This window comes from Bacteroides sp. 1_1_14 (genome assembly GCF_000162515.1).
GTDB lineage: Bacteria > Bacteroidota > Bacteroidia > Bacteroidales > Bacteroidaceae > Bacteroides > Bacteroides thetaiotaomicron.
Window position 1 is genome coordinate 57,672 of the sequence record NZ_GG774713.1, and the last position, 90,799, is coordinate 148,470.

At 43.3% G+C, this 90,799-nt stretch carries 61 protein-coding genes and 4 pseudogenes (1 of these 65 running past the window's edge); 32 read left to right on the forward strand and 33 right to left on the reverse strand.

What is annotated here, in order from left to right:
* On the reverse strand, positions 1-445 hold the start of the coding sequence (locus HMPREF9007_RS02090; protein ID WP_008763584.1) for a calcium-translocating P-type ATPase, PMCA-type. The gene continues 2,246 nt to the left of window position 1, outside the view; the window shows 445 of its 2,691 coding nt (coding positions 1-445); the start codon lies at positions 443-445; its stop codon lies off the left edge, out of view.
* Between the two features lie 86 nt (positions 446-531).
* Positions 532-1,707: an ATP-binding protein gene (locus HMPREF9007_RS02085; RefSeq protein WP_008763585.1), complete on the reverse strand. Its 1,176-nt coding sequence runs from the start codon at positions 1,705-1,707 to the stop codon at positions 532-534.
* Between the two features lie 220 nt (positions 1,708-1,927).
* Here HMPREF9007_RS02085 and rd point away from each other — a divergent pair, with 220 nt between their 5' ends.
* Complete coding sequence (gene rd / locus HMPREF9007_RS02080; RefSeq protein WP_008763586.1) at positions 1,928-2,092, forward strand: rubredoxin; 165 nt, start codon at positions 1,928-1,930, stop codon at positions 2,090-2,092.
* 103 nt (positions 2,093-2,195) lie between these two features.
* Here rd and HMPREF9007_RS02075 read toward each other — a convergent pair whose 3' ends face one another.
* From HMPREF9007_RS02075 to HMPREF9007_RS02040, 9 genes and pseudogenes are all read right to left on the reverse strand, one after another.
* A complete protein-coding gene (locus HMPREF9007_RS02075) occupies positions 2,196-2,678 on the reverse strand; it encodes an HU family DNA-binding protein (protein WP_008763587.1) in 483 nt (160 codons plus the stop codon).
* A 501-nt stretch (positions 2,679-3,179) separates the two neighbouring features.
* Positions 3,180-3,788 (reverse strand): DsbA family protein, encoded by a 609-nt coding sequence (locus HMPREF9007_RS02070; RefSeq protein WP_008763589.1) that lies wholly within the window; start codon positions 3,786-3,788, stop codon positions 3,180-3,182.
* 226 nt (positions 3,789-4,014) lie between these two features.
* On the reverse strand, positions 4,015-4,917 hold the full coding sequence (locus HMPREF9007_RS02065; RefSeq protein WP_008763590.1) for a DUF4361 domain-containing protein: 903 nt from the start codon (positions 4,915-4,917) through the stop codon (positions 4,015-4,017).
* A 20-nt stretch (positions 4,918-4,937) separates the two neighbouring features.
* Entirely contained in the window at positions 4,938-5,258 is a 321-nt protein-coding gene (locus tag HMPREF9007_RS27900) for a RagB/SusD family nutrient uptake outer membrane protein (RefSeq protein ID WP_346962716.1), read from the reverse strand.
* Positions 5,246-6,907: a RagB/SusD family nutrient uptake outer membrane protein gene (locus HMPREF9007_RS02060; protein WP_277754718.1), complete on the reverse strand. Its 1,662-nt coding sequence runs from the start codon at positions 6,905-6,907 to the stop codon at positions 5,246-5,248. Before HMPREF9007_RS02060 ends, HMPREF9007_RS27900 begins: the two co-directional genes overlap by 13 nt.
* A gap of 83 nt (positions 6,908-6,990) precedes the next feature.
* Positions 6,991-10,118, reverse strand: a pseudogene (locus HMPREF9007_RS02055) (TonB-dependent receptor).
* Positions 10,119-10,133: 15 nt separating this feature from the next.
* Positions 10,134-11,456, reverse strand: a complete 1,323-nt coding sequence (locus tag HMPREF9007_RS02050; protein WP_008763591.1) for an IPT/TIG domain-containing protein — start codon at positions 11,454-11,456, stop codon at positions 10,134-10,136.
* Positions 11,457-11,539: 83 nt separating this feature from the next.
* Positions 11,540-12,631 carry an Sb-PDE family phosphodiesterase gene (locus tag HMPREF9007_RS02045; RefSeq protein WP_008763592.1) on the reverse strand — a complete coding sequence of 364 codons (1,092 nt, stop codon included), beginning with the start codon at positions 12,629-12,631 and terminating at the stop codon, positions 11,540-11,542.
* A 340-nt stretch (positions 12,632-12,971) separates the two neighbouring features.
* Positions 12,972-14,669 (reverse strand): Na/Pi cotransporter family protein, encoded by a 1,698-nt coding sequence (locus tag HMPREF9007_RS02040; RefSeq protein ID WP_008763593.1) that lies wholly within the window; start codon positions 14,667-14,669, stop codon positions 12,972-12,974.
* A gap of 87 nt (positions 14,670-14,756) precedes the next feature.
* Between HMPREF9007_RS02040 and HMPREF9007_RS02035 the strand changes: the two genes are divergently transcribed.
* Complete coding sequence (locus tag HMPREF9007_RS02035) at positions 14,757-16,430, forward strand: nucleoside kinase (protein WP_008763594.1); 1,674 nt, start codon at positions 14,757-14,759, stop codon at positions 16,428-16,430.
* Positions 16,431-16,631: 201 nt separating this feature from the next.
* The gene (locus tag HMPREF9007_RS02030; protein WP_008763595.1) at positions 16,632-17,030 is read left to right on the forward strand and encodes a hypothetical protein; all 399 of its coding nucleotides are present in this window, start codon (positions 16,632-16,634) and stop codon (positions 17,028-17,030) included.
* A gap of 169 nt (positions 17,031-17,199) precedes the next feature.
* On the opposite strand, the pseudogene HMPREF9007_RS02025 reads toward HMPREF9007_RS02030, so the two are convergent.
* From HMPREF9007_RS02025 to HMPREF9007_RS01995, 7 genes and pseudogenes are all read right to left on the reverse strand, one after another.
* Positions 17,200-18,503: pseudogene (locus tag HMPREF9007_RS02025) on the reverse strand (acetylxylan esterase).
* A gap of 136 nt (positions 18,504-18,639) precedes the next feature.
* Positions 18,640-21,285: a glycoside hydrolase family 78 protein gene (locus tag HMPREF9007_RS02020; protein WP_008763596.1), complete on the reverse strand. Its 2,646-nt coding sequence runs from the start codon at positions 21,283-21,285 to the stop codon at positions 18,640-18,642.
* Positions 21,286-21,290: 5 nt separating this feature from the next.
* Complete coding sequence (locus HMPREF9007_RS02015; protein WP_032850769.1) at positions 21,291-24,749, reverse strand: glycoside hydrolase family 78 protein; 3,459 nt, start codon at positions 24,747-24,749, stop codon at positions 21,291-21,293.
* 201 nt (positions 24,750-24,950) lie between these two features.
* Positions 24,951-26,324, reverse strand: a complete 1,374-nt coding sequence (locus HMPREF9007_RS02010) for an aminopeptidase P family protein (protein WP_008763598.1) — start codon at positions 26,322-26,324, stop codon at positions 24,951-24,953.
* An 86-nt stretch (positions 26,325-26,410) separates the two neighbouring features.
* Positions 26,411-26,758 (reverse strand): type II toxin-antitoxin system HicB family antitoxin, encoded by a 348-nt coding sequence (locus tag HMPREF9007_RS02005; RefSeq protein WP_008763599.1) that lies wholly within the window; start codon positions 26,756-26,758, stop codon positions 26,411-26,413.
* 7 nt (positions 26,759-26,765) lie between these two features.
* Positions 26,766-27,047 (reverse strand): type II toxin-antitoxin system HicA family toxin, encoded by a 282-nt coding sequence (locus tag HMPREF9007_RS02000; RefSeq protein WP_008763600.1) that lies wholly within the window; start codon positions 27,045-27,047, stop codon positions 26,766-26,768.
* A gap of 155 nt (positions 27,048-27,202) precedes the next feature.
* Positions 27,203-32,018 (reverse strand): annotated as a pseudogene (locus tag HMPREF9007_RS01995) (RecQ family ATP-dependent DNA helicase).
* 188 nt (positions 32,019-32,206) lie between these two features.
* Between HMPREF9007_RS01995 and rpoN the strand changes: the two are divergent.
* The 6 genes and pseudogenes from rpoN to HMPREF9007_RS26595 all read left to right on the forward strand — a co-directional run.
* Positions 32,207-33,691, forward strand: coding sequence for an RNA polymerase factor sigma-54 (rpoN, locus tag HMPREF9007_RS01990; protein ID WP_008763601.1), 1,485 nt, complete (start codon positions 32,207-32,209; stop codon positions 33,689-33,691).
* Between the two features lie 40 nt (positions 33,692-33,731).
* The gene (locus HMPREF9007_RS01985; protein WP_008763602.1) at positions 33,732-34,403 is read left to right on the forward strand and encodes a hypothetical protein; all 672 of its coding nucleotides are present in this window, start codon (positions 33,732-33,734) and stop codon (positions 34,401-34,403) included.
* Positions 34,404-34,433: 30 nt separating this feature from the next.
* Positions 34,434-34,814 carry a glycine cleavage system protein GcvH gene (gene gcvH, locus HMPREF9007_RS01980; RefSeq protein ID WP_008763603.1) on the forward strand — a complete coding sequence of 127 codons (381 nt, stop codon included), beginning with the start codon at positions 34,434-34,436 and terminating at the stop codon, positions 34,812-34,814.
* 147 nt (positions 34,815-34,961) lie between these two features.
* A complete protein-coding gene (gene purE, locus HMPREF9007_RS01975) occupies positions 34,962-35,471 on the forward strand; it encodes a 5-(carboxyamino)imidazole ribonucleotide mutase (protein ID WP_008763604.1) in 510 nt (169 codons plus the stop codon).
* A gap of 118 nt (positions 35,472-35,589) precedes the next feature.
* Positions 35,590-37,431, forward strand: coding sequence for a 4-hydroxy-3-methylbut-2-en-1-yl diphosphate synthase (locus HMPREF9007_RS01970; protein WP_008763605.1), 1,842 nt, complete (start codon positions 35,590-35,592; stop codon positions 37,429-37,431).
* A gap of 686 nt (positions 37,432-38,117) precedes the next feature.
* Positions 38,118-38,207: pseudogene (locus HMPREF9007_RS26595) on the forward strand (N-acetyltransferase); the annotation flags it as partial.
* Here the strand turns inward: HMPREF9007_RS26595 and HMPREF9007_RS01965 are convergent.
* A complete protein-coding gene (locus tag HMPREF9007_RS01965; RefSeq protein ID WP_008763606.1) occupies positions 38,204-39,643 on the reverse strand; it encodes a Fic family protein in 1,440 nt (479 codons plus the stop codon). The pseudogene HMPREF9007_RS26595 and the gene HMPREF9007_RS01965 sit on opposite strands and share 4 nt — an antisense overlap.
* Positions 39,644-39,819: 176 nt before the next feature.
* On the opposite strand from HMPREF9007_RS01965, the gene HMPREF9007_RS01960 reads away from it, so the two are divergent.
* Both HMPREF9007_RS01960 and HMPREF9007_RS01955 read left to right on the forward strand, forming a co-directional pair.
* Entirely contained in the window at positions 39,820-41,772 is a 1,953-nt protein-coding gene (locus HMPREF9007_RS01960) for a heavy metal translocating P-type ATPase (RefSeq protein ID WP_032850776.1), read from the forward strand.
* 6 nt (positions 41,773-41,778) lie between these two features.
* On the forward strand, positions 41,779-42,198 hold the full coding sequence (locus tag HMPREF9007_RS01955; RefSeq protein ID WP_008763608.1) for a transcriptional regulator: 420 nt from the start codon (positions 41,779-41,781) through the stop codon (positions 42,196-42,198).
* Between the two features lie 99 nt (positions 42,199-42,297).
* On the opposite strand, the gene HMPREF9007_RS01950 is transcribed toward HMPREF9007_RS01955, so the two are convergent.
* A complete protein-coding gene (locus tag HMPREF9007_RS01950) occupies positions 42,298-43,299 on the reverse strand; it encodes a malate dehydrogenase (RefSeq protein ID WP_008763609.1) in 1,002 nt (333 codons plus the stop codon).
* Between the two features lie 185 nt (positions 43,300-43,484).
* Between HMPREF9007_RS01950 and HMPREF9007_RS01945 the strand changes: the two genes are divergently transcribed.
* The 4 genes from HMPREF9007_RS01945 (at position 43,485) to HMPREF9007_RS01930 (ending at position 47,399) form a co-directional block, all read left to right on the forward strand.
* Positions 43,485-44,324, forward strand: coding sequence for a S1-like domain-containing RNA-binding protein (locus HMPREF9007_RS01945; protein ID WP_008763610.1), 840 nt, complete (start codon positions 43,485-43,487; stop codon positions 44,322-44,324).
* A 113-nt stretch (positions 44,325-44,437) separates the two neighbouring features.
* A complete protein-coding gene (locus HMPREF9007_RS01940) occupies positions 44,438-45,118 on the forward strand; it encodes a DUF4476 domain-containing protein (protein ID WP_008763611.1) in 681 nt (226 codons plus the stop codon).
* 32 nt (positions 45,119-45,150) lie between these two features.
* The gene (locus tag HMPREF9007_RS01935) at positions 45,151-46,167 is read left to right on the forward strand and encodes a DUF4476 domain-containing protein (protein WP_032850770.1); all 1,017 of its coding nucleotides are present in this window, start codon (positions 45,151-45,153) and stop codon (positions 46,165-46,167) included.
* A 14-nt stretch (positions 46,168-46,181) separates the two neighbouring features.
* A complete protein-coding gene (locus HMPREF9007_RS01930) occupies positions 46,182-47,399 on the forward strand; it encodes a hypothetical protein (RefSeq protein WP_032850771.1) in 1,218 nt (405 codons plus the stop codon).
* 22 nt (positions 47,400-47,421) lie between these two features.
* On the opposite strand, the gene HMPREF9007_RS01925 is transcribed toward HMPREF9007_RS01930, so the two are convergent.
* Positions 47,422-49,371 carry a biosynthetic peptidoglycan transglycosylase gene (locus HMPREF9007_RS01925; protein WP_032850772.1) on the reverse strand — a complete coding sequence of 650 codons (1,950 nt, stop codon included), beginning with the start codon at positions 49,369-49,371 and terminating at the stop codon, positions 47,422-47,424.
* Between the two features lie 315 nt (positions 49,372-49,686).
* Here HMPREF9007_RS01925 and HMPREF9007_RS01920 point away from each other — a divergent pair, with 315 nt between their 5' ends.
* Positions 49,687-50,205, forward strand: coding sequence for a DUF3836 domain-containing protein (locus HMPREF9007_RS01920; protein ID WP_008763616.1), 519 nt, complete (start codon positions 49,687-49,689; stop codon positions 50,203-50,205).
* A 131-nt stretch (positions 50,206-50,336) separates the two neighbouring features.
* Here HMPREF9007_RS01920 and msrB read toward each other — a convergent pair whose 3' ends face one another.
* The 6 genes from msrB to HMPREF9007_RS01890 all read right to left on the reverse strand — a co-directional run bounded on the left by msrB (position 50,337) and on the right by HMPREF9007_RS01890 (position 57,401).
* The gene (gene msrB / locus HMPREF9007_RS01915; protein ID WP_008763617.1) at positions 50,337-51,365 is read right to left on the reverse strand and encodes a peptide-methionine (R)-S-oxide reductase MsrB; all 1,029 of its coding nucleotides are present in this window, start codon (positions 51,363-51,365) and stop codon (positions 50,337-50,339) included.
* A gap of 176 nt (positions 51,366-51,541) precedes the next feature.
* Complete coding sequence (locus HMPREF9007_RS01910) at positions 51,542-52,882, reverse strand: TolC family protein (RefSeq protein WP_008763618.1); 1,341 nt, start codon at positions 52,880-52,882, stop codon at positions 51,542-51,544.
* 19 nt (positions 52,883-52,901) lie between these two features.
* Positions 52,902-54,002, reverse strand: a complete 1,101-nt coding sequence (locus tag HMPREF9007_RS01905; protein ID WP_008763619.1) for an efflux RND transporter periplasmic adaptor subunit — start codon at positions 54,000-54,002, stop codon at positions 52,902-52,904.
* A gap of 55 nt (positions 54,003-54,057) precedes the next feature.
* Positions 54,058-55,299 (reverse strand): ABC transporter permease, encoded by a 1,242-nt coding sequence (locus HMPREF9007_RS01900; protein WP_008763620.1) that lies wholly within the window; start codon positions 55,297-55,299, stop codon positions 54,058-54,060.
* A gap of 5 nt (positions 55,300-55,304) precedes the next feature.
* Positions 55,305-56,564: an ABC transporter permease gene (locus HMPREF9007_RS01895; protein WP_008763621.1), complete on the reverse strand. Its 1,260-nt coding sequence runs from the start codon at positions 56,562-56,564 to the stop codon at positions 55,305-55,307.
* A 120-nt stretch (positions 56,565-56,684) separates the two neighbouring features.
* Entirely contained in the window at positions 56,685-57,401 is a 717-nt protein-coding gene (locus HMPREF9007_RS01890; protein ID WP_008763622.1) for an ABC transporter ATP-binding protein, read from the reverse strand.
* Positions 57,402-57,579: 178 nt separating this feature from the next.
* Here HMPREF9007_RS01890 and HMPREF9007_RS01885 point away from each other — a divergent pair, with 178 nt between their 5' ends.
* The 3 genes from HMPREF9007_RS01885 (at position 57,580) to HMPREF9007_RS01875 (ending at position 59,795) form a co-directional block, all read left to right on the forward strand.
* Positions 57,580-58,560, forward strand: a complete 981-nt coding sequence (locus HMPREF9007_RS01885) for an ROK family protein (RefSeq protein WP_008763623.1) — start codon at positions 57,580-57,582, stop codon at positions 58,558-58,560.
* Positions 58,561-58,729: 169 nt separating this feature from the next.
* Positions 58,730-59,206 carry a sigma-70 family RNA polymerase sigma factor gene (locus HMPREF9007_RS01880; protein WP_008763624.1) on the forward strand — a complete coding sequence of 159 codons (477 nt, stop codon included), beginning with the start codon at positions 58,730-58,732 and terminating at the stop codon, positions 59,204-59,206.
* Between the two features lie 7 nt (positions 59,207-59,213).
* Positions 59,214-59,795, forward strand: coding sequence for a hypothetical protein (locus tag HMPREF9007_RS01875; protein WP_008763625.1), 582 nt, complete (start codon positions 59,214-59,216; stop codon positions 59,793-59,795).
* Between the two features lie 772 nt (positions 59,796-60,567).
* On the opposite strand, the gene rplS is transcribed toward HMPREF9007_RS01875, so the two are convergent.
* Positions 60,568-60,921 carry a 50S ribosomal protein L19 gene (gene rplS, locus HMPREF9007_RS01865; protein WP_005675578.1) on the reverse strand — a complete coding sequence of 118 codons (354 nt, stop codon included), beginning with the start codon at positions 60,919-60,921 and terminating at the stop codon, positions 60,568-60,570.
* Between the two features lie 301 nt (positions 60,922-61,222).
* Between rplS and HMPREF9007_RS01860 the strand changes: the two genes are divergently transcribed.
* From HMPREF9007_RS01860 to HMPREF9007_RS01820, 9 genes are all read left to right on the forward strand, one after another.
* Positions 61,223-62,170, forward strand: a complete 948-nt coding sequence (locus tag HMPREF9007_RS01860; RefSeq protein ID WP_008763627.1) for a site-specific integrase — start codon at positions 61,223-61,225, stop codon at positions 62,168-62,170.
* A gap of 368 nt (positions 62,171-62,538) precedes the next feature.
* A complete protein-coding gene (locus tag HMPREF9007_RS01855) occupies positions 62,539-65,700 on the forward strand; it encodes a PL29 family lyase N-terminal domain-containing protein (RefSeq protein WP_032850773.1) in 3,162 nt (1,053 codons plus the stop codon).
* A 90-nt stretch (positions 65,701-65,790) separates the two neighbouring features.
* On the forward strand, positions 65,791-66,885 hold the full coding sequence (locus HMPREF9007_RS01850; protein WP_008765146.1) for an OmpA family protein: 1,095 nt from the start codon (positions 65,791-65,793) through the stop codon (positions 66,883-66,885).
* A gap of 454 nt (positions 66,886-67,339) precedes the next feature.
* Positions 67,340-68,281 (forward strand): site-specific integrase, encoded by a 942-nt coding sequence (locus HMPREF9007_RS01845; protein ID WP_008763630.1) that lies wholly within the window; start codon positions 67,340-67,342, stop codon positions 68,279-68,281.
* A 395-nt stretch (positions 68,282-68,676) separates the two neighbouring features.
* Entirely contained in the window at positions 68,677-71,544 is a 2,868-nt protein-coding gene (locus tag HMPREF9007_RS01840; RefSeq protein WP_128567901.1) for a hypothetical protein, read from the forward strand.
* Positions 71,545-71,662: 118 nt separating this feature from the next.
* Positions 71,663-72,757, forward strand: coding sequence for an OmpA family protein (locus HMPREF9007_RS01835; protein WP_008763632.1), 1,095 nt, complete (start codon positions 71,663-71,665; stop codon positions 72,755-72,757).
* Between the two features lie 474 nt (positions 72,758-73,231).
* Positions 73,232-74,035: a 5'-nucleotidase gene (locus HMPREF9007_RS01830; RefSeq protein WP_008763633.1), complete on the forward strand. Its 804-nt coding sequence runs from the start codon at positions 73,232-73,234 to the stop codon at positions 74,033-74,035.
* Between the two features lie 118 nt (positions 74,036-74,153).
* Positions 74,154-74,957, forward strand: coding sequence for a metallophosphatase (locus tag HMPREF9007_RS01825; protein ID WP_048694979.1), 804 nt, complete (start codon positions 74,154-74,156; stop codon positions 74,955-74,957).
* Entirely contained in the window at positions 74,954-77,959 is a 3,006-nt protein-coding gene (locus HMPREF9007_RS01820; RefSeq protein ID WP_008763635.1) for a glycoside hydrolase family 3 N-terminal domain-containing protein, read from the forward strand. The genes HMPREF9007_RS01825 and HMPREF9007_RS01820 overlap by 4 nt, the downstream gene beginning before the upstream one ends.
* 71 nt (positions 77,960-78,030) lie before the next feature.
* Here HMPREF9007_RS01820 and HMPREF9007_RS01815 read toward each other — a convergent pair whose 3' ends face one another.
* Positions 78,031-78,657, reverse strand: a complete 627-nt coding sequence (locus HMPREF9007_RS01815) for a porin family protein (RefSeq protein ID WP_008763636.1) — start codon at positions 78,655-78,657, stop codon at positions 78,031-78,033.
* Positions 78,658-78,672: 15 nt separating this feature from the next.
* Positions 78,673-79,305 carry a DUF4136 domain-containing protein gene (locus tag HMPREF9007_RS01810; protein ID WP_008763637.1) on the reverse strand — a complete coding sequence of 211 codons (633 nt, stop codon included), beginning with the start codon at positions 79,303-79,305 and terminating at the stop codon, positions 78,673-78,675.
* Between the two features lie 133 nt (positions 79,306-79,438).
* Here HMPREF9007_RS01810 and HMPREF9007_RS01805 point away from each other — a divergent pair, with 133 nt between their 5' ends.
* Positions 79,439-80,743 carry a S28 family serine protease gene (locus HMPREF9007_RS01805; RefSeq protein WP_008763638.1) on the forward strand — a complete coding sequence of 435 codons (1,305 nt, stop codon included), beginning with the start codon at positions 79,439-79,441 and terminating at the stop codon, positions 80,741-80,743.
* Positions 80,744-80,841: 98 nt separating this feature from the next.
* Here HMPREF9007_RS01805 and HMPREF9007_RS01800 read toward each other — a convergent pair whose 3' ends face one another.
* Both HMPREF9007_RS01800 and HMPREF9007_RS01795 read right to left on the reverse strand, forming a co-directional pair.
* Positions 80,842-81,210 (reverse strand): winged helix DNA-binding protein, encoded by a 369-nt coding sequence (locus tag HMPREF9007_RS01800; protein ID WP_032850774.1) that lies wholly within the window; start codon positions 81,208-81,210, stop codon positions 80,842-80,844.
* Between the two features lie 30 nt (positions 81,211-81,240).
* Complete coding sequence (locus HMPREF9007_RS01795) at positions 81,241-83,721, reverse strand: FAD-dependent oxidoreductase (RefSeq protein ID WP_008763640.1); 2,481 nt, start codon at positions 83,719-83,721, stop codon at positions 81,241-81,243.
* Between the two features lie 127 nt (positions 83,722-83,848).
* Here HMPREF9007_RS01795 and HMPREF9007_RS01790 point away from each other — a divergent pair, with 127 nt between their 5' ends.
* Positions 83,849-85,189: a sigma-54 dependent transcriptional regulator gene (locus HMPREF9007_RS01790; RefSeq protein WP_008763641.1), complete on the forward strand. Its 1,341-nt coding sequence runs from the start codon at positions 83,849-83,851 to the stop codon at positions 85,187-85,189.
* Between the two features lie 89 nt (positions 85,190-85,278).
* Positions 85,279-88,212, forward strand: a complete 2,934-nt coding sequence (locus HMPREF9007_RS01785; protein ID WP_008763642.1) for a discoidin domain-containing protein — start codon at positions 85,279-85,281, stop codon at positions 88,210-88,212.
* A gap of 206 nt (positions 88,213-88,418) precedes the next feature.
* Here the strand turns inward: HMPREF9007_RS01785 and HMPREF9007_RS01780 are convergent, their stop codons facing one another.
* A complete protein-coding gene (locus HMPREF9007_RS01780; protein ID WP_008763643.1) occupies positions 88,419-89,627 on the reverse strand; it encodes a hexokinase in 1,209 nt (402 codons plus the stop codon).
* A gap of 161 nt (positions 89,628-89,788) precedes the next feature.
* On the opposite strand from HMPREF9007_RS01780, the gene HMPREF9007_RS01775 reads away from it, so the two are divergent.
* Positions 89,789-90,313 carry a hypothetical protein gene (locus HMPREF9007_RS01775; RefSeq protein WP_008763644.1) on the forward strand — a complete coding sequence of 175 codons (525 nt, stop codon included), beginning with the start codon at positions 89,789-89,791 and terminating at the stop codon, positions 90,311-90,313.
* Positions 90,314-90,799 lie beyond the last annotated feature (486 nt).

Below are 90,799 nucleotides of genomic sequence, written 5' to 3' on the forward strand. Positions count from 1 at the left end.
GCAGCTGGCCGTCGGCAGGAATCTCTTCGCCTGTTTCCAATATGATAATATCGTCTACAACGACGTCTTTACGTGGGATTTCCTGTACGTGTCCGTTGCGAATCACTTTTACGAGTGTTTCTTCATTGACGGCGTTCAGTAAGTCGAATTTTTTATTGGCATCATATTCGAAAAAGAAGCCGATGCCTGTGGCCAACAAGATGGCCGCTATGATTCCGATAGTTTCGGCATATTCATTTTCGATGATGGAAATGATCAGTGAAAATACGGCGGCTACCAACAATACCCGCACAACCGGATCTTCAAACTTTTCGAGATAGAGCTTCCATAAGGAAGGACGCTTGGGGGGTGTTAACAGATTGACACCGTTCTTTTCTCTGCTTTGTAGGACTTCGTCATCCGTAAGGCCTACATGATAATAATCGTCTTTTTTTGTAGTACTCATGCAAATACATGCGTTTGATTAGGACCGCAAAAATACAACATAAAATTGTGATAAAATGTTTAATTAAAACTTTTTATGAAGTTACTTTATTCGGGACGTCCGCAAGTACGATAGGGAATCGTAAACCAGAACGTTGATCCCTTGCCTTCTACGGAGTCTGCGCCGATTTGCCCCTCCAATTTGTTTACGATGGTTTTAGAGATGGAAAGTCCCAGCCCCGTTCCTTTCTTGTCTTTGTTCAGCTTTACGAAGCGGCCGAAAACTTCCGGTAGTTTGTCGGCAGGGATTCCGGCTCCGGTGTCGGTGACATAAAAATAAAGTTCGGTATCTCTTGCCTCATAACCGATGCTGATCGTTCCCTCCTGCGTGAATTTAATGGCGTTGGTGGTAAAATTGGAGAGCACCTGCGCGACACGGTTCCGGTCGGTCTCTATGCTACAGGAGGGAAGGCTTGGTTCTGCAATTATCCGGATGTTTTTTCCTGCGTCGTTGACTCTCATTTGGAAAAGCTGCCGCAAGTCGGATAGTAACAGATTGATATCTACCTTTGTATATACAAATTCCAGTGTACCGGCTTCTATTTTCGACATATCCAGGATATCGTTCACTAGTTGCAGCAGCAGATCGGCATTCATCTTTATGATCTCCTGATATTGTGCCTTTTCTTCTTCTGTATTGGCGCTGGCGAGTACTTCTGCAAATCCTGTGATGGCGTTGAGAGGCGTGCGGATTTCGTGACTCATATTGGCAAGGAAGGCAGACTTCGAAAGGTCGGCATTTTCTGCTTTCTCTTTGGCAAGTGTCAGTTGCTTTTCTGTTTCTTTAAGTTGGGTGATATCGTGCACGGTAAGTACCATATTCTCTTCTTCGTTAAGGAGAAAATAGGAACCGGATATCACGGCGTCACATTCTACGGATTTCTTTTCGGAAGTAAGCACGTTCAGAGTAGCTTCCAGATCAGTGAAGCCTCTTCTTTGTTCGAAAGCCTGGCGGATGGCACAACGTATGGGGCAGGAGCCACAGTAAGCATGAGTACCGCAGCCTCCTTCCGCCGATAATGCGTTGCGGCATTGCAATAAGTCGCCCACTCTCTTTTCTTCCAGACCTTTCTGAGTTCCGGTGAGTTGATAGTAGTTTGTTTTTAATACTTTGAAGTCGTTATCTATTAATAAGATATAGGCATGGACATTTTTCAGAATGGCGCTGGCGATGTGGTTGGTATGTTCCAGCTTTCTGGATTCCCGGAATAGTCGTTTTTGCATCCGAAGACATTTTCTCCGTTCCCATAGATAGCTGAGCAGGAGGATTGCACATATAATTAGCAGGATAGGTAGCAATGCTATTAGCATGATGTAACTTGTTGGTTTTGTTCTACAAATATGTTGCAAAGATAACTTTTTTACTCGGGATAAGAAATAAGTTCGAACAATTTGCATTTTATTTGCGTTATATTATTTAGTAAACCAATAAAAAACGAACGTTATGAAAAAGTACATTTGCACAGTCTGTGAATACATTTACGACCCCGCACAAGGAGATCCCGAGAGCGGAATTGAACCGGGAACAGCATTTGAAGACATTCCGGATGATTGGACTTGTCCACTTTGCGGAGTCGGAAAAGAGGACTTTGAACCGTACGAAGGATAAAAAAATTAAGAGAGAGAAGAGATTATTAAAAAAATGACCGGAAAGCAGTGCTTCCGGTCATTTTTGCGTTTCAGCTCATGCAGAGCTTTTTTTGTTCCTGTTTTTATACTGTCGGGTCAGGTGCTTCCTCATCGCCGCCGTCACCGCCGCCGTCGGGGTTGGGAGGAGTAGGAGTGTTTCCGTTGTCAACGATCTCGCTGCCGGTTACCAGTTTTTGAATACTTGCCTTTTTCAGCATATCCTTAAACTTGTATCCCGGAGTAAATACGATCTTCACCCGACGAATCGTGTCGGAATCCACTGCCGCTTCTGTCTCCTGGCTTTCGCTGCTGATGCCGGGACGGAATTGACCGAAATCACCCAGTTGTACGGAAATACCTTTGTTTAAGTTTATATTCAGCGTATCGATCAGTGCATCGAGTACAAACTTGATCGCTCCGCTGGGAACCATTCCCACTTTAGAAATCTCATCACACAAATCCTTGAAATTAACCGTATTGGTAATAAAATTCTGTGCTACATACTTTTCGGTTTTCTCTTTACCGAAACCAATCATTCTTTTTTTAACGACATACCTAAGTGCCATAATCTTTTTTGTTTTTTAATAGTTAGTAAATCTGTTTCTTTTGTTTTGTGATCACGATGCAAATGTATGTGTTTCCAAATGAACTGCCAAGCAAAAAACTCAAAGTGCGTTAATAAGTTTCTTCAACTAAAGAAATGGTCAGATGTTTTTTTGTTGTTCTCCTTTCATCTTTTTCCGATTGAAGATTGTCCTTTTCATATCATATCCATACCTTTGTAGATTCAAGAATCCAACGTGACTTCGGTGACTCAGGAGCCGGGATGTCCGGACTTGTTAATAAATGGATAGACGAACAGCCGTTGATTATCGCTGTTTACATCGTTTTGGCACTTAGTTCCTTCGGTATCATTGTTGGAAAAATGATCGACTTTTGGGTGTATTGTCTCCGAAAGAAAATGTTTTAAAGTCTCTGTATATAGATCCCTGTTGCCTCTGCCCGAAGAAGGTTGGAAACAGGCTTATTCATCTAATGAGTTCAATTAGGGATATACGCTATATGCTTCAAATCATTTTCTTCGCATAAATCACCTGTTTTCCTGCTCCGTAGCGCATCAGTATCCCTTTTTCGATAAAAGCGTTCAGCTCTTTTAGTGCACGCTTTTTGTCGTGACCGGTCATATAGCAATAATCAGTGCGAGTCATGCAAGGATATTTTTCAAGGTGGGCGGTTATTAATGCCAGACATTCCGCTTCGCTACGTCCGTTACCTTTGGGCCGGGTGAGAGATTCGGTACGTTCCAATCTCATGTCATACCCTACTTCCCGCTTGAATTGTTTGGTCGGTAGATAGTTGATGTTTTTTAATTTGATTGATTGTGCACGCACATCTTTCTTGTGCATTACGGGTGGTCCTTGCAGCGATACGGAGAAATAGCCGATCTCGCCTAATTCTACAATCCAGCCGTTAGCCAGTAAATCTTTTAACTCATTTTGAAAAGACTGCATTGCTCCTGCCAGCAAACTACGGCTGATTCCTGTAAATTTGTGTACGCGGTCTAGAAATTCGTCCTGACCGATAGTCCCTTTGGGAACAATGCGGGGATGAAGGGGTTGTTTTTCTCCTGTCTGCTTGATATCGGGAGTCTCGTAAAGGTCATACTGTGCGCTCATAACTTAAGTTATTTTGTTGTGTTATTAATGTTTCCGTTCCTATAAACTAAGGAATCCGGCTTAAATATTAATTCGTTCTACTACAGTTCCCCGTGCGGACCACTAGAGTGGGACACAAGGGGAACTATAGTTCTTCTTTCGTGCCACTATAGTGGTACGAAAAAAGATTTGCATACAAAGTTATTAATATTAAAGAGAAAAGGGTTAACCTTACGAGGTTTTTGCGTTAATTATTTATTTCCAGCCGCAATTCCTCTTGCATCACCTTGCTTTTCCCATCCTTTGTGTATCGGTACGACAGCAGAAATACATTATAAGTATGACCGAAAGATTCCTCTACCTTGAATGTATTGGGGTATTTGGAGTCACCGTCTATCTGAGTTACCTCAATATCCTTGTACGGCTTTATCGTGACATGATTGTTTTCCTCCACTTGCAGTATGATGGCGGTTTTGTTGATGTGATCCACATTGCTTTCAAAAGACTCCGTTCCGGCTATCACGCGTACGCTGTTGTGGGTGAGTGGAAACATCTTCTTGTTACCTGCGGTTGCCATCCCGTCTGCCAGACCGGTCATTGAATAGTAAACGTTTTCGCCCTGCGTTGCATAATCGTTCTTGATAAGTATTTGATATAGAATGGTGTTTTTGCTTTCATTAATCTCGACACCGGAGATATCCGTAGCTTTTAATCCTACGAAGTAGGTAGAATCCGGCGACAGTCCTTCGGGACGTATCTTGATCATGGTTCTGCCTGTCCGTTCGCCTGCATTGATCTGAATCTTGTAATCTACGATCTCGTATTTGTCACTGGACAGGAATTTGGCATAGCAGGCTTCATCGACGTCATAAAGAGACCGGTTGTAGAATTCCAGTGAAGTCAGGTCTTCTTCCAGCCCGATCACCATGTCTTGTTTCGGGGCATGGGTGCCTCCGGTGCAGGCTGCGATATATCCTGTCGCCTCTTCTCCGGTAGGGGATAAGGTGACCACTTCTTCAAACGTGTTATAGTAGTCACTGCTGATCAGGGCTACTACATTCTTGTACATTTCCTTCTCAAACAGCGCATCGTCATTGCATGACGAAAGCGCTGTCATAAGTGCGAGTATCGTTATAAAATCTCGTTTCATTTTCTTTTTTGTTATTTAGATTAATAACCCGGATTCTGGTCGAGAGAAGGCAGTCTTCTCATTTCGTTGCGTGGTATGGGCACCCAGACAGACCTTTTGTCAACCACCCTCGTCAGGAATGAGGAAGAACTAGGGATGACACGCTGGTAGTAGGTCTCTTTGGTTGCACCGTCGGGATTCATTCCACGGATAGGTTCCTGCTCTGTCTCTTCATAAATACCCCAGCGGCGGACATCATAGAAACGTCTGTTTTCCCATAAAAACTCTACCATACGTTCGCGTTCTATCTGTTTCTGTACTTCCGGCGTACTGTTGAGTTGATTGGCTGTCAGCCCCGGCAGTCCGGCCCTGTAGCGGACTTGATTGAATGCTTTTTAATTTCCGCTTTATCTCTGCTCATGGTATAAGGCTGACCGTCCAGTTCTACGGTGTGGGGGCCGGTCAGGTTGTTGAGTGCCTCCGCATATGATAGCAGGATTTCCGCATAGCGGATGATGGGATAGGCTTTCTGGATATGGCGGGCTCCGGTGCCGGTCCAGGCATCCATCGGGTTATTGTACTTTTTGATTACGTATCCGGTGATGGGATAGTTGGGCGAAGTGGCTGTAACACCGCCACGACCGTCTTCATCCTGATAGTAGTACTTGGCTGTGTGGTTGTTGAGAGTCGAACTGGACAATGCCTGCCATACTGCCTCATTGAATCCTACAGATGCGTAGAACCGCATTTCACGATTGGCGTACATCTTATATACACCGGCGTTGAGGGGATAGCCGGAAAAGTTACGCGGTTCGGAAGTGAAGCCTGTCTCCGAGTAATATCCGTCGGCGGCGGCTTCTTCTTTCGTACGGCCGTCGTCCATCAGATAGGCGTCTACCACTTTCTGAGTGACGCAGAAACGTCCCCATCCACCCATCGAGGGAGGGAAAGAACCTTTGCTGATGGTTTCGTTGAGGTACGTCGTGTTTCTTCCCCAGATCAATTCCGGGTTGATGGACGCTACGGCTTCGCCGGTAAAGATGTCCGAATAAGATTTGAAAGGGTCTATTCCGTTGGCTCCGTTCGGGTAGGCGTCATAGAAATTGGGGTCGGAAGTGACTCCGGCGGGAAGCTCCGGCGTGTTGTCGTCTTTTGCATACGTATAGAGCTTGTACGCTCCCATATCCATCACCCGTTTTGCGGCGGCGGCAGCTACTGCCCACCGACTTTCGTCATATTGCTGGGAGACATAATGCACACCGTCGGTCTTGCGTTTCCAGTTGCCGAAATAGGAGCTGGCAACAGGCCCCCCGTTGAATAGCGGGCTGGCGTGTATCAATCGCAGGCGGGCTACCAGGCCGAGTGCGGCTCCTTTGGTGGGGCGTCCGAAGTCCAGCGTGGAAACATCCTGAGGCGAGGGCAGCAGCCGTGCCGCTTTTTCGAACTCCTCACAAGTATAGTTCATTGTTTCGTCATAGGTGGCTCTGGGGCGGTCGTAGTATTCGATAGGTTCGTTGGTATTCACTACTTCGTCTCCCAGCAAGATTGCCGGACCGTAATCGACCAAAAGATTGTAGTAGGCGAAGGCACGGATAAAACGTGTGTATCCTTCCAGTCTGAGCCGTTCCGAGTTTGTCAGGTCTTTCGGGCGGTCGAGGTTTTGCAGGATGCTGTTGCACTTACGGATGATTTTGTAGTATTTGCCCCATTGGTTCAGGTTGGGGGAGCCGTCTCCGAGGAAATCCTGTGTGATCTTTCCGTTGGCGAAATCCATGCCGTGATAGATATTGGCCGTTCCACTTCCGGTCAGTCCGTTAAATCCTTCGTCGGTCGCCATCGGTCCCGGTGTGTACCCGTTACGGATGGTCTGTGCCTCATCCGGGAACATGGCTGCCGCTCCCCACATATACGCTTCCATATATCGGGCATTGGTGAAAACCGAGTCGATGTTGAATTCATCATCAAAGTAATTGTCTATGTTTAAGAAGTTGCTGCAAGACGTTACTAACATGACTGCCTGAACCAAGAAGAACGTTCTTGCTGTTTTTTTATTAAGGATGTTTTCATTTTATCGTTTATCGGATGATGTATTTATTAGAGATTGACATATAATTGCAGGGAATAGGTGGAAGGGATGGGATATACACGGCCGTTCCAGCGTGCCTGTTCCGGATCGAAGAGTTTCACTTTATCCCATACATAGAGGTTGTTACCTACGAATTGGATATCCAGTGAAGAAACACCTATGCGTCTCAGAAAAGCTGTCGCAAGATGGTAGTTCAGGGTGATTTCCTGCAGGCGTATGTAGCGTGAATCGCCCTGCCAAAAGGTGGATAACTGGCTGTTGTTGCTGTTATTTCCATATTGCAGGCGGGGGAAACGCGCGTTCGGGTTTTCGGCAAGGGATGGGTCGATCCCGTGTGCAATGGCATAATCTCTGGGAATCCATCGGTTGACTGGATTGGCTGCCAGGGTGAGTACGTTTCCGGTGTTACCCTCGAAGAAAGGCATGTACCCCATTCCGTTGAGGCGGGTTTCGTCGTTCACTGTCGTCTTTTGACCTACATAGAAAAAAGAGGTCTTGCCGGTTCCCTTGAACAATACACCCAGAGTCAGATTCTTGTAGCGGATTTCTGCTCCCAGGCCGTACATCATCAGTGGATAAGTGCTGTGCGTCAACGGCACCATGTCCAGCTTGTCCACCATACCGTCTCCATTGATATCCTTATATTTGATGTCACCGGGCATTACCTCCCCGAAAGTCTGCTTGGGACTGTATTTGATGTCATCTTCGTCCTTAAACAGTCCGACTGCCTGATATCCGCGGATGGAATTGTACGGGAAATTATTGTATTCCAGATAGGGATACTCCAGATAAGCCTGCTCCCAGTTCTGTACTTTATTTTTGGAGTACGTGAAATTACCCCGTAAGGTGAAGCCGAAATCGGGAGTGAAATCCTGCGTGAAGCTGATGTTTCCGTCGGCACCGTAACTTTTCATTTTACCCACATTCGCGTATGGATTAGAGACCACTCCTACGAACTCGGGCACCTGTACCCGTTGCTGGAAAATACCGTTACGCTGATCATGGAAAATATCGACAACGAAATCGATCTTGTTATTAAACAACTTTCCTTCAATACCCACATTGGACTTGATGGCCTTTTCCCACGCCAGATTATCAGCTCCGATACGTGTCTCACCGATAATCTCGATGTCGGGAACGCCCCAAGCCGATCCGGTGCCCTCGTTCACTTTAGTAAGGTAGGGGAAGCGGACATCGGTAATCCGGTCGTTACCTACCGAACCATACGAAGCTCTTATTTTAAGATAGTCGAGCCAGGGGAGCGCCTCTTGTATAAACTTGTAGCCGGTAGGTACCCAGCCCAATGCGACGGATGGGAAGAAACCGTATTGTCTGCCGGGCTGGAAGTTTTCGGAACCGGTATATCCGAAGTTGACGTCCAGCAGGTAAGTATCCTTGTAGCCATATGTAAACCGGCTGGATACTCCCTGATAGCGCAAGGGAATGGCCGATAAATTACTTGTAGCGTCGTCCGTGTCTTTAGAATCGCTGATGTAATAATAGACCAGCGCGGATGTCCGGTGATCTGTACCGAAAAGCCGGTCATAATTGAGTGTAGCCTCAAAGTGGTATTTGCGGTACTGGCGGGTGGACTTGCTGTACGAGGCTTTTTTCTCCTGTACGGTCTCCTGCATGATGAGTGATCCGTCGCTTGCTCTGCCCAGCGCATTGTAGAGGGCCGGCTGCACGCTTCTCCGTTCATTGAAGTAGCTGTGGATATCGTATGCTCCCTGTACACGTAATTTAAGCCCGTTGATCAATTCGGAAAAGTCCTGATTGATTGCCAAAGTTGATTTGCCCTTGTACACTTCGTTGGCAGCCTTTCCCGTATGGTTGATCATGACATAAGGCGATGACAGCTCTCCGGCACCGCGTCCGGGCAGCATACCATTGGAATATTGGGTGGGAATGGACAATGGAGTAAGCCGCGACTGTGCTCCCCATATATATTCGGTATTGGCTACGCCGGGCTGATTCAACTGGGAGAGGAATCCGTCAGAACCCAAATAAACTTTCGTTGATTTGGTCAGGTTCACGTCTAGATTGATACGGTAATTATAGGTGTTGTAGCTGACGTTCGAACTGTATATACTGTTCTTGTCTACCTTGTAGGCCGCACTTCGTTTTTACCTCCCAGGCTCAGAAAATAACGTGCCACATCGCTTCCGCCACGTCCGCTTACATAATAAGTGTGCCGCCAGAATGTTTTGTTGAGTATCTCATCCTGCCAGTTTACGTTGGGATAGAGGTCGGGGTCGAGACCGTCGCGTATAATTCCCATTTCCGTATCGTCATACAAAGGTGTTTCGTTCCGTACTGCTCTGGCTTCGTTTGCTAACTGCGCATACTCATAAGCTCCCAGATATTTCGGCAGACGGTTGAGGACGGACAGCGTGGTGTTGAAACGTCCGGTAATCTGAATTTTGCCCGAAAGGCCTTTCTTGGTGTTGACCAATACGACTCCGTTGGCTCCCCTTACTCCGTACACGGCAGTTGCCGACGCGTCTTTCAGGATGGAGAAACTTTCGACATCGGCAGGGTCGATGGTGTTGAGGTCGCCTTCCAGACCGTCAATCAGTACAAGGGCACTGCTGTTGGCTCCGAACGTACCGATACCACGTACCCAGAAATCGGCGATATTCTGACCGGGCTCGCCACTGCTCTGCAAGGAAATGACACCGGCTGCCCTGCCTCCCAACAAGTTACTGATGGAAGGGGAGGGGGACTGGATATCTTTAGTGCTGACCGTCGTAATGGCACCTACCGAACTGATTTTCCGCTGAACGTTTCCCAGTGCGACGACAACCACTTCATCAAGGGAATTGTTGTTTTCAAGCAGTGTGACCGTTAAGTCGGTTTGGGGTTTGATGGCCACGTGCTCCGACGGTTTGAAGCCGATAAAAGAAAATATCATTTTGTCTCCATAAACCACTTTCAGCTTGAAATTACCGTCATTGTCGGTTGTGGTACCTTTGGAGGGCTTGTCTTTGATGTATACCGATACGCCGGGCATGGATAGCTTGTCCTTATCCACGACAGTTCCTGAAACGGTAAATTCCTGAACTTGCTGCGCGAAGGTTGTTGCCGAAAGCAATAAGCAGAACGACATTAAGTATAAAATCTGTTTGATTTTCATTGTGAGTTTACTTTGTTATTCGATAACCAATTTGCGAATGCGTGCATTACCCCAGTCTGCAATGTAAATGTCTCCCTGTTCATTGACAGCCACTCCCCAGGGATTCTTGAATAAGGACTCTACCGGTCCTCCGTCCTTGTATCCGGCGACGCCGGGCTGTCCGGCAACTGTCGTGACGATATTGTCGGCAGATACCATGCGGATGCAATGGTTGCCATAGTCGGCTACGAACATATTGCCGTCGTTGTCAAACTTGATATCCTTGGGATAATTGAACAGGGCATCTTCAATCGGACCGTCACGGAAAGCGCTGCCGCCGGGAGCATTGAGACGCTTAAATCCGCCTGTTCCATCCGGATCGCGGAGGTCGAGCACCGAAATCCCTTGTCTGTATGCGGTAGGGGCGTTGGAGTGAAGCGTTATATACAGAAGCCAAGGCTTCGCAGGATTAATCGCCTGTCCGTATTGTGATCCGCTGGGGCCTTGATGGATAATGTGTCCTTCGAATGTGTCGGGATCTATTTTAGCGATCTTTCCATCACGGTATCGTGTATATAGATAGCCGTCATAAGGGCAGAAGGTGACGAAATTCTTGTATTTGTCGGCATCTACGATTGAGTTCAGATCCGACTGTGAGTATTTTATGTTACGCTGGCGGGGATACCAGGCTTCACGCGGGTCGAAGGTAAATGTCACTTCTTTGACCGATTCGTGCGCGGCGGTCAGCATTCCGGTGGCACGGTCCACCGTTAAGCCGTTGGCATATAAGATGCGGTTGGCGGCATCTGCTTCAATGAGCGGAGTCACAATGTTCTGCTGTTCGTTTATCCGGGCGATTCCAAATGTACCGCCGTCACGCCATGACATGAAAAGATTGCCTTCGGCATCCAGATCAAGATATTTGCCATACACCTGAGCGGTGGAGAGTGTTCCGGCAAGGAAGCTCGTTTCACCGTTTCCGGTGACCGTGCTGACCAATGCCTGTGTATGATAAGCATATGTTTCTTCGTAAGCGACAGAATCGGTGTCGACCACTACGGAGATACGGGGATTATCGCCCGGAAGGCGCGGTACAATGGCATAAATACGGCTTCCGCTTGATGAAACGACGGAGGCCCTGGCATTGTTGAAATATACTTTGATTTTACTCACGTCGGTGCCGAAGTTTTTTCCGTCCAGAAGAATTTTGTCACGTGCTCCGCCTTCTTTGGGATAGAAGGAGGTCAGTACAATCGGTTGATCGGCTTGGTGGGCTCTCGGTGGCTCACTGTAGCTTTCGCAACTTGATAAATAGAAGAAAGCTACCAGCCAGCAGGCTAGGGATAAGTAACAATTCATAAAGTAATAATTTAAAATTAAATGATTATCCGCATGTAGTCCGTCGGATATCTTGATATTACATGGCTTTGATGACTGGAACTTTATAGTTTGATGGTGTAATCCAAACCTTTATCGGGGGCTACGATGAAGTTGGTAACTTCAAAATTGCAGTCACCTCCTTTGATACCGTTTTCAAACTTCACAGAGATTGTATGCTGCGTATGTGGTTTCAATGTCATTTCGCGGAAATAGACCAAAGAAGGATCATGTGCGGTCTTTTTCAGTTTCAGTACCAGATCGGTAGCGTTCATGACAGAAAATGTCACTTCTTTTTCGGTGCGTTTCACTTCTTTTATGTCTACGCATTTTTCAAAGAAGGGACGGAGGATTTCTTCACGCCCGATCACCAGTTCGCGGTAATAAACGGCAGTGCGGCGATTGTCGAGTGCTTCACGGATACCTTCCGGAGAACGTTCTTTGGCAAAGACAAACGTCATCGTGCGGTGTTCGCCTTTTGAAAAATCATAGTCTGTCTGGATAGGCTGGTGGATATCGGAAGTTCCTATCATGGTCAGATTCTTGTCCAGACACCATTGAATGGCTTCGGGCATGAAAAGACCACCGTTGGCTACTTCAATGCCGTGCATGCAGCCGTCATTGTAGAGTTGTGTATGCTCAGGCCACCACAGGGTGGAGTCCGGCTGCTGGCGTGCCCAGCCCGGATGATTCCAGAAGATAAAGGCTCCTTGTTTTTTTGCCTCATTGAAAGCGTCTTTATATGCCTTTTGTTCCAATGGATTGGAGTCGTTCAGGAAGATTGCATTAAAATGTCCCGGAGGCATGGAACGGGTGATTTCACTGCCTCTGATTAGAAGTATTCCTAACTTCTTCGCCTGCTTCTGAGACAGTTCATAAGAGCGGTTATGATCTGCTATAATGTCTTTTTTGTGCGGGCGGTACTCTATATGTTCTGTCAGAGAAATGGCATCCAGTCCTTCTCGATATGCTTCGTCTACGCGTACGGTAGGCCATACCAGACCGTCCGAAAAAACACTGTGCATGTGAAAGTCACATTTTAAAGTAGTGTACCCATTCAGATTGGGAACTTGAATCTCATTGCGGCGTTGCGCTTGTGCGCTCATTAAACACATTGCTGCCAGTGCAACTCCCATCAATACTTTTTTAATTTTCATTTCTTTTGCTTTAAATTAGAGATTTGGTTTTCTTTTGGAATGCCTTTGTCCGGTCATTGGAAAATGGTACTAAACATAGGCCTCTGTGTATTTTGGCGCAAATGTATATGCAAAAAAAAGACCTGCAATAGGCGCAGTAAAAGCTTAACGGGAACTTCACGGAAAAGAAATGTAATCGTTAACGTCTGTGAAAAATGTAATGCCTTTGTAAAGTGTGAGTGTCCTTGTAAACGGACATGAGTTGTTTTGTCTGTGTGGAAATAAAAAAGAAATGGATAGCCAATTTATGCGTTGCAGCATAAAATTGACTATCCATTTCTTTGATTGAGTTCCTCTTTATTTAAGAGGCTTTCTTCTCTTTTACATCACTGCTGGCTTCTACCACATTCACTACATAGTCGCCCAGTTTCTCACATTCGGCGATAATATCCATATAATAGACTCCCATCTGATAATCATATTCCTTGTTGTTGACATCCAGAATATTCTGATTTTTCAGTTGGTTACGGTAGTTATTGATTTCGTTTTCGATGTTGAAAGACTTGTTGATATCAATGCTTTGGTGTTCCGGTTTCTCTACCACCACAATCATTTGTGCGAGGGCATCATCGGTCAGCTTCATCATGAAGTGGATGTGCTCGTATTGCTTTTCGGTAAAGTCCTGATTCGTCTGGCGTTTCCGGTTGATGGTGCGTGCCAGGTTGTAACAGCTGTCACCGATACTTTCGATTTCCGTCACTTCGCGCAGCATGGCACGTATCTGCAACTTACTTTCAGAACTTAAGCGGCCTTCGGATACCTGATTCAGATAATTGGCTATTTCAAGTTCCATGTTGTCGCTGATGTTCTCGTACTTTTCTACACGGCTGAACAGCTTGTTAAAGTCATCGTCCTTTTCGGTATGCATCAAGTCCTGCACCATTCCGAACATACGGTGGGTACGTTCTGCAAACAAGTGGATTTCCTTGCGTGCCTGCAGGATAGAAAGTTCCGCTGTGGAAAGCATACCGCCGGTGATAAACCGCAGGCGGGGTTCTTCGTCTTCCTCCTTCGGCCGGATTAGTGCGCATACGGTGCGTTCGATCAGTTTCACTCCCCATATCAGGATACATACGTTACAGATATTAAAGATAGAGTGGAAAGCGGACAGCTTATAAGAAATGGCTACTTCCGGATTATTGCTCTGGAAGAAGGTGTCCACTACCCAGTTGACCAGCTCCATGAAAGGGTGGAAGATGATCAATACCCAGATCACACCGAACACATTAAAAACAAAATGGGCCAATGCTGCCCGCTTAGCCTGTGTGTTGGCTGTTAATGCGGCAAGATTGGCCGTGATGGTAGTTCCGATGTTTTCGCCCAGTACGAGCGCTGCTCCCAGTTCCAGACTGATCCAGCCGTTGGCGCACATAATTAATGTGATTGCCATCGTGGCGGCTGAGGCCTGTACGATCATAGTCAGTATGGTACCGATGAATAAGAACAGGAGAATGGAGAAGAATCCCATATCCGTGTAGTTCTGTACGAAGGCGAGCATTTCCGGATTGGCGTTCAGGTCGGGAGCATTTGCTTTCAGGTAAGAAAGTCCCATGAAGAGGAAGGAAAAACCGAAAATGAATTCACCGATGGACTTGCGGTTGCTCTTGCCGGAGAAGATGAGCGGAAGGGCGATGGCCAGAAGTGGAAGAGCGAAAGCGGCCATATCAACCTTAAATCCGAAAATTGAAATAATCCATGCCGTAACCGTCGTACCGATATTGGCACCCATGATGACACTGATGGACTCGGCCAGTGTAAGCAAACCGGCGTTGACGAAACTGACGACCATTACTGTTGTCGCCGAGGAGGACTGGATAAGGGCTGTGATCAACACTCCTGTTAATACCCCCGTTACCCGATTGGTGGTCATAGCTGTCAGGATACTTCGTAGCCTGTCACCTGCGACTTTTTGTAAGCCCTCGCTCATTATCTTCATGCCATAAAGGAAGAGCCCTAACGAGCCTATGAGCTTTAAAAAATCATAAAAAGAATATTCCATCTATAATAATTTTAGTGGTTGTTTGTTCTCTATCTGATTACTAAGTATATTTAGTCCCATGTTATTCACCTTATTAAAAAGACTACGATGAAACAGATGTTACAAATATGTTGCAAAAATAATAATATTTATAAAGAATTCCCTATCGGAAGCTCACTTTTGGATATTTATTACGGTTTTAATCTTAATTTTCCTTATCAGGTAGTCAGTGCCAAGGTGAATAACCGTTCCGAAGGTCTCAATTTCAAAGTATATAATAACAAGGATATAGAGTTTCTGGATGTACGCGATTCATCCGGTATGCGTACGTATGTGCGGTCACTCTGCTTTGTCTTGTTCAAGGCTGTCAGTGAGCTTTTTCCCGAAGGGAAGCTGTTTGTGGAACACCCGGTCTCCAAAGGTTATTTCTGTAATCTGCGGATCGGTCGCCCTATTACATTGGAAGATGTGACGCGTATCAAACAGCGTATGCAGGAGATTATCGCAGAAAATATCTCTTATCACCGCATCGAATGCCATACGGCTGAGGCTGTACGGGTGTTCAGTGAACGCGGGATGAATGATAAGGTGAGACTGCTCGAAACTTCCGGTTCACTATATACCTATTATTATACGCTGGGCGATACGGTCGATTATTATTATGGTAATCTGCTCCCCAGTACCGGATATATCAAGTTGTTCGACATCGTGAAATACTATGATGGCCTCTTGCTGCGCATTCCCAATAAAGAGAATCCGGATGTGCTGGAGGAAGTGGTGAAGCAGGAGAAGATGCTGGATGTATTTAAGGAGTATCTCAACTGGAGCTATATCATGGGACTTAATAACGCCGGCGACTTTAACCTCGCCTGCGAAGAAGGGCACGCTACGGATTTAATCAATGTAGCGGAAGCGTTGCAGGAAAAGAAAATAGCCCAGATTGCCGATACGATCTTCCATCGTGGGGAAAACGGTGACCGGGTGAAACTGATTTTGATTTCCGGTCCGTCCTCTTCGGGAAAGACCACGTTCAGCAAACGTCTTTCCATCCAGTTGATGACGAACGGGCTCAAACCCTTCCCGATCTCCTTGGACAATTATTTCGTAGACCGTGAAGAGACACCTTTGGATGAAAACGGTAACTATGATTATGAGTCTCTGTATGCGCTCGATCTGGAATTGTTTAACCAGCAGTTACAGGCTTTGCTGCGCGGTGAGGAAGTGGAGCTTCCGCGCTTTAACTTCTCTCTGGGGAAGAAGGAGTATAAAGGTGATAAACTGAAAATTGAAGATAATACGATTCTCATTCTGGAAGGTATTCATGCGTTGAATCCGGAACTGACACCGCATATCCCGGATGAAAAGAAGTTCAAGATTTATGTCTCGGCATTGACCACTATTTCTTTGGACGATCATAACTGGATTCCTACGACAGACAATCGTTTGCTTCGCCGCATTATCCGCGACTTTAATTATCGGGGATATTCGGCCCGCGAGACTATCTCCCGCTGGCCTAGTGTGCGTGCCGGCGAAGATAAATGGATATTCCCTTATCAGGAGAATGCGGATGTGATGTTCAACTCGGCGCTGTTGTTTGAATTTGCAGTCCTTCGCCTGCACGCGGAACCTATTTTGATGGGCGTTCCGCGCAATTGTCCGGAATATTGTGAGGCATACCGGTTACTGAAATTCATTAAATATTTCGTTCCGGTGCAGGATAAGGAAATTCCCCCGACGTCTTTACTCAGGGAGTTTTTGGGAGGAAGTAGTTTCAAATATTAGATAATAAATTTATTTAAGAGAATTATTTTGGAATTTATAGTTATTGTATAAATATAAGTTCGTAACTTCGCGCCGCAAAAAACAAGCGTGGCAATATGTTGTTGTATTCCAGGGAAAGGAAATAACTGTAAGATTAGACTTAAATAATGAACATTTGTACGTTCTTTCCGTTTATGTTATTACACAGCAAAAAAAGGGTATATGATATTTTATAACAATTTACTAGCGAAATGCTTTTTAGGGAAAAAGAAGCATTATTTTATGATAGGAGGGTTATTCTTTACTCGGTACAAGTATTTGGAAGTTTGGGAAGAAATGGAGTTAAGAATACATGCACGGCAATTCTGGGAGTGTTTTTTATTGACTTTAATCCCAGCATTGGGTTTGTCACTATGGTTTTCATGGTGGTGGATGGTGCTTCCGTTCATGACATATCACTTGCTTTACTGGTTTGAAAAAGCAATTAGTTCTCATTCGGTTTTTAACTGGGAGGCATTGACCTATTGTGGTGATGCCGTTTATATGAGAAAAAGAAAATCCTATGCCTGGATGAAATGGTATGGGAAGAAAACTTTTCCGAAATCGGAATGGGAAGATTAAAGGAATAGAGAGACGTTAAAACTCTCTTGCGGATTTATTCAGGCACGGCTTACACAGATTAATATGGTTTCGATTAAAACAGAACCATAAAAACTCTGTAAGCCGTGCCTGAATAATGATATGATAACAGTTATTTCTGCTTTCGGCGGTTTTTCCTTTTCTACTGCTTTTATTTCAGATGTTTCTTTATCCAAAGCAGATGTCCGTACTCTGTGTCACTGGAGGTCCAATGTTCATTAATAGGAGTGATCAATGCTTCTTTCGGGCAATTCAATACATTATATACAATGTAGCTAGTAGTCGGTGGACAAACGTCATCATTGAATCCCCATGTCATATAAGTATCCGCCCTGATTAATTGGGCAAAGTTCACCACATCATAATAAGCCATTGTTCTGATCTTTTCGGGAGTATCCATATCTACGGTATTTCGGAAGAAATGGGGGTAACCTCCGGCACGACCGGCTTTGTAACCTGCCATATCGCTTAGAGCCGGATGATTGGCTACGCAGGCCGTTACCCGCTGATCCAGTCCGGCGGTGACGAGTGCTAATGCTCCTCCCTGGCTGCCGCCTTGAACGATTACATTCTTTCCGTCCCATTCCGGTAGTGAGGTCAGTAGGTCGATGCTGCGGACACAGGCCAGATATACCCGTTTCATGTAATAGTTGTCGCGGCTGTCCAGACCGTTGGACAGGTAGCCATTTTCTCTGCCGTTGAAAGCGGCACTGATTTCTTTGAATTCTTCTTCGCTCATTTCCGGGTTCAGCCCGTGAATCTCTATTTCAAAACGGATGCAGCCTTGTTCGGCGTAATACTTATGTCGCAAAGGTTCCTTGATTGTTTTGATTCCTGCGCCCGGAGGACATAGTACGACAGGGTATTTGCCTTCTTTCTTCGGATAGAACAGGTAGCCGTAGATACTTTGTCCGCGTTGGTTCACCTGCAACTTGATAAGATAGCAGTCTATTTGGTCGGTCGAGTATTTCTTTACGTGCTCTTTGGTGTATGTCAGCGGAAATTTGGCCAGTTCCGCCTTTTCGTTCTCCCAGAATTGCTGAAAGTCGGCAGGCATGGTGGTATACGGACGGAGCTTTTCCGGCGAGAAACCCACTTTGACGTGATGGGAGTATTTCTTTCCGTCTACGGTGGTGGTCAGGCGGCAGTCTCGGAAGCCCGGTTTCTTCATGGTGCCTACGGGGATTGTTGCCTTTCCTTTCTCATGATGACTGTTCCTTTGGTATCGGCAGGCATCATTTCTCCGCCTATTTCGAAATTAATCGCTATGCTATCTCCCGGAATGCCGTATTTGTAAAACTGTACTTCTACATTTGCCTGTTCTCCAGTTTTGTAAAGCCAGTCGGCATGATCGGGTACGGTTACCCAAAATACGTCACTCCGGTAGGGATTATTTTCGGCAACCGCGAGCAGCGTTGTCAGTAACAACGCTGCTGATACGTAAAATCTTCTCATATTCATTTTACTGTTCAATATAACTGTCATTTGTTTTCTCATTCTATTTTCCATCTGATCGGTTTGTTAATTACGCCGCAATATTAGGAAAGATTAGAAAAACAGAGGTCGATAAAATGTTCTATTAAGTGTAAATTTAGAGCAACTTCCACTCGAATGTATGTTTTCCGGCTTCTAACTCTATGACACGTTCTCCTTTCACAGTATCGGGCACGTATAAAGTGGCACTGCTGTTGGCAGGAATCGTCACGCTGTACACAACACTTTTTTTCTTACGTTCCCATTGGGACTGAATCTCTCCGTACGGAGAACGGTGTCTGGCCTCAAACTGCTTTAAATCACTGGGGAAGTTGGGGCGCAGGAGGATATGTTTAAAACCCGGCTGCTGCGGGTCGGGGAAGATACCGCCCAAGCCTTTATAGAACCATCCTCCGATTTCTCCGAACATCATGTGGTTGTCCGAAATGTCACGTGTAGCATTCAAATCCCAGTTTTCGAGCAGGGTGGTGGCTCCGTTGGCAATCCAGCAGCCCCATGACGGGTAGGTGTCTTGTGCAGCTACTTTATAAGCGGTTTCGGCTTCTCCGTTTTCACTCAAGGCGTTCAGTATGGCTTTGGCTCCCAATACACCCACATCCAGATGGAAACCGGCTTCTTCCACCTTCTTCGCCAGGTTGCGGGCTACTTTTGCTTTCATATCCTTGGGGACAATACCCCACATCAGCGGTACGCTCAGTTCCGTCTGAACGCCGCTGGCGTATATGCCGGTTTCCCTGTTCAGATATTTGTCATTGATCGCTTGCCTGATCTTTTCCGCAAGCGCCTGATAATGTTTGTAATCTTCCTGCTTGTTGAACAGCTTTGCGGCATTGGCCAGTATTTTAGTATCTACATAGAAGTATACCGATGAGGTCAGTTCTTTGGACGAATGCGATTTCACAGGAACCCAGTCTCCTCTTCCCCATGAAGTCAGTCCGCTTGGGCTGGTACGGTCTACGTAGTCTACATATCGTTTGATGTTTTCGTAGCAGTCGGCTAATAATTTGCTGTCTCCGTAGAACAGATAAATATTCCAGGGAATAATGGCGATTGTACTCGTCCAGTCCAGACCGTTGTCCGTGCCGTATCCCCATCCTCCGGTCGGAATGATGTCGGGTAATACTCCGTTGGGTTGCTGTTCGTCACGGTGGTCGGCGAGCCATTTTTCGTAGACTGTGATGCCGTCATAATTATATAGTGCTGTTTCTATCGCAAAATGTCCGTCTCCCGTCCATCCGTTTTTCTCCCGTTGGGGGCAATCGGTGGGATACCCCATCAGATTGGACAGATAGGCGTTGTTGGTAGCCCACCACAATCGGTTTACGAGTGGGTTTGACGTGTTTATCTCTCCTTTTTGCGGAACGTCGCTATGAACGAAATAAGCAGTTAGACTGTTTTGATCGAGTGCGACAGGCTTACTGCTTGTCACTTCTACGTATCTGAAGCCTTTGTAGTTGAACCGTGCCATAAACTCGTCTTCTCCCTTTCCACTCAGGATGAGAATATCCGTCTGGAATGGGTCTTTGTCATCTACCGGACGATGGTATACGTCAATGTTTGACATATTCACCCGTCCGTTGTCATAGATGCGTTCGCCGTGTTTGAGCCTTACTACCGTTCCTTCTTCTCCGGATACCTTGATGCGGGTCACTCCGGACATATTTCTGGCAAAGTCGAATACATACGTCGTGTCGTTCACTTTCTTAAGCGCTTTTGCCGGTATTGTTTCTACGATACGAATCGGTTGTACCTGCTGGGATACGACGTTTTGAGAAGGTACAGCTCTGTAACCAGCTTCCTTCCATTTCGAATCGTCAAAATCTGCCGTATTCCAGCCTTTCTGTTCCAGGCGGGCGTCATAATGTTCCGCTGTATAGATGCTGTTGAAGATCAAGGCCCCCGAAGAAGTCTTCCAGTCTCTTTCGGAGCGGATTACTTCTGTAGTGCCGTCTTCGTAGGTAATTCTCAGGTCCATGCAAAAAGCGGGGCGGTTACGCCACGGTGCGCGGTCAAAGTCCCAGACTGCTTTTGACTGATGGTTGTACCAGCCATTCCCCAGCAGTACGCCAATCGCGTTTTTACCTTTCTGAAGTTGCTTGGTCACATCATAAGTCACATAGAAATTCCGTCTGTCGAAACGGGTATACAGCGGGTCTAGCCGATGGTTTCCAATTTTCTCTCCGTTGATGTATAATTCGTATAAACCGGCGACGGTGATGTACGCTCTGGCGGATTTGACTTTCTTTTGAGTGTCGAATGTTTTTCTGAAATAGGGGGCGGGCTTATAGTTGATGTCTCTGTTGTCGCCAATCCATGCGCCCTGCCAGTTCTCCATTCCCATCATTCCGGTCTCGAAGCTGTTGATGTCCGAAGTAGCCTTTTTGCCGTCCTTATCCCATACATTCACTTTCCAGTAATATTTGGTAAAGGGTTGAAGATTCTTTTCCGGATAGGTGACAAGGATTTGATCCGATTCTTTTTTCCCCGAGTTCCATATTTCCCCGTTTTCGTTGTTTGCTTTCAGTGAGTCTGTGCTGACTATTATCTGATAAGCAGTCTGCCGGGCTCCTTGTCGGGCATCGTCCAGCATCCACGACAATCTGGGATTGGCATTGTCGATGCCCAGCGGATTGATCAGGTGGTCGCAATGAAGGTTCACGGGCTTGCATTCTTCTTGCTTTTGTGCAAGGGTGGGTTGCAGTGCACAACATGCAAGTGCAGTCACTAAATATATTTTTTTCATTCTGTCTATTTGTTTTCCTTTTTAACCACAAACTGATATGTACCGGACTGTAGTTCTAATACTGCCTTTCCATTCATGAAAGTAACCGAAGAAACTCCTTCCGCTTTCACGGCAGCTTTTCCGCTTTCTTCTACTACATAGTCGAGAGTAGGTAATAGTAAGTGAAGAGTGGCGGTGGTGTTGGCAGGTATCGTCACTTGGTAAGAAACCGTTCCGTCATTTTCTTTTTTCCAGCTGCTCTTGATATCTCCATAACAGGAAGGGAACGAAGCATTTACCCAGTCAATCTGTTCCTGACCGGCGGCAACTTCCGGACGGTTGTCCGGAATCGGCTGTAATACGATGTGCTTGAATCCCGGACGTGTTTCGTCGATATCTATACCGCCCATTGTGCGGTACATCCATTCGGAGACTGCTCCGTAGGAGTAATGATTGAACGAGTTCATCGATACGGGACCAAAACCTTTCTCTTTGGTATACGAATCCCAACGTTCCCAGATAGTGGTCGCCCCCTGGTCTATACTATACAGCCAGGAAGGGTTGTTCCGTTGCAGCAGTAGATCGTAAGCCGTATTTGATTCTCCGAACTGGCTTAATGTCTGATTCAGGATGGCTGTACCCACGAATCCTGTACTCAGGCGGTTGCCGTTGCCGGCAATCTTGCGGACCAGTGTTTCCACTCCTTTCTTCCGTGCTTCTTCTGTCGGGAATAAATCCAGTTTCAAGGCAAGCAGATAGGCCGTCTGGCTCTTTTGCTTCAAATCTCCGTCTGCATCGACGTAGCGTGTCTGGAATTCTTTCTTGATTTCCTGTGCCAGCTTTCTGTAAGCCTTTGCTTTGGAAGCGTAGGCATCACAGTCGTCCGTTTTCAATGCTTCCGAAATTTTGGCCATCAATTGTGCCGTATATGCGTAGTAGCATACACTGACATAGCGGCGTTCGGTATCTTCGTACGATAGCCAGTCGCCATAATTTGTTCCGGCACCGTTATAGTTATAACCGTCTCCTTTTTGACGGGACAGGAACTCCATGTATTTCTCCATAGATGCATAATTGTCCTGCAATATCTTTTTGTTGTCGTACATCAGATAGATAGTCCAGGGAACGATGACACCGGCATCAGCCCAGGCTGCCTGTCCGTAGCCTACCCATGAGTGTGGAGCTACATCCGGATAGGCGCCGTCACTTCGCTGACCGTCACGCATATCTCTCATCCATTTTTCGAAGAAGGTGGATACATTCGCATTATAAGAAGCGGCACGGCAGAACACTTGCGTGTCTCCGGTCCAGCCCAGACGTTCGTCTCTTTGCGGGCAGTCGGTAGGGATGCTCAGATAGTTGCCTCTTTGTCCCCACATGACATTGCTGTATAACTGATTGATTGACCGGCTGCTGGTGACAAACGAAGCTCCCTCTTCGGTAGCGGAACCGACCACTTCCCCTATCAGGGAAAGTACCTCGATGTCTTCACTTGCCGTTATCTCACAATACTGAAAACCGAAGAAGGTCATGGACGGATGGAATGATTCGCCTTCCTTGCTTCCTTTCAGGATATACTTCAATGTTGCTTTTGCACTTCTGAGGTTGGCGGTATATATACTTCCGGCAGGGCCGTCGTCTCCGCGTGATTTATCTCCCGTGTCGTTCAGCATCTCGCCGAAACGGAGTTTCATCTCCGTTCCCGATGCACCTTTTACTTTGAACCGAACCCAGCCGACCATGTTCTGACCTAAGTTGTAGACGGCCGTTTCACCTTTCTTTAGCCGGATAGGAGCCGGTTTGTCCGTAATACTCACTACATTGATTTTACCGTCTTTTTCACCTTGGTAAACAGTAGTGGACAAAGGGATACGGCTCAGATGCGGACGTACCTGAACGGTGGGGCCGGCAAAGGCGATTAACTCTCCTTTGAAATGAGGGTTGACAGCCGTCTTGTTCCAGTTGGCAGTATTATATCCGGGCTTCGTCCATCCACTTTCTTTTCGGGCGTCATAAGTTTCTCCGTGGTAGATGTCTCCCATTCGTATGGCACCGTCCATGGATGACAGCCAGGAAAGGTCCGTTACTACCGTTTCCGAAGTGCCGTCCGTATATTTCAGTAATATCTTTGCGATGAATCCTACTTCGTGACTGCCATACTCTCCGTGGCAGACGTCACTGTTCCACCAGCCGGAGGATACTTGGGCGCCGACTGCGTTTTCTCCTTTCCGGAGCAAATCGGTGATGTCATACGTCTGATAGTGGGCTGTTTTGCTGAAATCCGTCCATTCCGGCTTCAATTCGTCATAGCGTATGCTGCCGTCTTCCATCTTGTTTCCTACCCGTTGTCCGTTGATAAACAAATCATAGACGCCCAGAGCCGAACTGTAGATGCGGGCGGATGCAATCTTCTTTTTTGCCTTGAATTCTTTACGGAACATGGGTACTCCGCTCATGTCAACCTGCAATACCCGATAATCGCCGGAACCGGAAACCATATTCAGTTTACGATTACCTCCCACAGATACGATTTCTCCGCCTTCAAAAACGGACTGAGGTTTCTCGAAATCCTCTTTCAGAACGACTTTGGCTTCTTCCTTGTCGCCTTTCTGTTCGTACTCTGTCAGTACGATATTGTCAAACATGGCCGTTTCGTTGGTGTTATTTCCTCTGAATGCCCGGAAGCCGATATATCCATTCGATAGTTTGGAATCGGTGTCGGTATAGGTATCCACCAGTACCTTGTCAATATAAGTCTTGACCACTCCATCTTTTGCTTCGATTGCCAGATGGTGTTCTTTATTCAGCAAGTCGGATTTAGTGAAGAATTTGCCGATCGGAGTATCCGAACTTTGCAGGCGTCCCCTGTCATAAATATGTCTTCTGATCAAAGGTTCTTTTTCATTGTCCAGCGTATTGACAGACCACATGAATACGTTGGAAGCATCGCGTGCGCCGAAAAGAACGGATGCGTTGCCGGAAGTCAGTGTGACATCCATTTCCAGCAGCATTCGTGCCTTTGTCTGTTTCTTGTCTTCCGGATTGATTTTGGAATTCTTGTTTATTTGAGTTGCCTTGATCCATTGCGCTCCCGACCATCCGTCGGACAGCAGTCCTGTTTCGAAGAAAGCCTTTTCCGTCGAAGTCTCTTCTCCGGTTTTGTTGTTCCACACGGTTACTTTCCAATAATAGCGGGTGGAAGGGGTGAGAGCCGGTCCTGCATAACAGATGTGCAATGATTCGTCAGATGCCACCTTTCCGGAAGTCCAGACCGGATTTAGACAGGCTGCATCGGTCGCTACCGTGATTTGATAGGCTGTTTGTCTGACTCCTCTTTCCGCTGACTCTAGTTGCCAGCTGAATCGGGGAGCTGTTATGTCCAGCCCGATAGGATTGGTCAGATATTCAACCTGTAGTTTTTTGATTGCTGCATTCGTGGGCAGCAGAAAAAGAATAGATAAAAGTAACAAAGTAGTTCGTGCCATTAGTTTAAAGTATTAATAGTTTGTTATGATGGGGGATACTTGCAAATATAGTGCTTATTGTCTTGGATAGACATAAGAATTTTGACACTAATACTTAAAAATATGACCGTCCCCTTGAAATAATAAATGCCTATACTTGTTGTAGTACAGGCATTTATCGTTTTATGTGAATTCCGGTGCCATCTGTGAATAAAGCAGGGGTTATCTTAAAGCTTCCACTTCTTCGGGTGTCAGCGGAATTTTCTTGCCGAGTCGGCGGGCACCTGTCTCCGTGATGAGATAATCTTCTTCGTTGCGGATACCGCCGAAGTCTTTGTAAGTTTCCACTTTGTCGTAATTGATAAAATCGGTGAACTTCTTTTCTGCTCTCCACATATCGATCAGTTCGGGGATGAAGTAAATGCCCGGTTCTACGGTATGTACGAATCCCGGTTCCAGTGGAATGGCGAGGCGTTGTGACTTACGTCCGAACTGCGTGCTCTTGGGCTGACCGTTGTAGCCTACCCATATCTCACCCAGATTTTCCATGTCGTGAACATCCAGTCCCATCATGTGTCCCAATCCGTGCGGATAGAACAGGGCATGCGCGCCTTCGCGGACAGCATCTTCCGTATTTCCTTTCATTAGTCCGAGAGTTTTCATGCCGTCTACCATGACGCGGGCGGACAATTCGTATACATCCATATAAGGAATGCCCGGACGAAGCGCCTTGACAGATTCCAGATGCATCGCATTCTGGATTTCGTAAACTTCGCGCTGGCGGGTTGTAAATTTCTTATCCGCAGGAATCGTGGACGACATATCGCCTGCATAACCCGACTCGACTTCCGCACCTGCGTCAATCAGGAACAGATCGCCCGGTTTCACTTTATTTCCGTGATAATGGTTGTGCAGCGTCTGCCCGTTGATGGTGGCGATCGTTGCAAACGACAGTTCGCAGTTGTTGGACTCTGCCACGCGATTCATTTCCGCTACTACTTCATATTCGTACATTCCCGGACGAAGCACCTTCATGGCGGTGATGTGCATATCGGCAGTCACGTCACAGGCTTTTTCTATTTCTACGATTTCTTCCGCCGACTTGTAGTTGCGCTGAGCTATGACGGCACGGATGAAAGGTACGGAACCTTCCTGACGTGCAGGTGGTATTCCGAGCCAGTCCATCAGTTTCAGTTTATGTTCGGGGCGGTAGGGAGGAAGATAATGAATTGCTTTTCCACTCTGGACGCATTTGTGCAGATAGCCGACGATATCGGCGGAAGCCATCATTTCCCTGATGCCGACACGTTCGCATTTTTCGCGTAACGTAGGCTGTGAGCCCATCCATACGATGGCATCGATGGATAATTCGTCACCGAAAATAATTTCTTTGTCTTCGTCAATATCGATGATGGCCGAAAGTCCGGCACACGAAAGACCGAAATAATAAAGAAAAGTGGAGTCCTGACGATAACGGAACGTGTTATCCTCATAATTCAGCCCGCACTCGTCATTTCCCAGAAATAACAAAACTCCGGAGCCTAAATTCTTTTTCAGCAGGGCTCTGCGCTGCATATACGTCTCTTTGGCAAACATACTGTCCTAATTTTTAAGTTCGTGCAACAAAGATATAATAAAGAATGAAATATTACATAATCAACAAGTGACAATTAAGCTACGACTTACATAGAAAATTCTTTTTCTAATTCCTTTGTTACAGCTCTGTTGATAAATTCATTAATAGTAGTACCTGCGTTAGCGGCGGCTGTTGCTACCATTCCGTGCAGGTCGGAAGGCATACGTAGGACTAATTTTCCACTATACGGTTTACTTGGCTCCACTCCACGATCTTTGCAACTTGCCAAATAGTCGTCAATAGCCCCTTCAAAGTCACTCTTTAATTCACTGATGGTTTCACCTTCGTAAGTGATGCAATCTTTTTTAAGACCGAGAACTTTACCGAACAGGCAATTATCTTCTTCGTTGTATTCTACGCTACCAGCGTAACCTTTGTACTTTAACTGTCCCATAATTACTTTATTCTTTACTTTGTTCATATTTCTCAATCAGCTTGTTCTCACGGATATAAGCAAGTAACTGCTTCATCACGTATCCTTTAATAATATTAGACGGATGCGGCTTATGCATGATATACGAGCTTTTGTTATCAGCGCTTATAAATTCAACCCGTGAACCAGAAGTATTTCCTTTTTTTCCTTCACTATAACCAAATAACCCAAATAACCGTTTTACTTCATCGTAAGTGAAGTTCTTAGGCAATGTAAGGAAACGTTCTATTAGCTTTTCTTTTGTACCCATAATGTATAATGGTTTATGCAAAGATACTAAATTTAGTATCATGCTCAAGTGCTGGCTTTTCTTTTTATTAATTGATACTGATATTTAACATTAAAGCAAAGTAGATAACAGTGATTTTGAACTTAATTTGTTGTAAATTAAGATTTAATCTCTTATCAATCTGTGTTCTTTTCTACAATGATTTTAGGTAATACAATCTTAACCTCTTGTTTGTCTTTCCGTCTTTCCCAATATACTACGAAGTTGACAGCTGCCTCTTTAAGTCTATATCCTTTTTTATCTAACTCTTCAAGTGTATTTTGGAATTTTCTGGAGAAACGTAATATCTCGTTACCATGAAAGTCTGTACAGCCATTTGCTTTTAGCTGTAAAGGCATTCCACTTTTTAGATTATATATAGCGGCCTGACAATATGAGGAAATAAATGTGTCTAGATTTAAATCTTTGTGAGTTAATAAATAACATAGTCTTTGAGGTATAGGATATTGATTGTTGTCAGTCCGAATTTCTGTTAGTCCATTGACAATATTATTAAAATAATGTCCATTTAGATGGATAGATATGTTTTGTTTTGCACGAGTGATGGCAACATATATTTCACGTTTCTTTTCATCTGAGAGTGAGTTACCATTGTTAAGGAGTAAAAAGACATTGTCGAACTCCTTTCCTTTTGCTTTGTGGATGGTGGAGACAATAACCGTTTCACCTTGAGCTGAATAAAAGTCTTCTAGATTGGATTCAAATAGATAGGTTTTCCAGTCCGACAAATACTTTCGGGAGTAGATTTGTTCGAAAGTAAGTATGATGGAACGACATATTTCCCACGAAGAAGTATTGCCGAATTCGTATTTCAGCTTTCTCTTAGCTACTTCCCATCGTTCATTGTCGATAATATGGGTATCCTTAGTAAGATTTAGTACTTGGGTGAAATAGCGGATTTCATTTAAATCGCCTAAATAAAAATTACTGCTATTCGTTTGAACTAGTTTGGTGGCTATACCCTGTTCCTGTAAGAGGCATGATATAAAAACTGCTTCTTCGTTTGTTTTGGTGAGTACACCAGTCGTGCCTGCAAGCGGGCTTTCAACTACATCCTTTATTAAAGGAATAATTAAATTGTTTGATGGGTAGTAGGTGATACGAAGCGAACCATTCTCCGGTTGATGAGAGACAATAGGATTGTGCTTCATCCGATGAGGTATTTGATTGACAAATGAATTTGCGAATGTCACAAGATTGCTTTTACTTCTGAAGTTTTCATATAACTCATAAAAGCGTGCTTGGTATTTGCTGATGAGGTATTGCATATATTTGGAGTCTGATTTACGAAAGGAATAGATGTTTTGATCATCATCTCCTACAGCTATGACCTTTAGAGTTTCATTTTTATCTATAAGAGCAGTAATGAGATTGAATTCATCCTCTGTCATATCTTGTGCTTCATCAATTACAAGTACGCTTTTGGTGATACGGCTTATTTCAACTTCATCATTCTTGATTTTGTCTATTGTATCTTTAATGACAGATTCTGATTTCTCAATCGAACCTAGTTTGCCTAATAAGTCGAAACAATAGGAGTGAAAGGTCTTTATTTCAATGTAACCTACTGCATTTCCTATTAAATCATGAAGCCTTTTTCGGAATTCACTAGCTGCTGCTCGTGAGAAGGTAAGCATGAGTAACTGTTCATGTTTTACGTCTTCCATTAATAACAGAGAAGCCAGTTTATGTACGAGTAAACGGGTTTTGCCACTTCCCGGACCAGCTGCGACAACAATGTGTCCCGGCTGATTGTCATTAATAATATTTAGTTGGCTTTCGGATAGCTCTCCGAACAATTGCTTGTATTTGGTTGGAGTGATTCGTCTGCTAATCTCTTCTTTTCGTCCTCCTGGAAAATATTTTTGAATGAAAGACATATTGTTCAACCTGAAATAGTCATCAACGAATCGCTGTGCTTCTTGGTTGTTTTGGCTCATTTTTCGTGCATATTCTCCTACAATGTGAATCTTTTGTGTTTTGTTACTATAGAATTTTTCTAGTTTGCGATAATCGTCCTGCTTATACCGTATATTTGTGTCTCCCAATCGTTTAATCGTCATTCGGTTGTATATGACTAGAAATCCACCTTCTATTTGCAGAGCTCCTATCCGGGAAAGGTAAAAAAGCGTATCTTCTATATCTTCGAGAGTAGTCAGTTCTTGAAACAATACTTGTTGTTTTTCATAGCTTTCTTTTAATTCTACTACGGAAAATTCAACGAGAATTTCATCTCTTTTAGCTGAACCAGTTTCTGATTCAGTTTTTTCATATAGGTAATTTATTATAAACTCGGATAAAAGATGTCTGTCCTTTGTTTTTTTATCAAATGAAGTACTGGAGGATGAACACCGATAAATAGCACGATAGTTTCTATTATCATCTTTGTGTGAACGTATAATCCAGTTCTTTTCACACCAGAAATTTATGAGTGTTTTTAATTTGTCAAGACTAATCTCTTTTTTTATTTCAATTTCTGCTTGTTCACGTAATTCTTTCAAGTTAAATAACTTCTCTTCTTCATTAAACTGTGTGAGGAGGAAATCTTCCAAACAGTTGTATAGTCTGGTGATTTCAAGAGAACGGTTTCGCTGCTCTTTTTTGATTATATAAGCAGTGAGATCCTGATTGTCAGCCAATATCTTTTCGTCACGGAGTAAAGTTATTATCTGGATGACTTCATCATTGGGGATACCTAAATGATCGGAGATATAATCAATACGGGCCTCCGGTGCTTCATCATTTGCATACTTTCGACTTTTGGTTGATATGAGCTTTTTAATGATGCGAATAGCTTGCGTTTTTTGTTTTTCATTGAAGCGAGGAGACAGGTTAATTTTATCAATAGCTTCCTGAACTGTATTTGCCAATATACTGTCGGCAAATACACGTGGAATATTTTGTCCACGGCGTAAATATCCGGATTCTTCAAGTGCTGCTATGGCCGTGGTCACACGAGTTTCTATGTTGGTGACATTCTCATCCCATCCGGCTCTACGAGCTATCTCTAAAGCTGACTGCGAAACAGTCGGGCGCAAGCGAGTGTTATTTTTTATAGCTTTCCAGACCTGTTGTATTTCTCCGATATGTAACTTCGTTTGATTAAGCAGGATGAAATGCTTTGTTAAATCTTCTTCGTCAAAAAGAATATAACAAGAGGCTTCGATATTCTCGTCTCGGCCAGCTCTGCCCGATTCCTGTACATAATTCTCAAGTGAATCGGATATTTCATAATGGACTACGAGTCCTACATCTTTTTTGTCTACTCCCATTCCGAAAGCAGAAGTGGCTACCATAATTTGTACGATGCCGGAGATGAAATCGTTTTGGTTTTCTGTTTTATCCTTAATGTCCATTTTTCCATGGAAAGCTCTAACGGAAAAACCGTCTTGCTTTAAACGCGCTGCGAGGGTGGAAGCTGTTCTTGTGCGTGCTACATAAATAATTGTCGGGCATTTCTTTAACTCAATAATCTCCCTTAGACACGTATATTTCTCTTCTTGCTGACTTTTTTGGAATACTTGATATTTAAGGTTGGTCCGGTAACTGTTGGAGCGAAATAATTCTAACTGTATATTTAGCTTTTCTTTGAAATAAATGGAAATATCCTCAATCACTTCCTGTTTGGCTGTTGCTGTGAAACAAGAGACGGGTATTGGTTGTACCAAACCTTTTTTCAGTTGTAGTTGTCTGATATAATCACCTATGTAGAGATAGTCAACACGGAAATCTTGTCCCCATGAAGAAAAACAATGTGCTTCATCAATTACAAAACGAACAATTTTACGTCCCAATAATAATCTTTCAATTGATTTTGACCGTAATGATTCGGGAGATATATAAAGAATGGAAGCAGTTCCGTTTTCAACTCTTTCAAAAGATTCAGAACGTTCTATAGGATCAAGCAAACCATTGATAGTGACTGCATCTGTAATGGAATATTTTCGTAGGTTGTCCACTTGATCTTTCATTAAAGACTGTAGAGGAGAAATAACTACTGTGAGTCCTTTAACTAATTCTCCACTCATTAATGCCGGGACTTGAAAAGTGATAGATTTTCCTCCTCCTGTAGGGAAGATTGCGAGGAGTGATTTACCTTTTAAAGCAGCTTTTACTGCGTCTTCTTGCAAAGATTGATTGTTGTAAGTTCGATAAGAATCAAAACCAAAGAAAGTTTTTTAATCCTTTATGTGCGTCAAAAACCTGATTACAAAAATCACATCCAGTCAAGCAAGGAGTATTACGTAATGCATACATGATTGACTCTACTTTCGGGTGCGAATGCAGTACCCAAGGTGGGGTAATAGAGTAGCGATCTTTACAATTGATTAGGGCAAGGCAATAAGCTAATTCGACAGGAGATTGGTTGATATAGTTTGTAAGTGGGGCATACTTACATAAATCACCGTCAAATCTGCGGTTTATGATAGCATCTAAATCCTCCTGCTGCTTTTCGTAGTTATAAGTAATATAATCAAAAAAGTAACCGAACTCTTTGGTATGATATAATAGTGCAAAATAGATATCCTTTAAATCTTTGTCCAGACAATTAAATGCTTCTACCTCAGAGAGGAATAGCTCTTGTGCTTTGATTGAATCATTTAGTGGGTTGCTGAGGCTTTCTGTTTGTAATTTGTCGTCTTTCAATAAATGATGGTAAGGTCTTGCCGGAAATAATAAAGGCGAGAGATAGAGAGTGTCTATTACTTTGGGGTGTTTGTATCCGACTTGCGCAAATAAAGGCGAAATATATTGAAGATCATGATTCAAGATGTTATGTCCGCCTATATATTCTGTTTGTGCAATGAATTGCATTAAATCTTTGGGCGAGTTGCAATGAAAAGAAGCTCCGTCATGGCGAATAGCTCCTATATCCAAAATCTGACGATTAGTTGGATTAATTTCAAGGTCAATAAAGGTGATATTTGTCATGCCTGTTTTTTTTAATCAACTGTTCAAAGATAATACTAATTTACAAAAGTATAATGAACTTCATAGAATAAATATTTGTTTAATTTATAAATTACTGTGATAGGATTAAAAATAATCCCACTAATCTGTGTAATCTCTCGTTAAAAAGTTACTTTTGTAGCGAGAAACAGTAGAAAGCAAAAACGAATATGGCACAAGGTTCCCGTCAAATACAATCGCAGGCGCAACAGCAGATACAAACGCTCTCGCCACAGCAGATTCTGGTCGTGAAGTTGTTGGAGCTTCCCGCAGTCGAGCTGGAAGACCGTATCCATGCTGAACTATTGGAAAATCCGGCGCTTGAAGAAGGCAAAGAAGACGCTGCTACAGATGAATATGCCGATGGCGTCAGTCCGGAAGAAGGCATGGATAACGATGCCAATGATTATGATTCTTTAAGTGATTATCTCACCGAAGACGATATCCCCGACTATAAATTGCAGGAAAACAACCGCTCGAGGGACGAGCAGGCGGAAGATATTCCTTTCTCCGACGCCACCTCTTTTTATGAAATCCTGAAAGAACAACTCCGTGAACGTAACCTGACCGAGCACCAGTGCGAACTGGTGGAATATCTGATCGGTTCGCTGGACGATGACGGACTGCTCCGTAAATCGCTGGAAAGTATCTGTGACGAACTGGCTATCTACGCCGGTATCGAATCTACGGAAGAAGAACTGGAAGAGGCTCTGTGCATCCTGCAGGATTTTGACCCGGCAGGTATCGGAGCACGCAACCTTCAGGAATGTCTGATGATACAGATTCTGCGCAAGAAGAGCGAAGAGAAGAAGCCGTCACCGATATTGAACCTGGAAGAGCGCATCATCAGTGACTGTTATGAAGAATTTACCCGGAAGCACTGGGAGAAAATCATTAAGAAACTGGATGTCAGAGAAGAGACTTTCAATGAGGCGATTGCCGAAATAACCAAGTTGAATCCCCGTCCGGGCGCTTCGCTCGGAGAGACGATCGGAAGAAACCTTCAGCAGATTGTTCCCGATTTTCTGGTGGATACCTACGATGACGGAACGATTAACGTAAGCCTGAATAACCGCAATGTTCCCGAACTCCGGATGAGCCGCGACTTTACCGAGATGGTGGAGGAGCATACCAAAAATAAGGCGAACCAGTCCAAAGAGTCGAAAGAAGCCATGATGTTCCTGAAACAGAAGATGGATGCGGCACAAGGATTTATCGATGCGGTGAAGCAGCGGCAGAATACATTGATGACTACCATGCAGGCGATTATCGACTTGCAGCGTCCTTTCTTCCTCGAAGGCGACGAGTCATTGCTGAAACCGATGATTCTCAAAGATGTGGCAGAACGTACCGGACTGGATATCTCTACGATTTCCCGTGTCAGCAACAGCAAATACGTACAGACCAACTTCGGCATCTATCCGCTTAAATTCTTCTTCAGCGATGGCTATACGACGGAAGACGGAGAGGAAATGTCCGTACGCGAGATACGTAAGATTCTGAAAGAATGCATTGACGGAGAAGACAAAAAGAAACCGCTGACAGATGACGAACTGGCGGATATCCTGAAGGAAAAAGGCTATCCTATCGCCCGCCGTACGGTGGCGAAATACCGTCAGCAGTTAAATATACCGGTGGCAAGACTGAGAAAGTGAGTTTAAAGTATTAACTATAAAGTATTAAGTATTAGTGCTGATGGATAAAGAAAAAGAGCATATCATAGCGGATAAAACAATGTTGCGGGTGGCACGGATCACCTCCATCGTGTTTACTCCATTTTCTATACCGTTTCTGGCGTTTCTGGTGTTATTCCTGTTTTCTTATCTCCGTATCATGCCGATACTTTATAAGGGAATTGTGTTGGGAATCGTTTACTGCTTCACCATACTGACACCCACTATCACCATTTTCCTGTTCCGGAAGATCAACGGATTTGCCCGTCAGGAACTGAGTGAGCGTAAGAAACGTTATGTACCTATCCTGCTGACTATCATTTCGTATGTGTTCTGCCTGCTGATGATGCGGAAACTGAATATTCCCTGGTATATGACCGGAATCATTTTTGTTTCCCTGGTGATATCGATCATCTGCATTCTGGTCAATCTGAAATGGAAACTGAGCGAACACATGGCGGGGATGGGCGGTATTATCGGCGGACTGGTTTCGTTCAGTGCGCTGTTCAGCTATAATCCGGTAGTGTGGTTGTGCCTGTTTATTCTGATTGCAGGCATATTGGGCTCGGCGCGGATTGTGCTGGGGCATCACACCTTGGGCGAGGTCCTTTCCGGTTTTGTAGTCGGGCTGGTCTGCTCTTTTTTGATACTCCATCCGGCGTACAACCTTATATTCAGAGTATTTTTATTTTAAAAACAATATAAATCCTAAAAACTAATTATTATGAACTTTCCACAGAACTTGAAGTACACGAATGAACACGAGTGGATTCGCGTAGAAGGAGACATCGCTTACGTAGGTATCACAGATTACGCACAGGAACAATTGGGCGATATTGTATTCGTTGATATTCCTACCGTAGGAGAAACGTTGGAAGCCGGAGAAACTTTCGGAACGATTGAAGTGGTAAAGACCATTTCCGATCTTTTCTTACCGTTGGCAGGCGAGATACTCGAACAGAACGAAGCTTTGGAAGAAAATCCGGAGCTGGTAAACAAAGACCCTTACGGCGAAGGCTGGCTGATCAAGATGAAGCCTGCTGATGCCAGTGCTGCGGAAGACCTGCTCGATGCCGAAACATACAAGGCAGTGGTCAACGGCTGAATTTGAATAAACAGTACTTCTGCCTCAATGGAAGCTGACTAAATAGTCGTTAGTAACTCCAACTCTCCTCCTGCTGGAAGGAGGAGTCCCCGTAGGGGGAGGTGGTAGGTAAATGAATGTATGTAATAACTTTTAGATTAGATGAAAATGACTCCAATTGTAAGTATCATCATGGGTAGCACGTCCGACCTTCCTGTTATGGAGAAGGCTGCGCAACTGCTGAATGATATGCATGTACCGTTCGAAATGAACGCCCTTTCTGCTCACCGCACGCCGGAGGCTGTGGAAGAGTTTGCCAAAAATGCCCGTAGCCGTGGCATTAAAGTAATCATCGCTGCTGCCGGAATGGCTGCCGCCCTTCCGGGTGTCATCGCAGCCAACACAACGCTTCCGGTGATCGGAGTACCTGTAAAAGGCTCTGTGCTCGACGGTGTAGACGCTCTGTACTCCATCATTCAGATGCCTCCGGGCATTCCTGTGGCTACGGTTGCTATCAATGGAGCGATGAATGCGGCTATCCTTGCCATTCAGATGCTTGCATTGAGCGATGCCGCATTGGCTGAGGCTTTTGCTGCTTACAAAGAAGGACTGAAAAAGAAAATCGTAAAGGCAAACGAAGAACTGAAAGAAGTGAAGTTCGAATATAAAACCAATTAATTGACAATTGACAATTGACAATTGACAATGGGCTGGCGCTGTGGGTGCTTTGTTGAGCTTGTTGTTGATTCTCGATTCTCAATTGTCAATTGTCAACTGTCAATTGTCAATTGAAAAGATGGATTTATTCAATTACTTTCGAAGAGAAACATCCGAAGTAAATATTGGGGCTGTACCTTTGGGCGGCCCCAATCCTATTCGTATCCAGTCGATGACGAACACGTCCACTATGGATACAGAAGCTTGTGTGGAACAAGCCAAACGCATCGTCGATGCCGGCGGCGAGTATGTACGACTGACCACGCAGGGTGTCAAGGAAGCGGAAAATCTGATGAATATCAATATCGGGCTACGAAGTCAGGGATATATGGTTCCGTTGGTGGCCGATGTGCATTTTAATCCGAAAGTGGCCGATGTAGCAGCTCAATATGCAGAAAAGGTACGGATCAATCCGGGCAATTATGTAGATGCAGCGCGTACTTTTAAGAAACTGGAATATACCGACGAGGAGTATGCGCAGGAGATACAGAAGATTCACGACCGCTTTGTGCCGTTTCTGAATATCTGTAAGGAGAATCATACGGCTATCCGCATCGGAGTCAATCACGGTTCCCTGTCCGACCGTATCATGTCCCGCTACGGAGACACTCCCGAAGGGATGGTGGAATCCTGCATGGAATTCCTGCGTATCTGTGTGGCGGAACATTTCACGGATGTGGTGATTTCGATCAAGGCTTCCAATACGGTGGTGATGGTGAAGACCGTCCGCTTGCTTGTTGCCGTGATGGAACAGGAGGGAATGTCATTTCCCCTGCATCTTGGAGTGACGGAGGCCGGAGACGGAGAAGACGGACGTATAAAATCTGCCTTGGGCATCGGTGCATTGCTTTGTGACGGATTGGGAGATACGATTCGTGTGTCGCTTAGTGAGGCTCCCGAAGCGGAAATTCCCGTAGCGCGCAAGCTGGTGGATTATGTTCTGTTGAGGCAGGATCATCCGTATATCCCGGGTATGGAGGCACCGGAATTTAATTATCTTTCTCCTTCGCGCCGCAAGACGCGGGCAGTGCGGAATATCGGGGGCGAACATCTCCCTGTCGTTATTGCCGACCGCATGGATGGGAAGACGGAAGTCAATCCGCAGTTTACTCCGGATTATATCTATGCCGGAAGAACGTTGCCCGAACAGCGGGAAGAAGGAGTGGAATATATCCTTGATGCCGATGTATGGAAAGGGGAGGGCGGAACATGGCCTGCTTTCAATCATGCGCAGTTGCCGTTGATGGGTGAGTGCAGTGCAGAACTGAAATTCCTGTTTATGCCTTACATGGCGCAAACGGATGAAGTGATTGCCTGTCTTAAGGTGCATCCCGAAGTTGTGGTTATTTCTCAGAGCAATCATCCGAACCGCTTGGGCGAGCACCGTGCATTGGTGCATCAACTCATGACGGAAGGTCTGGAGAATCCGGTTGTTTTCTTCCAGCATTATGCGGAGGACGAGGCGGAAGATTTGCAGATTAAGTCCGCCGTTGATATGGGAGCATTGATTTTTGACGGTTTATGTGACGGGATTTTTCTGTTCAATCAAGGAAGTCTGAGTCATGCGGTAGTAGATGCTACTGCCTTCGGTATCTTGCAGGCAGGACGCACCCGTACTTCTAAAACGGAATATATTTCTTGTCCGGGCTGCGGTCGTACGCTTTATGATCTGGAAAAGACAATTGCGCGTATCAAGGCGGCTACCTCACATCTGAAAGGCTTGAAAATCGGCATCATGGGATGTATCGTCAACGGTCCCGGTGAGATGGCGGATGCCGACTACGGCTATGTAGGTGCCGGACGCGGAAAAATCAGCCTTTATAAAGGTAAAGTTTGTGTAGAGAAGAACATACCCGAAGAAGAGGCGGTGGAACGGTTGCTGGAATTTATCCGCAATGACCGGAAAGAACTGGAACTTTAATCAGTAATACTTTTAAATAGTTAAGACAGGAGTTGCTTTAAGTTTGCTTAAGGCAACTCCTGTCTTTTATTATAGTATACACAAACATTTATCCGTACAAGGGGAAGATAACCACCTGGGATTAATAGTAGGAGAACCGTTCATTAGGCTATTATGTAGGTTAGATTAATGTATTCCGTCAGTAAGAAGAAGTCATTTCACATACATGGGCCCATCAGTCCACGTACGTGGTCTATTGGGTTCATGTACGTGAACCGAACGGTCCACGCACGTGAAACGAATACATGAAACGTACTAAATATATTAGTCAAACCTTGTTAGCTTGTTAAGGTTACTATGCTATGGCTTAATGCAGGCGGCATAGATGAAGCTATATATGGCATAAACAACGCACATTCACGCTGAAAATGGAGCTTTTAACATATGCTGCCAATGCTTCTGAATAGTCTGTTTTATAGTTGTTAATCAGCGTGTTAATCCTGTTTCTTATTAAAAGCAGGTGATAATAGAAACCAGAAAAAGTTCTATTATCACCTTATTATCACCACCTATTATCACCATTACTGCCTTAATAATAAGGAACTTATCCTTTAAAAGTGACAAGTGACAATAACAAAGTGTTTTATTAACTCTAGTGAGAAACGGTTGGAAGCCTAGGTGTACTGTTTCGCTGGCGGCATAGCTGAATCGGATTCAAGCAAGTATCCTGCTTCGAGAAGGAAAAATTAAAGTTTGGCCGTTGGCTGGATGTGGTGGATTATGAGTTATTGATTTAGTTTTCTGGTGACTTATCATTCATTTTTTCTTCAAGTAGTTTGAGTAGTTCGTTGCAAGCAGTATCCATGTATTCTTTGCCTTCTTCAGCCAAAACATCCGGATTATAAGACAGTTTCACAGAATCGGATGTGATGTCACAGCTTACTTCACATCCATCTGACAAGTATTGAATATAAATACAGAATGGGAAATCAAAAGTATTATCGCCTGCATATCGGCAATGATTAAAATGAAAAGTTACTGCATCATATTTTAGCTTAAAGTAGTCAACCTGAGATTTCTTGGATAAACGTATGATATCCTCTACAAAGCCATACTCTTTTGACTTAGTATATAAAATGTGTGACTGGATAATTGGCTCATCAGGATTGGGTGTATTTATTTTTTTAGCCATGTTCCAAGTGGGAGTGTTGGTTATAAATGTTCTGTCAAATAGCTTTTGGAGTCCACTGATCTTTTGCTCCACATAAACGGCCAATTCAAAAAAAGCACTTCTTGCCTGTTCTACGGAACGGCTGCTTTTTTCGATAGCTTTATCTGAGTATCTACGCTGTAACATCGCTATTTTCTTATCGAAATCACCTTCTTCCTCTATGCTTTCTCCCTTGGCGGCTTTGATTGCGAGTGTCAGACTGCGTATCAGGCAACTGCTCAAATAGTTGACGAATGGTAATATATCATTCAAAGTGGCATTAGCACCATCTGAAGGGGTTAATCCTGCTTCTACATCACATTGATGGAGGATGTTCAGATAGTTGGATTTATCTTCGGAGTGAATAACGATCATCGGATATCCATAACGGTGCAGCACAAAGTTTACTAATAAACGGGCAATGCGTCCGTTGCCATCTTCGAAGGGATGAATGCGGATATAACGGTAATGAAGCAACGCGGCCAATTCAACAGGAGTCAGTATTCCTTTATCTGCTTCCAGGTTGTACCAGTCTACCAAGCTCGTCATAAATGCCGGAGTTTCTTCGGGCGAAGCATAACTGAAAACTTCTCCTGTTGCGGTCAGTACGGAATTGGGGCGTGATTTATATTCGCCTACTTTTATCTGCATACGGATGTCTTGTCCGTCGGGTGTTTTGGCGTTCTTCCAATAGTCCTGCACAAGGATGGTACGGTTCAATTCGCGAATAAAACTTTCAGTCAGCGGACGTTCTTTGTCCTGCGCCTCTTGCTTTATCATTTCCAGTCCTACGTTGTGAGCTTTCATCTCTTCATAATCTTTCAAGCTGGCATTACCCGAAGTTTCACCGAACATTAATAATAGTTTTGTTTGTCCGTATGTCAGTGTATTTCCTTCCAAGTGGTTAGAGTTATAATTAAACTCTAACTTGAATTTATCATTCCAACGTTTCAGGTCCTCAGGCTTAAGAGGCTGAAGCGATTTCCATTCGCTATATAATTGTTTTATATTACTTATTCCCATTTATATATGTGGGGCTGTGCCCATTTTTTTGTTTAGATACAAAAATAGGAAACTTTCTTTATATGCCAATCCCTTGAACGATATTTATTTGGAGATTGGCTATGGCATCTTCTTTTGCAACTTTGTTGCACGAATCATTCGCTACCTTTGCAGCAGATAAAAAAGAAAGAATGATTATGGGACATTGTAGTTGTTGCGCACATACACACGAATGTGCACCCGAAAAACATATTGAAAAGAAAGAATCAATATTCGCTGAATATTGGAAAGTGGGACTTTCATTTATCCTGTTGATAAGTGGAATCATCATGAACGCTCTGGAGTTACCTTTCTTCCGTGAAGGATATTTCTCTCTGATATGGTATGTCGTGGCTTATCTTCCGGTCGGCCTGCCCGTTATGAAAGAGGCTTGGGAGAGTATGAAGGATAAGGACTATTTCAGTGAGTTTACGCTGATGTTTGTAGCTACGCTTGGAGCGTTTTATATCGGTGAATATCCGGAGGGAGTAGCGGTGATGTTGTTTTACTCCGTCGGAGAACTGTTTCAGGAAAAGGCTGTTGATAAGGCGAAGCGTAATATCGGAGCTCTGCTGGATGTCCGTCCGGAAGAAGCGGCAGTAGTCAGAGATGGACGTGTCATTATTGAGAATCCTCAAAACGTAAAAGTAGGAGAAACAATTGAAATAAAGACAGGAGGAAGAGTTCCTTTGGATGGAATGATGCTCAATGAGGTAGCTGCTTTCAATACGGCGGCATTGACAGGTGAGAGTGTGCCCCGAAGTATCCGGATGGGTGAGGAAGTACTTGCCGGAATGATTGTTACCGATAAAGTAATCCGTATCAAGGTGATCAGACCTTTTGATAAAAGTGCTCTTGCCCGTATTCTGGAACTTGTTCAGAATGCCTCCGAACGCAAAGCACCGGCAGAACTGTTTATCCGTAAATTTGCCCGTGTTTATACTCCGATTGTGATAGGGCTGGCGGTTCTGATTGTTTTACTGCCGTTTATTTATTCCTTGATCACTCCCCAGTTCTTATTTACTTTTAATGACTGGCTGTACAGGGCTTTGGTCTTTCTTGTGATTTCATGCCCGTGCGCTTTGGTGGTCAGTATTCCGTTAGGATACTTCGGAGGCATCGGGGCAGCTTCCCGGTTGGGAATTTTATTTAAAGGTGGAAATTATCTGGATGCTGTTACGAAGATTAATACAGTCGTGTTTGATAAAACGGGAACCCTTACCAAAGGTACGTTTGAAGTGCAGTCTTGTAACTGTGAATCCGGTGTATCCGAAGAAGAATTAATCCGGATGATAGCCTCGGTAGAAAGCAGCAGTACACATCCCATTGCTAAGGCTGTGGTGAATTATGCCGGACGGCGGGATATCGAGCTTTCCTCTGTAACCGACAGTAAGGAGTATGCAGGTCTCGGACTGGAAGCTGCCGTAAATGGAATTCAGGTTTTGGCAGGTAATGGGCGTTTGCTTTCAAAATTTCAGATAGAATATCCGCCCGAACTTCTTTCCATTACAGATACGATCGTTGTCTGTGCGATAGGAAACAAGTATGCCGGTTATCTGCTATTATCCGACAGTCTGAAAGAGGATGCAAAGATCGCCATTCAGAACCTGAAAGCATTGGGAATTCAAAACATTCAGATATTATCCGGTGATAAACAAAGTATTGTTAGTAACTTTGCAGAGAAGCTGGGTATTTCGGAAGCCTATGGTGATTTGCTCCCCGACGGGAAAGTGAAGCATTTGGAAGAATTGCGCCAACATACGGAGAACCAGGTTGCCTTTGTGGGCGACGGCATGAATGATGCTCCGGTACTGGCTTTAAGTAATGTAGGTATTGCCATGGGCGGACTAGGCAGTGATGCGGCTATTGAAACGGCTGATGTGGTGATACAGACCGACCAGCCTTCCAAAGTGGCTGAAGCGATAAAGGTAGGAAAACTGACGCGAAGGATTGTATGGCAGAATATTTCACTGGCGTTTGGTGTGAAACTGCTGGTACTGATTTTGGGAGCCGGTGGACTGGCTACACTTTGGGAAGCTGTTTTCGCCGATGTTGGTGTAGCACTGATTGCTATCATGAATGCCGTAAGGATACAGAAAATGATAAAATAAAAGAATATGGAAGAAAAAGTTTATCTGGATAAGTTGGCAAAAAGAGACATCAAGCCGACGGCTATCAGACTTCTCATATTGAAAAGTATGATGGAAGCGGGGCGTGCCGTGTCTCAGCTTGATCTTGAAACGTTGCTGGATACGGTTGATAAATCGACTATATCCCGTACAATCACGCTTTTTTTGTCTCATCATCTGATACATAGCATAGACGACGGAAGCGGTTCGTGGAAGTATGCCGTTTGCGATGATTCCTGCAACTGTGTCCTGAAAGACCTGCATTCACATTTTTATTGCGAGAAATGCCATCGGACATTTTGTTTGGAAAAGATTCATATTCCGGTTATCGACTTACCGAAAGGATTCACTTTGCATAGTGTGAATTATGTAGTAAAGGGAGTGTGTGCGGAGTGCTCAAAAGTGTAGGATTAATTGCAGACAAGCAGTAATGGTAAAAGAAAAACACCGGAACTCGAACGGAAAAATATCGTTGAGTTCCGGTGTTTATTATATTAATGATACTGGTTAGTCAATATTGGGATTCAGAGAATGCCAGTCTTTGATTGCCGGGATGATCCCCATTTCAATCACTTCATCGCGAAGTTTGCACAGATGTTCGTAGCTCTTTTCCAGTTCTTCCTGTTCGGAAGGAGATCCGGCCACTTCTTTGTAAGTAACGCCATCTTTCGTAATGGAAGTTTCCATAGCCATCATGATGTGGTCGAATTTACCATTGGAAACATAAGTACCGGCAGGCCAGCGGAACGGTTGTCCACCCATTGCGGCAGCGATCATTTCGATAGAAAGATAAGCCGGGCTTTGGAAAGAAGAACGGCCACGAAGATCGATGATATGTTTGCCACCCTGTATGACACGTACTTTTAATGCTTCCCATTCTGTCAGCGGAAGACGGGTAGTTCCGATGAAATCAGTCAGCGGTTCGCCTTTTACTTTGGTAGTTGAGGCGAATACGGCCATCTGTTCTCCATGTCCGCCATACGTACGGCAGTTTTGAATGTCGGAAGCGGGAATATGGAAATATTTCACCAGTTCATTCTGCAGACGGGTGCTGTCCAGTGCTGCCAGTGTAGAAACCTGAGACGGTTTCAGACCGGAATAAAGCAGTGTGATTAATCCTGTGATATCAGCAGGGTTAAAGATGACAACGATATGTTTTACATTCGGACAGTATTGGCGGACATCTTTACCGAACTGAGCGGCAATTTCAGCATTTCCTTTCAACAAGTCTTCACGGGTCATGCCTGCTTTGCGGGCTGCACCACCGGAAGATACGATATAAGAGGCTCCTGTCAATGCTTCTTTGATATCGGAAGTATAAGTCAGATTCACGCCTTCGAAACCGCAGTGATATAATTCTTCTGCCACGCCTTCCAGAGCGGGAGCAAAAGGATCATATAGACAAATATTCGGAGTGAGTTTCATCATCATAGCTGTTTGAGCCATATTGGAGCCGATCATTCCGGCTGCTCCTACAATCGTAAGTTTCTCGTTGGTTAAAAATTCCATAATTATATATGTTTAAAGATGAATAATCTGTTCTTGCTTATTACCGCTACAAAGATAACGACTTAATCGGATGATTGTTCATTGAAAATAGTTTTGTTTGATAACGAAAAGTTATACCTGTCTGATGAAAGGGATGTGCCTAAAATAGATTATCTTTGCTCATTATATAATAAATAGATAAAAGTATGAGTATCGAATTAGGAAAATTCAACCAACTCGAAGTGGTAAAGGAAGTCGATTTCGGTTTGTATCTCGACGGAGGAGATGAAGGTGAAATCCTGCTGCCCACCCGTTATGTACCCGAAGACTGTAAGGTAGGGGATATGTTGAATGTATTTCTTTATCTGGATATTGACGAAAGACTGATTGCCACGACGCTGACTCCGTTGGTGCAGGTAGGGCAGTTCGCCTGTCTCGAAGTCTTTTGGGTGAACCAGTTCGGGGCATTCCTCAACTGGGGATTGATGAAAGACTTATTTGTACCCTTCAGTGAGCAGAAGATGAAAATGCAGGTGGGAAGATCCTACGTGGTCCATGCTCATGTGGATGAGGAAAGTTATCGTATTGTAGCTTCGGCGAAGGTAGAACGCTACCTGTCGAAAGATATGCCCGATTATGCTCCGGGTGCGGAAGTGGATATTCTGATCTGGCAGAAGACGGACTTGGGTTTCAAAGCGATTATAGACAATAAGTATAGCGGATTGCTGTATGAAAATGAAATATTCCGTGCATTGGAGACCGGTATGCAGATGAAGGCGTTTGTGAAACAGGTACGCGAAGATGGTAAGGTGGACCTGATACTTCAGAAACCGGGATTTGAGAAAGTCGATGATTTCTCGAAGACACTGTTGGAGTATATTCGGGAACATGGCGGACGGATCAATCTGAACGATAAAAGTCCTGCGGAAGATATTTACGATACCTTTGGTGTCAGCAAGAAAACTTTTAAGAAAGGTGTAGGTGACTTGTATAAGAAACGATTGATTTCTTTGCATGAGAACGGCATCACTTTGGCAGAATCCTAAACAGAATAGGGAAATCCCTATGCAGGAATAGAGAGAATCATTGGGGTGGGGAGTTTTCTCACCCTATTTTTGTGATATCAGTTAAAGATAATAATTTTAAAAACAGATAAGCTATGCGTAAGATAATAATAAGTTTCTGTATTTTGCTCGCTGCCCTTTCTTTAAAAGCGCAGCCTGTCAGCGGAATCCGGATTGATGGCGGAGATACTCCGATTCTTGTTTATTTTGGCGGAAGGCAGATGTGTTATCCTACTACTACTTGTTTCGTTGCCAATCTGAAACCGGGAAATTATACTATTGAAGTGTACGCTTCCCGCCCGACTCGTCCGGGAGAACGTGTATGGAAAGGAGAACGGTTGTATAATGACCGTGTTTACTTTAACGGAAACGAAGTAAAAGATATCATTGTAGAAGAACGTGGAGATATCCGTCCGGGCAGACCCGGAAGACCGGGAGCCGGTCAGGGTGGACACCGTCCGGACTATAACCGCTACGATAGAGTGATGAATGACCAACTTTTCAAGAAGTTCTTTGATAGTGTGAAGAATGAACCTTTTGAAAAAGATCGTATAGGGTTGATTACAACTGCATTGGCGAACTCTGATTTTACATCGGAGCAGTGTCTTCAACTGGTGAAGTTCTATACCTTTGATAATGAACGGCTGAAGATTATGAAAATGATGTATCCCAATATTGTAGATAAAGAGGCTTTCTTTACAGTGATCGGTACTCTTACATTCTCCAGTAACAAGACCAAAATGAACGATTTCATCAAGGAATACGAAGGACGCTGATCATACATTAGTTCACTAAAAACGATACGGTTATGAAAAATATACATATAATCCTGTTTTTCACGTTGTGGGTAATACTCGGTAGCTGTTCTACTTATTACGTATCCAACAAGCAAGTGATGGAGGTTCAGCAGGGAATGTCCCGGCAGAATGTAGAAAAAATCTTGGGTAAACCGGATTACAGACGTTTTGACGGAGGTGGTGAGGAATGGGAGTACCACCGGATTTCTTCAGTGCTTTACGGCAACTCGATCAAGATTATTGTATATTTTGCAGATGGAAGAGTTACGGGTATGGATACCTTTAATGGTGATGAAATACTTCTTCCGCCGCCTCCGGTTGTGATGTCTCCTTCCGTTGTTGTAACTAATACGGATCCGGTTCGTCCGCCACGCTATGAAGAAAATCCCCGTCGCAGAACACTTATGATGCGTGATGAGTTTGATCGTTTTCTTAGTGATTTCCGGATGGTGATCATGTCTGATGAGCAGATTAAATATATAGATGACGTTTTGTTGGATTGCAATTTTACTTCTGCCCAATGCGGAAAGATCATTGATCAGATAAGTGGTTCGGATGCCCAGATGACTGTGATGAAACGTATGTATCCGCAAATTGTGGATAAAGAAAATTTTGCTTCGGTCGTCAATAAGCTCTTTTCGTCTTTTGACCGTGACAAGATGAAGGAATATATCCAGGCTTACCACGGTGACCAACGACCGGGAGACGTAGGATATGTACGGCCCAGAGCTATGAGTTCAGCCGATTTTGACCGTTTCTTCAATGAGTATAGAGGTAAATCTTTTGAGTCTGACCGTACCAGGATGCTGGATGAAGTTGTACCTCCTTCGGGATTCACTTGTGCCCAATGCCGTAAATTGGTGGATATGTGTACTTTTCAGACAGATAAAAAGAATATGATAAAGAAACTTTATCCGAAAATCGCAGATAAGAAGAACTTCTCCATACTGACGGATGTTTTCACTTTTGAGATGGACAAGAGAGAGATGAGGGAGTTTGCGGAATCTTACGATAGCGGACGTAACTAAAAAAGAATGAAACCATGAAAAGAATTCTATTTATATTATTAGTCGTGACTGCCAGTACCACCGTAATGGCGGGAATGAGTACCAGCAAGGTACGTAAGGAGACACGTTTTCTTACTGATAAGATGGCATACGAACTGGATCTGAATAATCCTCAATATAATGACGTGTATGAGATTAACTATGATTTCATTTATTCGCTTCGTAATATTATGGATTATGTAGTACGGGGTGATGAGTGGGCATTGGATGATTACTATGAAGCGCTGGATATTCGTAACGATGATCTTCGTTGGGTGTTGAGCGATGCGCAATACCGCAGATTCCTGGGAGCTGAGTATTTCTATCGTCCGATTTATGTCACCGGAGGAAGATGGAATTTCCGGATTTATATCAATTATCCAAATCGTAGTTTATTTTATTTTGGTGTACCTTATCATTATCGGACTTACTGTGGTGCACATTATCGTCCGCATATTCATCATGTGAGTTATTATCGGGGAAGATATAATAATCTTGTGCACTATCCTACGCCATATCGGGTAAGAGATCAGCGGGTATTCCATTCTTATCGTCGTTCAGACTTCGGTTCTGTACGTTTCCGTCCGAACACTTCCGTTCGTCCGCATAATGCACCTACCCGACCGGGTACTTCGGGACGTCCGGGAACAACGTCACGGCCTAATACATCAGGACGTCCGGGAAATACTTTCCGTCCTCGTCCTGAAACGGACCATAGACCGTCCACTTCAGGCAGACCGTCCACTTCAGGCAGACCATCTACATCGGGCAGGCCGTCCACTTCCGGAAGATCTTCCAACTCTGAAAGACCTTCGGTCAATGAACGACCGTCTATTCCAAGCAGACCGTCCACTCCGGGCAGAAATGATAAACCGAACAAGGAAGTAACTCCGGGCAGAGGCCACAACAGAGGTGAAGGAGATCGTCATTCAGGAAGTCGTCCGGGAACGAGTACAAGTACTCCGAATTCTAATCGTCGTCCGGAAACGAATTCAGGGTCTTCGAATTCCAGTCGCCGTCCGACAAGTAGTGGTACGAGCACAAACCGTGGCAGCAGCTCCGGTAGGAACAGCAATTCCGGCAGTAGTTCCAGCAGAGGGAACGTATCCGGCAGATCAACAGAAAGAAGCTCATCTTCAGAAAGTTCGAGAAGCAACAGCAACCGAGGCTCTTCTTCCCGTTCTTCAGAAAGAGGAAGCAGCTCAAGAAGATAAAACCTATTCCTTTATTAATAAATTATTGCTCCTCAGCGGTAGGAGAACTGGACTCCGGCGTTTCGCCGACTAGACTATTCAGGGCGTCGCCCGTAACTTGGATATCGGGGCGGATACTATCCGCCTCGATTTCACTTATTAACCCTTTCTTGGCGAGGCGTCCGGCAATCAATTTATAATAGCCTTCCATATTCTCTTTCAACCGTCCGTTTTCCGCAAAGGAACTGCGGAAGTGTTTAGGCTTCGGGATAATAGAAGCCAGAAAAATACTTTCTTCGGTCGTAAGTTGCGAAGGGCGTTTGTTGAAATAATAGGCAGAGGCTTCCTGAATACCGTAAACTAGCGGTCCCCATTCGGCTATATTCAGATAAACTTCATACATACGTTCTTTAGAAGTCAGCCTTTCTGTCTCTATCAGCCATACGATGAGTGCTTCTTCCAATTTGCGGGCAAAGTTCTTGTGCCGGTTGAGAAATACGTTTTTTACCAGCTGCATGGTAATTGTGCTGCCTCCTCTGGCGAAACGTTCGACTTGCAGGTCATAAATCAAAGCTTCACGCATTGCATCAGGCAAAAAGCCCTTGTGGTAGAAAAAAGCTCCGTCCTCACTTTGCATGACAGACATTCGCAGCAATGGAGAAATGCTGTCCAAAGGAGTAAAATGTTCCCATGAAGGTCCGACAGGAAATGTTTTGACCGGTATTCCGTTTTCATAGGCGGTATAGACAAACTCTTCACTCATTTTTGAAAGAGATGTTGCACCATATTCTATTATCCGAAAATCTTTTTCTTTCAATTCGGACTCAAACTTAAGGCTGTCTAGTCGGGCAAAATCGATATCTAACAGAAAATGATAAGCCAGCTCACCACTTGTTTTTATACCTTCCAGATTGCTGAATAAGCCTTTGGGCAAAGAACTGAATAGTTCGTCGGCCGGAAACCATGATTTATCTGTGGCAGCAGTGAAGTGCCATTGATTTTCATTCTTTTCTGCCCGCAGATAAGGATGAAATTTTATTTGGTTGAATAATACCGTCGTCGTACTGTCCAGTTCCAGCGTTTGCTTGCCGATATTCATCTGATACGTGAGTTGTCCGCGATCTAGATGGATCACTTCGGGAGAGAGTGCTTTGTGAAATACATCAAGTCCACTTACTTTCGCCTTACCGTCAAGTTGCAGTTGGTTTTCGGTACGATTTTCTTTAGTCATACTATAATATAAGGTATCGAAAGTAACTTCTGCTCCAAAACGGCGGTTGATATACGGTAGTGAAACTTTCTTTTGCTCTGTGGCAAAAAGTTCTGCCTGCAGGGTATGTACCTTTCTGTTCAGTTCTCCTGCTGCTTCCCATTGTTGAGTCAGTGTATCTTCTTTTATTTTGATAGTGGACTGAAAGCGATTGTTTTCGATTGTAAAGGTGGGGATATTGACTGTTACGAAATTGCTGTCTTTCCGTTCGGTTATATTAAGTTGAGTCAGTTGACCGTTTTCGGGGAGGAAACCATATATCAGGTTTAATATCCGGTTGATGCGATGGGCGTAATTGGTTTCTATGACGGGCTCTGTGGTTGCTTCCGGGCGGTGTCCGGAGAATAGAAAATCATAGTTGGCTGCACTGTCCCGTTTGATAAAAGCGATTGCCAGTCCATTCATGTGGACGTTGCGGACTTCAATATTTCCTTTCAGCAGTTCCCAAAAATTCAGTCTGACATTGACAGATTGTAGTGTAAGAAGGGTATCCCGTTGGTCGGGAACGATGGAAAGCCCTTGCAGAGTAATTTCGCTACATCCCTTCATCTGTAGATTCTGATAATGAATTTGCAGTCCGTATGTTTGTTCGATATGAGTCGTACGCTTGTTAGTTATGCTTTGCAGAAGCATATTGCGGCTCAAATAGATACTGATAAGGCAGATAAACAAGCCTCCTCCGATTGATAGAAGAAGAATACTTTTTTTGCTGTTCTTTTTCATCTTTTGCCTTTAATAAGTTATTGGCTGCAAAGGTAGATAATATTCTGTTCAACAAGATATAAGCAGTCTTTTTTTATTAGTGTGTCCGATTATGAGCGTACAACTGTTCATTTTCGTACATCTCAATTTTTCTTCTTTGCGCTGACTATTAAGTATTTATCTTTTTGGCATGCCCATTGCATTTATATATTCGAAGGCGGGCAACAAAAGAAATGAAAAAAAAGTTCAGATAGTTGCAACCATTCCATATAGACGTTCCGTCTAATAAACAGAAGAACAAAAAAAGAAAGTTGAACTAATAAAAAATATACAATTATGAAAACTACAGTATTATTCAGAATGATGGTTTTAGTGGCAATGGTAGTTGCCGGTATCGCCAATACAGAGTTGAAAGCACAGGACAATAACTTCATTACTAATGAAGAGAAAGTAGATGATCTTGTTGTTTCGAAGGTGATTTACAGACTGGATGGTTCTCTCTATAGTCACATGAAATATGATTTTACTTATGATGATCAAAAGAGAGTAACAGCTAAAGAAGCTTTCAAGTGGGATTCATCCACTGAAAAATGGATTCCGTATTTCAAGATCGATTATGCTTATTCTTCTAATGAAATCACATTGGTATATGCACGTTGGAATAATTCTCACAGAGCTTATGATGATTCTGTAGAAAAGAGTGTTTATGAACTGAATGATGCTAATATGCCGATCGCGTATATGAACTACAAGTGGAATGACTATAAATGGATTGAAGAATCAGCCGGCAACTGGGCTATGAATATACAGACTCCGGTGACAGATGAAGCAGACTTGCTACTTGCCGGAAGATAACAATACCGGGGATTGTGAAATTCTCTTTCTCTCTTAAGGTTTTAACAAACGAAAACGGTGGATTACCCAAACGAGGGAATCCGCCGTTTTTATTGTATCTGTCTGAAACCGGTGCTGTTTACTAGGTTGTTCTATTTAATGAGCGGCAGATATTCTCCATATCCTTCTTCTTTCATTTTTTCTTTCGGGATAAAACGCAGCGAAGCACTATTGATACAATACCGCAATCCGCCTTTGTCCTTTGGCCCGTCTGTAAATACATGTCCTAAATGCGCATCTCCTGTCTTGCTGCGTACTTCTGTCCGTATCATTCCGTGAGTAGTATCTTTCTTCTCTGCGATCAGCTCTTTCTGAATCGGTTTGGAAAAACTGGGCCATCCACAACCGGAATCAAATTTGTCTGTGGAAACAAACAACGGTTCTCCGGTAGTGATATCTACATAAATGCCAGGGCGGTGTTCATTCCAGAACTCATTATGGAAAGCCGGTTCTGTGGCATTTTTCTGAGTCACTGCATACTGTTCGGCAGATAATTTCTTACGGAGAGTGGCATCGTCCGGTTTTTGATAAGTTGGGGGCTTGGGAGCATTCGCTTTTCGTACCATTTCAAATAAAGCCGGATTGATATGGCAATATCCGCCCGGATTCTTATCCAGATAATCCTGGTGATAGACTTCTGCCGGATAAAAGTTTGTCAACGGCTCCACTTCAACGGCAATCGGTTTGTTGTATTGAGTGGCTAATGCCTGGATCGCCTGATTGATGGTGGAGAGATCGGCTTTATTGATATAATATATACCGGTTCTGTACTGTGTACCACGATCGTTCCCCTGTCGGTTGAGGCTGGTCGGATCGATTGTCTGAAAATAGAGGTTGAGCAATAAACTCAGATTTACTTCTTCCGGATCATAAACAACCTTCACTGTTTCGGCAGCATTTGTCTTGCCCGAACACACCTGTTCATAACTGGGATTGGCAACGGTGCTGTTGGCATATCCCACCTGAGTACTTTCTACTCCTCTGATTTGTTTCAGGAAGTGTTCGGTTCCCCAAAAACATCCTCCTGCAAAATAAATTTCCGCTTGACTTTTCATTGGTTTTGCAATTCCTAAAAATACATTACTAATTGTTAGAATCACTGCGATGATTATATGTTTCATAACTGTTGGTTCTTTCTATAGTAACGGATGAACCGGTGGATATGTTTTAGAAATCTCTTACATAAATAACAAGTGCTTTTGGGGAAGTTTGAAAACATGAGTAAATCCTTAAAAATAGAATACGTTTCCGATGTATTCTATTTTTAAGGCTTTTGATAAATAGCTGGAAATCTGTTCTATTCTATGATTTCTCCTTTGTAGAAATCCAGTATTTTAGTACGGAATAGATAATCGTATTTAGCTTGCAGTTTATCCGACAGTGCTTTGGTCAGGTTTAGTTTCGCTTCATTGTATTCCACAAAAGTAGCTTTACCGTTATTGAATTTTTCGCTCATCAACCGAAAAGATTCTTCGTTGGCTTTCACTGCAACTTCGCTGGAGTTATATTTACTTTCTGCAGCTACTGCATTATACCAGGCTTGCTGGATTTCTTTATAAAGTACTTTCTTGGCGTTATCCAGCTGCAGACTCATATTAAGATGTCTCAGACGTGCAGTGCGGACACGATTTCGGGTAGTAAATCTGTTAAATATAGGAACACTAAGACTGAGACCTAAGCTCTTGTTACGATTGTCTTTCATTTGCTGTCCGAAAGTGGGGGTTAGAGCCGAAGAATAACTTGTGCCCCAGTTGCCTCCTAAATTGAGTTGTGGGTAAAAACCGCTTTGTGCAATGCGAATACTTTTTTCGCTTCCGGACAATCGGTACTGAGCAGCTTGAATTTCCGGTTTTGAAGTAAGTGCATACTGGTAAATTTCGTCTGGCGGTGTCAATGGATTAAGAATAAATGTCGTATCAGCATTTTGGATGGAGAATAGCCGGGGAGTTTCTAATTCTAGCAACTGGCTTAAATCAAGGAGTGCTATCTGATAATTATTATCAGCTTGGGTTGCATATAACTTGTCTTGGGCAACACGTGCCATACCTTCTGCCACTTCCGCAGGAGATGCTTTCCCTACCTCTTGCAGACGGGCAATCCGATCTGCCTGTTCTTTGCTTAGCTTGGTCTGGTTGATAGCGACTTGTCTCAACTCTTGGTTCAATAGTACTTGCAGATAGGCGGAAGCGACTTGGATAGCGATATCATCTTTGGCTTTATTCAAATCAGCTACGGCTGCCTTGAAATTTAGTTTGGCAAGCGCATATTGATTAGGTAATTCGAAACCTGTAAACAATGGGATGCTGGCGGAGAGTGATACGTTTGTACCGTAATTGTATGTATTTTTATATACCTGAAATTCTTTTCCATCAGCGTCTTTTTCGGTAACTCCACTACGTCCCCATGCCCAATTCTCTCCAGCGGAACCGTTGAGGGACGGTAGCCGTGCCCACTTTGCCGAGCTAACTTCAACAGCGCTTTGTTCTACTTCATTGGCAGATTGTCGTACAGTGATATTATGTTCAATGGCGTAATCGATACATTGGCGTAATGTATAATTTTTTAATAGTACTTCGGATTCCTGTGCAGAAACTATCATAGTTCCGGTCAAAAGTATGAATGCTAATTTTATTCTCATTGTTATAGTCGAAGTTTAGTTATTTATCTTTTTTCTCAGCACCGCGTAATTTGGTCTGAGCGGTTACACCTTTTTTTATCTCAATCTTGATACCGTCACTCATTCCGGTAGTCACCTGTGTACGTTCGAACTTCTGTTGTGGTACGGAGTCCGTCATGATATACACAAATGTAGAGTCACCGCTGAACTCAATCGTACTTTCGGGTACTGCCAGTACTTTGCTGGCACGCTGGAGCACAATCTCTGCATTGGCGGAATAGCCGGAACGAATCTGCACGGTATCCGGAACAGTGATGGCAGCTTTGATTTCAAATTGATTGGCTCCGTTGGTTTCTACTCCTTTCGGAGAAATATATTCGAGAATAGCATCAAAAGTCAGATTCTGTAAAGCTCCGATCGTCAGTTTAATCGGCATTCCCTCATGGATGCGACCCACTTCGGTTTCGTCAATATTTCCCCTGAAAATCAGATCGTTCATGTTTGCTACCGTAGCAATGGTAGTACCGTCGTTGAATGTATTACTCATGATTACGGAGTTACCGGCTTTCACTGGTACGTCCAGAATTAATCCGTCAATAGTAGAGCGGATCATGGTGCTACTGAATGAAGCACTGTTTTTAGTGATTCCTTCTTTTATAATTTCCAGATTATCTTTGGCAGTCTGATTCTCTTCCCGTGCCTGCTTTACCGCTACTTCTCCTTTTTCGTAATCTTCACGACTGATAAGCTGATCTTCATATAACTTCTTGATACGGGTAAAGTCTGTTTCGGCCTGCTTTGCATTGATCTCTGCCAGGCGGACACGACTTTCTGCGGAGTTCAGTTGTCCGAGTTCGGGAATTACTTTGACTTTGGCGATTACTTCCCCCTTTTTTACGCTCTGTCCCGCTTCTTTGAATACCTCGTCTACAATACCGGAAATCTGAGGCTTGATTAAAATTTCATCTCTCGGCTCTACCTTTCCGGTGGCTACTGTAGTCTTTTCAAGGTCCGTGACTTCTGCTGCCAGTGTTTCATATACGATCACTTTAGGCTTGGATTTCTGATAAAGAAATACGAACGTTCCGACAAGGATTATGGCAATAATTACCAATAATGTGATTTTCAGATACTTTTTCATCTTGAATATATATGTTTAATTTTTAATTCTTCATTTAACTCTCAACTTTCCACTTCTACTCATCTCTGATCGCTTCAATCGGTTTGATAGCCATCGCACGGTAAGCAGGTGCCAGTCCTGCCAACATACCTAATGCGATCAGCAGGGCACAGGTTCCGACTGCTAATCCGAAGCTGACCTGGAAATGAGCATCTCCTCCGTTGGAGTTCGCTCCCATCTCAACCAGTTGCAGCACCATGACAGCGAAAGAAATTCCGAACATGCCGGCGATGGTTGTCAAGACCATGCTTTCAGATAAGATTTGCTGCAGGATGTCTTTGGGGCGTGCACCGATGGCACGGCGTATGCCGATTTCTGTAGTGCGTTCTTTCACTGTCACCATCATGATATTCGATACACCGATGGCGCCTGCCAGCAAGGTACCCAAACCTACCATCCAGATCAGAATATGGATACCGGTGAATAAGTTGTCTACCATGGAAAACATAGCCTCAGCGTTCAGATACATAAGCGCCTGCTTGTCATTAGGAGCAATATAGTGTGCTGCCTTGATGATTTCTTCCATTTGGGGTTGTACATCGGAAACCTTTACGCCCCGTTTGACGGTGAAGCAGATTACATCAATTTGTCCGCCTAGATTATAAGTCTGCTGCATGGTGGTGAATGGAAGGGTAACAGCCTCGGAGGCACGGCCCTGTATGTTCATATCTCCTTCGGAAGAAGACATGCCGATGACTTGATAGTAGATGCCGTCTACCCGTACATATTTGCCACACGGGTCTTCTCCCGGTTTGAACAGGCTTTCGTAAACACGCTTGCCAATAACGCAGACCTTACGCGCTTCACGGATATCTACGTCGTTGATAAAACGCCCGTATGCCATTTCTTGTGATTCGATATGGAGATAGTCGGGATATAATCCTTTCACACTACAATCGTATTTCTTGTCTCCATAAATAGCGTTGGATCCCCAACGGGCAACGGAAGGGGTGATGACTTCCACATCCTTTACCTGCGAGCGGAGGCGTTCGATGTCGATGGCTTCCAGATCCCACCAGCGTCCTTTACGAAATCCTTTGTAGGCTTCTCCCGTTTTTTGGGCGGCAAGGAAGCCGGAGTTGGTGGCAAATCCCTCAAAGTTCTTTTGCATCATATCCTGCAATCCCTGTCCGCCGCCGATAAGCGCCACGAGCATGAAGATTCCCCAGAATACGCCGAATGCCGTTAGCAGGCTTCTCGTTTTATTTCTTGTGATGGTGATGAGGATTTCCTCACAAGTATCTATGTCTATTCTCATAATCTTTAATCGGCTCTAAGTGCTTCGATCGGTCGGATGCTGACTGCTTTGCGGGCAGGGAACAATCCGGCTAATGTTCCGGCTATTACTAATGTGAGTGTAGCTTGGATGGCGATTCCTATGTCGACCGTTGGATTCAGGAATACCGTTTCGGACCATATACCGTTGTCCATAGTCTGGTTTCCGAAGGCATTGTTCATCCATTCGGTGGCTCCGATACCTGCAACCATACCTATATATCCGAATATGGTGGTAATCGTGACGCTCTCTACGATAATCAGCCAAAGGATAGAAAGTGGTTTGGCTCCGAGCGCTTTGCGGATGCCAAATTCTCGGGTACGCTCTTTAACGGTAATCAGCATAATGTTCGAAACTCCGACAATTCCGCTTAATAAGGTGAAAATGCCAATCACCCAAATGGCAATACGAAGCATCGCCGATCCTTGCTGTTGCTGCAGATAATTGGTGAAACGGTTCCATATCCAGATGGCGCTATGATCGGTCGGGTCAAAACGCTGGTTGGCGCCGATCACTTTACGGTAGTGGGCTTCGAATTCCTCGTTAGACTCTATTGTTTCCAAATTCTTGGTGGTCATGATGAGGTTATTCAGCTTGTCTCCTTTATTATAAATCGTTTGCAGGGTTGTGAACGGAAGATAAGCATCGCTGTCTCCGCTGTCACCTTTGTCATTGTACAGTCCTACTACCTGATAGACAACATTGCCCGCATTCACGAATTGTCCGATGGGGTCAGTATGTGTTTTGTCGAACAGGATTTCGGCAGTCTTTTTGTGGAGCACAATTACTTTCCGTCGTTCTTTAATGTCGATTTCGTTAATGAAACGTCCCTTAAAGAGTTTTACTACTTCCACTTCCGTATGGTTGGGATATACTCCGGAAAGATTCAGGTTGACATATTCCGGTCCGAAGCTAAGGTTCACACCTCCCTGATATACGGTTGCTCCGGCCTTGATGACATGATCCGGAAAATTCTTATTGGTCGTATTCAAGTCTTTGTTATCCAGTCGTATCCGCCTTCCTTCCTTCAGACCGTCGTATGATTTACTGGTCCATCCCGGAAAAATTTTGATGGAGTTCATGGCCCGTTCCGAAGCCGACTGTTCGAACGCGTGAATCAGCCCGTTGCCGGCACCCAGCAGGACGATGAGCATAAATATTCCCCATGCGACGGCAAATCCGGTGAGAAAAGTCCTCAACTTATTGCGTTTGATGGTACTATATATTTCTTGCCAAATATCAATCATATTTTAAGTAATAAGTTATAAGTAATAGGTAATAAGTATTAGGTATTAAGTATTAAGTATTAAGTATTAGGCTGCGCTGTGACCGCATGGAATTAATACCTAATACTTATTACCTATTACTTATTTCATAATTCCGTTTTGGCCGAATGGAGAGGCGTCGTGGTCGAGGTTCTCTTCAATCCGTTCGATAATACCATCTTTGATATGGATGATCTTGTCCGTTTGGTTGGCAACACCGCTTTCGTGGGTTACGACGACGATGGTCATTCCCATTCGATGCAAGTCTTTCAATATCTGCATTACTTCTACGGAAGTTTTGCTGTCCAGAGCACCTGTCGGTTCGTCGGCAAGGATGATCTGCGGCTGGGTGATTAATGCGCGGGCGATGGCTACACGTTGTTTCTGACCGCCACTCATCTCATTTGGCATATGGTGTGCCCAGTCTTTCAGTCCCAGTCGGTCGAGATATTCCAGAGCGAGTGCATTCCGCTTTTTGCGGCTCACACCTTGATAAAACAGGGGAAGTGCCACGTTTTCTACGGCATCCTTGAATGATATCAGGTTGAATGACTGGAAAATAAATCCGATCATACGGTTTCGATACTCGGCGGCTTTCGTTTCGCTCAAGTCCTTGATAAGTACGTTGTTCAGATAATAATCCCCCGTATCGTAGTTATCGAGTATTCCTAATATGTTTAGTAAAGTAGATTTGCCCGAACCCGAAGCTCCCATGATGGAAACAAACTCACCTCGCTGAATGTCGAGATTGATGCCCTTGAGTACATGGAGAGGTGCTCCGTTGTTGTAGGTCTTGTTAATGTCTGTTAGTTTTATCACAATTTCCCTTATTAAGTTTCTTTTTTCTTTTAATTTTTCACTATTAGACGCACGAAAGATACGAAAAGTTGCAAACAGAGTGAACTTTTTTGAAAAAACATTTTGTAGACTCAATCTTCTTTACGTAATTTGTGTGCAGTAAACTTTATAATTAACTAACCCTTTTAAATAAAGTATCATGAATTCAAACATGGAGAAACCCTACGTAGTAGGTATTGACATAGGCGGAACAAACACCGTCTTTGGGATTGTAGACGCACGCGGAACTATTATTGCCAGTAGCTCGATTAAAACAGCCGGCTATCCGACTGCTGCAGAATATGCTGACGAAGTATGCAAAAACTTGCTTCCGTTGATCATCGCTAATGGTGGTGTAGATAAGATCAGAGGTATCGGTGTCGGTGCTCCTAATGGTAACTATTATACCGGAACTATTGAATTTGCTCCGAACTTGCCTTGGAAAGGAATTCTTCCGTTGGCTGCTATGTTTGAAGAAAGACTGGGTATTCCTACTGCTTTGACCAATGATGCTAATGCTGCTGCTATCGGTGAAATGACTTACGGCGCTGCCCGTGGTATGAAAGATTTTATTATGATCACTCTGGGTACAGGTGTAGGTAGCGGTATCGTTATCAACGGTCAGATGGTTTATGGTCATGACGGTTTTGCAGGTGAATTAGGTCATGTGATTGCACGTCGTGACGGTCGTGTTTGTGGTTGCGGTCGTAAAGGCTGTCTGGAAACTTACTGTTCGGCTACCGGTGTAGCTCGTACAGCTCGTGAATTCCTGGCTGCTCGTACTGATGCAAGCTTGCTTCGTAATATTCCTGCTGAAAACATCACTTCAAAAGATGTATATGATGCAGCTGTACAAGGTGATAAACTGGCACAGGAAATCTTCGAATTTACAGGTAATATTTTAGGTGAGGCTTTGGCAGACGCTATTGCATTCTCCAGCCCTGAAGCAATTGTATTGTTCGGTGGTTTGGCTAAGTCGGGTGATTATATCATGAAACCGATTCAGAAAGCAATCGATGACAATATCCTGAATATCTATAAAGGCAAGACTAAATTGCTTGTTTCCGAACTGAAAGATTCTGATGCTGCTGTACTGGGCGCCAGTGCTTTGGCTTGGGAATTGAAAGATCTGAAAGAATAATATCATTTTTTTATAATAAAGGTAATTGGATCCCCGGGGGCGTTGAGTTTCCGGGGATTTTTTGTATGTGTTGTTTCTCAAAAGTTGTATCTGCAGGAAATAAAACTGGATATTCTGTAGTTTTTGGCGTTATATTGCGTCTAATGTATAGACGATTAATCAAAATAAGATGAAAAAATTGGAAATAGAGTTTGAGCAAGTTGTGAAGCAATATAAAAATACAATTTACACTGTATGTTTTATGTTCTCTAAAGACTCCCGGGAAGTGAACGATCTTTTTCAGGACGTGTTAGTTAATCTTTGGAAAGGTTTCGATACATTCAAAGGAGAAAGTAATATAGGAACATGGATATGGCGTGTAAGTCTCAATACTTGCATTTCATCAGACAGGAAAAAGAAGATTGTTTCTGTACCTCTGATTATGGGGATTGATCTGTTTGAAGATAGGGACGAAGATACAACACAGATAAAGATGTTGTATAACAGAATTAGTCGCCTGAAACATTTCGATAGGGCGATAGTGCTATTATGGCTTGAGAATTTCAGTTATGAGGAAATTGCAGCTATTGTAGGAATTTCTGTGAAGAATGTTTCCGTTCGCTTATTTAGAATTAAAGAAGAATTAAAAAAAATGTCTAACAACTAGAAAATATATGGGTATGGAAGAATATATAGATACGATTGAACTTAAACAAATGAAAGAACAGATAGCTATTCTTAACAGCAAGTTGGATGCGGAGGTCGTTGTTAATGAGAAGTTGTTACGTAAGGTTATTAAAAATAAGGTGTCGGGAATGAATCGGTATGTAGGGATTATGAATTCATTGGCATTATTACTTATTCCGTTTTATATTTGGGCATGTCCTTATTTGGGAATATCATGGTGGTTTTGTAGTGTGTTTTGTTTGTTCCTGTTTATAGCAGTTATGCACGGCTATTTTACGCATAAACGATTACGAACAAATGATTTAATGAGTGAGGATTTACTGGTGGTAGCTCGAAAGTTGATGGAAATAAAATCCCGTTATTCCATTTGGCGTAAATTTAGTATTCCATTTATTATTATACTTTTGTGTTGGCTCTTTATTGAACTGCAATTGGCAGGAAATAGCAATATTATAATTTTTTGTGTTAGTCTTATTTTTTCATTTAGGGAGGGATATAAACAGTATCACATGATGCAGCGCAAATTGGATGAAATTCAGCAGGAGATAGATGAAATTATGAAAGAGTGATCATTTCAGAAAGCAAAGGTTGGAAAATTATTATCAGGACATTTTATGCATTTAGGATTTCAATAAAACTTCTTCAACTCCAATAACTCTATGAATATGCGATAGATTTTGTTTTTAAGATTCTTGATGTGTTTGTGAATGTTCTGTTTAACTATTGTTTTGTTCGTTTTGTTGATGGTGTTTTGTCTTTTTGTTCGGTGGTGTAATTGTTTGTTGGATGATATGATATTTGTAGACTGTTGGGGATATGAGATGAAATAGAAATAAAATCCCTTGGAAATAGATAAAATTGCAATGTATAGCAAGTAAGATGAACTTGGTTTTAAAGGAAGCTTCCGTTCCTTTAAAACCAACGCCTCGTTCCTTTAAAACCAAAACCACTTTTTAATCCTTTGAAAACTTGCATATTGCTTTGGTTTTATGCAGAAAAACAGTTGTATATTGCATATTTATAGGTGATTTTATGCAATAATTTGTCTGAAACACAGATTTTTCTCTGTTTATTAATAATGTAAATCTTAAAAATGGGACATTGAATTCCGCTTTCTCTATTGTTGCCAATCGAACAATATAGACTTTTGCGATGATGACACTATCCTGATCACATACTGTCAGTATCCGGTAGGTATGGTAACACTATACCAGTAGGATGGTGTCACTATGTTCAAACGCTCGTTATGACAAAAGTATGGAAGAGAAAGACTTGAAATAAAAAAGAGGAAATCCCGTTACCGGAACTTCCTCTTTTTTATTTCGAATCTCAGAGTTCAGCTTAGTTGTTAACTCTTTTTTCTTTGATTCTAGCTTTCTTACCAGTAAGAGCGCGCAGGTAATACAATTTAGCGCGACGAACTTTACCTACCTTGTTCACTTCGATGCTATCGATAGCCGGTGATTCGATTGGGAAAATTCTTTCTACACCTACAGTACCTGACATTTTACGTACAGTAAAACGTTTCTTGTCTCCGTGACCGGCGATTTTGATAACAACACCACGGTACAACTGTACACGTTCTTTGTTACCCTCGATGATACGATATGCTACTGTTACAGTGTCTCCTGCTTTGAAGCTCGGGTGCTGTTTACCGGTAGCAAATGCTTCTTCTGCAATTTTAATTAAATCCATTGTTGCTATTATTAAATTGTTTTATCGTTACAACGCAACATACCAAGTATCTCTTCTCTTGACAGCGATTGCGCGAAAGCGGTGCAAAGTAACGAATTATTTATCAGATAGCCAAATGTTTTGGAGAAAATGATCGGCTGTGAGCTGGTATCGAATGTTTTTGGGGTTACATCAAACAAATGTGGCAATAGATTTGTATCTTTATGATTGGGAATAGGAAAAAAGGCACTGCCGGGGAATGTGGAGAAGGGTTCACTTCTCTTTTGCAGCAGCCTTTATTGATCATTTTAAACAGTAAAAAATGGGGAATTTAATTTCATTTATGAAGAAGGTAGCCGACGGGCTACGGGAAAGTGGGAATTATGGGACCGCCCATATTTACAGGAGTAGCATGAGTGCAATCCTTGCATTCAATGAAAGCGGGAATCTGCCTTTCCGAAAAGTGACTCCGGAGTTTTTGAAAAGTTTTGAAGCGTATCTGCGTGGAAGAAATTGTAGCTGGAATACGGTTTCTACTTATATGCGTACGCTGAGAGCTGTGTACAATCGGGCAGTAGACCGACGCATTGCACCTTATGTACCGCATCATTTCCGGTATGTCTATACGGGGACACGTGCTGATAAAAAGCGTGCATTGGAAAAAGAGGATATGGAACGTCTTATGAAAGATATTCCGAAACAGCTGCACTCGGGAAACAGGGAATTGCAGCGTGCTCGTGGTTTTTTCATATTAATGTTTTTGCTGCGTGGTATGCCTTTCGTCGATCTTGCTTATCTGAAAAAACATGATATAGACGGAAATGTCCTTACTTATCGTCGGAGGAAAACAGGCAGAATGCTGACTGTGACTCTTTTGCCGGAAGCGGTGAAATTGATCAAACAGCATATGAATACCGATCCTGCTTCTCCTTATCTCTTTTCGTTGATTTCCAGCAAGGAAGGAACGGAGGAAGCATATAAGGAATACCAGTTGGCATTGCGTAACTTTAATTATCAGCTGATGATTCTGAAACAAGTGCTGGGACTGACTACGGATCTGAGTTCATATACAGCGCGTCACACATGGGCTACGATGGCTTATTATTGTGAGGTGCACCCCGGTGTCATTTCAGAAGCGATGGGACATTCATCTATCACTGTCACAGAGACCTATCTGAAACCTTTCAAGAATAAGAAAATTGATGAAGCGAATGTAATGGTTTTCTCTTCCTTTAGGAAGTCTTTCTCGGTAGGTAATTATTTGAATTAAAGCCTGTTACTTTGTAGGTAACGGGGAGATAATACGCTGCAAAGATGAACATATTTTGGAAAACATGCAAACAAAAAAGATATTTTTTCTGATAAACTACTAAAAAAAGGAAATACACCAAACAAAACTGCGGATTTTTTGTGAAGAACACACCATGCTCTCTTATTATTGCAAAAGATTTCCCTCCCCTCTGCTGCTATTCTAAAGCAGGGGTTAAATATATTTTGATACTTATGTTTCTTGTCTACCCTTTAGACGCTTCTTCAGAAGTAGCTACAGGCTGTTTCCCGTTACCTACAAAGTAACGGGCGAATATTATTTGAACTTAGTGTTTAATAATATATTATTAATGTAATTTTTAAGTAGTTATGAAGAAAAAATTTATTAGAGTGATGTTTTTCGGAGCATTGGCGCTAACCACATTTTCATATGTAGGTTGTAAGGACTACGATGACGATATCGATCGGTTAGAGCAGAAGATAACCGAAAATGCCGACGCTATTGCGAAAATCAACGAGCTGATCGAAGGGGGATCTGTGATCACGAAAGTTGAGAACATTACCGGTGGTGTGGAAGTAACATTGAGCAACGGTAAGAGCTTTACCATTAAAAATGGTGATGCCGGAAAAGATGGTACTCAGTGGACGATTGGTGAAGACGGATACTGGTATCAGGACGGTAAGAAAACAGAGTTCAAGGCTAAAGGTGATAAAGGTGATCAAGGAGAACCGGGCACTCCGGGCGAGCCGGGAACTCCAGGTACTCCGGGTGAACCGGGAGAACCTGGACAGCCGGGTACTCCAGGTAAAGACGGTGATACCTATATTCCGGGTGGAGACGGATTTTGGTACAAGAATGAAGTGAAGCCGGAAAACAAGACTGATATGACTTGGGTTATCCCAGGAGTCGTTTCTGTTGCAGATATGGGAGATTACTATATTTTCAGTAATCTGAAGAATGAAGCTGGTGAAGCGACTTCTGCTACAGTTTATAAATACTCTGCTACTTTTGTTTCTTCTTTAGTACATGTACCTTCTAATATTCATAAAGAATTAGGAGATGTAGTATTTTTGCCGGTTATTGGTTATGATGAGAACTCTAAGGAAGCAGCTCCTGTATATGAATATAACAGTTCTAATAAGGTTGTAGATGCGACTTTGGTTAATGGATGGGCTACATTTGAGTACAAACTGAATCCGGCTAATGTTAATCCTAAGTATTACACAGGAGTAAGTTTTGTCGAAAAAACAGCTACAGTAGCAACTAAAGCTGTTACTGAAATAGGATTACCTATTGCTAAAGTTGTTCCTAACGAAGATCGTGGCAAATTGATCGTAAAAGCTACTGCTGGTGATAATGCAGAGAATCAGAATGCATTTAAGATGTTTACTGAATACAATGAGGATGGAACTATGGTTAGCAGATATAATAATCCTGTTGGCAAACCATTCTCTGAAGCAGATGAATATGGTGAAGTAAAAGAAAACGGTCTAGGTAAGGCTAACATGCTTGCTTATGTAGTTAAGAATACAAATGAACAATTAGGTGCTGCTGAAAATGTTAATGTAGTGTCTGACTATGTTGCTGTAAAACGTATGGTAGTTGAACAACAAGAAACAACTATTGCTATGCCGCTTAAGGGAACTGACAGACCTGCAGTGATTGATCAGGAAGCTCAGGTTCTGACTGAATTGACTGCAATTTATAAGTTGGCAGATGTAACGAAAGACGGTAAAGTAGACCAAGCATTAGTAAATGCTAAGGTGGCAGCTATCCAGCCTTTGTTGAAACTGAAATATACTGAGTCTTTGGATTTGAATACGGTACTGAAAGGGATTGCTACAAAATTCCATACCAATACAGGGTTTAATGCAAAGGACGGTCAATATTTGCTGACTGATCTGGGATTCGAAAACGTTACATTCAAATATGAATTGATGTCAAATCCTCTAGGAGAAGTTGATCAGACTTTCAGATATCTGAAACTTGATGGAAGTACAATCTCTGTGATTAATCAACAAGATGCTGCTATTGACCGTGAACCTGTTCTGAAAGTTCAAATGTACGTAGATGGCGTCTTTGTTATGACTAAGTTGCTGAAAATAAAGATTACACAACACGAACAGTTGACAGAAGACTTTATTAATAAAGATTTGCTTCCTCAGACGCTTGCTTGTTCACCCATCTATGGTGGTGGTTTAATATTGGATCAGGAAGCTCCTTTCAAACACGTGGACACCGCTGGTGAGTTAGATTATCTGTATAAGGTAGATGGTCTTAAGATTGACTTTGACCAATACTTCAATAAGCTGAAAATAAGCAAAGAGAAGTTTGTTGAATACTATGGCGCAAATCCTGCAGTTGAGGTTAAGAAAGATGGTGCAGAATTCACTGGTTGGAGTCTGACAGCTGATGATAGCAAGAATCTGAGAATTGATTATTCTAATGTTTCAGGAACGGCTACTACTTTAAATAACTATATCTACTTCGGATTGAAACCGGCATTGCATGCAGGTACTTATGTAATTAAGTTCAAGTATGCTACAACCAATAAATTGGCTGAATACGGTTCATTCACTATTACTACTACGTTGGTAGTGAAAGATCCTAAGCATGTTTGGGTATATAATCCATCTATGTGGAATGGTACAGAGAATATGCTGGGTTATGGTCAACCTACTTCAGGAGACTACGATACACCGTTCTTGATGAAGGCTGTCCTTGAAGATGGATTCAAAGAACCTGCACCTTGTTGTGGTAACTGGACATTTGCTATAGCAGATGCTACAATTGAAGCTACTGATGCCAAGATCGTTTTAGTTGGTGGTAAACATGAATTGCAAATCCTGAAGAAAGAATGGATGGATAAGAAGATTCGTATCAAGGTAACAGAAGAGCTTGCAATAGGTCGTACAATTGACAACTATGTATCTGCTGGTGCAGAGTCCAAAGAATTTGATATTGTATTCCCTAACCCGGTAGCATATACTCCGATCAATGCGTCTGCTTGGTATTTGGTTGACCAAGCTCCTACAGCAACATGGGATAACGGTGCTTATCTGCCAATCTATCGTTTCATTAAGCTGTATGATACACACAGAGGTGAAACTACCAATGGGCTGATGTATGATGGTAGCCAAAAAGCTCCTTGGGCTAAGTTGAATACTGTAGAAAGTGGAAAATCTCTGTTCAAGATGCATCAGGTTAAGGTTTCTTATGAGCTCTCTGATAAGAATAATGACATTGTGAAGAGACATGCTTCTATTGTGAAGAATGGTGAGAAAGAAGTTGGTTTGCTGAAATGGGAAAATACTGGTGGTGCAGCTGTTGGTTCAGTTGACCAGCCGATTGTAATCAATGTAACAATAGAGAATACATGGATGGGTGATCCGGCTCAAACAACGAAGCAAGTTCACGAAGTCACTGTATATGTGAAGAAAGCTGATACTAAGTATACGAAGCCAAGTACAGGATTCTTGGGTACATTGGCTGCTCCTGAAGGATTAGGCTCATACGCTGATTTGAACTAACATTAACTTGTAAATAGTTTTAGAAGGGTATCTTCATAAGAGAGGGTACCCTTCTTTAATAAATATCTTATTTAAAGAAAAGAGATGAGCATGAATAAAAAGAAATTGTGGATAGCAGCGTTTTCTTTGCTATTTGGCAGTATAGCCGTCTCTGCACAAGAACAGAGAATTAAAGAAGAAGGTAAGACGGAATTCAAATCCCATTGGTTTATGCAGGTACAAGCTGGTGCTGCGCATACCGTTGGTGAGGCCAAATTCACTGATCTTATATCTCCTGCAGTTGCATTGAATGTCGGTTATCAGTTTGCTCCCGCATGGAGTGCTCGTGTAGGCGTTAGCGGATGGCAGGCTAAAGGTAGTTGGGTTGCTCCACGGCAGGATTATAAATATAAATATCTTCAAGGTAATGTGGATATAGTATCTGATTTGAGTACGCTGTTTTGTGGTTTCAATCCCAAGCGTGTATTCAATGGCTATATATTTGCCGGAGCGGGTCTTAACCGTGGCTTCGACAATGACGAAGCTGTTGCAATTAACGCAGCCGGTTACCCGATGGGCTATCTTTGGACAGAAGGAAAGTTTCTTGTTGCCGGGCGCTTAGGTCTGGGATGCAACTTGCGCTTGAATGACCGTTTGGCTATCAATATAGAAGGTAATGCCAATGTTCTTTCCGACAAGTTTAATTCGAAGAAAGCGGGAAATGCCGACTGGCAGTTCAATGCTTTGGTGGGTTTGACTATTAAATTTGGCAAAGGTTATAAAGAAATCCCGCCTGTGTATTACGAACCGGAACCGGTCGTGGTGGAACAACCGAAACCTGCTCCTGTGGTAGAGCAGCCACAACCTAGAAAAGAGGTAGTAGTACAGCCTATGAAACAGGATATCTTTTTTGCCTTGAACTCGGCTAAGATACAAGACGACCAAAAGTCTAAAATCAATATGTTGGTAGAATATTTGCAGAAGAATCCGTCTGCCAAGGTAAAAGTGACTGGCTATGCGGATGCTAATACAGGAAATTCTAAGATCAATAAAACACTGTCCGAAAAACGTGCAGCTAATGTTGCAGAAGTTCTGAAAACAAAAGGAATAACTCCTGATAGAATCATTGCCGATTCCAAAGGTGATACTGTTCAGCCCTACAAAACACCGGAAGAAAACCGGGTGAGTATCTGTATTGCTGAATAAATCATGTTGCTCAACCGATACGTAAGTAACGGATGCGACTACTTTGCGGGTATCTGTCTCTGTGAAGCGATTGATAGTCGTTTTTCCCCACTAAGGATTTCCCCACTATAGTCCTTAGTTTATTTTAGTGAAGAGAGGAAAGGTCTGCACTTGCGAAAGACCGGACTTTTCGCTAACTCTATTCAAGGGACGTTCCTAATTTCCCCTTTTTCCCTGGGAACGTCCCTTTTTATTGCATATCATTGATGATAATTCTTCCCCATATAAAACTTAAGATATATACAAAAATGTCACACGCCCAATAGCACTTTGGGATTTTGAACAAATATATCCCTATCTTTGTCTTTTAAGATTTAGGGAAATAGTAAGAAAAGGTGTTATGGAAGAAGCATGGGAAAGGGAATCTTCTTCCTCTTAAAACAGCCTTTTAAGTATCATTTAAATTCGTATAATAATGGGGAATTTAATTTCATTCATGAAAGACGTAGCCGATGGGCTGCGGGAAAGTGGGAATTATGGGACCGCCCATATTTACAGGAGTAGTATGAGAGCCGTCATTTCATTCCACGGAAGTGGGAATCTTCCTTTTCGGAAAGTGAATCAGGAGTTTCTAAAAAATTTCGAAACGTATTTGCGTGGAAAAGATTGTAGCTGGAATACGGTTTCCACCTATATGCGCACATTACGTGCAGTGTATAACCGGGCGGTTGACCGACATCTTGCTCCTTATGTGCCTCATCATTTTCGTTATGTCTATACAGGGACGAGGGCTGACAGAAAACGTGCACTGGACAAAGAGGATATGGAACGATTGATGGCAAAGCTGCCGAATCAGCTTTATTCCGGAATCAGAGACTTACAACGTACACGTGCCTTCTTTTTATTAATGTTTATGCTTCGCGGCATTCCATTCGTAGACCTTGCTTACTTGAAGAAGCGTGATATAGAAGGGAATGTCCTGACTTATCGCCGAAGAAAGACCGGCAGAATGCTGACCGTAACTCTTCTGCCCGAAGCAATGAAACTGATCAGGCAATACATGAATACTGATCCTGCCTCTCCTTATCTTTTTTCGCTGATCGCCAGCAAGGAAGGAACAGAAGAAGCGTATCGTGAATATCAGCTGGCTCTTCGTTATTTCAATAGCCAACTGGTGATTTTGAAAGGAGTGTTAGGATTGACTGCTGACTTAAGTTCATATACTGCCCGTCATACATGGGCTACGATGGCATATTATAGTGAAGTGCATCCCGGTATCATTTCAGAAGCTATGGGACATTCATCTATCACAGTAACAGAGACTTATCTGAAACCTTTTAAGAATAAGAAAATTGATGAGGCTAATGCAACGGTTTTCTCTCCCTTTAGAAAAACGTTTTTGAAGATAAGTTGCTGATAAATATGGTGTTACTTCTTAGGTAACGGCAAGAAAACACGCTGCAAATATAGACATATTTTGGAAAACATGCAAACAAAAAAGATATTATTTCTAATAAACTACTAAAAAAAGGAAACACATCAAACAAAACTGCGGATTTTTTGTGAAGAACACACCTTGCTCTCTAATTTTTGCAAAAGATTTCCCTCCCCTCTGCCGTCTCTCCAAAGCAGGGGTTAAAAATATCATAACTTATTTATTGAAAATGGCCCGCAGACGCTTCTGTCGGAGTGGGAAAATGCATTATCCCGTTACCTAAGAAGTAACGGGCGAGTATTATTTGAACTTAGTGTTTAATAATATATTATTAATGTAATTTTTAAGTAGTTATGAAGAAAAAATTTGTTAGAGTGATGTTTTTCGGAGCGTTGGCGCTTGCTACCGGTGCATCGTTCGTAGGTTGTAAAGACTACGATGATGACATTGATGCGGTAAATGCCAGAGTCGATGGAATTGAAAAAACTCTCTCGGAATTGCAAGCTCAAGTGGGAGGCTATGTGAAGTCTGTGGTGTATGATGCATCTACAGGCAAATTAACAGTGACTGGTGCGGATAGTAAAGAGTACACTATACCAATGCCTGAAGAATTGCCATCGTATACTCTTGATGTGACAAAGGATGGTAAGATTACTTTGAAGAAGGATGGTAAAGAAGTTAGTTCTGGTACTATCGACATTCCTGAAATCCCTGAAATTCCGACGTATAAGGAATTTGATCCATTGTTACTGACTGTAAAAGATGGCTATGTTTATTATGATGGCACAAAAACTTCTGTTGCGATTCCTGAGACCGCAAAAGGATCTATTACTGCTATCCTTGATGAAAAAGGAGTCGTTACAGGATATAGAATTGTAACGATCGAAAACGGTAAAGAAGTTACTGGTGAATTCTCTGTCATAGACGCTATACCTTTGAAGGGATTAGTATTTGAGCCCACTTGCTATGTGGGTGGAATCTCTGCATTGAAAGCTAACAACTTGACTTATAATGCATGGTCTCAAAATGCGTACGCTAAACCGTCAGAAACCGGTGAAACATATAAGTCTAATCCTACACTTTCTTATATTACTCCGCAAATCTGGGCATATTACCACATGAATCCGGCTAGCGTTTCAATGGCACAGATTGAAAGCCTGAAATTCCTTTCAGGCGATAAGGATTATTATCCAGTTTCTCGTGCTGCTGCAATGGATCCAACTGCTAATATAAAGAAATCAGATGTCGTAACCGAAGACGGACAACGTTATCTTAAAGTTGCAATGGATGCAGATGCAGAAAAGATACCGGCACTGAATTCTGGTAAGGTAGCTGTATATGCTTTGCAGGCTCAGACCAAAGCTATTGGTGCTGACGAAGCTAAAGTAATTACCTCTGATTACGCTAGTATATATAAGGTACTTATGAGCGACTTCGTTCTAGAAACCAAAATTGATGCAGAAGACGTAATCTTATATGGACAAAGCATTTCTCGTACTGGTTCTACTCCTAATGCTAATGCAGGTAAGGCACAAGAAGCTATTGATGCAAATGCAGATTACACTGTAGCTACAGATGGTACACTTAAATTAGCAGATAAAATCTCTACTTATTATAAAGAAAACAATGGTACTGAATTAGTTAAGATGACTAATATTAAAGATAACGGTCTGAAATATGTCTTCACTGCTTCCAATTACATTGGTGGAGCTAATAATGAGACAGAACAGAACTCATTCTTTAATGGTAGTGATGCTGCTAAAGGTATTATTAACCCTGAATATAAAGGTCAGGATTCTGAAGCAACTGAACATCGCGAGCCATTGTTACGTGTAGAATTGGTAGATACCACTAAGGTTCCTAATCAGGTAGTTGCTGTAGGATGGATTAAGACAAAGATTGTTAAGGGTACAATTGACGGATTCGGTAAAGTATTCACTAAAGATACTTATTACTATGGTTGTGAGAACAATGTTGCCAAATTGACTTACCTCAACATGAATGATGTTTATGCTGAAGCGAAGTTGAACAAGCCTGACTTCCATACAGCATATACATTGAAGAAAGATGATGGAGGTGCTATCGCTTTGGGTGAAGGAAGTACAGGAACAGTAACAGAAGTAACGGATCCTGAAGCTATTGCTACTACAGTAGTAGAGTGGACAGTAACTCCGGCAGAAGCTTTGGCTCTTGTTAAAAAGTCGAAGACAGAGATGTTCGCTACTGTGACTTATGAATCAGTAGACGGAACTCGTGGAGATATCACAATTACGATGAAAGCAAGCATCGCAATGCCTAGTGGAGTAATTAAGAATGACCAGAAGATTACTGAAGCTTGGTCACCTGATAAGTCTTATGTAAAAGCTGATGTGAAAGAACCGGTTACTGTAGCAGTAACAGACTTCAAACTTGATCTGTTTGATGTATTTGAAGGTCGTAAGGTTGTTGTTTCTGACGTTACAGAAGCGAACTTCCCATCATTTACGAAGGATAAGTTGACTGCGAAGTTTATCTTCTCAGGAGCTAAGGATGTAACTATCGGAACTGATAAATACACATTCACTGTAACAGCTAACGGTACTCAATTGAATGCTAGCAAGAATAGTGCTACTGCAACTAAGATTGCTACAATTGATGCTGACGGTATTATTACTTACAATAAGGCTGACGAGAATGCACAAGCATTGTTGAATAAGTCTGCTTACAACGTGGATCCGTTCACTGTAGGTATTGAAATTGTGGTAACTAACGAATGCGATGAAATCTTACCGTTGACTGGTAACAAATTTGATGTGAAGTTCTTGCGTCCTATCAATGTAGTTGACTTGAAGTCTGCCGAATTGCAGGATGCAACTACAGGAACTGCTAAGATCGACATGAGCAAGTTACTTGGTTTGACAGACTGGAGAGGTCAAGCGTTTGCTGTAGCGCCTATCGATTTCTATACTTATTATGGAGTTACTGGTAGTGCAATTTCAATTGATAAGGATCAGATCATGACAACATTGAATGCAAGCGAAGCTGCACCAAAACTGTTGAAGGACGTTGCACCTAACATGTCAATTAATTACACATGTGATCTTCAGAAAATAGGTGGTGACATAACGTATGGTGACCTTGTTTATGCAAACGGTAAGTTTACTATAAATGCACCATTCAAACTGTTTATTCCTGTAACGGTTAAATATACGTTCGGTGAAGTAACCAGCACAGTAACATTAACAATTACTCCGACTCACCAGTAATTGATTGATCTCTCACGATAGCAATATCGACAAAGATAAGAAGGGTATCTTTTTCAAAAGAAGGATACCCTTCTTTAATAAAGTTAATGCAGTATCATATTAAAAAGAAAAGATAAGCATGAACATAAAGAAATTGTGGATGCCTGTATTCGCCTTACTATTAAGTAGTACAGTCATTTCCGCACAAGAACAAAGAATAAAAGAAGAAGGTAAAACTGAATTCAAACCTCATTGGTTTATGCAAGTGCAAGTAGGTGCTGCTCACACACTTGGCGAAGCTAAGTTTAGTGATCTTATATCTCCTGCAGCAGCGATAAACGTAGGTTATCAGTTTGCTCCTGCATGGCGGGCACGTGTTGGTGTCAGCGGATGGCAGGCAAAAGGAGGCTGGGTTTCTCCGCAACAGGATTACCAGTACAAATATTTGCAAGGTAACATTGACATCGTTTCTGATCTTAGCACATTGTTTTGTGGTTTTAATCCCAAACGTGTATTCAATGGTTATGTCTTTCTCGGAGGAGGATTAAATCGTGGCTTTGATAACGATGAGGCGAATGCACTGGATACACGAACCTATGAGATGGAATATCTTTGGCGGGACGGAAAGTTTCTCATTGCCGGGCGCATGGGTTTAGGATGTAATCTGCGTCTGAATGATCGCTTGTCCATCAACATCGAAGGTAATGCAAATGTCTTGTCCGACAAGTTCAACTCAAAGAAGGCAGGAAATGCTGACTGGCAGTTCAATGCTCTCATTGGTTTGAATATTAAATTCGGTAAAGGCTATACGGAAACTAAACCTGTATATTATGAGGCAGAACCTGTAGTAGTGGAACAACCGAAGCCTGTTCCCGTGGTAGAACAGCCACAGCCGAAGAAAGAAGTTGTAGTACAGCCAATGAAACAGGATATCTTCTTTGCTTTGAACTCAGCGAAGATACAAGACGATCAAAAGTCAAAAATAGATATGTTGGTAGAATATCTGCAAAACAATCCGGCTGCAAAGGTTAAAGTGACAGGCTATGCCGATGTAAATACAGGCAATCCTAAAATCAACAAGTCGTTGTCTGAAAAACGCGCAGGCAATGTTGCGGATGCTTTGAAGGCAAAAGGAATAACCACTGACAGAATTATGGTTGATTCCAAAGGAGACACTGTTCAGCCATATAAAGCACCGGAAGAAAATCGTGTGAGTATCTGTATCGCCGAATAAACAAAGTTATTAACAAGATATTATAAGAAGATATTCTAAAAAATATGTTGCTTCATCGGTACAAAAGAATTTCTAATGGTGTAGAAATATCATTGATGGAATAAGTACCGAATGCGACTACTTTGCGATTATGCGCTCCTGTGAAGAAGCTGATAGTCGTTTTTCCCCACTAAGGATTTCCCCACTATAGTCCTTAGTTTATTTTAGTGAAGAGAGGAAAGGTCTGCACTTGCGAAAGACCGGACTTTTCGCTAACTCTATTCAAAGGACGTTCCTAATTTCCCCTTTTTCCCTGGGAACGTCCTTTTTTTAATTAAATCAACCCTGCCTCAGAATACTTTTAATTAACATTTTTAAGTGCATTTTGCAGCTAATTCCCCTTGAAATAGGACTAAACTTGCTATAAGTTTCTTCTTCTTCCGCATGACTTTAAAATATAAAATGTACATTTGTAGCATAAACAAAAGAAAGAAGATGAAACGAAATTACGTAAAGTATACTTCGGGAGCTATTCTGACAGGACTAATCCTATTCACTTCCTGCCAATCTACCCGTGAAGTTCAGGCAAATTATGAAGTTGCCCAGATAGAAGGAACCCGGATTTGTATGGATTCAACCTGGGATGCTCATCCCGACGAAAAGGCTGCCGCCCTGCTTAAACCCTACAAAGAAAAAATAGATAAGATGATGTATGAGGTGATTGGCGTCAGCGAGATGACGATGGACAAAGGACGTCCTGAGAGCTTGCTTTCCAACCTGGTCGCCGAAGTGCTACGACTCTCTGCAGAGCGTGTACTGAAGCATCCTGCCGATATTGGAATCATGAATATGGGCGGTTTGCGCAACATACTTCCACAGGGTAATATCACAGTCGATGCTGTTTTCGAAATACTTCCTTTTGAAAATTCTCTCTGCGTACTGACGATGAAAGGTACGGAAATAAAAAGACTGATGGAAGTCATAGCTTCTTTGCACGGTGAAGGACTGAGCGGAGCACATCTGGAAATAACAAAAGACGGAAAACTTCTGAAAGCAACCGTACAGGAAAAAGAGATCGAAGATGACAAAGACTATACCGTAGCTACCATTGACTATCTGGCGGACGGAAACGACGGACTCACTCCCTTTATCAACGCGGATAAGCGTGAATGTCCGGATGGATTGACATTGCGCGGACTGTTCCTCGACTACGTAAGGCAACAGACAGCTGCAGGCAAGAAGATTACCTCTAAACTGGATGGACGTATCACCGTTGTTCCGGCATCCGACCGGAAATAAAAAATGAAAAGAGAATAAATAACCAAGGTTTACAATGAAATCTCAGTATCCTATGACAACTCATAATCATATAACTTCCGTCTTGAATATATTCAAAGGAAGAACCGGAAAGTGGCTGATGCTTTTCCTCCTTTTACTACCTGCATTGGCAACTGCCCAAGAAACAAAAAAACTAATCATACTGCAAACCAGTGATGTACACAGCCGGATTGAACCTATGACTCAGGAAGGCGACCGGAACTACGGTCAGGGTGGATTTGTCCGTCGGGCAAGTTTCCTGCAGCAGTTCCGCAAAGAAAATCCGGATGTACTGCTGTTCGATTGCGGCGATATCTCGCAAGGCACTCCTTATTATAATATGTTTAAAGGTGAGGTAGAAGTCACCCTGATGAATGAAATGGGATACGATGCAATGACAATCGGTAACCACGAGTTCGATTTCGGTTTGGACAACATGGCTCGTCTATTTAAATTAGCCAAGTTTCCGGTAGTATGTGCCAACTATGATCTTGATGCCACAGTACTCAAAGATATCGTAAAACCTTATGTCATTCTGGATCGTTTCGGCTTGAAGATCGGAGTTTTCGGGTTGGGAGCGAAGCCGGAAGGACTGATACAGGCCAATAAATGCGAAGGGGTAATCTATAAAGACCCGATCGCCGTATCCAATGACATTGCCGCACAACTGAAAGAAGAAGGATGCGATGTCATTGTATGCCTGTCACATCTGGGTATTCAGATGGATGAGAAGCTGGTAGCCAACACCCGTAATATCGATGTTATTCTGGGTGGGCATTCTCATACCTTTATGGAAAGCCCCAAGAATTATCTGAACATAGACGGGAAAAATGTCCCCGTTATGCACACCGGAAAGAATGGAATTTATGTTGGACGACTAGATTTGACCTTGAATAAAAAATGAGATTACTAACATATATACTGGCTATCCTGCTATTTCTTCCTGTCAAGGCCAGAGGAGAAGCAATAGATACTCCCGTAGAACCTTTACTACTTTATAAAGCTAAACAAGATGTCCGTTGTCAACAATGGGTAGACTCCATTATGAATAAGCTGACGCTTAAAGAGAAAGTCGGTCAGTTGTTTATATATACGATTGCTCCGGTAGATACCAAGCGCAACCAGATACTGCTGAAGGATGCCGTCGATACCTATAAAGTCGGCGGACTGCTGTTTTCCGGTGGGAAGATGCAGACCCAGGCGGAACTGACTAATCGGGCCCAGCGCATGGCAAAGTTACCGTTAATGATCACTTTTGACGGAGAATGGGGGCTGGCAATGCGTCTGCGTGGTACTCCTGTCTTTCCCCGAAATATGGTGCTCGGATGTATTCAGGATAATAAATTAATCTATGAATATGGTCGCGAGATGGCACGCCAATGTGTACAGCTAGGTGTACAAGTCAACTTTGCTCCGGTGGCGGATGTGAATATTAACCCTAAGAATCCGGTCATCAATACCCGTTCCTTCGGTGAAGACCCCGTACGGGTGGCGGATAAGGTAGTAGCTTATGCTTCCGGTTTGGAAGGCGGAGGCGTACTATCCGTCTGCAAGCATTTCCCCGGACATGGTGATACGGATGTAGACTCGCACAAAACACTTCCGGTACTTCCCTTCACTCGCGAACGTCTGGACAGTGTAGAGCTCCATCCTTTTAAAGAAGCGATCCGTGCCGGATTGAGCGGTATGATGGTCGGACACCTGCAAGTGCCGGTTATTGAACCGATAGGCGGACTTCCTTCTTCTTTATCCCGTAATATCGTTTACGATCTGCTGACAGAAGAATTTGCTTTCAAAGGACTGATCTTCACGGATGCACTTGCCATGAAAGGTGTTTCGGGGAATGGAAATGTCAGTCTGCAGGCACTGAAGGCAGGGAATGATATGGTGCTGGCTCCCCGGAACCTGAAGGAGGAGATAGCCGCCGTACTCGATGCCATTGATAAGGGAGAATTGACACGCGAAGATATTGAAGAGAAATGCCGCAAAGTACTGACTTATAAATATGTGCTCGGACTAAAAAAGAAACCGTTTGTCCAGCTATCCGGTTTGGGACAACGGATCAATACTCCTCAGACACGTGATTTAATCCGCCGGTTGAATCTGGCTGCGATTACTGTGCTGAATAATGAAAATCATGTTCTCCCTTTGCATACGAATCAAAAAGAAACGATGGCATTGCTCGAAGTCGGTGATGCGGGTGAAACCAATGCGTTGGCGGAACAGTTGTCGAAATACACTTCTTTGTCACGTTTCCGCCTTCGTCCCGGTATGACGGAAGAGGCGAATCAGCGGTTACGGGACTCATTGGCTACCTATAAACGGATTATTGTCGCCGTAAGTGAACAGAAGCTGTCACCTTATCAGACCTTCTTCGGTAAATTTACTACTGAAGCTCCGGTCATCTATGCTTTCTTTACGCAGGGTAAGATGATGTTGCAGATACAGCGTGCGGTTGCCCGTGCCTCGGCAGTGGTGCTGGGACACAGCCCTAATGAAGATGTGCAGCGGCAGGTGGCGGATGTGCTCTTTGCCAAAGCTACGGCGGACGGAAGATTATCGGCCAGTCTTGGAGAACTCTTTCAGGCAGGAGACGGTGTCACGATTACTCCGAAAACACCTTTGCATTTTATTCCGGAAGAACATGGGCTTTCTTCTGTCGCCCTGCAACGAATTGATTCGATCGCTTTGGACGGTGTACGTCAGGGAGCTTATCCCGGTTGCCAGGTGATCGTGATGAAAGAGGGTCATGTGATGGTAGACAAGACATTCGGCACTCACACTGGAACGGGAAGCGCACGTGTGCAGCCGACCGATATCTATGACTTGGCTTCACTCTCCAAGACTACTGGTACAGTGCTTGCTTTAATGAAACTTTACGATAAGGGACGTTTTAATCTGACGGACAGAATTGCAGACTATCTGCCTTTCCTTCAGCGTACTAACAAGAAAGACATAACCATTCAGGAACTGCTTTACCATCAGTCCGGCTTGCCGCCCGGAATTGCTTTTTATCGGGAAGCCATCGATGAAGATAGTTATGAAGGCAGACTGTTCATGTCCCGCAAAGATGCACGGCATCCGTTGCAGTTGGGAACTTCCACATGGGCGAATCCTAATTTTGCATTTAAAAAGGAATATGTTTCAAAGGTTAAAACCGGAGATTACACCTTGCAAATCTGTGATAGTCTGTGGCTGAATCCTTCTTTCTTCAAGGAAATGGAGAAGAAGATTGCAGACGCACCGATGAAACCTAAAACTTACCGATACAGCGATGTCGGTTTTATCCTGTTGCGTCTTTTGGTTGAGAAACTTGCGGGAATGCCGATGGATGCCTACTTGCAACGTGAATTTTATGAACCGATGGGACTGGAACGTACAGGATACCTTCCTTTGCGCCGCTTTCCGAAATCGGAAGTTGTACCTTCTTCTGTCGATCGTTTCTTGCGTAAGACTACCCTTCAGGGATTTGTGCACGATGAGGCTGCCGCTTTCCAGGGAGGCGTTTCGGGAAATGCCGGATTGTTCTCGAATGCACGTGAAGTGGCACAGATTTATCAGATGTTGCTGAACGGTGGTGAGTTGAACGGACAGCGTTATTTAAGTAAGGAAACCTGCCAGTTGTTTACAACGGAAGTTTCCAAAATCAGCCGTCGCGGACTTGGATTTGACAAACCGGATACCCGTAATCCGGAAAAGAGCCCTTGCGGAAAGCATACACCGGCAAAAGTATACGGTCATACCGGATTTACCGGAACGTGTGCCTGGGTAGACCCCGACAATGGCTTGGTTTATGTATTTCTGAGCAACCGGATTTATCCGGACGTAACCAACCGGAAGCTAAGCCGTCTGGAAATTCGCGAACAGATACAGGATGCGATCTATAAAGCGATTCAAAGCAAATAAAAAATGAAGAGCCCCTCTGCCGAAGTAGAGGGGCTCTTGCTTATTAATGTAAAATCAAGTAGTTGCTCGGGTTAGAATGAAACACCCACGCGGAAACCGAAGTTGTTCAGTCCGTCTACACTGTAATGCAGTACATCAGCCTTATTGGTACCATAGCTGTAGTACAGAGCAAAGTGCAGACCCGGTCCGTAAACCCAAGGGAATACATTGACACCTACTTCAGGAGAAGCGTAGAATCCCCAGCTGTTTTCTCTGGCTTCCAACATATTGAAGTTGGAACGGATCTTAGCATATTCAGCACCTAATTTTGCACTGACATAAGGTTGTACGGCTCCACCGCGATTCCATTGGTAGCGGGCGGCAGCACCGAAAGGCAACTGGAACATTGTGTGTTGCTGATCAGTTGTAACGTCACCTGCACCTATCTTGAATGTTTCGCGAGGAATATACTCGTGGTTGCTGTGATAGTTCAGGAAAAGACCCAGACCCAGGTTAGGAGTAACGAAATAACCACCTTCAAAGTTCATACCCCAACCGCTGGCTTTGTCTGCAAAATTATTGCTCAATGGAACATTGAACTGCCAGTCTATATTAGCATATCCATTGTCTGATAGCTGTGCCTTAGCCGGCATGGCAAAGGCGATGGCAATGGCTGCTAGCGCCACTACCTTGAAATATATATTCTTTCTTGTTTTCATAACAGTTGTAGTTGTTTATTTGTTAGTAAGATAAGGTGACTGAGTGAATGACTGGTTCACTGCTTCAATAGCAAGAGTGCGGTTGATAGCTTTAGAGCCTGTTTCAAATCCAGTCAGATAGCTTGTCCAGACTACAGGAAGTTTTTTGCCTTCACCTTCATCTGCTTTCAGGTTCACCATTTCTGTAATGAATGAGTTGGTGCTATAGCTGTAGGTCACAGCGTACGGATAGTACCATCCGCCCCAGTTACCCCAGTAGCTGGGTCCCCAGTAGCCGGGATATCCCCACCACCATTCAGGTTGTGTGTAGCCGGTGAAATAATAAGTACTTGCGATGTAGCTTACCTGAATACCAAGATCGGCACTTTCTTTATCGGCAGCCGGTTGATAACCTTTCGCTTCCATATTTTCTGTATAAGCAGCCAGAATTTGCTCAGCGCCTTCTCCTTCGAGATATTCCGGTTCTTTGCTGTCAGAGATAACCAAGATTTTGTCAGCCAGATAGAATGTGCTGAAGTCTTTGAAGTTGGCTTGCTTGTCGTAGTTAGTGTATACCAGATAATTGTCATCCAGCTTACCCATGTCCGGGTCTTTTTCGCAAGAAGCGAGTGCAAAGACCGCCAATAAAATAGGAATTAATTTCTTCATATCTTTTATAATGTTTAGGTTATATAAAAATCACGCCCTGGTACCTTGGGGCTTTTGTTACAAACAACAAGAAATGTGTAAAAAGGTTCGTGCAAATGATTATCTTTGCGAGAAAATTAACACTCAAATGCTTATGAAACACATTCGGATACCTCTTTTCGTATGGTTCTCAATCGTGCTGCTGATCGCAGCTGCGCCCGTCTCATTGTCGGCGCAGGAATCGTTTATTCAGAAGATCGAAAAAAATAATTCCGTCAGCGGAATAAAGTTGCTCGACACCAGCCGCTTCCCGGAAAAGTATGTAATGTACCTGACTCAGCCGCTGGATCATCGACATCCCGAAAAGGGAAGTTTCCGCCAGCGGGTGATTGTGGGACACGTCGGTTATGACCGTCCCACAGTGATTGTTACCGAAGGATATGGGGCAGGGTATGCTTTGCGCCCCACTTATCGGGAAGAACTTTCTGAATTGTTCGATGCCAATATGATCTTTGTGGAGCACCGCTACTTTCTCGAATCCACTCCCGAACCGTGCGACTGGCAATACCTGACCGCAGAGAATTCTGCCGAGGATTTGCATGCCGTGACAACCGCTTTCAAGACTTTATATCCTGGCAAATGGATCAGTACGGGGATCAGCAAGGGAGGGCAGACCTCCTTATTATACCGTGTTTTCTTCCCCGACGATGTGGATGTTTCCGTGCCTTATGTTGCTCCTCTTTGTTATGCGCGTGAAGATGGTCGGCACGAACCTTTCCTCCGCCGGGTAGGTACGGAAGCCGATAGGAAAAAAATAGAAGATTTCCAGTTGGAAGTATTGAAACGAAAGGCCCGTTTGTTGCCCCGTTTTGAAAAAATGTGTACTGAAAAGAACTATACATTCCGCGCTCCTCTGGAAGAAATATACGATTTCTGTGTGTTGGAATACTCTTTCTCTATCTGGCAATGGGGAACGGATATCCGTAGTATACCGGAAACCTCGGCTTCTGACGATACACTGCTGGATCATTTGCTGGCAATCAGCGGACCTTCTTATTTTATAGTAGACAGCCCGACTCTTTCTTTCTTCGTGCAGGCTGCCCGCGAATTGGGGTATTATGGATACGATATCGCTCCTTTTAAACCTTACCTTTCTATAAAGACCAGCAAGGATTATCTGAGAAGACTGATGTTGCCGGAAGATATGCGGAAGATGAAATTTGATAAGACACTGAGCAATAAGATTGTGCGGTTCTTGAAGAAGAACGATCCGAAGATGATTTTTATCTATGGTCAGAATGATCCCTGGACAGCTGCCGGAGTAACCTGGCTAAAGAATAAAAAGAATATTCATGTCTTTGTAGAGCCGGGAGGCAGTCATCTTGCGCGCATCGGTACAATGTCCGAAGATCAGAAGCAGAAAGTGATGTCTCTTCTTAGAGGGTGGCTTGAAGAATGACGAAACAAGAAACGGTGAACAACCTGTAATATATGATACAGGCGGTTCACCGTTTTATTCTTCTGCAAGCCGATATTACATGTATCGGGCTGCTTGATTTAGGAATCTACCGATTCGAACAGCGGTTTCAGTACTTCCGGTATTTCCACTTTTTCAAGTGCTAATTGTCTGACCAGTTTTTTACCGCTCTGGCTGAGATGGAACTGCATCAGTCTCCGGTCCTCTTCCCCGAGTGTTCTGACAATCAGTTCTTTTTCTTCCAGAATCCGGAGCATCTTTGAAGCGTGAGAGGGTGTCAGCTCGGTTCGTTTGGACAGGCTCGTGGCCGTCATATTATTGGGCGAGGCTTCTTGCAGGGCACATAATATCATCGCTTCATTTAATGATACCTGATACACTTTTTCAAATGCATCTTCAAATCTTGCCATTGCTTTGAATACATCGCGCATTACACATATTGTCTTCATATGCTACTTCGTTTTTTGTTTGTTCTTTTTCTATATAAACAGGTTGATATTTGCATTATCCGCCCGTTCCATGTATGTTGCTACTCCGCCTATTGTCACTTCGTCCAGAAGTTCTTCCTGTTTCACTCCCATGACGTCCATAGACATTTGGCAGGCGATAAATTCCACACCGTTCTCCAGAGCTTGTTGGCGTAAGGACTCCAGAGAATCGATTCCTTTCCGGTTCATGATGTACCGCATCATTTTTCCTCCTATTCCTCCCATGCTCATTTTAGAGAGTTTCAACTTTCGGGAGCTGGAAGGGAGCATCATGCCGAACATTTTTCCAAAGATATCTTTTTCGACGTTCGGCTTATGCAGCTTCTTGATAACATTCAGTCCCCAGAAGGTGAAAAAGATCGTTACTTTTTGTCCGGTGGCAGCTGCGCCATTAGCGAGCACAAAGGTAGCTAAAGCTTTGTCTAAATCATCACTGAACATGATGAAAGTTTTTCCTTTGCCTTCACAGGAGGTAACAATATTGCAGGATTTAGGTTCGCCCTTTTCGATCACTACTATAGATTTTCCTCCTGCTGTTTCTTTGGAAATCAACTGATTTCCTGTCGAGTTGCACCATGCGGCAGCATCACGCGGGAATCCCGGATCGGTTGAGGTAATTTCTACCCGGTCGCCGGAAACCAGCGAATCCATTGTCTTTTTCATTTTCAGAATCGGCCCCGGACATTGCAGTCCGCAAGCGTCTACACGGATTGTCTTCACTGCTTCAACTGGTGAAACTGTCTTTTGAGGTTGCGCATCTGCCGGCTGTTGTATGTTTGCGTTCGGTTGTGCAGGTACTTCGTTCTCACTTTCTTCTCTCAGGATGATGGGTGCTGCGGCAGCGTGGTATGTTTTCAATCCTCCGGAAAGGTTGCGTACCTTTTCAAATCCATGCTGTACCAGAATGCGATAAGCAAGGTATCCTCTGAGGCCGACGGCACAGAATGTATAGATCATCTTGTCTTTCGGCAGTTCATCCAGCCGGTCACGCAGTTCGTCCAGCGGAATGTTCACTGCACCCGGCAGTGTATTGAGCGAGAATTCGTCAGGAGTACGTACATCCAGCAGGAAATTATTTTCCATCTCGATATCCCTCAACTGTCTCCAATAGACGGGTTGTACTTTCCCAGTTATGATGTTTTCGGCTACGTATCCTGCAACGGCTACCGGATCTTTGGCAGAAGAGAACGGAGGGGCGTAAGCCTGCTCCACTTTCATCAGATCATAGATCGTACCTTCATGCTTGATGACAAGCGCGATTTCGTCAATGCGTTTGTCTACACCGTCATAGCCGACGATCTGTCCGCCGTACAGTTTACCTGTCTTCGGGTCGAAAGTGATTTTAATACTCATCGGCATGGCATCCGGGTAATATCCTGCGTGAGAGGACGGATGGATGGTCGAAGACATATAATTGATTTCTGCCTGCCGCAATCGTTTGCCGGGTAATCCGGTAGAAGCAACAGTCATGTCGAATACTTTTGCAATGGAAGTTCCGATGGATCCTTCATAAGGGATGTGTGCTCCCTGAATGTTGTCTGCGACAATTCGTCCCTGACGATTGGCGGGACCAGCAAGGTAATTGAGCCACGGCTTTCCGGTGATCGGGTGGCGGAATTCGATAGCGTCACCGATGGCGTAAATCGATTCGTCCGACGTTTGCAGGTAGTCGTTGACGGCGATTCCTCCGGCTTCGCCGATCTTCAGTTCTGCGGCACGTGCCAGTGTCGTTTCCGGACGTACGCCGATGGAAAGGATAACGATGTCGGCAGAGATGGACTGTCCGTTCTTGAAGATGACTTTCAATCCTTTTCCGTCTCTTTCGAAAGAGGCTACTGCCTGCTCCAGATACAGGTTCACTCCTTTGTCCATCAAATGCTGGTGTACAAGGGATGCCATGGAGAAGTCGATGGGAGCCATCACTTGATTGCCCATTTCCACAATAGAAACTTTAGCTCCTTGTGCGTGCAGGTTCTCTGCCATTTCCAGCCCAATAAATCCGGCTCCGATGACAACAGCCTTTCGGGGAGCATGACTGTTGATATATTCTTTGATTCGGTCTGTGTCGGCTACATTCCTGAGTGTGAAGATTCCGTTCAGGTCGATTCCCGGCAGGGGAGGACGTACAGGGGAGGCTCCGGTCGATATCAGTAATTTGTCGTAGCTTTCCTCGTAAGTGTCTCCGCTACTTTGTCTTACCGTTACTGTTTTTCTCTTCCGGTCGATGAAGATTACTTCATTTTCAGTTCGTACGTCTACACGAAAGCGCGTAGAAAATGCTTCGGGCGTCTGTACAAACAGTTTTTCCCGTTCTTTGATCACGCCTCCGATGTAATACGGCAGTCCGCAATTGGCATAAGAGATATACTTTCCTTTTTCTAAAAGGATGATTTCAGCTGCTTCGTTTGTGCGTCTGATCCGGGCAGCAGTGGTAGCTCCTCCGGCAACGCCTCCAATAATAATGATCTTCATAAGTTTGTTGCGTAAATAGTTTCCTGTGGAAATAACAATAAAGTAGGGAGAATTGTTCTCGGATCATAGAAAAAAGACTTATATTTGCGCACCCTGTTTGTCTTTCTTCATTTTTTATAAATTAATTATGAGTAAAATTCTTATCATTGACGATGAGGTTCAGATTCGTAGCCTGTTGGCTCGTATGCTCGGACTGGAGGGTTATGAGGTGTGTCAGGCGGGTGATTGCAAGGCAGCTATCAGGCAGTTGGAAATTCAACAGCCGGATGTGGCTTTGTGTGATGTCTTTCTTCCCGATGGAAACGGGGTCGATCTGGTGTTGAACATTAAAAAGACAGCTCCGAATGTGGAAGTCATTCTTCTTACCGCTCACGGTAATATACCCGACGGAGTGCAGGCAATCAAGAACGGTGCATTTGATTATATAACCAAAGGGGACGATAATAATAAGATTATCCCTCTGATCAGTCGTGCCGTTGAGAAGGCTAAGATGAATGTCCGGTTAGAGAAACTGGAAAAGAAAGTCAGTCAGCTATATTCTTTTGATTCCATTCTGGGAGAATCGAAAGTGCTGAAAGAAGCTGTTATGCTGGCACAGAAGGTTTCGGTGACTGATGTTCCGGTGTTGTTGACCGGAGAAACGGGGACCGGAAAAGAAGTATTTGCACAAGCCATACATTATAATAGTAAGCGGAGCAAACAGAGCTTTGTTGCCGTGAACTGTTCGTCTTTCAGTAAGGAACTGCTGGAGAGTGAAATGTTCGGGCATAAAGCCGGGTCCTTCACCGGAGCTTTGAAGGACAAGAAAGGACTCTTCGAAGAAGCCAACAACGGTACGATCTTTTTGGATGAAATCGGAGAAATGGCTTTTGAACTACAGGCCAAATTGCTGCGTATTCTCGAAACAGGCGAATATATAAAGATAGGAGATACGAAACCGACGCACGTGAATGTTCGTATTATTGCTGCTACCAACCGCAATCTGACAGAGGAAATCAAAGCGGGACGTTTCCGTGAAGACCTGTTTTATCGTCTTTCGGTATTTCAGGTACATCTGCCGGCACTTCGCGAACGTACCGGTGATATCAGAATTCTTGCCACTGCCTTTGCAAAGAGCTTTTCCGAGAAACTTTCGTATACGGTCAATGAGATGACTCCTGCTTTTCTTCATGCGTTGGAACAGCAACCCTGGAAAGGAAATATCCGTGAATTGCGGAATGTGATAGAACGGAGTCTGATTGTCTGCGAAGGCGGGCATCTGGATGTGTGCGATCTTCCGTTGGAGATTCAGAATACTCATTATGAATGTTCGGATGATAATATCGGTAGTTTTGAACTGGCTGCTATGGAACGAAGGCATATTGCCCGCGTCCTGGAATATACGAAAGGCAACAAGACGGAAACTGCCCGCTTGCTGAAGATCGGTCTTACCACTTTGTACAGGAAGATAGAGGAATACAAAATATAATAATATGACTATCTGATTTCTTTTTTAGGGGTATATGAGCGATTAATCGTTCATATACTGATCTGTAATGTGAAAAAGAAATAGAAGATATGAATATTTGGAAGACTACACTGTTACTTGTTTTATTATTTACTGGTATCACCGTTCATGCACAAAAAGTAAAAATTTCATTGAATAGTGATGGAAATCTGACGATATGGAAAGTGAAAGCTCAGGCAGAAATTGAGCATCCTTTTGATATGATGACTACCCGATATGACACGAGGGATTGGGTCAAAGCAACTGTGCCGGGAACGGTGTTTGGTTCGTATGTATTAGAAGGACTGGAGCCTGATCCGAATTTTGCTGATAATGCGTATAAAGTCGATAAAGCAAAATATGACCGTAACTTCTGGTATCGTACAGAGTTTAATTCGCCGGAGGTGGAAAACGGAGAAAGGGTATGGCTAAATTTTGAAGGGGTTAACCGTAAAGGAGAAATATTTTTTAATGGGACGCGTCTCGGATTGCTTGATGGATTTATGCATCGGGGGAATTTCGATATAACCGATTTGCTGTCAAAAAACGGTAAGAATGTGCTTGCCGTCCTTGTGCATTGGGTAGGCACTCCGGTTCCCAATTATGCAAGTCCTACTTATATGTCATGTGCCGGCTGGGATTGGATGCCTTATGTTCCCGGTCTTTTGACTGGTATTACTGACGACGTCTATTTGACAAAAACCGGCGAAGTGTCTATCGTCGATCCTTGGATACGTTCGAAAGTTCCTTCTAAAAACAAAGCGGTTTTAAGCTTGCAGCTGGAGCTACGGAATCATACAGATATAGAGCAGAAAGGAGTGTTGAAAGGTATCATTCAGCCGGGCAACATTGAATTTACCGAAGATTTGGTAATTGAGGCAGGCAAACAGCGGACTTTTCTTCTGGATGATAGCAAGTTCAGTCAATTTATAATTCAGAATCCTGCTTTGTGGTGGCCTAATGGTTACGGACAGCCAAATCTTTATACCTGCGAACTGACTTATATGGTGAATGGTAAGGCTTCTGATAAACAGAATATTACATTTGGTATTCGTGAATACGGTTCCGAGCTGGTTGACGGTGTGCTTCATCTTAAAATAAATGGTGAACCTGTTTATGTAAAAGGAGGAAACTGGGGAATGAGCGAATATCTGTTGCGTTGTCGGGGTGAAGAATATGATCTTAAATTGAAACTTCACAATGAGATGCATTTTAATATGATACGCAATTGGATCGGTTCGGTTACGGATGATGAGTTTTATGAAGCTTGCGATAAATACGGCATTATGGTGTGGGACGACTTCTGGTTAAATTCAAATTCGAATCTTCCGGATGATGTTTTTGCTTTCAATATGAATGCAGTGGAAAAGATCAAGCGTTTGCGTAATCATGCTTGTATTGCAGTGTGGTGTGGTGATAATGAGGGGTATCCGTTACCGCCTCTTAATAAGTGGCTGGAGGAAGACGTTAGAACATACGATGGGGGTGATCGGGCCTATCATGCCAATTCCCATAGTGACGGCCTTTCCGGGAGTGGACCTTGGACTAACTCTCATCCTAACTGGTATTTTACCAAAGCCCCTTATGGATATGGTGCCAATATAACCAAAGGATGGGGATTCCGTACAGAAATAGGTACAGCTGTCTTTACTACTTTCGATAGCTTTAAGAAATTTATGCCCGAAAAAGATTGGTGGCCACGTAATGAAATGTGGGACAAGCATTTCTTTGGCAATTCGGCGGGGAACGCCAGTCCCGACAAATATTTCTCTACCGTAGAGTTCAATTATGGTAAAGCGAAAGGTATTGAAGATTTTTGCCGGAAAGCTCAATTAGTGAATGTTGAGGTGAATAAAGCGATGTACGAAGGCTTTCAACATCATATTTGGGAAGATGCTTCCGGCATATTGACTTGGATGGGGCAGTCGGCTTATCCTTCATTGGTATGGCAAACCTATGATTATTATTATGACTTGACGGGGGCTTACTGGGGAATCAGAAAGGCGTGTGAACCGGTTCATATTCAGTGGAGTTATGCTGATAATAGTGTAAAAGTGATCAATACCACTTTGAAAGAGCAGAAAGGACTTACGGCTACAGGTAAAGTCTATAATCTGGATGGGAAAGAAATGGGGCGTTATAGCCAGTCTGTAGTTTTGGATGCCGCCGCTAATAAGGATTCCTATTGTTTCCATCTGAATTTTACAACAGACAACCTTGCTTTCGGTAAGAAAGCGGTTGCTTCCTCCATTTCGGCAGATGCCGGAGAGCCAAGTGCCGCGATTGATGCCAGTGATGGCAGTCGTTGGGCGAGTGAACCCCGTGATGAAGAATGGATTTATGTTGATCTGGGTGAACCTACTGAAATAGCCTCTGTCATATTGAACTGGGAGGCTGCTCATGCAAAAGCTTATAAACTGTTGATTTCGGATGATGCAATAAACTGGAAAGAAATTTATATCAATGAGGACTCTAAAGGCGGTGTCGAAGAGATTAAGATAAAACCTGTTCGTACTCGTTATGTGAAAATGCAAGGGTTAAAACAGGCTACTATGTGGGGATATTCACTTTATGAATTTGAATTATATGGTAGAAAAAAGAAGCCAACGGATTTGACTCCTGTGCATTTCATCAAGTTGGAACTGAACGATGAAAACGGGCAACTGCTTTCTGATAACTTTTATTGGCGTTCCAATAAACCGGGAGACTATAAAGCATTGAATAATTTGCCGAAAGCCAAATTGCGTACAACATCAAGCTTAGTGGATAGTAATGGTAAGAAAGTGATTAAAGCAAAGATCGAAAATGTGGGATCATCAGTCGCTTTTGCTGTTCACGTACAGGCTATTCGCTCTTCTGATGGTGAGCGTATATTACCTGCTTTGATGAATGATAATTATTTCACATTGTTGAAAGGAGAGTCTAAAGATATTGAAATAGAATTTGATTCGGATTTGTTGCCTGATGGTAATTATAGTTTAAGTGTGATTCCTTATAATAAATAATATCGGGCGGACATTTCTTTAAATGAGGTAAACACGGTTGTAGCAACATCGGTTTTATGACTTGGTTTTACCAGTCTTTGTGTTTGTCTATGATTTTTCAAATGTAGTCGTGATTCATCATAAACTTTAAGAAAAGTTTATTGATGAATCCGCTACATTAAAATGCCTCATAGAATTGTGCGGATGCCGGCAGTGACGGGAGTATATTATGATAATGCCGCAATGCCTGTCCCTATCAGGTTTGCGTTATTCATACTTTTTATATCCACTTCAATATCTTCCAGGCCGAATAATTGAAGGAGTTCTCTCAGTTTTTCCATAACGAGAATGTTATAGTTTTTATCCTTCCTGTTTTCACTCCAGAAAAGACTGCCTTCGGCTACCAGGCAAATCTTTCGTATATCCTTATTATAGGATTTCAGTAACATGATAAGCCCCGTAAGTGAGGCGGCAACCAATTGTGCGGATCTGCCATAAATCCATTGTGCTACCTGTACATATACATCCTTGTAGATGTCCGGGTAATTCATAATGGAAGTCAGTTTCTGTGCGTCGAATTTCTCTTCAAACTCTTCCAGCGGAAAGGCTGTTTTCAGTATGTCTCCCAGATACATACCGGATACCGCTTTCTCAAAACGTTGCTTTCCCGGATTACTGGAAATAGCGTCAACGGTATCATCTACCGCAGTCAGAAAGGGCGGATGGAAATTGCCTGATTCCAAATTGACAGGAATCAATCCATGTGCATTGCATGACTGATCCAGTTTTTCAATTTTATCGGCAGGGATAAAAGTTGCCATATTGGTTCCTGTCCCTACGATGAGGCCGATATATGCATCATAACTATTGTCTGTGAGACCGGCGAATAAACTGGCTATAGTATCGTTTACTACCTTGATGCCTGTAAACTTAATTTTGTTTCTTTCATTCAGATAGTCGAGTAAAGGTTTTCCGATAAATTCTCCAACCATTTCTTTAATATCTACTCCTTTTGTCCAGCGTAACAGTTTGGCGTCTCCACCCGGTACGGACTCGGCCGGATAAGAAAAACAATAACCGATAGGCATTTCTTCCTCACGTTTGATTCCTATAATCATATCGGCGAGTTCTTTGAATAACTCTTCGCGGGTATATCCGACGGACTTCATAATTGACATGTCTTTTTTCCAGCCATTGTTCGGGTGAACGGTTGGTGTTGCTTTGTCGAAATCTACGATTGCCACCCGATAATTGGTTCCTCCCAGGTCAAGTACCAGTGACTTTCCTTTAATATGGGTTGTTTTTGGAGCAATGAAAGTAGGAATGCATTGTATCTCTGCATTTTCCGTTTTTAACCCTTCTTCTGTTTTATCCCGAAATGAGCATACAATCGCTTTGAGCTGTTCATTATCTAACTTAAAAATGTTTTTTTCCATGACATTGACTTTTTATAGTATAAAATATCCTTGTCTTTGAATAACAACTGAAGGTGGATTTTGCTCGGGAATGCCCAATCTTTATTTGCCTGTATCTGATAATTATGTATTTGTTTTTTCAATTAATAAAAACTATATTTGTTTGAAAAATAATTTGATACATGAAAGAGCGGTCTCCAGTTAAAAAGAATATACTAAAATTGATTCCTTTTATAGAGATTATTGCAGGAATCATTTTTCTCTGTTTGGAGATTCATGACTATCGTACTTTGTATTCCATGGCCGAAGCTGATGCAATGTATGGGGGACTTGCTGATTTTTGTAAGTACAAAGAGAATGTATTTTGTCCGGCATTTTTCTGGATAATTGTTATACTGACAGGAATCAGTTATTGGAAAAATAAAAAGTTATATTGGATTTTAACGCAGGCATTGGTGTTTATGGTCTTTTTTAGAGCTATGTTTCCGTTTTATGCCATTTTTATAGAGTTAAATCCAGTAGTCTTTTATATTCTTCCACTTTTGTACTCTACAGTATTCTTTGTGGTAGAAAGAAAGTTATTCAAAATCAAGCAAATAGATTCTGTTGATATTACAGTTAAAACAAAAATCATGGGGATCGGAATAGGTATCTTATGTACTATCATTTATTTCCTGCTCTTTTTGACCGTTTTTTGCTTAATATGATAGCCGTCTATATTTATTTCTCCACAGTAATTCAACGCGACTTTTGCTCTCATGCCCTAACAGATTGTCTGTATGCCTTTATTCATCGTAGTTTCAGGTATGGCAGCAATTGTGGTAGCAGGTATGAGAGCAAGTGTTTGCTCTCACTCTTCCATGTATCATTATCTGTCATTTGTTTGATTTTGTCATTTGATTTACAGTGTATTAATGTCTGAGGTGTCAATTCTTAACGATTGATATTTCAGACATTAATAATTGATAAATCATCCTTTAATAGTTGATAACTCCGCTGTTTTTGAGTGATAAATGATTTATTGTTTCTTGGAAGAGCAGGTTAATCGAACAGTTGGTGCGGTCAAGTTAATTGAATCATATAAGTAAGGGATCAGTTTCCTGCCTTGTTTCATTCATTCCATCGGCTGGAACCACTGTTTTCAAGCGTCCGGAACTTTGGTTTCACGGCTTTGAAACTAAAGTTTCAAGCCG

Coding starts and splice junctions, on each gene's coding strand:
- HMPREF9007_RS01790 (WP_008763641.1), top strand. CDS start 83,849: ATGAGTAAAATTCTTATCATTGACGATGAGGTTCAGATTCGTAGCCTG.
- HMPREF9007_RS02050 (WP_008763591.1), bottom strand. CDS start 11,456: ATGAATTGTTACTTATCCCTAGCCTGCTGGCTGGTAGCTTTCTTCTAT.
- HMPREF9007_RS02030 (WP_008763595.1), top strand. CDS start 16,632: ATGATATTTTATAACAATTTACTAGCGAAATGCTTTTTAGGGAAAAAG.
- HMPREF9007_RS01835 (WP_008763632.1), top strand. CDS start 71,663: ATGAACATAAAGAAATTGTGGATGCCTGTATTCGCCTTACTATTAAGT.
- HMPREF9007_RS01840 (WP_128567901.1), top strand. CDS start 68,677: ATGTTTTTCGGAGCGTTGGCGCTTGCTACCGGTGCATCGTTCGTAGGT.
- HMPREF9007_RS01970 (WP_008763605.1), top strand. CDS start 35,590: ATGGATTTATTCAATTACTTTCGAAGAGAAACATCCGAAGTAAATATT.
- HMPREF9007_RS01775 (WP_008763644.1), top strand. CDS start 89,789: ATGAAAGAGCGGTCTCCAGTTAAAAAGAATATACTAAAATTGATTCCT.
- HMPREF9007_RS01795 (WP_008763640.1), bottom strand. CDS start 83,721: ATGAAGATCATTATTATTGGAGGCGTTGCCGGAGGAGCTACCACTGCT.
- HMPREF9007_RS01860 (WP_008763627.1), top strand. CDS start 61,223: ATGGGGAATTTAATTTCATTTATGAAGAAGGTAGCCGACGGGCTACGG.
- HMPREF9007_RS01815 (WP_008763636.1), bottom strand. CDS start 78,657: ATGAAAACAAGAAAGAATATATATTTCAAGGTAGTGGCGCTAGCAGCC.
- gcvH (WP_008763603.1), top strand. CDS start 34,434: ATGAACTTTCCACAGAACTTGAAGTACACGAATGAACACGAGTGGATT.
- HMPREF9007_RS01950 (WP_008763609.1), bottom strand. CDS start 43,299: ATGGAATTTTTAACCAACGAGAAACTTACGATTGTAGGAGCAGCCGGA.
- HMPREF9007_RS02085 (WP_008763585.1), bottom strand. CDS start 1,707: ATGCAAAAACGACTATTCCGGGAATCCAGAAAGCTGGAACATACCAAC.
- rplS (WP_005675578.1), bottom strand. CDS start 60,921: ATGGATTTAATTAAAATTGCAGAAGAAGCATTTGCTACCGGTAAACAG.
- HMPREF9007_RS02070 (WP_008763589.1), bottom strand. CDS start 3,788: ATGAGCGCACAGTATGACCTTTACGAGACTCCCGATATCAAGCAGACA.
- HMPREF9007_RS01895 (WP_008763621.1), bottom strand. CDS start 56,564: ATGATTGATATTTGGCAAGAAATATATAGTACCATCAAACGCAATAAG.
- HMPREF9007_RS02075 (WP_008763587.1), bottom strand. CDS start 2,678: ATGGCACTTAGGTATGTCGTTAAAAAAAGAATGATTGGTTTCGGTAAA.
- HMPREF9007_RS01920 (WP_008763616.1), top strand. CDS start 49,687: ATGAAAACTACAGTATTATTCAGAATGATGGTTTTAGTGGCAATGGTA.
- HMPREF9007_RS01785 (WP_008763642.1), top strand. CDS start 85,279: ATGAATATTTGGAAGACTACACTGTTACTTGTTTTATTATTTACTGGT.
- HMPREF9007_RS02010 (WP_008763598.1), bottom strand. CDS start 26,324: ATGTTTGCCAAAGAGACGTATATGCAGCGCAGAGCCCTGCTGAAAAAG.
- HMPREF9007_RS01885 (WP_008763623.1), top strand. CDS start 57,580: ATGAATTCAAACATGGAGAAACCCTACGTAGTAGGTATTGACATAGGC.
- HMPREF9007_RS01880 (WP_008763624.1), top strand. CDS start 58,730: ATGAAAAAATTGGAAATAGAGTTTGAGCAAGTTGTGAAGCAATATAAA.
- HMPREF9007_RS01855 (WP_032850773.1), top strand. CDS start 62,539: ATGAAGAAAAAATTTATTAGAGTGATGTTTTTCGGAGCATTGGCGCTA.
- msrB (WP_008763617.1), bottom strand. CDS start 51,365: ATGAAACATATAATCATCGCAGTGATTCTAACAATTAGTAATGTATTT.
- rpoN (WP_008763601.1), top strand. CDS start 32,207: ATGGCACAAGGTTCCCGTCAAATACAATCGCAGGCGCAACAGCAGATA.
- HMPREF9007_RS01830 (WP_008763633.1), top strand. CDS start 73,232: ATGAAACGAAATTACGTAAAGTATACTTCGGGAGCTATTCTGACAGGA.
- HMPREF9007_RS01910 (WP_008763618.1), bottom strand. CDS start 52,882: ATGAGAATAAAATTAGCATTCATACTTTTGACCGGAACTATGATAGTT.
- rd (WP_008763586.1), top strand. CDS start 1,928: ATGAAAAAGTACATTTGCACAGTCTGTGAATACATTTACGACCCCGCA.
- HMPREF9007_RS01875 (WP_008763625.1), top strand. CDS start 59,214: ATGGGTATGGAAGAATATATAGATACGATTGAACTTAAACAAATGAAA.
- HMPREF9007_RS01780 (WP_008763643.1), bottom strand. CDS start 89,627: ATGGAAAAAAACATTTTTAAGTTAGATAATGAACAGCTCAAAGCGATT.
- HMPREF9007_RS02005 (WP_008763599.1), bottom strand. CDS start 26,758: ATGGGACAGTTAAAGTACAAAGGTTACGCTGGTAGCGTAGAATACAAC.
- HMPREF9007_RS01820 (WP_008763635.1), top strand. CDS start 74,954: ATGAGATTACTAACATATATACTGGCTATCCTGCTATTTCTTCCTGTC.
- HMPREF9007_RS01930 (WP_032850771.1), top strand. CDS start 46,182: ATGAAAAGAATTCTATTTATATTATTAGTCGTGACTGCCAGTACCACC.
- HMPREF9007_RS01965 (WP_008763606.1), bottom strand. CDS start 39,643: ATGGGAATAAGTAATATAAAACAATTATATAGCGAATGGAAATCGCTT.
- HMPREF9007_RS01810 (WP_008763637.1), bottom strand. CDS start 79,305: ATGAAGAAATTAATTCCTATTTTATTGGCGGTCTTTGCACTCGCTTCT.
- HMPREF9007_RS01800 (WP_032850774.1), bottom strand. CDS start 81,210: ATGAAGACAATATGTGTAATGCGCGATGTATTCAAAGCAATGGCAAGA.
- HMPREF9007_RS01825 (WP_048694979.1), top strand. CDS start 74,154: ATGCTTTTCCTCCTTTTACTACCTGCATTGGCAACTGCCCAAGAAACA.
- HMPREF9007_RS02060 (WP_277754718.1), bottom strand. CDS start 6,907: ATGTTAGTAACGTCTTGCAGCAACTTCTTAAACATAGACAATTACTTT.
- HMPREF9007_RS01805 (WP_008763638.1), top strand. CDS start 79,439: ATGAAACACATTCGGATACCTCTTTTCGTATGGTTCTCAATCGTGCTG.
- HMPREF9007_RS02000 (WP_008763600.1), bottom strand. CDS start 27,047: ATGGGTACAAAAGAAAAGCTAATAGAACGTTTCCTTACATTGCCTAAG.
- HMPREF9007_RS01985 (WP_008763602.1), top strand. CDS start 33,732: ATGGATAAAGAAAAAGAGCATATCATAGCGGATAAAACAATGTTGCGG.
- HMPREF9007_RS02035 (WP_008763594.1), top strand. CDS start 14,757: ATGAAACAGATGTTACAAATATGTTGCAAAAATAATAATATTTATAAA.
- HMPREF9007_RS01940 (WP_008763611.1), top strand. CDS start 44,438: ATGCGTAAGATAATAATAAGTTTCTGTATTTTGCTCGCTGCCCTTTCT.
- HMPREF9007_RS01925 (WP_032850772.1), bottom strand. CDS start 49,371: ATGAAAAAGAACAGCAAAAAAAGTATTCTTCTTCTATCAATCGGAGGA.
- HMPREF9007_RS02045 (WP_008763592.1), bottom strand. CDS start 12,631: ATGAAAATTAAAAAAGTATTGATGGGAGTTGCACTGGCAGCAATGTGT.
- purE (WP_008763604.1), top strand. CDS start 34,962: ATGACTCCAATTGTAAGTATCATCATGGGTAGCACGTCCGACCTTCCT.
- HMPREF9007_RS02040 (WP_008763593.1), bottom strand. CDS start 14,669: ATGGAATATTCTTTTTATGATTTTTTAAAGCTCATAGGCTCGTTAGGG.
- HMPREF9007_RS02015 (WP_032850769.1), bottom strand. CDS start 24,749: ATGGCACGAACTACTTTGTTACTTTTATCTATTCTTTTTCTGCTGCCC.
- HMPREF9007_RS02065 (WP_008763590.1), bottom strand. CDS start 4,917: ATGAAACGAGATTTTATAACGATACTCGCACTTATGACAGCGCTTTCG.
- HMPREF9007_RS01960 (WP_032850776.1), top strand. CDS start 39,820: ATGGGACATTGTAGTTGTTGCGCACATACACACGAATGTGCACCCGAA.
- HMPREF9007_RS01845 (WP_008763630.1), top strand. CDS start 67,340: ATGGGGAATTTAATTTCATTCATGAAAGACGTAGCCGATGGGCTGCGG.
- HMPREF9007_RS01850 (WP_008765146.1), top strand. CDS start 65,791: ATGAATAAAAAGAAATTGTGGATAGCAGCGTTTTCTTTGCTATTTGGC.
- HMPREF9007_RS01905 (WP_008763619.1), bottom strand. CDS start 54,002: ATGAAAAAGTATCTGAAAATCACATTATTGGTAATTATTGCCATAATC.
- HMPREF9007_RS02020 (WP_008763596.1), bottom strand. CDS start 21,285: ATGAAAAAAATATATTTAGTGACTGCACTTGCATGTTGTGCACTGCAA.
- HMPREF9007_RS01955 (WP_008763608.1), top strand. CDS start 41,779: ATGGAAGAAAAAGTTTATCTGGATAAGTTGGCAAAAAGAGACATCAAG.
- HMPREF9007_RS01900 (WP_008763620.1), bottom strand. CDS start 55,299: ATGAGAATAGACATAGATACTTGTGAGGAAATCCTCATCACCATCACA.
- HMPREF9007_RS01945 (WP_008763610.1), top strand. CDS start 43,485: ATGAGTATCGAATTAGGAAAATTCAACCAACTCGAAGTGGTAAAGGAA.
- HMPREF9007_RS01935 (WP_032850770.1), top strand. CDS start 45,151: ATGAAAAATATACATATAATCCTGTTTTTCACGTTGTGGGTAATACTC.